At 34.6% G+C, this 115,343-nt stretch carries 113 protein-coding genes, 1 tRNA gene, 1 pseudogene, 2 riboswitches and 2 other annotated features (1 of these 119 running past the window's edge); of the genes and pseudogenes, 89 read left to right on the top strand and 26 right to left on the bottom strand.

The window, feature by feature from the left end; all coding sequences use genetic code 11:
• The 8 genes from M2139_RS03080 to M2139_RS03045 all read left to right on the top strand — a co-directional run.
• On the top strand, nucleotides 1-124 hold the 3' end of the coding sequence (locus M2139_RS03080) for a hypothetical protein (RefSeq protein WP_280737471.1). The gene continues 374 nt to the left of window position 1, outside the view; the window shows 124 of its 498 coding nt (coding positions 375-498); the start codon falls outside the window, past its left edge; the stop codon is at nucleotides 122-124.
• Nucleotides 125-407: 283 nt separating this feature from the next.
• The gene (locus M2139_RS03075) at nucleotides 408-1,205 is read left to right on the top strand and encodes a formate/nitrite transporter family protein (RefSeq protein WP_280737470.1); all 798 of its coding nucleotides are present in this window, start codon (nucleotides 408-410) and stop codon (nucleotides 1,203-1,205) included.
• 84 nt (nucleotides 1,206-1,289) lie between these two features.
• Nucleotides 1,290-2,066 carry a Cof-type HAD-IIB family hydrolase gene (locus M2139_RS03070; RefSeq protein WP_280737469.1) on the top strand — a complete coding sequence of 259 codons (777 nt, stop codon included), beginning with the start codon at nucleotides 1,290-1,292 and terminating at the stop codon, nucleotides 2,064-2,066.
• Nucleotides 2,067-2,262: 196 nt separating this feature from the next.
• Complete coding sequence (locus M2139_RS03065; protein WP_280737468.1) at nucleotides 2,263-3,060, top strand: TIGR00282 family metallophosphoesterase; 798 nt, start codon at nucleotides 2,263-2,265, stop codon at nucleotides 3,058-3,060.
• Between the two features lie 18 nt (nucleotides 3,061-3,078).
• Entirely contained in the window at nucleotides 3,079-3,438 is a 360-nt protein-coding gene (locus M2139_RS03060; RefSeq protein ID WP_280737467.1) for a YlbF family regulator, read from the top strand.
• A 97-nt stretch (nucleotides 3,439-3,535) separates the two neighbouring features.
• Nucleotides 3,536-6,115 (top strand): DNA mismatch repair protein MutS, encoded by a 2,580-nt coding sequence (mutS, locus tag M2139_RS03055; protein ID WP_280737466.1) that lies wholly within the window; start codon nucleotides 3,536-3,538, stop codon nucleotides 6,113-6,115.
• A 38-nt stretch (nucleotides 6,116-6,153) separates the two neighbouring features.
• A complete protein-coding gene (mutL, locus tag M2139_RS03050) occupies nucleotides 6,154-8,196 on the top strand; it encodes a DNA mismatch repair endonuclease MutL (RefSeq protein WP_280737465.1) in 2,043 nt (680 codons plus the stop codon).
• Between the two features lie 84 nt (nucleotides 8,197-8,280).
• A complete protein-coding gene (locus tag M2139_RS03045; RefSeq protein WP_280737464.1) occupies nucleotides 8,281-8,832 on the top strand; it encodes a Maf family protein in 552 nt (183 codons plus the stop codon).
• Nucleotides 8,833-8,894: 62 nt separating this feature from the next.
• On the opposite strand, the gene treP is transcribed toward M2139_RS03045, so the two are convergent.
• Entirely contained in the window at nucleotides 8,895-10,859 is a 1,965-nt protein-coding gene (treP, locus tag M2139_RS03040) for a PTS system trehalose-specific EIIBC component (protein ID WP_280737463.1), read from the bottom strand.
• A gap of 317 nt (nucleotides 10,860-11,176) precedes the next feature.
• On the opposite strand from treP, the gene M2139_RS03035 reads away from it, so the two are divergent.
• Entirely contained in the window at nucleotides 11,177-13,819 is a 2,643-nt protein-coding gene (locus M2139_RS03035) for a glycosyl hydrolase family 65 protein (RefSeq protein ID WP_280737462.1), read from the top strand.
• Nucleotides 13,820-13,839: 20 nt separating this feature from the next.
• On the top strand, nucleotides 13,840-14,490 hold the full coding sequence (pgmB, locus tag M2139_RS03030; protein WP_280737461.1) for a beta-phosphoglucomutase: 651 nt from the start codon (nucleotides 13,840-13,842) through the stop codon (nucleotides 14,488-14,490).
• 57 nt (nucleotides 14,491-14,547) lie between these two features.
• Here the strand turns inward: pgmB and M2139_RS03025 are convergent, their stop codons facing one another.
• Together M2139_RS03025 and M2139_RS03020 are read right to left on the bottom strand one after the other, a co-directional pair.
• Nucleotides 14,548-15,573: an ROK family protein gene (locus tag M2139_RS03025; RefSeq protein WP_280737460.1), complete on the bottom strand. Its 1,026-nt coding sequence runs from the start codon at nucleotides 15,571-15,573 to the stop codon at nucleotides 14,548-14,550.
• Nucleotides 15,574-15,583: 10 nt separating this feature from the next.
• Nucleotides 15,584-16,417 carry a Cof-type HAD-IIB family hydrolase gene (locus M2139_RS03020; protein WP_280737459.1) on the bottom strand — a complete coding sequence of 278 codons (834 nt, stop codon included), beginning with the start codon at nucleotides 16,415-16,417 and terminating at the stop codon, nucleotides 15,584-15,586.
• A gap of 168 nt (nucleotides 16,418-16,585) precedes the next feature.
• Here M2139_RS03020 and treR point away from each other — a divergent pair, with 168 nt between their 5' ends.
• The 3 genes from treR to ruvB all read left to right on the top strand — a co-directional run bounded on the left by treR (nucleotide 16,586) and on the right by ruvB (nucleotide 19,067).
• The gene (gene treR / locus M2139_RS03015; protein ID WP_280737458.1) at nucleotides 16,586-17,299 is read left to right on the top strand and encodes a trehalose operon repressor; all 714 of its coding nucleotides are present in this window, start codon (nucleotides 16,586-16,588) and stop codon (nucleotides 17,297-17,299) included.
• Nucleotides 17,300-17,425: 126 nt separating this feature from the next.
• Complete coding sequence (gene ruvA, locus M2139_RS03010; RefSeq protein ID WP_280737457.1) at nucleotides 17,426-18,028, top strand: Holliday junction branch migration protein RuvA; 603 nt, start codon at nucleotides 17,426-17,428, stop codon at nucleotides 18,026-18,028.
• A gap of 34 nt (nucleotides 18,029-18,062) precedes the next feature.
• A complete protein-coding gene (gene ruvB, locus M2139_RS03005) occupies nucleotides 18,063-19,067 on the top strand; it encodes a Holliday junction branch migration DNA helicase RuvB (RefSeq protein WP_280737456.1) in 1,005 nt (334 codons plus the stop codon).
• 52 nt (nucleotides 19,068-19,119) lie between these two features.
• Here the strand turns inward: ruvB and M2139_RS03000 are convergent, their stop codons facing one another.
• The 3 genes from M2139_RS03000 to M2139_RS02990 all read right to left on the bottom strand — a co-directional run bounded on the left by M2139_RS03000 (nucleotide 19,120) and on the right by M2139_RS02990 (nucleotide 23,236).
• Nucleotides 19,120-20,631: a helix-turn-helix domain-containing protein gene (locus tag M2139_RS03000; protein WP_280737455.1), complete on the bottom strand. Its 1,512-nt coding sequence runs from the start codon at nucleotides 20,629-20,631 to the stop codon at nucleotides 19,120-19,122.
• A gap of 285 nt (nucleotides 20,632-20,916) precedes the next feature.
• Complete coding sequence (locus M2139_RS02995) at nucleotides 20,917-21,660, bottom strand: amino acid ABC transporter ATP-binding protein (RefSeq protein ID WP_280737454.1); 744 nt, start codon at nucleotides 21,658-21,660, stop codon at nucleotides 20,917-20,919.
• Nucleotides 21,661-21,718: 58 nt separating this feature from the next.
• The gene (locus M2139_RS02990) at nucleotides 21,719-23,236 is read right to left on the bottom strand and encodes an ABC transporter permease subunit (protein ID WP_280737497.1); all 1,518 of its coding nucleotides are present in this window, start codon (nucleotides 23,234-23,236) and stop codon (nucleotides 21,719-21,721) included.
• Nucleotides 23,237-23,383: 147 nt separating this feature from the next.
• Nucleotides 23,384-23,558: riboswitch (Lysine riboswitch) on the bottom strand.
• A gap of 263 nt (nucleotides 23,559-23,821) precedes the next feature.
• Between M2139_RS02990 and M2139_RS02985 the strand changes: the two genes are divergently transcribed.
• The 5 genes from M2139_RS02985 to M2139_RS02965 all read left to right on the top strand — a co-directional run bounded on the left by M2139_RS02985 (nucleotide 23,822) and on the right by M2139_RS02965 (nucleotide 26,965).
• Nucleotides 23,822-24,109 (top strand): chorismate mutase, encoded by a 288-nt coding sequence (locus tag M2139_RS02985; RefSeq protein ID WP_280737453.1) that lies wholly within the window; start codon nucleotides 23,822-23,824, stop codon nucleotides 24,107-24,109.
• 36 nt (nucleotides 24,110-24,145) lie between these two features.
• On the top strand, nucleotides 24,146-24,664 hold the full coding sequence (locus M2139_RS02980) for a transcription repressor NadR (protein WP_280737452.1): 519 nt from the start codon (nucleotides 24,146-24,148) through the stop codon (nucleotides 24,662-24,664).
• Between the two features lie 14 nt (nucleotides 24,665-24,678).
• On the top strand, nucleotides 24,679-25,170 hold the full coding sequence (locus M2139_RS02975) for a cupin domain-containing protein (RefSeq protein ID WP_280737451.1): 492 nt from the start codon (nucleotides 24,679-24,681) through the stop codon (nucleotides 25,168-25,170).
• A 35-nt stretch (nucleotides 25,171-25,205) separates the two neighbouring features.
• A complete protein-coding gene (locus M2139_RS02970; RefSeq protein ID WP_280737450.1) occupies nucleotides 25,206-25,844 on the top strand; it encodes a hypothetical protein in 639 nt (212 codons plus the stop codon).
• A 185-nt stretch (nucleotides 25,845-26,029) separates the two neighbouring features.
• Nucleotides 26,030-26,965: a bile acid:sodium symporter family protein gene (locus M2139_RS02965; protein ID WP_280737449.1), complete on the top strand. Its 936-nt coding sequence runs from the start codon at nucleotides 26,030-26,032 to the stop codon at nucleotides 26,963-26,965.
• An 81-nt stretch (nucleotides 26,966-27,046) separates the two neighbouring features.
• Here M2139_RS02965 and M2139_RS02960 read toward each other — a convergent pair whose 3' ends face one another.
• Nucleotides 27,047-28,243, bottom strand: coding sequence for a chloride channel protein (locus tag M2139_RS02960; RefSeq protein WP_280737448.1), 1,197 nt, complete (start codon nucleotides 28,241-28,243; stop codon nucleotides 27,047-27,049).
• Nucleotides 28,244-28,286: 43 nt separating this feature from the next.
• A riboswitch (Fluoride riboswitch) is annotated at nucleotides 28,287-28,357 on the bottom strand.
• A 135-nt stretch (nucleotides 28,358-28,492) separates the two neighbouring features.
• Here M2139_RS02960 and M2139_RS02955 point away from each other — a divergent pair.
• From M2139_RS02955 to M2139_RS02945, 3 genes are all read left to right on the top strand, one after another.
• The gene (locus tag M2139_RS02955; protein WP_280737447.1) at nucleotides 28,493-29,017 is read left to right on the top strand and encodes an isoprenylcysteine carboxylmethyltransferase family protein; all 525 of its coding nucleotides are present in this window, start codon (nucleotides 28,493-28,495) and stop codon (nucleotides 29,015-29,017) included.
• 120 nt (nucleotides 29,018-29,137) lie between these two features.
• A complete protein-coding gene (locus tag M2139_RS02950; protein ID WP_280737446.1) occupies nucleotides 29,138-29,962 on the top strand; it encodes a MerR family transcriptional regulator in 825 nt (274 codons plus the stop codon).
• Nucleotides 29,963-30,010: 48 nt separating this feature from the next.
• Nucleotides 30,011-30,985, top strand: coding sequence for a serine hydrolase (locus M2139_RS02945; protein ID WP_280737445.1), 975 nt, complete (start codon nucleotides 30,011-30,013; stop codon nucleotides 30,983-30,985).
• Nucleotides 30,986-31,040: 55 nt separating this feature from the next.
• Here the strand turns inward: M2139_RS02945 and M2139_RS02940 are convergent, their stop codons facing one another.
• The gene (locus tag M2139_RS02940; RefSeq protein ID WP_280737444.1) at nucleotides 31,041-31,706 is read right to left on the bottom strand and encodes a hypothetical protein; all 666 of its coding nucleotides are present in this window, start codon (nucleotides 31,704-31,706) and stop codon (nucleotides 31,041-31,043) included.
• A 458-nt stretch (nucleotides 31,707-32,164) separates the two neighbouring features.
• Here M2139_RS02940 and M2139_RS02935 point away from each other — a divergent pair, with 458 nt between their 5' ends.
• The 11 genes from M2139_RS02935 to M2139_RS02885 all read left to right on the top strand — a co-directional run bounded on the left by M2139_RS02935 (nucleotide 32,165) and on the right by M2139_RS02885 (nucleotide 41,804).
• Nucleotides 32,165-32,866 (top strand): hypothetical protein, encoded by a 702-nt coding sequence (locus M2139_RS02935; protein ID WP_280737443.1) that lies wholly within the window; start codon nucleotides 32,165-32,167, stop codon nucleotides 32,864-32,866.
• 56 nt (nucleotides 32,867-32,922) lie between these two features.
• Nucleotides 32,923-33,690, top strand: coding sequence for an LPXTG cell wall anchor domain-containing protein (locus M2139_RS02930; protein ID WP_280737442.1), 768 nt, complete (start codon nucleotides 32,923-32,925; stop codon nucleotides 33,688-33,690).
• A 63-nt stretch (nucleotides 33,691-33,753) separates the two neighbouring features.
• Nucleotides 33,754-34,230, top strand: a complete 477-nt coding sequence (locus tag M2139_RS02925; protein WP_280737441.1) for a signal peptidase I — start codon at nucleotides 33,754-33,756, stop codon at nucleotides 34,228-34,230.
• Nucleotides 34,231-34,264: 34 nt separating this feature from the next.
• Complete coding sequence (locus tag M2139_RS02920; protein WP_280737440.1) at nucleotides 34,265-34,762, top strand: hypothetical protein; 498 nt, start codon at nucleotides 34,265-34,267, stop codon at nucleotides 34,760-34,762.
• Between the two features lie 42 nt (nucleotides 34,763-34,804).
• A complete protein-coding gene (locus M2139_RS02915) occupies nucleotides 34,805-35,791 on the top strand; it encodes a glycine-rich protein (RefSeq protein WP_280737439.1) in 987 nt (328 codons plus the stop codon).
• 311 nt (nucleotides 35,792-36,102) lie between these two features.
• Nucleotides 36,103-38,187 carry a BglG family transcription antiterminator gene (locus M2139_RS02910; protein WP_280737438.1) on the top strand — a complete coding sequence of 695 codons (2,085 nt, stop codon included), beginning with the start codon at nucleotides 36,103-36,105 and terminating at the stop codon, nucleotides 38,185-38,187.
• A gap of 34 nt (nucleotides 38,188-38,221) precedes the next feature.
• Nucleotides 38,222-38,530: a PTS sugar transporter subunit IIB gene (locus M2139_RS02905; RefSeq protein ID WP_280737437.1), complete on the top strand. Its 309-nt coding sequence runs from the start codon at nucleotides 38,222-38,224 to the stop codon at nucleotides 38,528-38,530.
• Between the two features lie 22 nt (nucleotides 38,531-38,552).
• Nucleotides 38,553-39,836, top strand: a complete 1,284-nt coding sequence (locus M2139_RS02900) for a PTS sugar transporter subunit IIC (RefSeq protein ID WP_280737436.1) — start codon at nucleotides 38,553-38,555, stop codon at nucleotides 39,834-39,836.
• Nucleotides 39,837-39,877: 41 nt separating this feature from the next.
• A complete protein-coding gene (locus M2139_RS02895; protein ID WP_280737435.1) occupies nucleotides 39,878-40,288 on the top strand; it encodes a tetratricopeptide repeat protein in 411 nt (136 codons plus the stop codon).
• Between the two features lie 30 nt (nucleotides 40,289-40,318).
• Nucleotides 40,319-41,185, top strand: a complete 867-nt coding sequence (locus tag M2139_RS02890; protein WP_280737434.1) for a class II fructose-bisphosphate aldolase — start codon at nucleotides 40,319-40,321, stop codon at nucleotides 41,183-41,185.
• Nucleotide 41,186: 1 nt separating this feature from the next.
• On the top strand, nucleotides 41,187-41,804 hold the full coding sequence (locus M2139_RS02885) for an AAA family ATPase (RefSeq protein ID WP_280737433.1): 618 nt from the start codon (nucleotides 41,187-41,189) through the stop codon (nucleotides 41,802-41,804).
• Nucleotides 41,805-41,858: 54 nt separating this feature from the next.
• On the opposite strand, the gene M2139_RS02880 is transcribed toward M2139_RS02885, so the two are convergent.
• Complete coding sequence (locus M2139_RS02880; RefSeq protein ID WP_280737432.1) at nucleotides 41,859-42,572, bottom strand: CPBP family intramembrane glutamic endopeptidase; 714 nt, start codon at nucleotides 42,570-42,572, stop codon at nucleotides 41,859-41,861.
• A 101-nt stretch (nucleotides 42,573-42,673) separates the two neighbouring features.
• Here M2139_RS02880 and M2139_RS02875 point away from each other — a divergent pair, with 101 nt between their 5' ends.
• Complete coding sequence (locus tag M2139_RS02875) at nucleotides 42,674-43,555, top strand: helix-turn-helix domain-containing protein (RefSeq protein ID WP_280737431.1); 882 nt, start codon at nucleotides 42,674-42,676, stop codon at nucleotides 43,553-43,555.
• Here M2139_RS02875 and M2139_RS02870 read toward each other — a convergent pair.
• Nucleotides 43,552-44,325 carry an AraC family transcriptional regulator gene (locus M2139_RS02870; protein WP_280737430.1) on the bottom strand — a complete coding sequence of 258 codons (774 nt, stop codon included), beginning with the start codon at nucleotides 44,323-44,325 and terminating at the stop codon, nucleotides 43,552-43,554. The two genes, M2139_RS02875 and M2139_RS02870, sit on opposite strands and share 4 nt — an antisense overlap.
• A 184-nt stretch (nucleotides 44,326-44,509) precedes the next feature.
• On the opposite strand from M2139_RS02870, the gene M2139_RS02865 reads away from it, so the two are divergent.
• A complete protein-coding gene (locus tag M2139_RS02865; protein ID WP_280737429.1) occupies nucleotides 44,510-46,018 on the top strand; it encodes an alpha-N-arabinofuranosidase in 1,509 nt (502 codons plus the stop codon).
• A gap of 54 nt (nucleotides 46,019-46,072) precedes the next feature.
• Here the strand turns inward: M2139_RS02865 and M2139_RS02860 are convergent, their stop codons facing one another.
• The gene (locus M2139_RS02860) at nucleotides 46,073-46,663 is read right to left on the bottom strand and encodes an ATP-dependent Clp protease proteolytic subunit (RefSeq protein ID WP_280737428.1); all 591 of its coding nucleotides are present in this window, start codon (nucleotides 46,661-46,663) and stop codon (nucleotides 46,073-46,075) included.
• A 260-nt stretch (nucleotides 46,664-46,923) separates the two neighbouring features.
• Between M2139_RS02860 and M2139_RS02855 the strand changes: the two genes are divergently transcribed.
• The 8 genes from M2139_RS02855 (at nucleotide 46,924) to M2139_RS02820 (ending at nucleotide 55,074) form a co-directional block, all read left to right on the top strand.
• Nucleotides 46,924-47,667: a LytTR family DNA-binding domain-containing protein gene (locus M2139_RS02855; protein ID WP_280737427.1), complete on the top strand. Its 744-nt coding sequence runs from the start codon at nucleotides 46,924-46,926 to the stop codon at nucleotides 47,665-47,667.
• Entirely contained in the window at nucleotides 47,668-49,026 is a 1,359-nt protein-coding gene (locus tag M2139_RS02850; protein ID WP_280737426.1) for a GHKL domain-containing protein, read from the top strand.
• Nucleotides 49,027-49,069: 43 nt separating this feature from the next.
• On the top strand, nucleotides 49,070-50,425 hold the full coding sequence (locus M2139_RS02845; protein ID WP_280737424.1) for a GHKL domain-containing protein: 1,356 nt from the start codon (nucleotides 49,070-49,072) through the stop codon (nucleotides 50,423-50,425).
• Between the two features lie 143 nt (nucleotides 50,426-50,568).
• On the top strand, nucleotides 50,569-51,420 hold the full coding sequence (locus M2139_RS02840) for an ABC transporter ATP-binding protein (RefSeq protein ID WP_280737423.1): 852 nt from the start codon (nucleotides 50,569-50,571) through the stop codon (nucleotides 51,418-51,420).
• 1 nt (nucleotide 51,421) lies between these two features.
• Complete coding sequence (locus tag M2139_RS02835) at nucleotides 51,422-52,168, top strand: ABC transporter permease (protein ID WP_280737422.1); 747 nt, start codon at nucleotides 51,422-51,424, stop codon at nucleotides 52,166-52,168.
• A gap of 117 nt (nucleotides 52,169-52,285) precedes the next feature.
• Nucleotides 52,286-52,513 (top strand) — a binding site (T-box leader).
• 389 nt (nucleotides 52,514-52,902) lie between these two features.
• Nucleotides 52,903-53,550 carry an amino acid ABC transporter permease gene (locus M2139_RS02830; protein ID WP_280737496.1) on the top strand — a complete coding sequence of 216 codons (648 nt, stop codon included), beginning with the start codon at nucleotides 52,903-52,905 and terminating at the stop codon, nucleotides 53,548-53,550.
• A 43-nt stretch (nucleotides 53,551-53,593) separates the two neighbouring features.
• Entirely contained in the window at nucleotides 53,594-54,229 is a 636-nt protein-coding gene (locus M2139_RS02825) for an amino acid ABC transporter ATP-binding protein (protein WP_280737421.1), read from the top strand.
• A 35-nt stretch (nucleotides 54,230-54,264) separates the two neighbouring features.
• The gene (locus M2139_RS02820; RefSeq protein ID WP_280737420.1) at nucleotides 54,265-55,074 is read left to right on the top strand and encodes an amino acid ABC transporter substrate-binding protein; all 810 of its coding nucleotides are present in this window, start codon (nucleotides 54,265-54,267) and stop codon (nucleotides 55,072-55,074) included.
• Between the two features lie 60 nt (nucleotides 55,075-55,134).
• Here the strand turns inward: M2139_RS02820 and M2139_RS02815 are convergent, their stop codons facing one another.
• A complete protein-coding gene (locus M2139_RS02815) occupies nucleotides 55,135-55,326 on the bottom strand; it encodes a DUF6440 family protein (RefSeq protein WP_280737419.1) in 192 nt (63 codons plus the stop codon).
• Between the two features lie 42 nt (nucleotides 55,327-55,368).
• Nucleotides 55,369-56,064 (bottom strand): TIGR00266 family protein, encoded by a 696-nt coding sequence (locus M2139_RS02810; RefSeq protein WP_280737418.1) that lies wholly within the window; start codon nucleotides 56,062-56,064, stop codon nucleotides 55,369-55,371.
• A gap of 213 nt (nucleotides 56,065-56,277) precedes the next feature.
• Here M2139_RS02810 and scrK point away from each other — a divergent pair.
• The 3 genes and pseudogenes from scrK (at nucleotide 56,278) to M2139_RS02795 (ending at nucleotide 58,291) form a co-directional block, all read left to right on the top strand.
• Nucleotides 56,278-57,159, top strand: a pseudogene (gene scrK, locus M2139_RS02805) (fructokinase ScrK).
• A 190-nt stretch (nucleotides 57,160-57,349) separates the two neighbouring features.
• Entirely contained in the window at nucleotides 57,350-57,952 is a 603-nt protein-coding gene (locus M2139_RS02800) for an alpha/beta hydrolase (protein ID WP_280737417.1), read from the top strand.
• An 87-nt stretch (nucleotides 57,953-58,039) separates the two neighbouring features.
• Complete coding sequence (locus M2139_RS02795; protein WP_280737416.1) at nucleotides 58,040-58,291, top strand: CsbD family protein; 252 nt, start codon at nucleotides 58,040-58,042, stop codon at nucleotides 58,289-58,291.
• Nucleotides 58,292-58,344: 53 nt separating this feature from the next.
• Here M2139_RS02795 and M2139_RS02790 read toward each other — a convergent pair whose 3' ends face one another.
• Nucleotides 58,345-58,806 (bottom strand): S-ribosylhomocysteine lyase, encoded by a 462-nt coding sequence (locus tag M2139_RS02790; RefSeq protein WP_280737415.1) that lies wholly within the window; start codon nucleotides 58,804-58,806, stop codon nucleotides 58,345-58,347.
• Between the two features lie 379 nt (nucleotides 58,807-59,185).
• Here M2139_RS02790 and M2139_RS02785 point away from each other — a divergent pair, with 379 nt between their 5' ends.
• From M2139_RS02785 to M2139_RS02755, 7 genes are all read left to right on the top strand, one after another.
• Complete coding sequence (locus M2139_RS02785) at nucleotides 59,186-60,232, top strand: aspartate-semialdehyde dehydrogenase (RefSeq protein WP_280737414.1); 1,047 nt, start codon at nucleotides 59,186-59,188, stop codon at nucleotides 60,230-60,232.
• 25 nt (nucleotides 60,233-60,257) lie between these two features.
• Nucleotides 60,258-61,130, top strand: coding sequence for a 4-hydroxy-tetrahydrodipicolinate synthase (gene dapA / locus M2139_RS02780; RefSeq protein WP_280737413.1), 873 nt, complete (start codon nucleotides 60,258-60,260; stop codon nucleotides 61,128-61,130).
• 479 nt (nucleotides 61,131-61,609) lie between these two features.
• Nucleotides 61,610-63,289 (top strand): ribonuclease J, encoded by a 1,680-nt coding sequence (locus M2139_RS02775; RefSeq protein ID WP_280737412.1) that lies wholly within the window; start codon nucleotides 61,610-61,612, stop codon nucleotides 63,287-63,289.
• Between the two features lie 227 nt (nucleotides 63,290-63,516).
• Nucleotides 63,517-64,848 carry a DRTGG domain-containing protein gene (locus tag M2139_RS02770; RefSeq protein WP_280737411.1) on the top strand — a complete coding sequence of 444 codons (1,332 nt, stop codon included), beginning with the start codon at nucleotides 63,517-63,519 and terminating at the stop codon, nucleotides 64,846-64,848.
• A 28-nt stretch (nucleotides 64,849-64,876) separates the two neighbouring features.
• Nucleotides 64,877-65,833 (top strand): bifunctional oligoribonuclease/PAP phosphatase NrnA, encoded by a 957-nt coding sequence (locus tag M2139_RS02765; RefSeq protein ID WP_280737410.1) that lies wholly within the window; start codon nucleotides 64,877-64,879, stop codon nucleotides 65,831-65,833.
• 123 nt (nucleotides 65,834-65,956) lie between these two features.
• Nucleotides 65,957-66,298 carry a zinc ribbon domain-containing protein YjdM gene (locus M2139_RS02760; protein ID WP_280737409.1) on the top strand — a complete coding sequence of 114 codons (342 nt, stop codon included), beginning with the start codon at nucleotides 65,957-65,959 and terminating at the stop codon, nucleotides 66,296-66,298.
• Nucleotides 66,299-66,479: 181 nt separating this feature from the next.
• Entirely contained in the window at nucleotides 66,480-67,172 is a 693-nt protein-coding gene (locus tag M2139_RS02755; RefSeq protein WP_280737408.1) for a zinc metallopeptidase, read from the top strand.
• Between the two features lie 68 nt (nucleotides 67,173-67,240).
• On the opposite strand, the gene M2139_RS02750 is transcribed toward M2139_RS02755, so the two are convergent.
• The 4 genes from M2139_RS02750 to M2139_RS02735 all read right to left on the bottom strand — a co-directional run bounded on the left by M2139_RS02750 (nucleotide 67,241) and on the right by M2139_RS02735 (nucleotide 70,544).
• The gene (locus tag M2139_RS02750) at nucleotides 67,241-67,414 is read right to left on the bottom strand and encodes a hypothetical protein (RefSeq protein WP_280737407.1); all 174 of its coding nucleotides are present in this window, start codon (nucleotides 67,412-67,414) and stop codon (nucleotides 67,241-67,243) included.
• A gap of 367 nt (nucleotides 67,415-67,781) precedes the next feature.
• A complete protein-coding gene (locus M2139_RS02745; protein ID WP_280737406.1) occupies nucleotides 67,782-68,765 on the bottom strand; it encodes an iron ABC transporter permease in 984 nt (327 codons plus the stop codon).
• On the bottom strand, nucleotides 68,762-69,751 hold the full coding sequence (locus tag M2139_RS02740) for an iron ABC transporter permease (RefSeq protein ID WP_280737495.1): 990 nt from the start codon (nucleotides 69,749-69,751) through the stop codon (nucleotides 68,762-68,764). The genes M2139_RS02745 and M2139_RS02740 overlap by 4 nt, the downstream gene beginning before the upstream one ends.
• Nucleotides 69,741-70,544: an ABC transporter ATP-binding protein gene (locus M2139_RS02735; RefSeq protein ID WP_280737405.1), complete on the bottom strand. Its 804-nt coding sequence runs from the start codon at nucleotides 70,542-70,544 to the stop codon at nucleotides 69,741-69,743. Before M2139_RS02735 ends, M2139_RS02740 begins: the two co-directional genes overlap by 11 nt.
• 257 nt (nucleotides 70,545-70,801) lie before the next feature.
• Between M2139_RS02735 and M2139_RS02730 the strand changes: the two genes are divergently transcribed.
• Nucleotides 70,802-71,695, top strand: a complete 894-nt coding sequence (locus tag M2139_RS02730) for an ABC transporter substrate-binding protein (protein WP_280737494.1) — start codon at nucleotides 70,802-70,804, stop codon at nucleotides 71,693-71,695.
• A 119-nt stretch (nucleotides 71,696-71,814) separates the two neighbouring features.
• Here the strand turns inward: M2139_RS02730 and M2139_RS02725 are convergent.
• Nucleotides 71,815-71,888, bottom strand: a tRNA-Arg gene (locus tag M2139_RS02725).
• Nucleotides 71,889-72,145: 257 nt separating this feature from the next.
• Nucleotides 72,146-72,220 (top strand) — a sequence feature (ribosomal protein L21 leader region).
• 19 nt (nucleotides 72,221-72,239) lie between these two features.
• Here M2139_RS02725 and rplU point away from each other — a divergent pair.
• The 6 genes from rplU (at nucleotide 72,240) to M2139_RS02695 (ending at nucleotide 76,380) form a co-directional block, all read left to right on the top strand.
• Entirely contained in the window at nucleotides 72,240-72,548 is a 309-nt protein-coding gene (rplU, locus tag M2139_RS02720; protein WP_280737404.1) for a 50S ribosomal protein L21, read from the top strand.
• Between the two features lie 30 nt (nucleotides 72,549-72,578).
• Nucleotides 72,579-72,920, top strand: a complete 342-nt coding sequence (locus tag M2139_RS02715; protein WP_280737403.1) for a ribosomal-processing cysteine protease Prp — start codon at nucleotides 72,579-72,581, stop codon at nucleotides 72,918-72,920.
• A 22-nt stretch (nucleotides 72,921-72,942) separates the two neighbouring features.
• Nucleotides 72,943-73,230: a 50S ribosomal protein L27 gene (rpmA, locus tag M2139_RS02710; protein WP_280737402.1), complete on the top strand. Its 288-nt coding sequence runs from the start codon at nucleotides 72,943-72,945 to the stop codon at nucleotides 73,228-73,230.
• Between the two features lie 219 nt (nucleotides 73,231-73,449).
• A complete protein-coding gene (locus M2139_RS02705; protein ID WP_280737401.1) occupies nucleotides 73,450-74,721 on the top strand; it encodes a UDP-N-acetylglucosamine 1-carboxyvinyltransferase in 1,272 nt (423 codons plus the stop codon).
• On the top strand, nucleotides 74,721-76,016 hold the full coding sequence (gene rho / locus M2139_RS02700; protein ID WP_280737400.1) for a transcription termination factor Rho: 1,296 nt from the start codon (nucleotides 74,721-74,723) through the stop codon (nucleotides 76,014-76,016). Before M2139_RS02705 ends, rho begins: the two co-directional genes overlap by 1 nt.
• A gap of 100 nt (nucleotides 76,017-76,116) precedes the next feature.
• On the top strand, nucleotides 76,117-76,380 hold the full coding sequence (locus M2139_RS02695; protein ID WP_280737399.1) for a type B 50S ribosomal protein L31: 264 nt from the start codon (nucleotides 76,117-76,119) through the stop codon (nucleotides 76,378-76,380).
• Between the two features lie 117 nt (nucleotides 76,381-76,497).
• Here the strand turns inward: M2139_RS02695 and M2139_RS02690 are convergent, their stop codons facing one another.
• Nucleotides 76,498-77,652, bottom strand: a complete 1,155-nt coding sequence (locus M2139_RS02690; protein ID WP_280737398.1) for a site-specific integrase — start codon at nucleotides 77,650-77,652, stop codon at nucleotides 76,498-76,500.
• 124 nt (nucleotides 77,653-77,776) lie between these two features.
• Entirely contained in the window at nucleotides 77,777-78,478 is a 702-nt protein-coding gene (locus tag M2139_RS02685; RefSeq protein ID WP_280737397.1) for an XRE family transcriptional regulator, read from the bottom strand.
• A gap of 166 nt (nucleotides 78,479-78,644) precedes the next feature.
• On the opposite strand from M2139_RS02685, the gene M2139_RS02680 reads away from it, so the two are divergent.
• The 14 genes from M2139_RS02680 (at nucleotide 78,645) to M2139_RS02615 (ending at nucleotide 87,376) form a co-directional block, all read left to right on the top strand.
• On the top strand, nucleotides 78,645-78,860 hold the full coding sequence (locus M2139_RS02680) for an XRE family transcriptional regulator (protein WP_280737396.1): 216 nt from the start codon (nucleotides 78,645-78,647) through the stop codon (nucleotides 78,858-78,860).
• A 50-nt stretch (nucleotides 78,861-78,910) separates the two neighbouring features.
• The gene (locus M2139_RS02675) at nucleotides 78,911-79,192 is read left to right on the top strand and encodes a DNA-binding protein (RefSeq protein WP_280737395.1); all 282 of its coding nucleotides are present in this window, start codon (nucleotides 78,911-78,913) and stop codon (nucleotides 79,190-79,192) included.
• Nucleotides 79,193-79,228: 36 nt separating this feature from the next.
• Nucleotides 79,229-79,396 carry a hypothetical protein gene (locus M2139_RS02670; RefSeq protein ID WP_280737394.1) on the top strand — a complete coding sequence of 56 codons (168 nt, stop codon included), beginning with the start codon at nucleotides 79,229-79,231 and terminating at the stop codon, nucleotides 79,394-79,396.
• Nucleotides 79,397-79,407: 11 nt separating this feature from the next.
• On the top strand, nucleotides 79,408-79,608 hold the full coding sequence (locus M2139_RS02665) for a hypothetical protein (RefSeq protein WP_280737393.1): 201 nt from the start codon (nucleotides 79,408-79,410) through the stop codon (nucleotides 79,606-79,608).
• Nucleotides 79,609-79,621: 13 nt separating this feature from the next.
• Nucleotides 79,622-79,909: a hypothetical protein gene (locus tag M2139_RS02660; protein ID WP_280737392.1), complete on the top strand. Its 288-nt coding sequence runs from the start codon at nucleotides 79,622-79,624 to the stop codon at nucleotides 79,907-79,909.
• Between the two features lie 799 nt (nucleotides 79,910-80,708).
• Nucleotides 80,709-81,038, top strand: a complete 330-nt coding sequence (locus M2139_RS02655; RefSeq protein WP_280737390.1) for a hypothetical protein — start codon at nucleotides 80,709-80,711, stop codon at nucleotides 81,036-81,038.
• Nucleotides 81,038-81,424 carry a DUF961 family protein gene (locus M2139_RS02650; RefSeq protein ID WP_280737389.1) on the top strand — a complete coding sequence of 129 codons (387 nt, stop codon included), beginning with the start codon at nucleotides 81,038-81,040 and terminating at the stop codon, nucleotides 81,422-81,424. Before M2139_RS02655 ends, M2139_RS02650 begins: the two co-directional genes overlap by 1 nt.
• Nucleotides 81,425-81,472: 48 nt before the next feature.
• Nucleotides 81,473-81,799 (top strand): nucleotidyltransferase domain-containing protein, encoded by a 327-nt coding sequence (locus M2139_RS02645; RefSeq protein ID WP_280737388.1) that lies wholly within the window; start codon nucleotides 81,473-81,475, stop codon nucleotides 81,797-81,799.
• 19 nt (nucleotides 81,800-81,818) lie between these two features.
• Nucleotides 81,819-82,139 carry a HepT-like ribonuclease domain-containing protein gene (locus M2139_RS02640; RefSeq protein ID WP_280737493.1) on the top strand — a complete coding sequence of 107 codons (321 nt, stop codon included), beginning with the start codon at nucleotides 81,819-81,821 and terminating at the stop codon, nucleotides 82,137-82,139.
• 38 nt (nucleotides 82,140-82,177) lie between these two features.
• Nucleotides 82,178-82,663, top strand: coding sequence for an antirestriction protein ArdA (locus M2139_RS02635; protein ID WP_280737387.1), 486 nt, complete (start codon nucleotides 82,178-82,180; stop codon nucleotides 82,661-82,663).
• Between the two features lie 33 nt (nucleotides 82,664-82,696).
• Nucleotides 82,697-84,136 carry a cell division protein FtsK gene (locus M2139_RS02630; protein ID WP_280737386.1) on the top strand — a complete coding sequence of 480 codons (1,440 nt, stop codon included), beginning with the start codon at nucleotides 82,697-82,699 and terminating at the stop codon, nucleotides 84,134-84,136.
• A 367-nt stretch (nucleotides 84,137-84,503) separates the two neighbouring features.
• Entirely contained in the window at nucleotides 84,504-85,682 is a 1,179-nt protein-coding gene (locus tag M2139_RS02625) for a replication initiation factor domain-containing protein (protein ID WP_280737385.1), read from the top strand.
• A gap of 82 nt (nucleotides 85,683-85,764) precedes the next feature.
• On the top strand, nucleotides 85,765-86,685 hold the full coding sequence (locus tag M2139_RS02620) for a hypothetical protein (protein ID WP_280737384.1): 921 nt from the start codon (nucleotides 85,765-85,767) through the stop codon (nucleotides 86,683-86,685).
• A gap of 160 nt (nucleotides 86,686-86,845) precedes the next feature.
• A complete protein-coding gene (locus tag M2139_RS02615; RefSeq protein ID WP_280737383.1) occupies nucleotides 86,846-87,376 on the top strand; it encodes a transposase family protein in 531 nt (176 codons plus the stop codon).
• Between the two features lie 231 nt (nucleotides 87,377-87,607).
• Here M2139_RS02615 and M2139_RS02610 read toward each other — a convergent pair whose 3' ends face one another.
• Nucleotides 87,608-88,489: a hypothetical protein gene (locus M2139_RS02610; RefSeq protein WP_280737382.1), complete on the bottom strand. Its 882-nt coding sequence runs from the start codon at nucleotides 88,487-88,489 to the stop codon at nucleotides 87,608-87,610.
• A gap of 105 nt (nucleotides 88,490-88,594) precedes the next feature.
• On the opposite strand from M2139_RS02610, the gene M2139_RS02605 reads away from it, so the two are divergent.
• From M2139_RS02605 to M2139_RS02585, 5 genes are all read left to right on the top strand, one after another.
• The gene (locus tag M2139_RS02605; protein WP_280737381.1) at nucleotides 88,595-88,834 is read left to right on the top strand and encodes a plantaricin C family lantibiotic; all 240 of its coding nucleotides are present in this window, start codon (nucleotides 88,595-88,597) and stop codon (nucleotides 88,832-88,834) included.
• Between the two features lie 140 nt (nucleotides 88,835-88,974).
• Nucleotides 88,975-92,007 carry a type 2 lanthipeptide synthetase LanM family protein gene (locus M2139_RS02600; protein WP_280737380.1) on the top strand — a complete coding sequence of 1,011 codons (3,033 nt, stop codon included), beginning with the start codon at nucleotides 88,975-88,977 and terminating at the stop codon, nucleotides 92,005-92,007.
• Between the two features lie 56 nt (nucleotides 92,008-92,063).
• Entirely contained in the window at nucleotides 92,064-92,255 is a 192-nt protein-coding gene (locus tag M2139_RS02595) for a class II lanthipeptide, LchA2/BrtA2 family (RefSeq protein WP_280737379.1), read from the top strand.
• Nucleotides 92,256-92,398: 143 nt separating this feature from the next.
• A complete protein-coding gene (gene lanM / locus M2139_RS02590) occupies nucleotides 92,399-95,227 on the top strand; it encodes a type 2 lanthipeptide synthetase LanM (RefSeq protein WP_280737378.1) in 2,829 nt (942 codons plus the stop codon).
• A 34-nt stretch (nucleotides 95,228-95,261) separates the two neighbouring features.
• Nucleotides 95,262-97,391: a peptidase domain-containing ABC transporter gene (locus M2139_RS02585; protein WP_280737377.1), complete on the top strand. Its 2,130-nt coding sequence runs from the start codon at nucleotides 95,262-95,264 to the stop codon at nucleotides 97,389-97,391.
• A 158-nt stretch (nucleotides 97,392-97,549) separates the two neighbouring features.
• Here M2139_RS02585 and M2139_RS02580 read toward each other — a convergent pair whose 3' ends face one another.
• Nucleotides 97,550-97,870 carry a hypothetical protein gene (locus tag M2139_RS02580; RefSeq protein WP_280737376.1) on the bottom strand — a complete coding sequence of 107 codons (321 nt, stop codon included), beginning with the start codon at nucleotides 97,868-97,870 and terminating at the stop codon, nucleotides 97,550-97,552.
• The gene (locus M2139_RS02575) at nucleotides 97,871-98,074 is read right to left on the bottom strand and encodes a helix-turn-helix transcriptional regulator (protein ID WP_280737375.1); all 204 of its coding nucleotides are present in this window, start codon (nucleotides 98,072-98,074) and stop codon (nucleotides 97,871-97,873) included.
• 218 nt (nucleotides 98,075-98,292) lie between these two features.
• Here M2139_RS02575 and M2139_RS02570 point away from each other — a divergent pair, with 218 nt between their 5' ends.
• A complete protein-coding gene (locus M2139_RS02570; RefSeq protein ID WP_280737374.1) occupies nucleotides 98,293-99,153 on the top strand; it encodes a hypothetical protein in 861 nt (286 codons plus the stop codon).
• 670 nt (nucleotides 99,154-99,823) lie between these two features.
• Nucleotides 99,824-100,483, top strand: a complete 660-nt coding sequence (locus M2139_RS02565; RefSeq protein WP_280737373.1) for a hypothetical protein — start codon at nucleotides 99,824-99,826, stop codon at nucleotides 100,481-100,483.
• 426 nt (nucleotides 100,484-100,909) lie between these two features.
• Here the strand turns inward: M2139_RS02565 and M2139_RS02560 are convergent, their stop codons facing one another.
• On the bottom strand, nucleotides 100,910-102,697 hold the full coding sequence (locus tag M2139_RS02560; RefSeq protein ID WP_280737372.1) for a sigma-54-dependent transcriptional regulator: 1,788 nt from the start codon (nucleotides 102,695-102,697) through the stop codon (nucleotides 100,910-100,912).
• Between the two features lie 182 nt (nucleotides 102,698-102,879).
• Here M2139_RS02560 and M2139_RS02555 point away from each other — a divergent pair, with 182 nt between their 5' ends.
• The 9 genes from M2139_RS02555 to M2139_RS02515 all read left to right on the top strand — a co-directional run bounded on the left by M2139_RS02555 (nucleotide 102,880) and on the right by M2139_RS02515 (nucleotide 115,031).
• Nucleotides 102,880-104,109: a four-carbon acid sugar kinase family protein gene (locus M2139_RS02555; protein WP_280737371.1), complete on the top strand. Its 1,230-nt coding sequence runs from the start codon at nucleotides 102,880-102,882 to the stop codon at nucleotides 104,107-104,109.
• A gap of 24 nt (nucleotides 104,110-104,133) precedes the next feature.
• Complete coding sequence (locus M2139_RS02550) at nucleotides 104,134-105,291, top strand: iron-containing alcohol dehydrogenase (RefSeq protein WP_280737370.1); 1,158 nt, start codon at nucleotides 104,134-104,136, stop codon at nucleotides 105,289-105,291.
• Between the two features lie 28 nt (nucleotides 105,292-105,319).
• Nucleotides 105,320-106,348, top strand: coding sequence for a 4-hydroxythreonine-4-phosphate dehydrogenase PdxA (gene pdxA / locus M2139_RS02545; protein WP_280737369.1), 1,029 nt, complete (start codon nucleotides 105,320-105,322; stop codon nucleotides 106,346-106,348).
• 44 nt (nucleotides 106,349-106,392) lie between these two features.
• The gene (locus tag M2139_RS02540; protein WP_280737368.1) at nucleotides 106,393-107,562 is read left to right on the top strand and encodes a sialidase family protein; all 1,170 of its coding nucleotides are present in this window, start codon (nucleotides 106,393-106,395) and stop codon (nucleotides 107,560-107,562) included.
• Nucleotides 107,563-107,666: 104 nt separating this feature from the next.
• The gene (dapA, locus tag M2139_RS02535) at nucleotides 107,667-108,575 is read left to right on the top strand and encodes a 4-hydroxy-tetrahydrodipicolinate synthase (RefSeq protein ID WP_280737367.1); all 909 of its coding nucleotides are present in this window, start codon (nucleotides 107,667-107,669) and stop codon (nucleotides 108,573-108,575) included.
• Nucleotides 108,576-108,696: 121 nt separating this feature from the next.
• Nucleotides 108,697-109,980 carry an SLC13 family permease gene (locus M2139_RS02530; RefSeq protein ID WP_280737366.1) on the top strand — a complete coding sequence of 428 codons (1,284 nt, stop codon included), beginning with the start codon at nucleotides 108,697-108,699 and terminating at the stop codon, nucleotides 109,978-109,980.
• A 28-nt stretch (nucleotides 109,981-110,008) separates the two neighbouring features.
• The gene (locus tag M2139_RS02525; protein WP_280737365.1) at nucleotides 110,009-110,356 is read left to right on the top strand and encodes a 2-dehydro-3-deoxyphosphogluconate aldolase; all 348 of its coding nucleotides are present in this window, start codon (nucleotides 110,009-110,011) and stop codon (nucleotides 110,354-110,356) included.
• Nucleotides 110,357-110,493: 137 nt separating this feature from the next.
• Nucleotides 110,494-113,109, top strand: coding sequence for a calcium-translocating P-type ATPase, PMCA-type (locus tag M2139_RS02520; RefSeq protein ID WP_348522594.1), 2,616 nt, complete (start codon nucleotides 110,494-110,496; stop codon nucleotides 113,107-113,109).
• A 254-nt stretch (nucleotides 113,110-113,363) separates the two neighbouring features.
• Complete coding sequence (locus M2139_RS02515; protein ID WP_280737492.1) at nucleotides 113,364-115,031, top strand: metallophosphoesterase; 1,668 nt, start codon at nucleotides 113,364-113,366, stop codon at nucleotides 115,029-115,031.
• A gap of 60 nt (nucleotides 115,032-115,091) precedes the next feature.
• On the opposite strand, the gene M2139_RS02510 is transcribed toward M2139_RS02515, so the two are convergent.
• Nucleotides 115,092-115,343: IS3 family transposase (locus tag M2139_RS02510; RefSeq protein ID WP_280739527.1), on the bottom strand; the 252-nt coding region annotated here is incomplete at its 5' end.

Genomic DNA, 115,343 nt, shown 5'->3' with positions numbered 1-115,343 from the left:
GGAGGGGAGCACAATGCTTTGGGATGAGCTGTGTGCCTTTCAAGGGTTGGATGAAAAGGATATTGACAATTATGTTTGCGTTGCACAATATATTGATAGTTTAAAGCGTTTTGGTCAGTTGTAGAATTGTGAAAATGGGGCAGGAATAATTTTCGGCTTTTTTTGGATGTTTTTTTAGTTTTTATTTCTCAAATTAAATAAATTTGAATAATAGAAATGACAAATAAAATCATTTATGAAAATAGAAATGAAAAACTTCAAGAAAGTTACCACTTTTTTCTTTACAAAAGTCTAAAATCCCTATAAAATGTGGAAGGATTAAGAAAAAATTATTTTATAAAAACTAGCTATAGGAATCAGTTTTAAGAAGTGAATTTCTTGTAGTTTAATAACAAAGGAGCCCAATCATGAATCCAATCTCGCCATTATTTGAAAAAATCGACTCTTCTATTGAAAAGAAGAAAAATTTAATCGAGACAAGTTATTTGCGTTATGCGTTACGCTCAGTGTTAGCATGCTTATTTTTAGGGTTAGGAACAGCGGTGGCTTTTGCGATTGCTATGAAAGGTGAGCATATCGCTCATGGCTTAGGGAAAATTTTATATGCCTTTATGTTCAGTTGGTCGTTAGTAATGATTTTATATATGAACGCAGAATTAGGAACATCAAATATGCTTTATACGACAGTCGGCGTTTATCGGAAAAAATTAACGTTGCCAACAGCTGCCAAGATTTTATTGACTTGTATTTTCTTTAACTTGATTGGTGGGGTATTGGTAGGTTACTTGATTTCTTTGACAACACCTTTTCAAGGGTTAGAGGTGGATAACTTCTTCTTTACTTCAATTACTGCGAAGTTGGAAAAAACAACGGTTCAAATTTTAGTAGAAGCTATTTTTGCCAATATCGTTGTAAATACAGCGGTTTTAGTTAGTATGCGTATGAAAGATGATGCCGGTAAAGTGTTAGCGATTATCTTTATCATTTTCATTTTTGCCTTTTTAGGTTATGAACACGTTATTGCTAATTTCCCAGCCTTTTCATTGGCTTACTTTGCTTCAGGTGGCACATTAGCTGGCATGAGTAGCGCTAGCGTTCTCCACAATTTAGTATTTGCCTTAATTGGTAATTATATTGGTGGGGGAATTGTGATGGGCTTAGGTTATGCTTGGTTAAACAATTCAGAATCAAAATATGTAGATTAATTACGAATGTATAAGCTTCAGCAAAATTTGCTGAGGCTTTTTGTAATTTTAGCCATAATTTTAAAATAAAGGGAGTTTTTTTACGTGGAAAGAAAATTGTTTGCTTTTGATATTGATGGCACCTTGTTAAATAGCCAAAAACAACCATTAGCAAGTACAAAAAGAGCGTTGCAAAAGTTGCGAGAAAAAGGCCATTTAGTAACAATAGCTACCGGTCGTAATCGGCAAATGTCTAGTCAAGTTTTACGAGAGTTAGCCTTTGATAACTATGTGGTGTGTAATGGCGCGGCGGCTTTTTTAGATCATAAGCAAATCTACAGCAACGGTTTAGCGAAACCAGAAGTGCAACGAATGGTTGGCGAAATGCAAAATCGCGAAATTGATACGGTTTTAATTGGCGTCGATGAAGCGGTGCGTTGTAGTTCATATGATTTAGAAAAAATGCAAGCAATCGTAACTAGTTTTAAAACCGATCTTCCTAAATATCAAAAGGATTATTCAACAATTAATGACATCTATCAAGGCTTTGCTTTTTATGATCAATCACTAGATCAAACGGTGGAGAATTTATTTCCTGATTTTCGTTTTATTCGTTGGCATGAAGAGGCAGTGGATGTCATTCCGAAAAAAGGTTCTAAGGCTGCCAGTTTACTTTTTATGGCTGAACAATTAGGGATTAATCAAAAAGATATTATTGCTTTTGGTGATGGAGAAAATGATATTGAGATGTTAACAACTGCCGGTATTGGTGTGGCGATGGGAAATGCTGAAGCATCAGTGCAAAAAATCGCTGATGTGGTAACTGCCACGAATGATGATGATGGCATTTGGAAAGCATTGCAAGTTTTAGAAGCACTATAAAAATTACCTTAAAGACCTCTTGCTAGAGGTCTTTTTAAATCCCTTTTTTCTTTGATTGGTTTTATGATTAATTTTTAGTATAATAGTTAAAGATGTAGTTTGAAAAAACGTAAGTGGTTAAGGCGAAACTTTAAAAACTGCTGGTTATGAAAAATAAGTATTTTTTAAAGAGGCCGATTAGAGAAGAGGAAGATCTTTGCGGTTATTATTTATTGGAGATGTTGTTGGTGCTCTAGGACGAAACACATTGACGAATTATTTACCCAAATTAAAGAAAAAATATCGTCCACAAGTTACGATTGTTAATGGTGAAAATGCGGCTTCTGGTCGTGGCATTACTGAGAAAATTTATAAGAAATTTTTACAAGACGGCGTAGATGTGGTGACTTTAGGCAATCATACTTGGGATAATAAAGCGATTTTTGATTTTATTGATGACGCCAAGAAAATGGTGCGGCCGGCAAATTTTCCAGAAGGCGTTCCTGGTCAAGGAATGGTTTTTGTTAAAGTCAATGCGATTGAGCTAGCGGTCATTAATATGCAAGCTCGCTCTTTTATGGTGGATTTAGATGATCCTTTTCGTAAAATGGAAGAGTTATTAAAAATTGCCCGCAAACGGACACCTTTCATTTTTGTGGATTTCCACGGCGAAACGACTAGTGAAAAACAAGCGATGGGCTGGTTTTTAGATGGGCGAGTTTCGGCAGTTGTCGGGACGCACACTCATGTTCAAACTAATGATCCGCGGATTTTACCAAAAGGAACGGCTTATTTAACAGATGTTGGGATGACTGGACCTTATGATGGGATTTTAGGCATGAAGCGAGAGCCGATTATCGAAAAATTTCAAACATCTTTACCGCAGCGTTTTGAAGTGGTGGAAGATGGCCGAGAAATTTTATCAGGTTGTGTGATTGATATTGACGAACAGACTGGTAAAGCCAAAAAAATCCAAACAATCTTGATTAATGAAGACCATCCTTTTACGGATTAAAAAGAAAGAAACGGTGTTATGTTAGCAGAAGAACCAGCCGTTGAAGCGGCTTTGAAGAAATTAAATCAAGAACTTGAAAAAAATCAAATAATCCACCAGTTTCGAGAAATCGAACAACGGGTGGCAGAAAATCAAAGATTAACTGAGTTAACCGCGGAAATTAAAGCTGCTCAAAAAGCAGCGGTTAGTTTTGATTATTATGAAAAACCAGCTGCGCAAAAGCAAGCTTTAGCGGAAGCTGACCGGCTGACTGCGGAATTTGATAATCATCCTTTAGTGGTGGCTTATCGGGAACGATTGCTTGAAGCCAATGATTTAATTCAATATTTAACCAAACGCATTCAGCAAGAGATGAATGAACAATTAACAGACAATTAAATCGCCTAAAAGCTTGATTTCTATGGTTAACAGCTGTTAGAAATTAAGCTTTCAGACATTTATCTGCTGGAATGAAAAAATAATAGGGAGTAAACTGATGCCTCAAAAAACGAAACAAACCCCCATGATGGAACAATATTTAAGCATCAAGGCACAATACCAGGATGCTTTTTTGTTCTATCGTTTAGGAGATTTTTATGAAATGTTCTATGAAGATGCGGAGCAGGCTTCGCAAATTTTAGAGCTAACTTTAACTAGTCGTAATCGGAATGCGGATGATCCGATTCCCATGTGTGGTGTGCCTTATCATGCGGCGGCGGGTTACATTGATACTTTAGTAGAAAAAGGTTATAAAGTTGCCGTTTGTGAGCAAATGGAAGATGCCAAAGCTACTAAAGGCATGGTGAAACGTGAAGTTGTTCAATTAATTACCCCGGGAACAGTGATGGATAGCAAAGGTTTAGCCGCGAAAGAAAATAATTTTTTGACGAGTATTGCAGCGGGGACTAACGGTTTTGGTTTTGCTTATGTGGATTTATCAACAGGTGAGTTGCATACGGCTTTCTTAGCAGATGAAGAAAGTGTCATGAATGAAGCTACCGCTTTGCAAACGAAAGAAATCGTGTTAGGCACGGCTATTTCTGATAAATTACAACAAGCTTTAAGCAGTCGCTTAAATTTAGTTTTCTCTAAACAAGAAACCATCAGTGAAAATGCCGAGTTTAGCTTTTTAACCAGTGATTTAACCAATGACTTGCAAAAAGAAGCAACGGGAAAGCTATTAACTTATTTATCAGAAACGCAAAAACGTAGCTTATCCCATATTCAAAAAGCTAGCGAATACCAACCAGATCACTATTTAAAAATGGATTACTATTCTAAGTTCAATTTGGAATTAAGTAAATCCATTCGAACGGGCAAAAAACAAGGAACCTTATTATGGTTGTTAGATGAAACGAAAACCGCGATGGGTGGCCGTTTATTAAAACAGTGGTTAGATCGCCCCTTAATTCAAGAAGCGCAAATTCACAGTCGTCAAGAGCAAGTGGCTGCTTTAGTGGAAGCTTTCTTTGAGCGTAGCGATTTACAACAAGCTTTGACGAAAGTTTATGATTTGGAACGTTTAGCTGGCCGAGTGGCTTTCGGGAGCGTCAATGGTCGTGATTTATTACAACTGAAAAATTCTTTACAACAAGTGCCGCAAATTCGCAGCTTGATTGAAGGGATTAATCAAGCGGGTGTTTGGGATCCGTTATTGGTTGATTTAGAGCCGATGGAAGATTTGGTGCAATTGATCGAAGATGCGATTAACGATGAAGCACCTTTACAAATCACGGAAGGCAATATTATTAAAGATGGTTTTAATGAGCAATTAGATGAATATCGGGAAGCCATGCGCAATGGTAAAAGCTGGTTAGCCGAACTGGAAGCCAAAGAACGATCTGAAACCGGCATTAAAAATTTAAAAGTCGGCTTTAACCGGGTATTCGGTTATTATATCGAAATTACCAAATCCAATTTAGCTAATTTGCCAGAAGGAAAATATGATCGCAAGCAGACATTGGCAAATGCGGAACGCTTTATTACGCCAGAATTGAAACGCTTGGAAACGTTAATTTTAGAAGCTGAAGAAAAATCAGTAGATTTGGAGTATCAAATCTTTTTAGCGATTCGAGAAGAAGTTAAAAAAGCCATTCAACGTCTACAAAAATTGGCTAAATTAATTAGTAGTGTAGATGTTTTGCAAAGTTTTGCAACCGTCAGCGAACGCTATCAATATGTGCGCCCTAATTTAGTGGCTAATCGCCAAGAGATTACCATTAAAGAAGGCCGCCATCCCGTGGTGGAAAAAGTTTTAGGTCATCAAGAATATATTCCGAATAGTGTTGAAATGCACCCGGATGAAATGATTTTATTAATTACCGGACCGAATATGTCAGGTAAGAGTACTTATATGCGGCAATTGGCGTTAACCGTCATTATGGCGCAAATTGGTTGTTTTGTACCGGCAGAATCAGCGGAATTGCCGATTTTTGATCGGATTTTCACGCGGATTGGTGCCAGTGATGATTTAATTGCTGGGCAAAGTACCTTTATGGTTGAAATGATGGAAGCCAATCAAGCCTTGCGTTATGCAACGCCGAACAGTTTGATTTTATTTGATGAATTAGGTCGGGGGACAGCAACTTATGATGGCATGGCTTTAGCGCAAGCAATTATTGAATATATTCATAGTAATGTAAAAGCGAAAACCTTGTTTTCAACTCATTATCATGAATTGACTGTTTTAGATCAACAATTACCAGCCTTGAAAAATGTTCATGTAGGAGCGGTTGAAAAAGACGGTGAAGTAGTTTTCTTGCATAAAATGATGGAAGGTCCTGCTGATAAAAGTTACGGGATTCATGTGGCTAAAATTGCCGGTATGCCCCAAGCACTGTTGGAAAGAGCGGCAACGATTTTAGCCAGCTTGGAAGCTGAAGGAGCTAATGTTGATTTGACACAGTCAGCACCTGCTCTCAGTCAAAACGCTGATGAACCGCAACAGTTGTCTTTATTTAATGAAACTTCTACGGAAGAACAAGCAGTCGTTGCTGCTTTACGGCATTTGAATTTATTAGAAATGACGCCAATGGATGCTTTGAATAAATTATATGAATTACAAAAACAGCTTTAAAGAGCTAACTGATTGAAGAAAAGAATGGTGGTGGCACAATGGGGAAAATTCAAGAGCTTTCAGAACGTTTAGCCAATCAAATTGCGGCTGGGGAAGTGGTAGAACGGCCAGCTTCAGTAGTTAAGGAATTGGTGGAAAATGCGATTGATGCTGGTGCGACACAGATTGATATTATTTTAGAGGAAGCTGGTTTACGCCGCATTCAAATTACTGATAACGGGGAAGGTATTGCAGATGATGACGTGGAAAATGCTTTTAAACGGCATGCCACAAGTAAAATTCATAACCGTGATGATTTATTTCGGATTCGAACCTTAGGTTTTAGAGGGGAAGCTTTACCGAGTATTGCTTCAGTTTCTGAGTTGGAAATAGAAACCGCAACGGCGACCGGCAAAGAAGGTTCTTTTTTGAAGTTAAAAGGCGGTGAAATCTTGGTGCATCAGCCCGCACCTTTACGACAAGGCACAAAGATTACCGTTAGTAATCTCTTCTTTAATACGCCTGCCCGCCTAAAATACGTTAAAACTTTACAAACTGAATTAGCTAATGTGGGAGATATTGTTAATCGCCTGGCATTAAGCCACCCGCAAATCGCCTTTCGTTTAGTTCATGAAGGCAATAAAATGTTAACGACTACCGGCAATGGTGATTTAAAACAGGCGCTGGCAGGGATTTACGGAATGGCTACCGCCAAAAAAATGTTGCCTATTTCCGCTAAAGATTTAGATTTTGAAATTAGCGGTTTTGTTTCTTTACCTGAAGTTACTCGCGCCGGACGCAATTATTTATCAACGATTATTAACGGCCGCTATATTAAAAATTTTGCCTTAAACAAAGCGATTGTTAATGGTTATGGCTCTAAATTAATGGTGGGGCGTTATCCGATTGCAGTAATTGAAATCAAAATGGACCCCTTGTTAGTCGATGTAAATGTTCATCCAACTAAACAAGAAGTTCGTTTATCTAAAGAAAAAGAATTAATGATTTTAATTAGTGAAAGCATTCGGGAAGCGTTGCAAAAAGAAACTTTGATTCCTAGTGCGGCTGATAATTTACGTTTTAAGAAAAAAGTCGCTGACCAACCTAAAGTTGAGCAAATCGAAATGGAGTTAACCACTTCAACTGATATAACCCCAACTAAAAAGCCAGGAAGTTTAGGCTTTGATCCGCAAACTGGCAATTTCTTTGTGAAACCAGTGGTAGAGCAGAACGAAATACCTGCAAAAGCTGCCCCTTTACAAGTGGCAGAGGAGTTACCTGCCTTTGAAACGGCAGAAAATCCAACTAAAGCAGTTGTTGAACCAGAAACAGCTCCAGTAGTTAGTAATGAGGAAGAGCGGGTGGTGGAAACCGAAGTTACACCACCAACCGCTCCAAGTGAACCAGGGCTAGCTGTTGCCGAACATACTGAGTTTGATTTTACTTCGAAAAAAAATTCATATTTATTAGAGCAGACTTTAAATCGTTTAGCTAAGGAAGAACCCGTGGCGGCGTTTCCGCTGCTGGAGTATTTCGGACAGATGCACGGAACTTATTTATTTGCGCAAAGCCAAGCAGGTTTGTATATCATTGACCAACACGCAGCTCAAGAACGAATTAAATATGAATATTATCGTGAAAAAATCGCTGATGTTGGCGATGATTTGCAAGAATTACTGTTACCGATAGTTTTAGATTATCCTAATAGCGATGCCTTGAAGTTGAAGGAACAAACAGAACTTTTAGCAGAAGTTGGTATTAATTTGGAGGAATTTGGACAAAATAGCTTTATTGTTCGCAGCCATCCGACTTGGTATCCATCTGGCGAAGAAGAACGAATTATTCGGGAAATGATTGACATGCTTTTATTAACCGGCAGTGTCAGCGTGAAAAAATTCCGAGAAGCCACCGCCATTATGATGAGTTGTAAACGTTCGATTAAAGCCAATCATCATTTAAATGACGCCCAAGCCAGAGTTTTATTAGCTGATTTAGCTAAATGCCAAAATCCTTACAACTGTCCCCATGGTCGCCCTGTTTTGATTCATTTCACCAACGGCGACATGGAACGCATGTTTAAACGCATCCAAGACCCACATTGATTAAAAAAAGCACTTGCCGTTGTTCTGCTGGTGAGTAAAATGCATAAAAATCTGTATCTTAAATTTTAGTTAGGAAGAATAAAAATGGAAATTATTTTAGCTTCGCAATCACCCCGAAGAAAAGAACTATTAGCTCGCTTGGTACCGGAATTTACAGTCATGCCAGCTGATATTGATGAAACTGTTCCGGCTGGCATAACGCCAGTTGCTTATGTAGAAAAAATGGCAGCGGAAAAAGCTGCGGTTGTTAGTGAAACTCATCCAGAAGCATTAGTGATTGCTAGCGATACAATTGTTGTTCATCAAGATAAAATTTTAGGTAAGCCGGTTTCCGAAGTCGATGCTTTTCAAATGTTGCAGGGGATGAGCGATGCAACCCATACGGTTTATACCGCAGTTGTTTTGCAAAAGGGAGCGCATAAAGAAGCTACTTTGTCCTCAGCGGAAGTCACTTTTTATCCTTTAACGACAGCAGAAATTAATGCTTATCTAGCAACTGGTAAATACGCGGATAAAGCTGGCGCCTATGGAATTCAAGAGCAAGCCAGCGTTTTTGTAAAAGAAATTCATGGCGATTATTACAGTATTGTTGGCTTTCCAATTGGTAAAGTAAATCAGATGTTAAAGCAATTTTAAAATGAAAAACGAGTAAAATCTTTCGCGAATGAAAGATTTTACTCGTTTTTGTTTTACTTGATTTATTTAATTAAAGCTTCAGCGATATTTTCTTTTGCTTGAACAGCGCCCGTTTTAGTTAAAGTTAAATTTTCTACCCGGTCACTATTTGTTAAAGCGACAATAATGTCAGTTGCTTTGCCAGCCTCAATAATCGCAGCGCGATTCATTTTTGCTAACAAAGTATCTGGGGTTACTTGTTCACCGACATTAACTTTTACCGTAAAAGGTGCGCCTTTTAATTCAACAGTATCTAAGCCCATATGAACTAAAATTTCTAAGCCGGCGGGTGTTTGAATGCCAATTGCGTGTTGCGTTTCAAAAATGGTGGTAATGACACCGTTAACTGGCGCATAAACTTCATCAGCACTTGGTTGAACTGCAAAACCGTCACCCATCATTTTTTGAGAGAACACTGGATCGGCAACTTCGGTGATTGGTAAAACAACACCGTCAGCGACAGCGAATAACATTTCAGTTGTTGCAACTTCATTTACTTCCGCTGGCATTTCAACTGTGAAATTATTAGTAGGTGCTTCACCAACGGGAGCCACGGATAAATTACCGATAGGATCAATTTTATTTAAAGCAGCGACCCGTCTGAAAATAATTGTGAAGATAAATGGTACGACAATCGCAATTAACATGGCAACCGCAAAGGCTGGCATATCTTTTGGTCGAATGGCTAAAATTCCTGGTAAACCGCCGACACCAATTGCATTTGAACGAACCCCCATCAGAGTTGAAAACATACTTGCTAATCCTGAACCTACCATTGCAGCTACGAATGGATAGATATATTTCAAGTTGATCCCGAACATCGCAGGTTCAGTAACTCCCAAATAACATGAAATAGTTGCTGGGATTGAAACTTGCTCTTCTTTTTCGTTACCTTTATGCAAGAAGATAACAGCTAAAACCGCCGAACCTTGAGCGATATTTGCTAAAGCAATCATTGGCCAAAGATTTGTTGAACCAAAGTCAGCGATTAACTGAGTGTCAATAGCGTTGGTCATATGATGCAGACCGGTAATAACTAGTGGAGAATATAAGAAGCCAAAGACAGCGCCAAATAACCAGCTTAATGATGATGTTAACCCACCATTAACAATTCCAGAAATCCAATTACCGATTGCCCAACCAATCGGGCCTAAAATCACATGAGCGGCAAAAATTGTTGGTACTAAAGAGAATAGTGGTACAAAAATCATTGAAATCGCTTGGGGAATATGTTTCCTAAAGAAAATTTCCAAATAAGCTAACAAGAAACCAGCTAACATAGCAGGGATAACTTGTGCTTGATAACCAATCATATCAATTTGCGCAAAACCAAAATCCCATTGAGGAATTTCTGTTGCTCCAGCCACGGCATAAGCATTTAATAATTGCGGTGAAACTAAAGTAATACCAAGAATAATGCCGAGAATTTGCGTGGTGCCCATCTTTTTAGAAATACTCCACGTAATACCTACCGGTAAGAAATGGAAAATCGCTTCCCCTGGTAGCCATAAGAAATGGTTAACGCCGCTCCAAAATACTGAAGATTCAACAATTGTTTGGCCGCCTAAAAAGCCAAATTGAATTCCTTCTAAAACATTACGGAAACCTAAAATTAACCCACCGACAATAATTGCTGGAATAATTGGAGTGAAAATTTCGGCTAAAACGCCAATTACACGTTGCAACAGATTTAAATTTTGTTTAGCTGCTGCCTTCCCTTGTTCTTTTGAAACGCCTTCGATTCCTGAAACAGCTGTAAAATCATTGTAGAAAAGTGACACATCATTACCAATAATAACTTGAAACTGACCGGCATTTGTAAACATCCCTTTAACACTGTCGATATCCTCGATAGCTGCTTCATTGGCTTTTGTCGGATCGTTTAATACGAAACGCATTCTTGTTGCACAATGAGAAACGGCGGCGATGTTATCTTTGCCTCCAATTTCCTTTAGCAGCTTTTCAGCATCTGCTTGATATTTTCCCATAGGTGAAACCCCTTTCTGTTTTACTTGTATACACAAGTTTTTAACTTCGCCAATATCATACCATCATTTTTTATTTTTTGCAAGCGTTTCATATGGTCAAAAAGAAAAATTTTTTATTTTTCCGTTAGGAAGATTTTTCTTGGTGTCGACCTTGCTGATGAGATTTTTAGCTTCAACTTATAGAAGATTGTTGAAGTTATTAGCAAAGATGTGTTTGTGAGAAATATCAGTTGAAAAAAGTAAGCAGATAAATTATAATTACGGTGACGTGTATAGACAAGTTTTTAATCTATTAAAAAAGCCGAAGGAGTAAGCTGATGAATTTAATTAAATTATCAAAAGAAGCGGGAAGATTTTTGCTAGTAAGTGAAAGGGAAAATTTCAGTTTTCAAGAGGATCAAGTGGGTGAGGTTATCGAAAAATTACAAACAACTGAAGAAAATTATGCTGGTATCCTAGCGATTTTAGCTACAGATAGTCAAGAAAAATTACAAACTAGTTTTAAACAAGTAGCAAAAACTTTTTCCGAAAAACTAAATTTACCTTTAGTAATCACGGAAAACGCTGATTTTGCTGAAGCGACTTTTTTTGAAGCAGCTGAGAAAAATAGCTGGACTTTTGATTATTATGGCTATGCAGCTAGTAAAGATGAATATTCAGTGGAGTCGTTGTTAACAACCGGTAATGGTTTTATTGGCTTACGGGGAACGACGCCAGAAATGATGATTAGTGATGACTGCTATCCAGCGACTTATTTGGCAGGTTTATATAACGAAGCTGTTTCTGAGGTTGAGGGACAAGCGATTACTAATGAAGATTTTGTGAATGCTCCTAATTTACAATATTTAACAGTAGTTGTTGATGGTGAAAAAATTACCTTTGCTAAAGAACAAGTCAAAGAATTGAGTAGATCATTAAATACAAAAACTGGTCTTTTAACTAGCGAAGGAATTTTAGCAACAGCAACTGGTAAAGAAATGTTGATTACTACGGAAAAGTTTGTCAGCATGGCTAATCGTCATCAATATGGCTTAACTTATCAAATCACGCCACTAAATTTCCAAGGAGAAATTGAAATTATTTCTGAAGCTGATGGGGAAGTTTATAATTATAATGTTGCCCGTTATCGTAGCTTAAATAGCCAGCATCTAACGATTGAAGAGACGATAGCAAATAAAAATCAAGCCCGCTTAGTTGCTAAAACAAAACAATCACAAATGCAAATTATTCAAGAAAGCAAATTGTTAAGTTCACAAGCTTTACAGTGGGAAAATCAAGTGACTGCTACAAAAGTTATTCAAAGGGCACGGGCTTTTGTGACGCCTAATCAACCTGTCAAAGTTGAAAAACTAGTTTTTATCGATTTAGTGACTGATGAACTTGAAGCAGCTGCAATTAGCGGCGTAGCTGAGTTAAATGATTTTGCAACAATGCTGCAAGCGTCCGTCGTTGAGTGGCAAAAATTATGGCAAACGGTCCAGATTCAAGTGGCTGGTGATAGCATGTCACAAAAAATGTTGAATTTGCATACGTATCACTTGTTAGTTTCAGGTTCACCTTTAGCGGCTGGCGATTTAGATGCTTCTACCACGGCACGAGGTTTGCACGGAGAAGCTTATCGGGGACATATTTTTTGGGATGAATTATTTATTTTACCTTTCTATATTTTGCATTTTCCTGAAACTGCTAAAGCTTTGTTGATGTATCGCTATCAGCGTTTAGCAGCTGCTAAAAGTGCGGCAAAAGAAATTGGTTTTGAAGGCGCGATGTTCCCGTGGCAATCCGGCGTGGATGGTAGCGAGCAATCACAGGCGTTGCATTTAAACCCGATAAACGGCGAGTGGGATGAAGATCATAGTCGTTTACAACGGCATGTTTCCTTAGCGATTGCCTATAATGTTTGGTTGTATTTTGAAAATACCCATGATTTAGCGTTTATGGAAGCTTATGGTTTAGAATTGTTGTTAGAGATTGCTAAATTCTGGTTGAGTATTGCTACTTATGATGAAAACACACATCGTTATTCAATTGCTGGCGTGATGGGTCCTGATGAATTTCATGAAGCGTATCCTTATGCTGAAAAAGGCGGCTTAAAGGATAATGCCTACACAAACATGATGGTTGTCTGGTTATTTGAAGAGTTACAAAAATTATTGACTGAGCTAACACCGCAAGTATTAACAAATGTTCAAGAGAAAACGAATTTTACTACAGAATTAATCGCTAAAATGAATCAAATGATGCATCAATTGCATTTAGAAATTAATCAAGAAGGAATTATCGCTCAATACGAAGGATATCTTGATTTAAAAGAAGTCGATTGGGATTATTATCGTGAAAAATATGGTGATGTTTATCGGATGGATCGTTTGTTGAGAGCCGAAGGGGAAACTGCTGATGCTTATCAAGTGACAAAACAAGCTGATAGCTTGATGATTTTTTACAATTTTGATAAACAACGAATTGACCGCATTTTAAAAGATTTAGGCTACCAATTACCAACCGATTATTTAGAGAAAAATTTAGATTATTATTTAGCGCGAACTTCCCATGGTTCAACATTATCTCGTGTGGTTCATGGACAATTAGCGACGATGGTCAATAATAAAGAGCTTTCTTGGCAATTATATCAAGAAGCTTTATATTCTGATTATCAAGATATTCAAGGTGGGACTACGGCAGAAGGGATTCACGCGGGCGTGATGGCGGCCACTTTATACATTACCTTAACTACTTATGGCGGGTTAGATATTCGCCAAAAAGAACTGCATTTCCGCCCTAATTTACCCGAACAGTGGCAAGGATTAACTTTTAAATTTGTCAGAAATGGTGTTGACTATCAAGTAGCTTTAACTAAAGAGGCTTTTAAAATTAAGGCTAACCAAGATAGTAAGATTTTTGTAATGGAAGAAGAATTTGAATTGCTTGCTGATACTTGGCAAACAATCACTTTAAAATGATAAGGGAGAATTGAAGGCATATGAAAAAAGGGTTTATTTTTGATTTAGATGGTGTGATTACCGATACCGCTAAATTTCATTATCTAGCTTGGGAAAAAACGGCAGCTGAATTAGGGATTGAGATTGATTTGGTGTTTAATGAACAACTCAAAGGCATCAGCCGCATGGATTCTTTAGAACGAATTTTAGTTCATGGAGGAAAAGCGACGGAATACACTTTGACAGAAAAAGAAAAATTAGCAACTGAAAAAAATCAAATGTATGTTGAGTTATTACAAGATTTAAGTGCTGAAGATTTATTGCCAGGAGTAGCTAGTTTTTTGAAAAAGGCGCAAGCCAAAAATATTCCTTGCGCCATTGCTTCAGCTTCAAAAAATGCCCCTTTCATTTTAGAAAAATTAGGGGTATCTGGCTATTTTAAAGGGATTGTTGATCCTGAAAGCTTAACAAAAGGGAAACCAGATCCAGAGATTTTTATTAAAGCAGCAGAAATTTTAGGGATTCAACCACAAGAGGCGGTTGGTTTTGAAGATGCACAAGCCGGAATTATCGGCATCAAAGACGCTGGCATGTACGCAGTGGGAATTGTAACAACAGAAGCTTTGCCGGGAGTTGATGAAACGGTTAGCCGTTTAGATGAACTGAATATTGATGAGTTACTTACGAAATAGCTGAAAAAAGTTACCCTATCTAAATTTAGATAAGGTAACTTTTTTATTTGTAATCACTTAACTTTCAACACTTTCCAGGTAGCCAACTTCGGCTAAATCATAAGGAGTATCGCGATAAATCAGCCAATGTAAGCCCAAAATCATACACCGTTGAAAATCAGAAACAAAAGCAATCAGCGGGCGATTTGGCTGTTGCGCTAAAATTTGATTTTCGGTAATTTCCTTTAATAACAAACTTTCCGCTACTGGACTGGTGATAATAAAGCACTTAGGAGCGATAGCAGCATTATAAAAAGGAATAATTTCCGCTAAGCGCGTAGCTAATGCTTGGCCGGTTTGCGGTAACAGCTGGTTAATAAAGCCTGGTAAAAATTTGGCTTCACCAGCTAAAGCTAGATTGCCTTCAATTAGCTGATTGTGGGCAAATAAAGTGATTCCCGGCATACTTTTCAAAGGATAATATAAGCCAACATAAGTTTCTTGCAGGGAAAGCTTTTCCGCAAGGCAATAGCCGATTGTTAATAGATGAGCATCATTTTGAACGAAAACTGGTATATTAGCAATTTTTTGAATTTCTGCTTGAAAATGCCAGCCGTTAAATTTTTCAAACCAGCTAGATTGAACGACATCATTAGCGACTTTACCAGGGAAAAATATGCCAATCTGCTGAACTTGAGGATTTGCTTGCAATTGTTGTTGAGTGATTTCTAAAAAGCGCGGTAAACTAATTTGCGAAAAATCAATGATTTCTTTAGCCGCAATTTTGCCAGCTAAATTAGTCACTAAACTTTCGATGATTAACTGACCTTGTTTTTCGCGAATACACAACAGTAGATTTTGTTCTTTTTCGTAATTAAAATGGTAAGCAACTGCCGGCCGCCCCATCTCTCTTTGAATAATTTCCCCTTCAAAAATAATTTGTTTTTCTAAAAGTTCTTTTAATAAAGATTGAATGGTCACCATGCTGATGCCGGTTTTTTTGACTAAATCAGAAGCAAATAATTTACCAGCTTGAAAAAATTGTTGCTGAACTAGCAAAAGATTATTTTGGCGAATGATATTTTTAGCGTTTTTGGTAGCCATAAAAGCTTGCCTACAAATATTTCGCTAAAGCTACCGCGATGCCATCTTCTAAATTGCTTAAAGTAATATCATCTGCTAAAGCTTTTAATTCTTCAACGGCGTTGCCCATCGCCACACCGATACCAGCATATTGAATGATGGATTGGTCATTGTGGCCGTCCCCGAAAGAAATTAAGTTTTCGGGATAAATCCCTTGTGTTGGTAAAATCGTATCTAGGGCGTTAGCTTTATCAATACCTTTGTCGGTAAATTCAAAGTAGACAGGGGCAGAAAAGGCGCCGCAAACTTCATCCGCAAATGGTGCGCTAATTTCTTGATAAACAGCTTGTAAATATTCTGGTTGACCAGCAATTAAAATTTTATTTAGAGGGAAAGTTGTAAAAGCAGCTAAATCATCAATTTCACACAGTTTGAAATTGCCACCGCGAGATTCATATTGAATAATATTTAAGTCGGCAGTTTCTAAATGTAAAATATTATTATAGACATTGTTTACATACATATAGTCATCTTTGTTAATCATAGGGATGACATCGAATTTTTTCGAATGTTCTAGAATGCTTTGACAAGTTTCAACACTCATGGTTTGGTTGAAAAGAATTTCTTGCGTTTGGCAGTCAGTTACCATGGCGCCGTTGTAGGAAACGATTAAGCCAGCATATTTTGCCATCTCTAATTCCTCAGCTAAGTGAAGCATCCCAGTAGTTGGACGACCAGAAGCTAAAATCACTTTAATACCGTTTTTTTGGGCTTGAATTAAAGCTTCCTTCGTTTTTTGTGAAATCTTTTTTTCATCATTTAATAAAGTTCCATCAAGATCTAAAACAATTCCTTTAATTGACATCTTATCAAATCCTTTGCTATTAGTTAAAAACATTAATTAAGTAACTTAATTATATAGAGAGCAGCTGTTTTTGTAAAGAGAAAATTAGCGTGAGAGCACTGATTGAATTTGCTAATCAAGGAAATTCCCTTTATAATAAAGGATAAATTAAGGAGAATGGGGAGCGAAATGAATAAATTCAACGAAATTTTTCTGGATTTGGAAAAACGAATTATTGCCGGGGAATATAAGCCACAAAGCTTGTTGCCTAGCGAAAATCAGCTGATTAAAATTTATGGTGTTTCGCGAGAAACCATTCGTAAAGCGTTAACGCTGTTAACCAATGCCGGCTATATTCAAAAAAAACAAGGTAAAGGTTCAATTGTGTTAGATTTAAATCGTTTTGATTTTCCAATTTCAGGTTTAACTAGCTATAAAGAGCTGCAAGAAAATCAACATATTCCTAGTCAAACGATTGTGGTGGAGCTGGGGGAAGTTTTAGTAACGAAAAAATTAGCGGATATTACTGGTTGGCAAGCAGGCACGGAAGCGTGGAAACTGATTCGTCAACGAGTAATTGATGAAGAAATTGTGATTTTGGACCGCGACTTTTTATTAAAAGATGTCGTGCCGACTTTACCAAAAGAGCGAGCGCAAGATTCTATTTATGAGTATTTTGAACAAGATTTAAATTTGGATATCGCCTATGCTCAAAAAGTGATTACCGTGGAAGAAGCCAGCGAAGAGACGCGGGAGTTAATGGATTTAAAAGAAGATACTCACGTAGTGATTGTCCGCAGTTTAGTTCATTTGGAAGATACCCGCTGTTTTGAATATACGGAATCCATTCACCGTTTAGATAAGTTCCAATTTGTTGAATTTGCTCGCCGTAGAAAAAACTAATTATCAAAGTCATTTTATCTATTAAAGATTAAAATGACTTTTTTATGCTGAGTGGCTCTTTTTAAGTGGAATTTGTGCTAAAATAAGAACGTATGTCCATAATTGTAGTTTTGAAAGGAAAATTAAATGTACGAATATCTAATTGGAACCATAACTTATGTCAGTCCGCTATATTTAGTGTTGGAATGTCAGGGTATTGGTTATCAAATTGCGATGGGAAATCCTTATCGTTATAGCAGTAAAATCAATCAAGAAGTGAAAATTTATCTCCATCAAGTGGTGCGAGAAGATGCCCAGTTGCTTTATGGGTTTAATAATTTAGAAGAAAAACAACTATTTTTAAAATTGATCAGTGTTTCTGGTATCGGTCCGAAAAGTGCATTAGCAATTATGGCTAATGACGATCATAGCGGCTTAATTAAAGCGATTGAAACCGATCAAATTACTTATTTAACCAAATTCCCTGGAGTGGGTAAAAAAACTGCTCAACAAATGGTGTTGGATTTAAAAGGTAAGTTAGGGGAATTAGTTGGCGATATGCCATTATTGACAGCCGCAGCTGAATTAACTGGTGAAAACTCTGCTTTGGCAGATGCTTTAGCGGCACTATCGGCTTTAGGTTATGGAGATAAAGAAATCAAACGAGTGAAAAAAGAACTGACTGATTTGCCACAACAATCAACAGATGAATATTTACGTCAAGCTTTGAAATTGATGATGAAAAAATAAATGATCTTGCATTTGCTTGGAAAAGAGGTGTCTTATGGAAGAAGAACGAATTGTTTCGCCGGAAACAACTGAAACAGAAGAAATGTTAGAGAAATCTTTACGCCCACAATATTTAGGGCAATATATCGGTCAAGATAAAGTAAAAAAAGAATTAGGTATTTATATTGAAGCCGCCCGAAGCCGCCAAGAGTCGTTGGATCACGTTTTGCTTTACGGACCACCAGGCTTAGGGAAAACCACCATGGCGATGGTGATTGCCAACGAGATGGGGGTTAACATTCGCACCACCAGTGGACCGGCGATTGAACGGCCGGGAGATTTAGTAGCGATTTTGAATGAGTTAGAGCCTGGCGATGTGCTGTTTATTGATGAAATCCATCGTTTGCCACGAGTAGCAGAAGAAATGCTTTATTCGGCGATGGAAGATTTTTATGTGGATATTATGGTTGGTCAAGGAACCACTGCTCATCCGGTGCATTTTCCGCTGCCACCATTTACATTAATTGGCGCTACCACCCGTGCAGGCATGCTGTCAGCGCCTTTAAGAGATCGTTTCGGGATTATTTGTCATATGGAATACTATGACGACCAAGATTTGAAAGATATTGTTTTGCGAACTGCGGATATTTTTCAAACAGAAATCGTGGAAACCGGTGCTTTTGAAATTGCCCGTCGCTCGCGAGGGACACCGCGAATTGCCAACCGTTTATTGAAACGAGTGCGAGATTTTGCCCAAGTTCAAGCAGATGGCGTGATTAATCGGGAAATCGCTGATCAAGCCTTAACTTTGTTGCAAGTGGATAAAGCTGGTTTAGATTATGTGGATCAAAAATTATTGAAAACCATGATTGAACTTTATCGCGGGGGGCCAGTTGGTTTAAGCACTTTATCGGTTAATATTGGTGAAGAACGAGAAACGGTGGAAGATATGTATGAGCCTTATTTAATTCAAAAAGGCTTTATCAAACGGACGCCAAGAGGTCGAGTAGTAACCGCTTTTGCTTACGAACATTTCGGCTTAACGCCTTTAAATGATTAAAAAATAGACAGCTAGCAGTGGTTTGAGCCACTATTAGCTGTCTGTTTAATTTTTAGGCGTTAGCAATTGTTTCGTGGAGATTTTTTTGGTTATACAATTTGCGTAAATACTGATACAAAGCTAAAAGCTTGTCGTCATCAGCATAGTCTAGTAAATAAATTGGTAATTTCGGTTCGGTTTTGCTTAAAATTTGAGATGAGCTGATAACTAAATCATAATCGTAATTTCGTCGAGGTTGATAAAGTTCGCTATCAACAAATTTTAAATCATCTAAAAATTGATGTAAATCATTAACTAGTAAAAAATTATGCTCTAGTGCTAAGCCGACTTTTAAATTACTAGCAAAATCAACGCTATTAAAGTAAGGTAGCAAGATGTTTTTGTAAGATTCTACCAAGTCATTTTTTACATATTTGACAAAGGAATATTGATTTTTAGTCGCTGCTTCCGCAAAGAATTGGGCGATTTTTTCTTCTAAGATGATTTCCCAATTTTCTTTTTTATGAACAGGTGTAACTAAGGTTTGAATATTCGGGATTGATTGTTCCGTTACGTATAAAGTAAAACCAATATTTAACAGATTGCCTAAGATTAAAGGATTATCCAAAATTTGTGGTTGTTTACGGAATAATTCTTCTTTAGCGAAATTCAAAAATTCAGTGTTTAAGCTGTAAATTGGGTTCGGTCTGACTGAAAAATCATAAAGTGTTTGTTGCAAAGAAGTTTCATCTTTAATCGTGTAAAAAGGTACGTAATGGGATAAGAAAAAGATAAAGCTGCTTTCCGCTTGTTGCTGTTTAGCAGTTAATTCAAAAGCGTCGGAAATTAAGTTGGTACGCTTGAAATCATAATAAGAATTATTCTTCATTAAGAAATTGTAGCGTTTATCGTATTTGACAAAGTTTCCTTGTTTAATGCGGATTAAGTATAAAGCCGCAAAATAGTGAAGTTCAATATTTCCAAAATAACTTAAAGATAATGGGAAATATTCAGAAACTTTATGAATCAAATCGTTAACTTGTTTCTGATCGACTTTTAAAGGCAACTCTAAGCCGCGAGTCCCTAGCCAAATCAAGTTAAACAGCATCACCCTGACTAAACGTTCATCACCTACCAAGTTAGCTTTCGTATAAGTTAAACGCAAATTATACTGTTGCAAATAGTTTTTCAAATTTTCCATTTTGCGAGAAACAGTGGAACGGCTGACTTGATATTTTTCACAAAAATCAACAACATTTGGTTTTTCATCATTTAGTAAATATAAAATGAATTGAAAAGGTACACTTTTTTGCAGTAAATAGTAGCGATATTCATCTATAGTACAATCGAGCTGTAACGCGTTAACTTTGCCGGCACCCATCAAGATATTTTCGTGATTGGGTTTCATTTCTTTTAATTCTGCTTCGATTGCAGTTAATTCAATCACAGCTTGTTGGTAGTTTAAATTGAAATCTTCAGCAAGGTGTATTATCGGGAAATTTTCTTGACTGATTTTCATCAAATAGCGAAAAATGCGAAAACGCAGCAAAGTTGGAGAATCCATCATTATTTCTTCATATAGCATAAGCTATCCCTCCATTCATTCTTATTTTAATTCAAAATTGTAAAGATGTCAGATGAAACGAACTGAGAATTTTTTATTTAGGATATTTTTACTCACTTTAACGTAATTTTTATGGTTTGTAAACACAACGATTCTGTTTTTTTAATATTATACAGAAAATGATTGGATTCCAATTATTTCTAAGTGTAAGTATCAAAAAAAGAGAGAAAATAATCAAAAATGAAAATTTCTCTCGTTTTTTTATGGAGTTATTTTTAGGGCTTTTCGCGAAAGGTTATGAAAAGCTTAAATTGTCGGATTGAGAATGCGTGAAAGAAAAGCTTTCGTTCTTTCGTGTTTCGGATTTCCGAAAAGTTCTTCAGCGGTACCTTCTTCAGCGATGACGCCTTGATCCATGAAAATAATGCGGTCAGAAACATCTCTCGCAAAAGCCATTTCGTGAGTAACAATTACCATCGTTAAGCCGGTGTCTACCAAATCTTTCATGGTCTTTAAAACTTCTCCCACCATTTCTGGATCAAGAGCCGAAGTTGGTTCGTCAAAGAGCATAACATCAGGATCCATTGATAAAGCTCGTGCGATGGCCACCCGTTGTTTTTGGCCTCCGGAAAGTTGACCAGGTTTCGCGTTAATAAAGCGTTCCATGCCGACTTTTTCTAAATTTTTAAGAGCAACTGCTTTAGCTTCTTCTTTTGAGCGTTTTAAAACGGTAATTTGCCCAGATGTACAGTTATCTAAAACATTCATATTATTAAATAAATTAAATTGCTGGAAAACCATACCTAAATGAGTACGATATTTTGGTAAATCATAACCTTTTTCTAGTACGTTGGTATCTTTATAAATGATTTTTCCGCTAGTCGGTTTTTCTAAAAGGTTAATGCAGCGCAACAAAGTTGATTTTCCGGAACCAGAAGAGCCGATAATCGTTACGACTTCTCCTTGTTTAACCGTAACATTTACGTCTTTTAAAACTTCGTTATCGCCAAAATTCTTTTTCAAATGTTCGATTTTGATTACTTCATTCATTGAAGATGGCCTCCTATTTCGTATTAAGGTATTAATTTTTCATAAGTTGTTTTTTCAGTTATTTAGCAGCTTCTTCTTTAACATAAGCGTTTGGCCCGTCGATTTTTCTTTCAACTAGTCGTAAAATTTGCGTAGCTGAAACGGTCATGACTAAATAGATAATTCCAATAATTGTAAAGGTTTGGAAGAATTGTAAGTTAGTTCCAGAAGCAGCACTTCCTTGGAAAAATAAATCTCCCACGCTAATTACGCTTAAAACGGCGGTATCTTTAATATTAATCACGATTTCATTACCAGTTGCTGGTAAAATATTGCGAATGACTTGCGGTAAAATGACTTTTAACATCGTTTGCCGATGATTCATGCCGATTGCTTGAGCGGCTTCGAATTGACCAGGGTCCACAGCGAAAATCCCACCACGGACGATTTCTGACATATAAGCGCCGGTATTAATCGAAACAATCAAAACAGCTGCCAAGGTTCGATTCAAATTAATGCCAAAAGCTAAAGCTAAGCCATAAAAAATGACCATCGCCTGTACCATCATTGGCGTTCCGCGGAAAACTTCAATGTAAATCGTTAATAAGCCGTTGCCAATTTTTTGCAAGAAACGTTTCACGGGATTTTCGGCTTCAGGTAAGGTGCGGAAAACACCTACCAATAAACCGATGCCTGTACCGGCGATAGTTGCAAATAAGGCGATAAATAAAGTTAAACCTGCGCCGCGTAAAAATAGTGTTCCATATTGACTGATGATTTGTTTGAAATCATCTAACAAGCTATCATCTTCTTGCGCACTAGCAGAAGGTTGCTCTTCAATGGCTGCATCCATTAAAGCTGTTTGTTCATCTAAAGAAATCGTTGCTAAAATTTCATTTACTTTAACTAAGTCGGCGTCGTTTTTCCGCATACCTACGGCTACTTGTACGTCTTCTGGATTGGTTTGAAAACCATTTGCTTCAGAAAATTCCACCATCGCTAAATTACTATTTACACTTGTTGCGGTAACTCCTTCAGGGCGTTCACTAACATAGCCATCAATAATTCCCGATGCTAAAGCAACTCGCATCGCTGAAAAATCTTTTTGAGCTTGTTCTTTTTTGACACCAGGAATTTGGTCGATTACCGTATAATGGAACGTGTTTAATTGAGCGGTAATTTTTGCGCCTTCCAAATCTGCCAGTTTTTCTGCATCTGCATACGGGCTATCTTTTTGAACCACCACTACTAAATGCGATTCGTAATAAGGGTCGGTAAAATCAATTTCTTTTTTACGTTCTTCAGTAGGCGACATGCCAGCGATAATAGCGTCGATTTTACCTGATTGTAACGCGGGTGCCAAGCCATCCCATTGAGTTTGCACGATGACTAATTCCTTATCAAGACCCTCAGCGATTTTTTTGGCAATTTGCACATCGTAGCCACCAGCGTAAGCGTCTTTTGAACCGAAAATCGGCACTGCCCCGTGGCTATCGTTAGTTTGCGTCCAGTTAAAAGGGGCGTAGCCAGCTTCCATCCCGACTTTGAATTCTCCTTCAGTAGCAAAGGCTGGAGTTGCTATAAATAAAGTGGTCATTAGTGCAGTGATAAAAGTTAAAAATTTCTTTCTCATGAAAATCCTCCTTAAAGTATTATTTTTCCCTACATTGCTAAGGTTAATTGATTTTTTGAAAATAAAATGCACCCCACAAAGATAGTAGGGTGCATGATAACGCACACCTCATCAATCCATAGCACAACTTAGCATTTCTGCTAAGACAGTCCGCAAATTATTGATTTGCGTCCCAACATAAAAGTTAAGAGCGAACTTTTACATTTCGGCGGCGCTGCCTAGACCTGCTTCATAGTAAGCTCAATACTCCACAGGGTTAATCAGAACCGCAACCTCTACCTCATGACTGAGGCAATGAATATTTAATTTTTAGTAGTAATCGAAGTGTATAAGGAATTGCGGGAAAAGTCAACTTTTTTTATAAAAAAAGTTCTTTTTTGCTCGATATTTCTTGAGATTTTTCATCTGTTAAAAGATTTCATGATATAATAATTAAAGAAATTAACCTTCGTTAAAAGAATGCTGATAAAGTATTTCAAACACTACAAAAAAATAAAATAAATCACCAAAAAATGCGTACTTTTATAGAGAAAGCTAAAGGAGTTTATGATGGATAAAAATCAAATGTTAACCGCTGAAAGAGAAAAAGTAGATGCCATTGATAAAAAAATTGTTCAGCTGCTAGAAGAACGAATGGCGGCTGTAGCAAAAATTGCTGAAATTAAAGGACAAGGGCAAATTGAAGTTTTAGATAATAATCGGGAAGCAAAGGTGCTAAGCCAAGTAGCTAGCTATGTAAAAATGCCTGCTTATCAAGCAACGATTCACAATACTTTTGTGGATATTATGAAAAATTCGCGAGCTTTCCAACAAAAACAATTAGAGCAAACTAACTAAAAGCATTTGTTTGCAGCTAAGCAAGGAGTTGAGAAAATGGCTAATGGAGAAAATCGTCGTTTGATTATTTTAGAAAAATTAACCCACAGCGAAAAACCAATTAGTGCCAGTCGTTTCGCCAAAGATTTTGGCGTCAGCCGCCAAATTATCGTGGGGGATATTGCTTTGTTAAGAGCTGGAGGACAAGAGATTATCGCCACTGCACGAGGTTATTTGCTACAGCAAGAAGAAAAAGGGCTATTGGCGAAAATTGCGGTGCAACATGGACCAGATTTAGTGGCAGAAGAATTGTTAACGATTGTCGCTAACGGGGGCGAAATCATTGATGTGATTGTAGAACATCCTTTGTACGGTGAGTTACAAGGAGGACTGCATATTAAAAATCAGCAAGAAGTGACTGCTTTTTTAGATAATTGTCAAAAAAATTCAGCGGCCTTGCTTTCCCAATTAACTGCTGGCATTCATTTGCATACTATCCGCTATCAAAATCCCAGTGATTTAACCGCAATTAAAGCTGCCTTAGCTGAAAAAGGTATCTTATATCAAGAAAAATAAAGGAGTGAAGGGTAATGAAATCAGCAAGCGAGTGGATTAATGATTTACAATTAGCGCCACATACAGAAGGCGGTTATTTTCGGCAAGTTGAAAAAAGTCGTCAAAAAGTGACAGGAGAAAATGGGGAACGATCATTATATACTTCCATTCATTTTTTATTAACCGAAAGTAGTCCTTCTCATTTTCATCGCTTGAAAGCCGATGAAATTTGGTATTTCCACGCTGGCGCGCCGTTGTTGGTGCATTGTATTTTTCCTGATGGTCGCTATCAAAAGGTCGCTTTAGGAACGGCGATTGCTGAAGGACAACAATTAAGTTACTGTGTTCCTAAAGGCACGATTTTTGGTTCTAGTGTGGCGCGAGATTATGCTTTAGTTAGTTGCCTAGTGACGCCAGGCTTTGAAGATGCTGATTTTCAACTGTTTACCCAAGCAGAATTGTTAGCGGATTATCCGCAGCATGAAAAAATTATTCAGGCCTTAGCTTATGAAAGTTTGCCTAAGTAATAGCTTATTTATTATGAAACAAAGGAGTTTGTTGGATGAAAAAAAATCAGAATAGCCAGTGGACTAAGCTAGAAAAGCAATATCAGCTGCTTTTACATAGTCTTACAATTGTTAAATCACCAGTTTTTTATGTAAGTTCAGGCTTGATTTTAGCGATGATTTTCATCTTTATTTGTGTCAGACAGTTGGGGATGGCTAATGATAATTTCATGAAAATGGCTTTTTCTTTTTTAGGATTTCTGTTCGTGTTTTTAGTTTTTTTCGTAATTTTCAGCTTAGTATCATGGTTTTTAGCCAATAAGCTAGTTACTTATTTGTGGCAACAATATTGCGAAAAAATTGATGATTTGTTGCTTGGGATTTTTGAAAGAGAAAATATCCGGAAACAACGCCTGCAACCAACTTCTAAAAAATATGCGAAGCTTTTCATTCAGCTAGCTATCGACGAAAGCTATTGGTACAATGCAGATATTTTAATTTTTAGCTCGCCTAAGAAGCGGAGTTTATTTAAACAATTATTAGTTTATGACTTTTTTAAACAAGGGATACAAGCGTATTTGGAAGGTAAATATCAATTTGAAGTAGTTTATTCATATGCCGCTGAAAAAAGTTTTTACGCTGCTGTGAAGCCGAAAAAGAAAAAATATCAAACAAAAAAAGAGAATCTCCGTTGATTGCTTTAACTAATCTGGGAGGTTCTCTTTTTTGAGTAAAGAAGGAATTGAATTGGCTGTTAAATGTCAGAAAAATCAGAAAATACCAAAAAATCTATTGCTTTTATTTTTTAAGTGTTTAAAATTAAGTAAATAAACTAAAAAATCAAATTGTGAAGGCTTTGTTAGTGAGAAGGAGAGATAGTATGAAAGCATTAGAAAAACTAAGTAATTTTGCGGGAAAATACATGGGAGCAATAGTTTTGTTAGTAGCGGCTGTTGCCTTGTTTTATCCGCCAGCATTTTTATGGATAAAAACGAATTATATCAATACTTTATTAGGCGTTGTTATGTTCGGTATGGGTTTGACTTTGAAATTGGAGGATTTTAAAGTTGTTTTTAGTCATCCTAAAGAAGTGTTGATTGGTTGTTTAGCTCAATTTACAATTATGCCATTATTAGCTTTTGCTTTATCAAGAGCATTTAATTTATCACCAGAATTAACGATTGGTGTTGTTTTAGTGGGGACTTGCCCTGGTGGGACTTCATCAAATGTCATGACTTATTTATCGGGCGGAGATGTGGCTTTGTCAGTGGGCATGACAGGTGTTTCAACGTTGTTAGCACCATTTTTAACCCCTTTGTTAACTTATTTATTAGCGGGGCAAGCGGTGGATGTCGATATGGTAAGTATGTTTTTATCTATTATTAAGGTAATCATTGTGCCGATAGCGCTAGGTTTTATCATCAATAAACTGTTTGCGGATACCACTGAAAAATTAGTTAAGGTTTTACCTTTAGTTTCAGTTACATCAATTGTTTGTATTGCGGGTTCAGTTGTTTCTGCTAATTCAGCGCGGATTTTAGAAACGAGTTTCTTGATTATCGGCGTGGTTATCGTTCATAATCTTTGCGGCTATTTATTAGGCTTTATGATTGGTAAAGCTTTGAAGTTGGATATTGCTAAAGTTAAGGCGATTTCAATTGAAGTGGGAATGCAAAATTCTGGTTTGGCGGCTTCGCTAGCTACGAACCATTTTGCTCATTATGCTTTGGCACCAGTTCCGGGAGCGATTTTTAGCGTGTGGCATAATATTTCTGGTGCACTATTAGCTAATATCTATTCAAAAATAAAAAAATAATTTGTAGTGAAATCTCTAGTCCTGTTTGCTAAAATTCAACTGTGTCAGCTAATTTAAGCTGACGCAGTTTTTTCATGATGCTTATTTTTGAAACGGATAAATACTTTTATTTTGACTAAAGAAATAAGCAACGGAACAGACAACAAAGAAATATGGGAGATTTTGAAATCCGAAAACTTCCCCGCCGATGAAAATCGGCGCTAATAAGGTACTGGTGGCACTGCCGAAAACGCTGGCGTAGCCTAATGCTGCTACGAAAAAGATTGGTAGGCCGGTGATTTCAGCTAAAAGGACTCCTAGCGTTGAGCCGATGGCGAATAAAGGTGTTACTTCGCCGCCGAGAAAGCCGATACTGATGGTGAGAATGGTTAATAAGATTTTTAAAAGCCAATCATAAATATAAATTTTTTCATCAGCGAAACTGGCAGCAATCAAATTAGTTCCTAAGCCAGCATAACGCCCTTGATGGGCAAGGATTAGCAGAATGCTTAAAGCGATACCGCCAATTCCGATTTTGATTAAGGGGTTAGTGAATTTATCAGCAAAAAATACTTTGGTTTTTTCTAATAAATCCGCAAAAAGGCTGCCAGCTAAAGCAAAAATAATGCCAATCACAATTAATTGTATAAACAATGGAAAAGTCATTTCAAGACTGGTTGTTAAGGGAAAAGTGAATTTCTCCAAACCTAAATATTTAGTGACGCTACTAGCTGTAAAAGCGGCTAACATCGCTGGCAATAAAGCTTGATAGCGCATTTTGCCAACGGTTAAAACTTCGATAGCGAAAAAAGTTGCAGCAATCGGTGTTCCAAAAAGTCCGGCAAAACCAGCCGCCATGCCAATAATCACTAAATGCCCTGCTTGTTTTTCCAGTTTACATTTTCGACTAAACCAATTAGCGACGGTTCCTCCTAATTGCACGGCAACACCTTCTCTACCAGCGCTTCCGCCGAATAAATGAGTTAACCAAGTGCCGATAATTACGAAAGGAATTAAGCGTAGCGGGATTTTTTCCAATTCTTCATGCCCAGCTTGAAAAATTAAATTCATGCCTTGTTGGCTATTTCCCCCGTATTTGTAAAAAAAGTAGCTAAATAAGACACCAACTATTGGTAAAAAAGGAATCAAATACATAAAATGTTCAGCTCTAAAATCAGAAAGGCTAATTAAAATTTCCCCGAAAAGCGCATCTAAACTACCAACAATACCCCCGATTAAAACACTGAGAATTAATATTTTTCCAAATTCAATATTTTGCTGACTATAAATTTTTTTCATTATTAAATTCCTCCTATAAAAAATGACCTCTACACACTTAAAGAAAGTGGTAGAAGTCATCAGCGTTTGCGGTTTCAGATGAGTCTGTGGGAGAACTTCATTCCCGTGTTATTTATAAAGTTATTATCGAACTTGTTTTTCAAGATGTCAAATGAAAGGCAACTTTTTTTGTTGAGTAATTGTATAGGTGTCGGTGGAATAATCTGTTAAACTAAGAGTAAAGAAAAATTAAGTAAACGAGGCTGAAAAATGAACGGCATTTTATTGATGATACCACTTTTTGTTATAAGATTTACGTTACTTAGTTTAGTAAATCAAGCAGCGGTCAAACGGGCGGCGTTTTTTCCGCCAACTGAAGGTAATGAAAAAATAGCACATATTTTTTATCAGCTTTCAAATATTTTTTTGATTTTGTATCCAGTGTTGTTAAAGGTTGAATGGCAACTGCCGTTAGTGATAATTGCCGGTTTTATTTATTTAATCGGTATCCTATTATTAGTAATGTCTACGCTAGCTTTTGCAAAACCAGCAGCTTCAGGAATCAATACGCAAGGCATTTATAAAATCTCTCGCAATCCTATGTATTTAGCTTATTTTAGCTATTTTTTAGGCTGTGTTTTATTAACTAAATCAGTGGTTTTATTGGTTGCGTTAGTGATTTTTCAATTAACTACCCATTGGTTAATTCTTTCGGAAGAGCGTTGGTGTATCGCGGAATTTGGTGAAGAATACTTAAAATGTTCGCCGCTATCTATAAGGAGTGTATTTGGGTGAATAAAGTGGCATTTCTGAATGAAGAAACGCTTTTTATGATGAAGGCTTGACTTTGACCTTAGGGCAAACTGTAGGATGAAGAGTAACTTGGGATTTACGTTGAAAATAAGGAGGATTTTTGTGTTATCAATTGGTGAATTTTCAAGGATTTGTAAAGTCTCGACTAAAACATTGCGGTACTATGCGAAAATCGGCTTGATTACGCCAGCTGAAGTCAATCAAGAAAATGGTTATCGCTATTATGCGATTGACCAGCTGGAGCGGATGCTATTTATTAATCGTTTGAAAAATTATCAGTTTTCTTTAGAAGAAATTAAAGATTTACTGAATACTGACAAACAACAAGCAGAAAAGTTACTGATAGCTTTAGAGATGAAAAAAGCCACGTTAGCCGAAAATATTTCTAAATTGGAAAATAAGCTGCAACAGCTGGATGCGGATTTAAGCAATTTGCAACATGGGCAGCCTTTCATGAATTATTTGGAAAAAATTCCTGTTCAGATAGTCGAAGCGCCGACATTAACATTGTTATCCGTGCGGGAAATGGTGAAAGAAGAAGCATTTTCGCAGGCTTATAGTCAATATTTTGGGGAATTATTTGAAAAAATCCAACGAGAGCAATTAAGCATTGCAGCGCCACCAATGGTTCTTTTTCATAGCCAAGAATTTAGCGAAGCTGGTTTAGATACAGAATTTGCGATTCCTGTTAAGGAAACTTTGCCGGGGACAACAAGGCTTTTTCAGCCAGGGAAATGTTTAAAGACGCGCTTGCAAGGTGCCTATGCTAATTTAGTTGATGTCTATGCAAAGCAAAGAAAATATGCAGAAGAAGCAGGTTATCAAAGTAATGGCGCTCTTTATGAAGTCTATGTAGTGGACCCTTCAGAAGTTACCTGCGAAAATGAGTTGATTACCGAAATTTATTATCCTGTCAAAAAGCAATAACTTTATTCTTTAACGTCTACCCAAGAAAAAAGAATGAGGTGTTTATCTATGAATCAAAAAAACTTAGCGAATTTAGAGGCGCATTTAGCAGAAAATAGTGAAAATCTGGTTGGTTTGGTTGTCTATCAGGATAATCAATTGCAATATGAAAAATATTTTAATCAAGGAACAGCAACTAGTCCAGTTCACGTTTATTCGGTCACTAAAAGCATGATTTCACTATTGGTGGGGATTGCGCTTGATAAAGGCTATCTTGAAAATATTCAACGACCAATTTTGAGTTTTTTTCCTGAATACGCAGTTGCTCCTGAAGATGAAGGAATTAAAAAAATTACTATTGAAGATTTGCTAACCATGACGGTACCTTATAAATTTGAAATGCCGCCTTATCTTGAATATTTTACAAGTGATGATTCTGTACGGTTTACTTTGGATTTATTAGCTGGTAAAGATGAGGTCGGTAAGTTTAATTATACGCCACTAATAGGACCGGATATTTTATCGGCGATTCTGGTTCGCAGTACAGGAAAATCAGTGTTGGATTTTGCTTGCGAAAATTTATTTACCCCTTTAGGAATCACGGTTGAAAAAAGCCTACACTTTAAAAATCAAGAAGAGCAAATGGCTTTTAATGCAGCGACGACCATTAGTGGTTGGGTGACTAATCAACAAGGTGTTCAGACCGCTGGCTGGGGCTTGAGTTTAACCGCACGAGATATGGCGAAAATCGGACAACTCTTTTTAAATGAAGGGCTTTGGCAAGGGCAGCAACTGATTTCTTCCGTTTGGTTAACGGAAAGCACAAGCACTCATAGTCGTTGGGAAGAAATGCGCTTAGATTATGGCTATTTATGGTGGGTGTTGAATCAAAACTCAGCTGCTGCAATGGGGGATGGTGGCAACGTGATTTACTTTAATCGTCAGCAAAAATTAGTTGTAGCAATCAACGCACTTTTTGCAGAAAATGCCGGCGACCGTTTGAAATTAATCAAAGAATTGATTGAACCAGTTTTTGCAAGATAAACAGATAACTAAAAAAACACCGACATTTTTTAAATTGTCGGTGTTTTTGTGGTTATTACAAAATAAAAGCGATTGCGATAAACAGATAGCTTAAGGGAAAATCTTTTTTACAAACCACGTAAATCGTACCCGCGATTAAAGCGAAGAACATCGCATAAAATCCGCCAGAAATTCCTTGTAAGAAAAAGTGCATCAGGCCCCAAGTTAATGCTAAAAATAAACCGCCGCTAGGTAGCTTAGCGCTTAAACGAAATTGTTCTTCAAAAAAGTGTTGCCCTAAAGCGATGGTTAAAACAATCAATAAAGATTCGGCAAAATAATAGAGAACTTGCAATAAATAAGTCGCTAGTTTTTTATCCAAGCTATGATATTCTATCCAAGGTTTAAAACCACCGAAACCAAAGCAAGTAATGATAATGGTAATTAAAATTAGCCCGCCGATAAAAATTAATTTATCTTTAGATAGATGAACTTTAAACGTGAAAATATCGAAATTGAATTTCTTTTTAGTATATAAATAAAGAAACGAAAAAGCGCCTAGCCATAAGATTGCAGTGAGTAATAAAGTTATATTTTTGTTCAAAGGTTCTTTACTGAAAATATTTACTACTAAACTTAATAGCCATTCCAACGCAAAACCTGCAAATGCATATAAACCTAGCCATAAAAATTCTATGGGCGCAACCGTGGTGGTGGCAGTGTTAGTGTTAGTGGGTTTCATTTTTATTCTCCTTATAATCGTAATGTTTATACTATTTTTTTCAGGAATCTGTATTGCTTGTTTCTGATTTTACATCTTTTGTTAAAAAAAGTAAATAATTTTATGGATATTGAATTGTTATTTTGTTTTCTTTTAGCAATAGATATTCTTTTGTTTTATAAAGATAATAAATAACTAAAGTATAATATGTTTTATCGTAGCTAAAGTATATGGTTATATTGGGTTGTTAGTCGTTATAGTTGATTTTAAGCTTGTTTATTCGCTTTTTTGTGAAGTGTTTACAAATGTTACATTTTTATTAAAGAACGTATGCAACTATTTATTTTGGTTGTAGACATATGGTATTGTTACTCTGGGATTCGTCTGTAAGTTTGTTGTTTTTGTTACTTTATAGCTATTCCGAAAACGATAGGTTGCATTATAGATGGTTTCGAAAAAGATTGAAGGGAGGACTTTTTATGGAAAGAAAAAGTCTTATGGAAAACAAACGGAAAAAGAAACAAAATAAATTAGGTCTGTTACTTGTGTTGGTAGCGCTGCTGTTACTAGGGGTGAATGTTTTAAGTAATACTCGAGCTAAATACATTACTAAAAGTGATGAAGTTACTGAAACAGCTCGTGTTGCCAAATGGTTTGAAGGTGCTACGATGGAATTAGATTTGTTTAAAGATGCTTATGCGACAGATGATACAGCTTCATATAGTGGTGAAAACTCAGTGAAAAGTGCTGATGGTGATAAAGTTGTTGCGCCAGGAACAACGCATAGTTATGAATTTTCACCAGCTCTAACAGGTTCTGCACCAGAAGTTGCTTATCGTATGGAATTTGAGGTTACTGGGGAATACACAGGTGACTGGAACAATTATTATCCATTACTATTCACTTTAGTAACAACATCTGGTGGAGTAGATACAACTGTTGTAACTGATGTTTCTTTGGATGATTTAATCGCAGCTATGAATGATTCTGCTAATGCGCTTGTTTATGGTCCTGGTGAAGTAGCTTCATCAGAGAATACAAAATATACAATTAGCTGGAATTGGCCATTTTCTACGGATGAAGCAACTGATGAAAAAGACACAGCTTTAGGTTTAGCAGCAATTGATGCTGACCTTGAAATTAATTTAACTGCAGCAATGAAAGCTGTTCAAATTGATTAATTTATCGTAAATGAACATAATTTGAAGAATTAGCAAGACAGGAAAGAGGGGATAACATGAAGCTGAATAGCAAAACTAAAATTTTTACTATTTTATTTATGTGGATTCAGCTCTTTAGTTATCCCCTTACTGTTGTTGCTGAAACGTCGAATATGTTTGTTATTGAATCTACTAATGAAGAAAAAATAATCATTAAAGAAAAGAATATTGATTTATTTGGGAATTATCTTGATGAACATGTTAAAAATGATAATGGTGATTTCATTATTGCACCAGGAACAAAAGGTGTTAGTACTTTTAATATTGTCAATCAAGGGAAACTAGCAATTGATTACCGTTTGCAAATTACTTCGACAAATAATCATCAAGTTCCGTTAAAAATTCGCATTAAAAATGGCGATAAATGGATTGTTGGTGATGCACATAATTTTGTGACTACTGAGGAAACTTTTAGCAAATTTGATAGTAGTTCACTACAAACGAATGGCAAAAATACATACATAGTTGAATGGTACTGGTTTTTTGAAGAAGACGATTTAAAAGATACTGATTTAGGTAAAAAAGCTGTCTATCAAGGGCCGTTAGATTATTCGTTAAAATTTCAGTTGATTGCTGAAGCTGATGAGCCAACACCAGAGGAATCTGGCAGTTCTGGCAATGGTGAAAACACTAACGATAAACCAACAGACAGTGGTGGTAGTAATCAAGGTGGTAATTTACCAAAAACTGGTGAACGGTCATCAGTATTTTTAAGTCTGTTAGGAATTTTATTGCTTTATGCACTATTAATGAAAAAATTAACCAAGCAACAAGAGCTTGACTAACTAATAATTAGCAGTTCGGATAAATTAATCCCATATAACGAAAAAGGGGGAAGCCTTGAAAATATGAAAAAAATCAAAAGCTTCATAAACGTGATAATTCTTTCCTTATTGGTAGCAATTATTGGCACGAATTTATATTTAATTATTCAAAGGAAAGTCTTTGACGTTCAAGTACCAACCGTTTTTGGTTATACCAGCGCAGTGGTAATTTCCGGAAGTATGGCACCAGAGATTTCGGTTAATGATTTGGTTATTGTTAAAACGGATGAAGATTACGCTGCACAGGATGTCATTATGTTTACTGATGGTAATTATCATACTACTCATCGGATTTTAGAGATTACACCTGAAGGGTATATCACTAAAGGGGACGCTAACAATACGGATGATGGCTTGATTTTAAAAGAAAATGTGGTTGGTAAAGTGATTTTTGTGGTGCCATTGATTGGCGCAATTCAAGAATTTTTAATGACGACCCAAGGGCTATTATTTATGTTTGTTTTAGGCGGTTTATTTGTCTGGCTATTCTTAAAAGATTAACTGACTCAATTCTAACAAAGGAGGTGCTTATTAATTGGAAAAACGTATTAACAAATTGAAACGGCAACCTAGGTTTAAAAAAGTTTCTTTAATTAAACGTAGTTTGTTGCTATTAGCGGTAATAACTAGTTGCTTAGCAACGGGCTTAGTTTATGGTAAATACGTGACGAAAAGTGCACCGGTTTCTAATAATGCTCGAGTAGCGGAATTTAACGTTAGCGTTGAGTTATATGGCTTTTCTCCAGAAGAAGAACCAGAGCACATCATTAGGTTAGAGTCGGGAATCGGTACGGAAATTTATTTTTTTGTGACGAATCATAATGAAGTGCCTGTTCGGGTAGAGTTGAGTGGAGAACCAGCAGGAAGCAATACTTCTGAAGAGGTTAATTTTAAATTAGAACAATCGTCGGTAGTTTTAGGCCCTGGTGAACAAAATGTAGTGATTGCTCATGTTCGTGCAGCAAAAAAAAATGTATTGCTTGAAACCATTCAAGATTTAAGGCTAGATGTAATGGTGGAACAAGTGGACTGAATATAAACTGAATGTTTTGAAATTTATAAGGAGGAACTAGAAATGAAAAATAAAAAGATTGTAGCTTTGCTATTTTTAGTGTTCACTTCCTTGTTAGCTATTTTACTTAACAATCAAACTTCAGCGAAATATACTAAAACGGAATCTTATAATTTTGAAATTAGAACGAATAAAATAGATGCAAAATCGACTGCTTTTTCGCAGATGGATGTTGGACAAGGTTTTTTGGTGGAAGAAGCTGGTTATTATGTGATTCAACTATGGGGCGCAGATGGTGGCAATGGTTCTACTGGCTCTTTAGGTGGCCACGGTGGTCATACTATTGGTATTTTGTATGTGAATGAGGGTGAAACTATTGCTATTTTAACCGGAAGAAGAGGCGATGATGGTTGGAGCAATGGCGTTGGTGGAACCGGTGGCTATAATGGTGGTGGCCGTGGTGGTGATCATGGGCCTCTTTCAAGTAAAAGTGGTGGCGGTGGTGGTGGCGCCACCGATATCCGACTTGTAAGCGATTATTTTTCATGCTTGATGATTGCTGGCGGCGGTGGCGGTGGTGGTGCTGGTAACACTGATGGTGGTGATACTCCTGGTGGTGATGGTGGTGTAGGTTATTGGACGCAGATAGATGAGGGGCTATATTCAGCTGGTTCAGCTGGTGTTGGTGATGATGGCATTCAAGGTGGTAATTATGCTGGTTTTGGTGGTAGTGATGTTGGCGGAATATCTAACGGTCAATCTAGTGTAGGTTATTTTAAAGGTTCCGATGGTACTTTAGCTCAAGGTGGGAATGGTAGTGAATGGGCTGGCGGCGGAGGCGGTGGCTTCTACGGCGGAGGCGGGGGAAGTGCCTCGTTATACAATTGTGGTGGCGGTGGTGGTGGTTCATCCTACTATGCGTCACAAATTATTACTGATTTCGCGCCAGAACTTGGTAGCGTGATTCCATCACCAACTCATTTTCCAGATAAGTATGTACCAGGCCAAGGTTTTGCGATTATTACCTATGTTGGAGAGATTTTGTCGTAAAGCTGTGAGTTGAAAAAAGAATTGAATAAGTTGGAAAAGTCAGGTTGATCAAGTAGATCTAGCTGGCTTTTTTTGTTGTTCAAATATTTAATATTTGCGTGTGCAATGATTAAGTAATTGATAAAATGCTGATTGTGCAATTTTTTTAAGTTATTTATTATTAAAAGTTAATAGATTAGTTATATTCAATAAGTAAAATAATATGAACGGAAATAGTACGCTTACATTTTTGCAAAAAAAGCTGGCAACAATCTCTACTTATTAATAATTACTTAGAATTGTATACTGATTACAGATGAGGGGATAAAAAAATGAAGGATCGAACATTTGCGATATTAAAACTTTTTATAGCTACTAAATATACTTTGGATTTTCATGTGTTGGAAGAAAAATTTCATATTAGTAGTCGTACAATTCGAAATGAAATAAAAGAAATTAATACATTTTTATTTCAGAAAGGTTTTCCAGAAATTGAAAATGTCCGAAAGGAAGGATATAGATTAAAATTAAACATTGAACAAAAAGAGCAGTTGACCGAATTTACTAAAGAAACACAATTTCCTGATTATTTAGAAAGAGAGAATCGCATATTTGATTTAATACTTGCTTTTTCGCTAGGGACTAAACCTGTCTATCTGTATCAAAAAGAGCAGGAATATATGGTTTCTAAAAGTTCTATGGATGAAGATATGCGTAGGGTTCGGGCTGTACTTCAGAAATACGGTATAGAAGTGTTGAGTATTGCTAAACGCGGGATTGTTCTTAGTGGGGCAGAACGCTCTATTAGAACAATGATTTACGATGTTATCAATCATACGGTAGGTATTATTAATCCGATACAAGAGCATTTCTCTTCGGTAAATCGGAATATCTTAAATCAATATATTCCGATTGAAATGTTAAAAAAAATAGATCAATTATATAATCAGTTTGTTTTTTCAGTAGAAGATAATATTTATCGAAATCAATTAATTGTTTTTACGGCAGTCTGGTTAAGTCGTTATTTACGACAGGATTTAATTGCTAGTTCTACTTGGGAGGTTGTGGATACACCACAAAGTGACATTAGAGATTTTGTCAATAAAATTTGTGAAGAATTTGAAATTCAACCTTCAGAGATTGAAGTAAAATATATTGTATTTATGTTAAATACTTTTAACTCTCGGGATATGCATAATTCAATTGAATGGGTACAAGCTCAATTATTAGCTATTCAGCTAATTCAGTTTGTAGAATATCAAACTAAAATTCCTTTTTCTAGAAAAGAAGAGATGTTACATGAAGGGTTATATAAACATATTGCTGGTTTAATTAATCGTGTGAAAAGTGATCTTCAAATAGTTAATCCTTTGAAAGAAAATATTCAGAAAAACTACGAAAGTATTTATTTGGCAATTCGAGAATTTATACCAGCTATTGAACAAGAGACTGGCAAGAAAATAAGTGAAGACGAAATCGCATTTTTGACTATACATTTTTCAACATCAGTCAGTGAGATTAATCGTGATTTACATTATGTCTATAAAGCTGTAGTTATTTGTAATCACGGAATGGCGACAGGTAATTTGCTTTCCGCGAATTTAAAAGAATTATTTAATATTGAAGTTTTAGCAGTGTTGAGTTCAAGAGAAATAGAATTAATTGATAAATTGGATGTGGACTTAGTTTTTACGACTGTAAAGATTAATTATGATAAAAAACCGTTGTTAGAATTAGATCCAATCATAAAAGAAGAGAGCAAAAAAGTAATTCAACAGTTTTTAACTGATAATAGTATTTATAAACGTTTAATTAATGATTCAACTGATGTAACACAATTATTTTATTCTTTAATCGAAATCATTGAAAAAAGCCAGGGGGAAATGAATGGCGAGGTATATCAAGAACTTGAAAGTGTATTTGATAAAAATCATTTAGTTATCAACAAAAAGGAGATTCAGCCGATGTTGGAAGATGTATTAAAAGATAGCGCTATTTTACTTAATCAATCTGTTTCTGGATGGGAGGAGGCAATTGAAAATGTGTCGGAGCCGTTATTAAAAGAAAAGACAATTGAAAAAAGATATGTAGAAGCAATGATTCAAACAGTTAATGAGTTTGGCCCGTATATTGTGATTGGTAAGCACATTGCTTTAGCACATGCCCGTCCAGAAGATGGAGCCAATAAATTAGGGGTTAGTGTAGCAACATTAAAAGAGCCAATTGAATTTGGAAATGATCTTAACGATCCAGTAAAAATAATTTTTTGTTTAGCGGCAGTAGATTCTTACTCGCATTTAAATATTATGAAGGCATTAGTTGATTTGATTAATGATGAAGAAAAGCTTAATCATTTAAGCGAAATTACGGATTTAACAGAATTTAAAGCAGTTCTATTTAATACAGTTAAGAAATAATTTTTTATTAAATAATAGAATGGAGAGAATTTATTTGGGAAAGAGAGTTGAAATTTTATTTGTATGTGGTGCTGGATTAGGGAGTAGTTTTGCTGCTCAAATGGCAGCTGAAGACGTTTTGAATGCACATGGGGTTGATGCAAAATTAGACCATGTAGATATTTCTACGGCAGCTTCAGTTCAACCAGATATTATAATTACTGCACAAAATTTTCAGTCACAATTTGAAAAATTTTCAATTGATGAGAGTAAAACAGCTATAGTCTATTTAAAAAATATTGTTTCAAAAGTAGAAATTGAGGAAAAATTATTACCAGTTTTAGAAGCTAAAGGCGCACTATAAAAACGTAAAGGGGAATAGAAAAATGGGTGTTGTTAATTTTATTATTCAAAATATTTTAACACAAGCTTCAATTACAATTGCATTAATTGCAATGTTAGGACTGCTACTGCAAAAGAAATCTGTAGGACAAGTTATTTCTGGAACATTAAAAACGTTACTTGGATTTCAAGTTTTAAGTGCTGGATCTGGAATTATTGTAGGCAGTTTAACTTACTTTGGAGAAATTTTTACCGCGGGATTTAATATGCAAGGGATTATTCCATCAATTGAAGCGATTAATGGTCAAGCGATGAATGAGTTAGGCTTAGGTCGAGATATTGCGCTGACGTTTTTAGCAATCTTTGTATTTAATATTATTATTGCTCGTTTCACAAAGTGGAAATATATCTTTTTAACAGGACAAGCAATTTTATGGATGGCTACAATGACGACTGTATTTGGTTATTTTGCTGGTTTACGTGGTTTAGTTTTAATTATTGTAGGTGGAATAGTGGGTGCGGTTTTTGCAGTAGCAATGCCAGCTATTGCGCAACCGATTATTCGTAAAGTGACAGGTTCAGATGATATTGCTTTAGGTCATTTTTGTACCATTGGCTATTTATTTGAAGCTGGTGTGGCTCATATTTTTGGTGAAAAAGGTGAAAATAAACGTTCAATCGAGGATATTAATTTACCAAAATCATTTGAATTTTTACAAGATACTTATTTATCAGTAATGGTTGTGATGGTACCTCTTTATATTATTACCGCAGCATTTGCAGGTGCCGGGGTAGTTGATACTGGTTCACAACACTATTTAATGTATGCTTTTTTACAAGCAATTCAATTTGTTGTAGGGGTTTATGTACTACTAGCAGGTGTGCGTTTGTTATTAGGAGAAATTGTACCAGCCTTTCGTGGAATTGCCATGAAGTTAGTTCCTAATGCGATTCCAGCGTTAGATTGCCCGGTTTTCTTTCCTTATTCACCAAATGCAGTTATTTTAGGGTTTATTACAACGACAATTGGAACAATTATTGCAATGTTTGTTTTACCGATGTTTGGTTTGGCGATGATTTTACCAGGAATGTTAACAAACTTCTTTGCAGGTGGGACAGCAGGTATTTTTGGTAATGCGACAGGTGGACGTCGTGGAGCGATTATTGGTGGGATTGCACATGGCTTTTTCATTACTTTATTACCAGCCTTACTAGTAACTATTTTTAATCATTTAGGATTTGTAAATGCTACTGCAACAGATGTGGATACGGTTGTTGCTGCTTTACTTTATGCATGGATTTTAAGTCCAATTTTAAAAGCATTTTAAATTAATGATTCAACTTTAAGTAAAAAAAGGAGAGACAAACAATGTTTGGTTTTTTCAAAAAGAAAGAGAAAAAAGTAGTTGATGAAATAGTAGAAGAAAAACTATCGGAAGAAAAAATTCAAGAGTTGCAACAAAAAGTTCAAGCTTTAGAAAGTAAAATTCAGGCTGTTCAAACAGAACAGCCTGAAGAAAAAAATAAATTAGCCCAATTACTTGAAGAACAGGGGTTGATTTACGCAGTCTTAGGTGAAAATGATCAGGCTATTTTAACCTTGGAGTGTAGCTTAACCGTCAAGCAAACAATAGGTGATGGGTATAAAAAATTAATGAGCTTGTATAATTCTAAGCGAGCGGAATCTGCTCGCTATGGCGATGATCAGGGAATTGATTATTATATGAGCAAAATGGATGAAATGCGTCAAATTGCTAAAAAAGTTACGATTAGTGGTTAAAAAATTATAGATAAAGAAGGTAAATATTAAATGTATAAAACATTAAAAGAAGTCACGCAAACTGCAACAAAATTAAATATGACTGTGGGTGCTTTTAATACTCATAATTTAGAAATGTTACCAGAGATGATTCGAGCAGCCAAAGAAATGGGAGCACCGATTATTATTCAAACAAGCATTGATACTGCAAAGTATATTGGCTATAAAGTTATGGTAGCTGTTATTAAAGAAATTGCTAATGATGAAATGGTTGATGTTTGTTTACATTTAGATCATGCCCGTGATTTTGATGAAATCAAGGCAGCGATTGATGCTGGCTACTCAAGTGTAATGTATGATGGTTCACATTTGCCATTTAAAGAAAACATTGTTAAAACTAAAGCGGTTGTTGAGTATGCTCATGCTCATGGAGCTTCTGTTGAAGGCGAACTGGGAACGATTGGCGGCACGGAAGAAGGGATTTCTGTTGCAGAAAACGATAAAATTTATACTAAACCAGAAGATGCAGTTGAGTTTGTAGCACAAACAGGAGTGGATGCTTTAGCCATCGCGATTGGTACAAATCATGGACAATTTAAATCAAAAACAGAAGTTAACATTCCTTTATTAAAAGAAATTCATGCAGTGGTGAATATTCCATTAGTTATTCATGGCGGAACAGGAGTAAAAGAAGAAGACTATCCAGAATTAATTAACAATGGGATTCGCAAATTTAATGTTGGGACAGAATTATTGGTTAATTGGACTAAAATTGCAAAAGCTTCTTTTGCTGAAACAGAAGTCAATAAATCTTTGCGTCATAATGTAATTCCGGCAAATATGGAAGTTAAAGAGATTGTTAAACATAAAATTACTTTGTTTATGAACGTCGATAATCCTTTAGAGATGAAAAAATAGAATGAAAAAATATCTGATTCTAATTGCTGGAAGTCCTGCAACAGGTAAGACATATTTGATTAATGAAATGAAAAAGAGTTTACCAGAAATGTTTGTCATTACACCTGATGAAGGCAAGGAAATATTTGCTGATTCTGTTGGTTTTGATAATCTTGCAGAAAAAGCACAATTGGAAAAACACGTTTGGGATTTTTATTATAATGTTTTAACACTATACATGAATGCTGGAAAACGAATTATTTTATCTGAGTATCCATTTAGCGGTAAACAAATTAATAAATTACAAGCTTTGTCAGAAAAATATCATTATGAAGTTATTACGGTGAGGTTAATTGCTGATTTTGACATTCTATGGCAGCGTCGTAAATTGCGTGATGTTGAAAATGATCGTCATTTAAGCCATATTATGAGTCATTATCATTTTGGAGATCAACTAGATAATCGTCACGAAGCTGATAGTTTAATCACTGAAGAATCTTTCCGAAAAATAATAGAAGATCGAGGTTATCATCAATTTCAACTAGGTGAATTAACTGAATTTGATGTTTCGGATTATCAAAAGGTGGATTATCAATCTTTTATTAAGAAATTAAAACAACGAATTATGACGAATCAATAATTAAATCAATAGCCCCACTCCTACATTAATGAAGAAGTGGGGCTATTTTTATAATTATTTTTTAGCAAAAGTTTTTTTAAAATAATAAGCTAAAAAGCTAATGTAGCAAATTGTTAATAAAGTAACAGCTAAAATGTTTTGTTGTAGTGAACCGGCTAAAGTAATAGAAGCAAAAATATTAAATAGACTGTGAAAAATCATGACAAGATAAATTGTTTGCGTATGATAATATAGTAGGGCAAAAACCAGGCCTAATAATAAGGCGTTCACGATTTGTAAAAGCACTAAGACAGGTGCAGCATCAGGATTTAAACCACTTGCTAAATGTAAAACACCGAAAATAATACTTGAAAATAGTAAATAAGTTTTAGGTTTATTATTTTTTAAATAATAGCGGAAAATGCTTCGGAAAAGGGATTCTTCTACAAAGCCCACTAAAATCATTTGAATTACGATTAAGCCGATAGTTGTTAGTGATAATGAAAAATCAATTCCTAAAATAATTGGTTGGATAGCCACGACTAAAGCGATGAAACCATAGATTTTTTTAGCTACCACTTTTTTGGTAAAACCAAAAGTTTGTAGTGAAGCATCCTGTTTTTTCATATAAAGAAATAATACTACTGCCAACAACAAGAAGGCCGCGATTTGACAAGCGATGATTCCGTTATCTGTTAGTTGTAAGATGACGCTGGCTGCTGAAAATACGCTAATTACCATGGTTAATGCGATAGCAGCACCTACTAATTTTAAATATGTTTTAATCATTTTTGTTTCCTCCAATTTCGTTTTTTAAAATATACCATGGCAATTAAAATTAAAAATAGCTATAATTCCTGTATACAGGAATTACGCGTAGGAGGAAGGTTATGTACGGAAAAATAATCAAAAAAATTCGTAAAGAAAAAGGTTTTACCCAAAAAGAAATTTATACTGGCGTGGTCTCAAAGACTTTTTACAGTGATTTTGAAGCTGAAAAATATTCTGTTGAACTTGTAAAGTTTCAAGAGTTATTGACTAATTTAGGGATTTCTTATGAGGAGTTTGAATATTACCGCAAGGAAAATCAAGTCGATGAAGCAGCAGTTTTGGAAAAACAAATTGATGAACTTTATAAAACGGGGAAATTTGAAGCGTTATATGACCTTTATGAAAAATACTATCGCCATGAAAATACCGCTTTGCGCTATTTAGCGATTCAAGCTTATTTACTGGTGTTGATTACCAATACTAATTTTTATAAATTTTCACGGGCGCCGTTTAGTGAAATTTTGGCGGAATTAGAAAATGCTAAAATGTGGACGCTAAAGGAGCTTAAACTAAGTAAATTGGTTCTGCTATCGCTGTCAGAACAAGATAAAGAGCGAGCAGAGAGTCTATATCAGCGAATCGTAGCGGAATTGAAAAAATATCAAGCCTTTGACAGTAAAATTTATTACGAAGAAATCGGTGATTTGCATTTTAATCGGATTCAAAGCTTGTTAGTGATTAATGATATTGAAAGTGCGGAAGCGACTTTAAGTCGCTATCGGGAATTGCTACAAGGAGCAGATCAAGTTTATTTAAGCTTGCAATTGCTATTTATTGATTATTTAGTCCGTCTTTACTTGGATTTTACTGCTTATCAAGAGAAAATGCAGGACTTTTTAGCACAAATGAAAGCTATTCAAACATCTGAAACCCATTTTTATCAAATTATTTATCAAATTCATCAAGAAAAAGCTAAAAATTATTGGCAAAGATATCGTTAATTTTCTTTGAGATATTGACTGGGAGAGCAGTGAAACTTGGCTTTAAATAAGCGATTAAAGTGATTGATATTTTGAAAGCCAGCTTTATAGGCGGCTTGTTTGATCGTTAAAGAATTATTGGTCATTTCAAAAAGGGCTTTTTGTAAGCGGGCTTGAATCAAATCTTCTTTAGGCGTACTGAAAAATAGTTCCTTATAAAGCTTATGAAATTGCGATTTTCCGATTTTAGCCATTTGCGATAATTGTTGAATAGTCCATGGCTGTTGGCAATTTGCTAACATTTGTTGTCGCAACGATAACAGTTCTTGGTATAAATCTTGATTATATTTGGCAGATAATTGACTTTTTTGAAAGTTACGCTCTAACTGAATCAAGATTTCTTCAACTTGCAAATGAATCATCTCATCTTTATGAGGAAATTGATTGAGAAACTCTTGCTGAATTTTTTTGATGCCTTGATTAATGGCTTCATAATTTTCAGGATAAAATAATTGGTTATAGGGCAGCTGATATTTTTCTTCTAATAAGTATGGGCTAGTGAATTCGATGAAGCTATTAAAAAAAGGCCCTTCAGCGTAATAATGTTGATAAGTATTAGGTGTATAAATCAGGCATGCACCTGGCTTGGCTTGTTGTTTTTTGCCATCAGCAAAAAGAAAAGCCATGGGGGATAAAACGACTAGCAATAAATAGCGCTGTAAACCTTGTGGTCGATAAATGACATCTTGATCAATATTATGGGTTAAAAAACCACAGTAAACGACATTCATAAAGGCTTCCTTTCTGAAATAAGACATAATGACAATAATGTTTTCGTAAAAGTTGGTAATAATCTATTATAACAAAAATGAAAGCGGATAAAAAGTCAAGCATTTCGGAGGTTAGGTTATTCTGTTGAAAGGCAATACTTCATATAATAAAGTTGTTGTTAAACTTGAAAGGAGTTTTATTTTTATGAAAAAAGCTCAGATTTTTGTCGATAAGCACTTTATTTTATCAGAAGTAGATGAACGGATTTACGGTTCTTTTGTGGAGCATTTAGGTCGCTGTGTCTATGAAGGCATTTATCAACCAGAAAGTCCTTTTGCCGATGAAAATGGTATTCGTCAAGATGTAACGGAACTGATTCGTCAGCTGAATGTACCGGTAACTCGTTATCCAGGAGGGAATTTCGTTTCTGGTTATCGCTGGGAAGACAGCGTGGGGCCTAAGGAACAACGACCAGCGAAAATTGATTTAGCTTGGCGCGTGGTGGAATCTAATCAATTTGGCTTAAATGAATTTATTGATTGGACGAAACAAGTAGCAACCCAACCGATGATGGCGATTAATTTAGGAAATCGCGGGATTGATGCAGCCAAAAATATTATTGAATATACTAATTTAAAGGGTGGTAGCTATTATAGTGATTTGCGAAGAAAGCACGGCTATGAAGCGCCGCATGACATTAAACTGTGGTGTTTAGGGAATGAATTAGATGGTCCTTGGCAAGAAGGTCATAAAATCGCTCTTGAGTATGGGCGAATTGCAGAGGAAGCAGGTAAAGTGATGCGTTTAGTGGATCCCACGATTGAAACAGTTGCTTGTGGTAGTTCTTCGTTAGAGATGGCGACTTTTGGTGAGTGGGAAGATATCGTGCTTTCGCAGTGTTATGACCAAGTGGATTATGTTTCCATGCATCAATATTATGGTAATCGTGATAATGACAGTCAGCAGTTTTTAGCTAGTTCCGATGCGATGGATGAATTTATTTCTTCGGTTATTTCAATTTGCGATGCCGTTCGAGCGAAAAAACGTGGGAAAAAGGATATTAATATTTCTTTTGATGAATGGAATGTTTGGTATCACTCAAACGCTAACGATGATACGATTGAACCATGGAGCCAGCATCCTCATCAGCTGGAAGATGTTTACAATTTTGAAGATGCTTTATTAGTGGCCAGCATGATGATTACCTTGTTACGCCATGCGGATCGCGTGAAAATCGCTTGCTTAGCCCAGTTAGTCAATGTTATCGCACCGATTATGACTTCTGATACAGGCGCGTGGAAGCAAACGATCTTCTATCCTTTTGAGATGATTAGTAATCACGGTCGGGGACAAGTGTTAAATACTTTAATCAAAGCACCAACTTTTGAAAGCAATCATGGAAAAAATGGCCGTTCGGCTTATTTGGATAGTGTTGTTATTGAAAATCCAGAAGCTGAAATGTTAACGATTTTTGCAGTGAATAAAGATTTACAAGAAAGTTTGATTTTAAGTTGTGATTTACGTCAGTATGAGGGCTATCAAGTAATCAACCATCAGATTTTGCATCACGGAGATTTAAAAGCAGTCAATACTGAAGCGCATCCTGATAATGTTGTACCAACCGCTAAAGGCAATGCCTTTATGGAGAATGGTCAGCTGCAAGCTATTTTAAGTCATCAAAGTTTCCACATGATTCAATTGAGAAAACAGTAATAAAAAATCACCACCAGAAGTTTTATTAACTAAACTTTCGGTGGTGATTAATTTTTAAGCTAATTCAGCTGAAGTTGCAATTACTCGATTAACAATTCCGTAGTCGATGGCTTCGTCAACTGTTAACCAATAATTACGATCTGTATCTTTTTCAACCCGCTCAAGCGGTTGCCCGGTTGCATCGGCGATTAATTGATTAATCCGACCACGCATGCGAATAATTTCTTTGGCTTCGATTTCGATTTCAGTAGATTGCCCTTGCACGCCACCCATCGGTTGATGAATCATGTAGCGAGTATTTGGCAAGCTGTAACGATTTTCTTTTTTCGCACCAAGATAAATTGTAATCCCAGCTGAAGCCACCCAGCCAGTGCCGACAATTTTAACTTCGGGTTTGATAAATTTAATCATATCATGAATAGTATCGCCCGCTTCAACATGGCCACCTTGGCTGTTGATATAAATGGTAATTGGTTCGTCATTGATAGCAGCTAACAGTAGTAATTGTGAAGTAACTTCTTTAGCTAAATCTTGGTTGATTTCTCCATAAATCAACACTGTCCGTTGCTCTAATAATTTCTTTTTATACATTTCAAGACTATCGCCTTTTGGAGTTGCGGTTTCTTCTTCATTTAAAAAAAACATCATTCTGCCTTCTTTCTTAAATCTCTGCATATATTATAACAAAGTCTTGCAAAAAAGAAAAAAATTTAACTTTTTAAAAGGGAGGGGAGGAATAGAACTTAGTTTAACAGTTTTTTATAAATGAAAAAAATGCAAGGCTCGCTAGTATCCCCCTATAAGAAATGCTAAAATAACTATGGAGTAAAGAAAAAAATTGGATGAAGTGTGTATTTCACTTCATTTTTTATAAAAATTTGAAGGTTATAGGGAGAAAAAAGCAGATGGTACCAGTTTATGTTTGTGATGATGTCAAAGAAACACGGGAATATTTGGCACAGATTATTCGGAATTTAATTTTGATTCATGGTTATGATATGGAAGTCGTTTTAGTAACAGGGGACCCAGAAGAAGTTCTTGAACACCGAAAAAATCATAAATTACGCTCCATTTATTTTTTTGATGTGGATTTACAGCATGAAGTTTATGATGGTTTTACTTTAGCGAAAGAAATTCGCAAATTCGATACTCGCGGATTTTTAATTTTTGTTACAACCCATGAAGAAATGATTTTTGAAACTTTTAAATATCGCTTAGAAGCGATGAGTTATTTATATAAAGATGTTCCAGAAAAATTAAATCAGCAGTTAAAAGACTGCTTAAAAGAGGTCAATTACCTACTGAGCCAAGAAGTTTCGGATAGACAAAGCTATTACACGGTAAAAATGGCAGAAAGCAGTTATCAAATTCCTTTAGCTGAAATTCTGTTTTTTGAAACCGCTACAGGTCATCGAATTATTTTACACACAGAATCTCGCATGTTAGAATTTCGTGGCAATCTTAAAAAAATTGAAGAAGAACTACCAGAAGGTTTTCTGAAAATCCACCGCTCTTTTTTAGTACAAACCAGTAAAATTCAACAAGTCAATTACGCCGATAACACTGTCGTAATGAAAAATGGTTCCGTCTGCTTAATGTCCCGCAGCGGGAAAAAAATGTTGAAGCAGCTGTTTGAAGGTGGAGAGTAGATGTGGAAGTTTGAATTAGTATGGATTCTTAATGCGTTTTTAAGTATTCCGGTTTTTGTTGGAGAATACCGTTTAATTTCTTTGGTTTCCGGGGAAAAGAGTAAGAAAAACTATTCTTGGTTGTTATATGGCTTAATGATTTTTCTTGTGGGATTCATTTTAACTGCCGCAAGTTTTTCTCAATTGGTTGAACAAAACTATGTCGATGTAGATTTTATTTTCTTGTTAGCAGACGCTGTAACTACCATAATGAGAGTTATATTTCATGCTTATATTTTTCAAAATGTGGCTAAAAAAAATATTTATTTTTTAGTTTTATTTTCAGGAGTATTTTATCAAATAGTAACCACATTCCATTATTTTATAATTGGATTTTTACCTATAGAAGTCAATTTTGCTTCGACTAATTTTCTTTTATATATTTCTGAAAGTGTATTTGAAACGATTGTTTTACTTTTTGTTTATAGTTTTTTCTCGAAAACTAAAATTTTACAAGTATTTCAACAAATCTTTTATCATCCTAAATGGACAATGTTAATCACGGTTATAATTACAATAATGTATTATTTTATAGAATTTCTTATTCCTAAAATCGTACATGTAAGAGGTGTTGTTCTAATTTTAATATATACGGCTTCTTATTTTGTATACTTTATAGCATTTCTTATACTTTTGCGAGAATATTTAAGAGACCAAAGACTTCGTGATTCAGAAGCCTTGAATTTACAACAAACCGCTTATCTACAAAAACTAGAAACCATCCAACAAGATTTACGTAAAGTCCAACACGACTATAAAAACGTGGCATTAGGAGCCTATGCCAAAGTCGAAGCCGGGGATATGACAGCAGCCCAAGAATATATCGCAACGCAAATGTTACAAGTGGATGATAAGTTACAATTAAATATTCAACAGATAAACCAACTGATTAATGTTCAAGTTGTAGAATTAAAAACCTTAATCATGACAAAAATCATGGAAGCTGAAAAACAGGATGTGGTTCTATCCGTTGAAGTGTTAGAGCCCGTCAATCAAATCCCCATGGAAATTGTTGATTTGTTACGCTGTGGCGGAATTATTTTAGATAACGCCATTGAAGCCGCCGCCAAAGAAGAAAATAAACAGGTAACGGTTTTGTTGTTAAAAGAAAACGACCGCTTAACATTCGTTGTGAAAAATTCCAGTACCTATAATTTAGATATGCAACGAATCTGGACAGAAGGTTATTCAACAAAAGGCGGAAATCGCGGGTTAGGTTTAGCGAATTTGCGTGAAATTTTAGGTCGTTATCCTAATGTCGTTTTAGAAACCCGGCGAGAAGAAAAAAACTTTATTCAAGTGCTTGTTTTTCAATTGTGATATAATAGTAAATTGATTCTTCAGAAAGGACTGATTAACTAGCGTGGATTTAAAAACCTTAATGCTAATCAACATTATACAGATGTTAGCAGGGGTTGTTTGTGAGTATGGTTTTGTGCGAATTGTTTCAGGGGAAAAAAGCAAACGCCGAAACACTTGGCTGATTTATTTATTAACTGCGGTTGCTTTGTCGGCCATTATTAGTTATTTAACGCTACCACAACTTTTAGAAAAAAGTTATTTTGAGTTTAACGGCTGGATAGCTGTCTATACTTTAATTTCAAATATCAGCATATTGGCTATTCATTATTATGTTTTTGCCAAGATTTCACCGAAAATTATTTATTTTTTAACGGTCTTTGCTTCAACGTTATATACATTGATTGATATGAGTTATGTATTAATTATCAAGAATATCTTTTTCGAGCAAGTGCCAGCTGAATGTTTTATTGTCATGGTGCTTTTAGAAAATATCATAGTGTTGAGTGGCGTGTTAGGGATTTTATGGCTCTTAAAGAAATTGCATATGATTGAAATTTTTAACTATAGTTTTTATCATCCCCAATGGGCATTAACGATTAGTTTGATTTTAGCAGGCTTACAAATTGTTATTCAAATCGTTAGTCCGATTTTTAATCTGCAAGAAAAAGGTCGCGTGGTCATTATTCTGTTTTTCTACGCCGTCCAATTCTTTGCTGTGATTTTCTTATCAAGAGAATACTTGAGGGAGCAGCGTTTGCGAAAATCAGAAGCTTTGGTGACGCAACAAGCGGCGTATTTACAAAAGTTAGAAACCATTCAACAAGATTTGCAAAAAATGCAACATGATTATAAAAATGTTGCCATGGGAGCTTATGCCAAAGTTGAAGCTGGCGATTTAGCTGACGCTCAAGAATATATCGCTACCCAAATGTTGCAAATGGATGAAACTTTACAGTTGGATATTAAGCAATTAAATCAGTTGGCTAACTTGCAAGTGGTGGAATTAAAAACGTTAATCATGACAAAAATCATGGAAGCAGAAAAACAAGGTGTCGTCTTAGCTATCGAAATTTTGGCACCAATCAATAAAATCCCGATGGAAATTGCTGATTTATTGCGCTGTAGCGGGATTATTTTAGATAATGCGATTGAAGCAGCGGCAATGGAAACCGATAAACAAGTAAATGTTATCTTACTAAAAGAAAAAAATCAGATAACTTTTGTGGTGAAAAATCCAATTAGCCATGAAATTGATATGCAGCGCATTTGGGGAGCGGGCTATTCTACCAAAGGCAAAAATCGTGGTTTAGGTTTAGTGAATTTAAGAGAAATTGTTCGTCGCTATCCTGATGTTACGTTGGAAACGCGAGTAGAAGAACAATCATTTGTACAAATATTAATGTTTTTACTAAAATAAAAATTGAATACTTACCAAAAAAGACAGATTTCTGTCTTTTTTTGACGTTTTCAACTATTTTTTATGATTTTCTTTTATAGTTAAACTATATTCATTTAGTTATTTTTACGAAAAATTATTATGAAAGATAGGTAGGGAAGAAAATGAAAGAAGTACTGTTGAAGTTAAATCATATTTCAAAGACGTTTGCTGGTCGACAAGCCTTAAAAGACATCAATATGATGATTCATGAAGGCGAAATCTTAGGTTTTTTAGGCCCTTCTGGCGCTGGGAAAACCACAACGATTAAAATCGTAACTGGCCAGTTGGTGCAAAGTTCTGGGGAAGCGACGATTTTAAATAGTGATACCCGCAAAATTAATGAAGAGATTTACGAAAAAATCGGGATTGTAACAGATGCTAGCGGGATTTATGAAGAATTTACTGTTTATGACAACTTGCTATTATTTGCTCAATTATTAAAAGTAGAAACTTTACGAATTGATGAGCTACTAGAGCGGGTAGGTTTGAAAGAGCAAAGAAATCAAATGGCAGGTAAACTCTCTAAAGGCCAAACGCAACGTTTGGTTTTGGCGCGAGCTGTTTTGCATAAACCAAAACTATTGTTTTTAGATGAGCCGACTTCCGGTTTGGATCCAAGTACCGCTTTAGATATTCATAAATTACTGTTGGAGTTAAAAGATGACGGCATGGGTATCTTTTTAACAACGCATAATATGGAAGAAGCTACCAAATTATGTGATCATGTAGCGCTGTTAAACGATGGTAATATTGTTGAATTTGGTACGCCGAAAGAAATTTGCTTACGCTATAACTCTGATAAAAAATATCGCGTTTTATTAAATAGTCAAGAAGAAGTAATTTTATCACAAAATCCAGCTCAAATGGCGCAACTGCATGAGTGGTTGATTACTGATGAAGTGGAAGCTGTGCATTCTTGCGAGCCAACACTGGAAAATGTCTTTTTAACAGTAACAGGAAGGGAGTTGCAATAAGATGAATTTGAATATCCAAAAAACAGCCGTTTTAACGCGCTTTAAATTTAAAGAATTAACTCGTAATAAAACTTTTCTGATTTCGGCGTTGCTAGTACCCTTATTTACAGTGGCGATACGCTTTGTTTACGCTAATATGTTTACCGAACATGAGATGCCAAGTATGTTAATGGGAATGGTTTTGAATATAGGTTTATTGATGAACTTAACTATGATTGGTTTAATGATGCCAGCAACGATGTTAGCTAAAGATAAAGAAAAAAATACTTTACGAACCTTGATGACTTCTTCGGTCAATGGTTTGGAGTATTTTATCAGTGCTGTTTTACCGAATTTTCTCGTATCATGGTTGATTTGTATAGCTGTTTTATTGATAAGTGGTGTACAACTTAGCAGCAATGAAATTATTTTATTTTTAGTAGTATCTGGTATGTGTAGTTTAATTAGTTGTGTTTTAGGAATGTTAGTTGGTCTGTTTGCCAAAAATCAAATGGCTTCTGGTAATATTAGTTCACTTTTGATGCTGGTTATTATGATGGTACCGATGTTTAGTTCGATGGTTCCTAGTTTAGCGAAAGTTGCGCAATTTATTTATACAGGTATCATCGGTCAATTAGCAACTAGTTTTGTGGAAGGTAATCAACAAGGGCTATCTGTTCAAAGTTGGCTAGTTTTAGTAGTTGAGTTAGTCGCTAGTATTGTATTATTTGTGGTTAGCTATCGCAAAAATGGTTTTGAACGGGAATAATTATTTTTGCAGATATAGCTTAAAAATGACCATTAGCATAATATTTAAAAAATATTCTGAAAATTAGTTGACAAAGGTTCTTACCTGTAGTAAATTAATATTCAACTTAATAAAGAAAATAAAACTTAGAAAAGACGAGTAACTATTTTAAATTTTTAGAGAGTCTCTGGTTGCTGCAAAGAGATAGTGGAGAATAGTGAAACACAGCTTGGAGTTATATTTCTGAAATCAGTAGGAAATATCGGGCAGCCCGTTATAGCGTAAGTCATTGATTGACTTAATAAGATTAGTTGCTGTGAAGTAGCTAATAAAAAAAGGTGGAACCACGTTATTCACGTCCTTTAGCTCTCGAGCTGAAGGACGTTTTTTGTATAAAAAATGGGGAGCAAAATCTTTACTTATTAAGTAAATAACAATTCAATGACTACTTAAGGTTATACTTGTGAAAGTATAATAAATTGAGGTGGAACCGCGAAACACTCGCCCTCTTGGTTAACTAACCAAGAGGGCTTTTTGCATAAAAAGCGGAAAGCGTTGTTCTGAACCCGAGTAAAGTGCAAAAATAAATTATAGCGGTGTTTTCTACCGCGAACTTCTTTTTCACTTTATCGAGTGGTGCAAACGCCTATAGCTAGATTGCATAAAAAGCGGAGAAGGCTCGTTTAGCTCTCAAGTAAAATGCAGAATTAAGTTATAGTGAGATATTCTACGCAAATTGAATGGAGGAAAAAATGATGGTTGATTATTTAACAGGTATCATGCCGCAATTATTAAAAGGAACCGTAACCACTTTACAATTATTTATTTTGACTTTGGTAGGGTCATTGATTTTAGGAGTGGTTTTAGCTTTAGGCTTATCAATAAAATTCAAACCGCTGAATTATTTATTGAATTTTTATGTGTGGGTGGTTAGAGGGACACCGCTGTTATTACAGTTGATTTTAGTTTTTTATGGCTTACCAAGTGTTGGCATTATTATTTCAGATCGTTTCTATGCTGCTGTGTTTACTTTTATTTTAAATTATGCCGCTTATTTTGCAGAAATTTTTCGTGGCGGGATTCAATCGATTCCTCAAGGGCAATATGAAGCAGCGAAAGTTTTACGCTTAACCAACTGGCAAACAGTTCGTAAAATTATTATTCCCCAAGTATTTAAAATTGTCTTACCTTCAGTTGGAAATGAAGTGATTACTTTAGTTAAAGACTCTTCATTAATTTATGTTTTAGGCTTAAGTGATTTAATGAAAGCTGGTAAAATCGCCATGGAACGGGATGCTTCCCTAACACCTTTACTAGGGGTAGCGATTATCTACCTAGCGTTAACGGGGATTTTAACGATTGCTTTAAAACAAATTGAAATTAAATTGGATTATTATAAATAGAAAAGCACAGCTAGATTGATAAAAGTTAAGGAGGAATTTTCCAATGATTGAATTAAAAAATATTAATAAACGGTTTGGTGATAAAGCTGTGATTCGTGATTTGAATTTAACGATTCCCGATGGTGAAATTTTAGCGATTGTAGGCCCGTCTGGTGGTGGGAAAACCACTTTGTTACGGATTTTAGCAGGTTTAGAAGTAGCGGATAGCGGCACGTTTTTAGTAGATGGCGCAGCGTTTAATCCAGCTGATGCTACTAGCCACGAACAAGTGGTGGGGGTTGTTTTTCAAGATTTTCAATTATTTCCTCATTTAAGTGTTTTGGATAATATTATTTTGGCACCGCAAATGGTTTTAAAAGCAGATAAGGCAGCTTGTTTGGCAGAAGCGGAGCGTTTAGCAGAGATTTTAGGTATTAAAGATTTGTTGCAAAGTTATCCTTATCAATTATCTGGTGGACAAAAGCAACGGTTAGCGATTGCCCGGGCGATGGCGATGAATCCCCGTGTACTTGCTTATGATGAACCAACTAGTGCGTTAGATCCAGAATTACGGCAACAAGTTGAAAATTTAATTGTTTCTTTGAAAAAAGATGGCGTTACGCAAATTGTCGTCACTCACGATATGCAATTTGCTGAAAATATCGGCGACCAAATTTTACGGGTCAGCCCAGTTGCTTAATAAAAAATGAAAATAATGAAGGGTAGGAAACAACTATGAAAAAAATAATGATGAGTTTATTATGTGTAGCAGGAATCGGGATTTTAGGCGCATGTGGCGGTAACAAAGAAGCGGCAGATACCGCCGATAATAGCTGGAAAACCGTGGAAGAAAATGGCAAAGTCGTGGTGGGCTTAGATGATACTTTCGTGCCGATGGGTTTTCGGGATGAAGCAGGAGAAATCGTTGGCTTTGACGTTGATTTAGCGACAGCGGTTTTTGCCGAATATGATATTGACGTTGAGTTTCAACCGATTGATTGGTCTATGAAAGAAGCGGAATTAGATAATGGTACGATTGATTTAATTTGGAATGGTTATACCGTAACGGAAAGCCGCCAAAAGAAAGTTTTATTCTCTGATGCTTATAAACAAAACGAACAAGTTTTAGTGACGAAAAAAGAATCAGGCATTGAGCGTTTTGCTGATATGGAAGGGAAAATTTTAGGGGCACAAACTGGTTCTTCCGGTTATGAAGCTTTCCTTGATCAGCCGGAATTACTGGCGGATATTGTAGCTGATAACGATGCTATTTTATTCAGCAGTTTTAATGAAGCTTTTATTGATTTGAAAAGTGGTCGGATTGATGGTTTATTAATTGACCGGGTGTACGCTGGTTATTATTTAGCTCAAAGTGGTGAATTAGCTAATTATACGATTAATGCTGGCGAGTTTGAAAATGAAGATTTTGCAGTTGGTGCCCGTAAAGACGATAAAGCTTTAGTGGGAAAAATTAATGAAAGCATTGCTACTTTAAAAGAAAACAGCGAATTTGATAAAATTTCTGAAAAATGGTTTGGCGAATAAAACTTAAAATAAAAACAGCTAAGGAACGCTTTTTATAAAGCAGACCTTAGCTGTTTTTCACTATTTTTCTTCAATTTTTTCGACTGGCGTAACGATTAATGTGCCGTCTACGTTGTATAAAGGACATAAGCCGCCAGTACCAGATGTGTGAAGGTAATTTACACCAGTTCTGTTATCGACGATAATCATAGCAACCTCGCCGAAGAGTGTATTGGAAAGTTCGTAGGAAAAACGTTTTTCTTTTTTAGACATATTAGTTCGCCTCTATTTCGTTTTAATATATTAATTTATAAATTATGAACCAGAGCCGCCCATTGCAAGATTAGCAGCTAAGGCTTGCAAGTTTCTTGTTTGAATTAAAATTTTACCTTTACCGTGGAATTCGTTTACTAAACCTTCGCCTGTTTTAAAGCCGAAAGTTCCTGAAGCCACTTTAATATTGTAATCAAGGGTGTTGGTCCAAGCGATTACATGTAAATTATCAATAGAAATTGGTTCGCTGCCATCTAAATCAATTTCAACGATGTCCCCATAACTATTTACTAACATCATGCCTTCACCATGAGTTTCCATAATGTAGAAACCACCAGTTCCAGCTAACATCGCTTTCCCTAATTTTTGACGTTTCATAGTGTAAGAAACGCTGTCATCACAAGCTAAGAAAACACCCGTGTTTAAAAGCCATTGGGTTTCGCCTACTTGAATTTCACGGATTTTCCCTGGTGTCGCAGGGGCAATCGCGATTTTACCATGGTCAGTTTGGCTAGTTACTTTAGTGATAAAAAAGCTTTCACCACTAGTTGTTGAACGACCCATCGCTTTTAAAGCACCCATCACACCTTTATCGCCATTGCTATTCATTTCGCCAACTAATTCAATGCTTTCGTTTTGATAAACCATTGAGCCCCGTTCGATAAGCATCGCATCCGCTGTAGTTAATTCAACTTCAACTAATGGAAAAACGCTATCGCTACTTAATTGATATTTCATCTTTATCCCTCGCTTTTTTTCTTTTTTTGATTCGCTTAATTATATAATAAGTGAATCAAAAATAAAGGAACTTGTCTTAAAACGCCAAAAAATTGACATGAATTGCTGTTTATCAATGAAGTGTTGCTATTTTTTTGAATAAAGCCCTTTTTTTCGCCGGAATATGCTAAAATATTTTTGAAAGAAAAAGTGTGATGAGAGGAGTTTTGCAGAATGAATGAAAAAATTTACGGTAGTATTGAAGCTGGTGGCACAAAATTTGTTTGTGCCTTAGGTAATGAAAAATTTGAAGTTTTGGAACGGGTGAGTTTCCCCACAACTACACCAGCAGAAACCATGCCTCAAGTGATTGCCTTCTTTAAAGAACATCAAGAAAATTTAGTTGGCTTAGGGGTGGGCTCGTTTGGTCCGATTGATATTCATCGGGAATCAGCTACTTACGGCTATATTACTTCAACCCCTAAATTAGCATGGCAAAATTATGATTTTGTTGGGGAGTTGAAAAAATATTTCGATTTACCAATTGCTTGGACTACCGATGTTAACGCGGCTGCTTATGGTTAGTATGTAATGGGTCGAGGACAAGGTTTAAGTAGCGTGGTTTATTATACAATTGGTACCGGTGTTGGCGGTGGAGCTTTGCAAGATGGCCGTTTTATTGAAGGGTTCAGCCATCCGGAAATGGGGCATATGTTGGTGCAACGGCATCCAGCTGATGATTTCAGTGGCAGTTGTCCTTTTCACGGGAGCTGTTTAGAAGGCATGGCAGCTGGCCCAGCGATTGAAAAACGCTTAGGAAAGAAAGGCCAAGACTTAACAGAAGATGATCCATATTGGGAAATTGAAGCGAATTATATCGCTCAATGTGCTTACAATACAACCTTAATGTTATCACCCGATGTGATTATTTTTGGTGGCGGTGTTATGAAACAACGGCATATGATGAAAAAAGTTCATCAAGCTTTTACAGAATTGTTGCAAGGCTACGTGACAACCCCTGATTTAGCGGATTATATTGTAACACCGGCTTTAGAGGATAATGCCGCTACTGTTGGTTGCTTCGCTTTAGCGAGAGAAGCAGTGTTGCACGGTTAAGTTTGAAAAAAATAAGAAAATAAATTTATAGGTGGGATATCAAGTCTTTGCTGTTTGCTTCGGTTAACAGTAAGACTTGTAGACCACCTTGTTTTTTTTCTTTAAGTTTTACAAATAATTTGAGGAAATTTGTAGTAAGTGCTATGATTTACATAAATTCCATAAATCAGGTGAAGCGAGGTGGAAATAGATGGAATATTTCTTCGAGCAAGGTGAAGTAGAAGGCAAGTATTTGTTATTGCTCCATGGCACAGGGGGCGATGAACATTCTTTAGTGGATGTAGCCAAAATTTTAGCGGAAGATCCTACGATTTTAGCTTTTAGGGGTGACGTGAAAGACAACGGACTCAATCGTTTCTTCTGTCGCAATGAAATGAACCAGTTTGATATTCCCAGTTTGGAAGAGCAAACGGATAATTTATTATCAGAAATTACTTTTCATAGTGAAAAAAAGGGGATTCCTGTAGAAGATTGGATTTTAGTTGGTTATTCTAACGGTGCCAATATTGCGGCTCACTTACTATTAGAACGCAAAACTCCTGTGAAAGCGGCGATTTTATTTCACCCGATGTTTTTAGGCGTGGCTACGCAAGATTATAGTTTAGTAGATAAAAAAATCTGGCTTTCCTATGGTTATAAGGATCCTATTGTAACTGAGGATAGTTTAGATCAGTTGGAAGATAAATTTAGAGAGCGCCAGGCCGATGTGACGAAAGCAGTTTTTGAAACAGGTCATCAAGTGACGATAGAAGAATTAGTAGAAGCTAAAAATTGGTTAGAACAAACATTGTAGTAGGGCGTTTCTTTTGGCAGATTTAAGAGAAAATGTTATCGTTAATTCAGCAAGGAAATTTAAAAAATTTGACTGGAGGAATGAACGATGACTGATTTACAAAAACAAGCGTCAATTGCTAAAGACAAAATAGCTGGTGAAGCTAAAAAAGGTTATGGCAAAGTTTTTGATGACAAGAAAAAAGAGGTTGAAGGAACATTTCAATCCGCTGGTGCCGATGCTAAAGAAAAAGCGCATAATTTAGGTAAACAAATCAAACATAAAACTGAAGAAATTGAAGAAGATTTAGCGAATGGTTTTGAGAACGTTAAAGAAAAAGTTTCTCGCCATAAAAAATAGTTAATAAAAGCCGAACGCCTGTTGACGAAGCAACGAGCATTCGGCTTTTTTAATTATAATTTTCTTTCAAATGGGTCGCTGCTAAAGCCTTTAGCTAAAGCTTCTTTAGCGTATTCTTGAGCGGCAAATAAAGAATGATCTCGATAATTTCCGCATTCTTTAGCAGAAACAGCTGGGATAAAATCAGTTTCCACCACATTTTTTTGTAAGACGGTGACTAAAGCATCTCGCACTTCTTCTGTGGAATGTTGTCCCCAGATAATCATGTAAAAGCCAGTCCGACAACCCATTGGTGAAATATCAATGATGCCTTCCAAATGATCTCGTAAGTTAACCGCTAATAAATGCTCTAAGGTGTGCAAAGCTGCGGTTGGTAAAGCTGCTTGATTCGGTTGTAAAATCCGCAAATCGTATTTTTGGATTAACACGCCTTCGTTTTCTTCGGCACCTGCTAAACGGACATAAGGTGCTTTAACTAAATTATGATCTAATTCAAAACTTTCTACTCGTGCCATTAAAAAATCTCCTTTATCGCTACTATTATTTTAATCTCTTTATACCAAATTAAAGTTCACTTTTCAATATAACAGAAAGCGTTGTTGTCTGCAATTTGGAAATTAGCCTGCTGCGTAAATAATTCCTTGAAGTCTATTACAGGGCAGATTAGCTGACGAGAAATTTTTCTTTTTTTCTTAAATTTCAAAAACAAGCTCTATAGTAATTGGCGGTTTTGTGGTAGAATGAAAAAAGCAAGTTTTTTAAAAGTGGACCTGTTGAAGCAGAGGTTTATTTGCTTAATTTTAGTAAGTTTGTGGTAAATGTAATAAATGAAGGATAAACTTACAAAAATTAGCGACGAGGTCTTGAAAAATTTTTAAAGGGAGTAGTGAACTTATGGGAAATCGGTATACTGTAGCAGTGGTGGGAGCAACGGGAGCTGTCGGCACAAAGATGATTGAAATGTTAGAGGAAACAACTTTACCTCTTAAAGAAGTGAAATTATTAGCATCAAAGCGTTCTGCTGGTAAGGAATTGCTGTTTAAAGGTCAACCAATCAAAATTGAGGAATTAGTTCCGGAATCTTTTGAAGGCGTAGATATTGCTTTATTTAGTGCTGGTGGTGGTATTTCAAAAGTTTTTGCACCAGAAGCTGTGAAGCGTGGCGCTGTTGTAGTTGATAACACGAGCCATTTCAGAATGGATCCTAATGTACCATTGGTGGTGCCGGAAGTGAATCCAGAAGCGTTAAAAAATCATCAAGGCATTATTGCCAATCCAAATTGCTCAACAATCCAAATGATGGTGGCTTTAGAGCCTGTCCGTCAAAAATTTGGTTTAGATAGAATTATTGTTTCAACTTATCAAGCTGTTTCTGGTGCAGGTGCCAGCGCTTTGCAAGAGTTAAAAGATCAAGCCCAAGCGATTTTAGATGGGGTTAGTGTTGAAGAAATACCTGCTAATATCTTACCTTGTGGTGGCGATAAAAAACATTATCCAATCGCTTTTAATGCTTTGCCACAAATTGATGTTTTTGCAGAAGATGATTACACTTATGAAGAGTGGAAAATGGTTAATGAAACGAAAAAAATTATGTCAGATGATACTATCAAGGTTTCAGCAACTTGTGTGCGGATTCCCGTGATGAGTGGCCATTCTGAATCAATTTATATTGAAACAAAAGAAGCAGCAACTGTTGCTGAAATTCGGGCTGCAATCGCTGCATTCCCTGGCGTGATTATGGAAGATGATCCAAGCCAACAACTTTATCCGCAAGCTTTAAACAGCGTCGGCAAAAAAGAAACTTTTGTTGGTCGTTTACGGAAAGATCTAGATGTAGCGAATGGTTTCCATATGTGGGTTGTTTCTGATAACCTATTAAAAGGGGCGGCTTGGAACTCAGTACAAATTGCTGAAAAAATGCATGAAATGAATTTATTCTAATTTCTGAAAAGAAAGGTCGATAATTATGGATTTAACAAATACCTCGATTATTACGGCAATGGTTACACCTTTTGATGAAGAAGGTAATATTGATTTTACTCGTTTGCCAGAATTAATTGAACATTTACTAAGCAATCATACCGACGGTTTATTGGTGGCTGGTACAACTGGTGAATCACCAACCTTAACTCATGATGAGGAATTTTTACTATTTAGAGAAGTGATTCGTTTAGTCGATCAACGAGTGCCAATTATTGTTGGTGTGGGGACGAATGACACGCGGGATACTATTAATTTTGTTAGAGAAGTTGCTAGTATGGAAGGCATTGCTGCCGGTTTAGCGGTGGTTCCTTATTACAATAAACCCAATCAAGAAGGTTTATATCAACATTTTAAAGCAATTGCTGAAGCCAGTGATTTACCAATTATGCTTTATAATGTACCTGGTCGAACAGTAGCAAGTTTAAGTGTTGAAACAACTTTACGTTTAGCAGAATTAGATAATATTTTTGCCATTAAAGAATGTGCCGGCTTAGATGCGATTACGGAATTAATTGAAAAAGCACCAAAAGATTTCCTGATTTACACTGGCGAAGATGCGTTAGCTTTTCACGTAAAAGCTTTAGGTGGCCAAGGGGTCGTTTCGGTGGCAAGCCATGTTTATGGCAATGATATTTATCAAATGTTCCAACATTTAGATGCTGGTGAATTAGCGCAAGCTGCAGCGATTCAGCGAAAATATTTACCAAAAGTTCATGCTTTATTCTCAGTGCCTTCACCTTCAGCGATTAAAATGGCGTTAAACCATTTGCATATTCCTGCCGGTGGCTTACGCTTACCATTAGTGGAATGTTCAGAAACAGAAAAAGAGCAAATTTTACAAATTTTAGATTTATAATTTTAGTTTTCAGTTGTACAAATAATAGGAGAAGGGAGTCAGACAATTTCCAACTTGTATTTTGTCGATTCCTTTTTCTTGTAGTTAAACAGGAGATTAAAGCGTTCCTTTTTAACATTAAATTAAAAAAACTTTTAGTTTAATGTTAGGAATGGAAATGACTAGTTATTCAATGTAAAATAGAGTGTCTGTAAAAACAGTAATAAAGTCAGCTTTTTTAATTACCTAAAGACTAGTTTTTATAACTAGTAAAAAATATCAATACAAATTTTTAGTTATCAGTGCCTGACAGAGCAAATAACTAAGCAATTAAAAGCGTAATAAGCACTTTACTTATTAAAAAGAATACAAACTAGCGGAGAAGCAGCTAGTGATTTTATTATTCTTTTATAAGCGAAAAGCAACTTATACGTGGTGAGCATCAAACTAAATTTTCAAAGAAAATTTAATACTTTAAAACGAACTAGGAGGAAAAAAATTTGAGTAACACGAAAATCATCCCTTTAGGTGGCGTACGGGAAAATGGCAAAAATATGTACGTTGTTGAAGTGGGAAATGAAATTTTTATTCTGGATTGTGGTTTAAAATATCCAGAAACAGAATTATTAGGAATTGATATCGTTATCCCCGATTTTTCATATTTAGAAGAAAATATTGAACGGGTAGCGGGTGTCTTTTTAACCCACGGCCATGCTGATGCGATTGGCGCTTTGCCATATTTATTGGCAAAAATTGATGTGCCGGTTTTTGGTACAGCTTTAACGATTGAATTAGCGAAAATTAGCGTGAACAGCAATGAAGAAAGCAAACATTTTAAAGCTTTCCATGTGATTGACGAGCATACGGAAATTGATTTTCCTAACGCAACAATCAGCTTTTTCCGCACCACCCATACCATTCCTGATTCAGTTGGAATTAATTTAAAAACCGCAGAAGGCAATATTGTTTATACCGGGGATTTCAAATTCGACCAATCAGCAATTCCGATGTATCAAACGGATTATGCTCGTTTAGCTGAAATCGGTAAAGAAGGCGTACTAGCTTTATTAAGTGATTCTTCAAATGCTGAAAATCCAATTCAAGTCGCTTCAGAAAAAGTTATCGCTGATGAAGTTTTCGATACAATTAAATATTGGGAAGGCCGCATTATCGTAGCTTGTGTTGCCAGCAACTTACAACGGGTACAACAAGTGTTAGATGCTGCTTATAAATCAAACCGCAAAGTTGTTTTAACTGGTCAAGATGTGGAACGCATTATTCGGACCGCTATGAAGCTGGAACGTTTACACTTACCTAGCGAAGATTTATTAGTAACCTTAAAAGAAATGAAGAATTATGCACCAGAAGAGTTGGTGATTTTAGAAACAGGTCGGATGGGCGAACCTATTAAGTCTGTTCAAAAAATGGCCAATGGCGCCCATCGTTCTTTAAAAATCGAAGCAGGCGATTTAGTTTACGTGACAACGACTCCAACAACAGCAATGGAAACGACCGTTGCTAAAATGGAAGATATTGTTTATCGTGCAGGTGGTGTAGTTAAACATATTTCTGACAATATGCGGGTATCTGGTCATGCTAATGCAGGTGATTTACAATTAATGTTGAACTTATTGAAACCTAAATATTTAATTCCGGTTCAAGGAGAATACCGCCAATTAGCTGCTCATGCAGAACTTGCCCATGAAATAGGGATGCCTTATAAACAAATTTTCATTACCGGTCGTGGCGATGTTTTAGAATACAATAAAGGTCGCATGACGGTAGCAGGCAGTACGCCAGCTGATAACGTGATGATTGATGGTTTAGGCGTGGGTGATATCGGCAATATCGTTTTACGAGACCGTAAAGTTTTATCGGAAGATGGTATTTTTATCGCAACCGTAACGATTAATCGTCGAGAACAAAAAATTGTTTCAGCACCACAAATTACTTCTCGCGGATTTGTTTATGTAAAAACTAGCAAAGATTTGTTAAAAGAAAGCGGCAATATGGTGGAAGAAATTGTCGGCAAACATTTACAAAGCACCGATTTTGAGTGGAGTAAATTAAAACAAGATATTCGCGATCAACTTGGTCGGTACTTATTTGAACAAACAAAACGTCGACCGGTGATTTTACCAGTAATCATGGAAGCAACCCAACGTAAAAGAAGTCGCTAAAATAACTCACAGCCTAATTTAGGCTGTGGGATTTTTGTTTTTAGTAAGTCTGTTCAAATAAAACGCAGTCAATTTTTACCGAGATTTTTTAGTTGTTATAATTGTAAGTTGCAGAATTGGTTTCTGTCAGAAAAACTGTTATAATGTTAAGTGATAGCTGTATCATTTTTTTAGATACAGAGCAGGAAAAAACTTAAAATCCAATAGTAAGAATGCGGGGAAAAGAGATGGCGACAAAACATGATTTAATATTGGCTCATATTGAAGAATTGCCAGTGGGTAACCGAATTTCGGTGCGAACGATTGCCAAAGAGTTGAATGTCAGTGAAGGCACGGCTTATCGAGCGATTAAAGATGCCGAAAATATCGGCTTAGTTTCAACCATTCAGCGAGTGGGAACCATTCGGATTGAACGTAAATTAAAGAGAAACATTGAAAAGCTAACTTTTGGCGAAGTTGTCCGCATCATTGACGGGGACGTTTTAGGGGGCTCGGCGGGGTTAGATAAAAGCTTAAATAAATTTGTGATTGGTGCCATGACTAAAGAGGCCATGAAACGCTATATTACTCCAGGTTCTTTAATGATTGTCGGGAATCGTTTGGAAGTGCAAAAATTAGCTTTAGAAGATGGTGCTGCGGTTTTAATCACAGGGGGCTTTGAAACCACACCAGAAATTGCTGAACTGGCAGACCGTTTGGCGATGCCGATTTTACGGACAACTTATGATACCTTTACGGTAGCCACCATGATTAACCGGGCGTTAAGTGACCAATTGATTAAAAAAGATATCATGCTAGTTAGCGATATTTACATGGCGATTGATAAAACCGTTTATTTAAAAGGCACAGATACAGTGGCTGATTATCAACGGATGTCAAATGAAACCCTACATTCTCGCTATCCCGTGGTTAATCATAATCAACGCTTAATCGGAATTGTTACGGCGAAAGATATTTTAGGAAAACCTGAAACACAATTAATTGAACGCGTCATGACGAAAGAACCAATTTATGTGAAGAAAACCATGAGTGTCGCATCTGTTAGTCATCAAATGATTTGGGATGGGTTAGAAGTTATGCCGGTGGTGAAAGATGATTTAACTTTAGTTGGTATCGTGACTCGGCAAGATGTCATGAAGGCGATGCAATTAGTTCAACGGCAACCGCAAATTTCTGATACCTTGTCAGACCAAATTTCCGGTGAAGTACAAACGGAAGAAGAAGTTCGTGAAGGCCGTGCTAATGAAGAGAATCGTTTCCGCTTTGTGGTGACGCCGCAGATGGTTAATAGTGTAGGGACGATTGCTTTTGGGGTGCTTAGCGAAGTGATTGGCAATGTAGTGCAACGCACGATGTTAATGAATCAACGGCGAAACATTATTGTCGAACAAATGAATTTACATTATTTGCGCTTGATTCAATTAGAGAGCGAATTAGATATTCGGCCACGAATTTTAGAATTAGGCCGACGTTCTGCTAAATTAGATGTGGAAGTTTACTTAGAGAATACAATTGTAGCTAAAGCCTTAGTCGTCTGCCAAGTGATGGAGCGGGGCTAATAACCAAGTCAGAAAAGAGGATTTTTCAATGCAGGAGATTCAAGCAGCCATTTTAGCTGAAATAAAAAAATATCAAACGATTATTATTCATCGTCATATGCGACCAGACCCTGATGCGCTAGGTTCGCAAGTTGGCTTAGCGGAAATTTTACGCCAGTCTTTCCCAGAAAAAAATATTTATCAAGTTGGTGGGTCAGTTGAAGGGTTAAATTATTTAGCCGAGATGCAAACAGTTGCTGATGAAAGCTATCAAGGAGCTTTGGTGATTGTTACGGATACCGCCAACGCCCCACGAATTAGTGATGAACGCTATAATTTAGGTGAAAAATTAATCAAAATTGACCATCATCCTAATGATGAACCTTATGGGGATTTAGTTTTAGTTAACACCCACGCCAGCAGTTGTAGCGAAATTATTGCTGATTTCTGTTTAGCTTTTCCAGAAGAATTAACGATTACAGCAGCTGCTGCCCGCTTATTATATGGCGGAATTGTGGGGGATACTGGCCGCTTTTTATATCCAGCAACTACTTCGCATACTTTTGAAATTTCCGCTGAATTGTTGAAATATGATTTTGACGCACCAAAATTAAATCGTCAGTTAGAGCAAATCTCTCGCAGCGTGGCAAAACTTTCAGGTTATGTTTATCAAAATATTGAAGTGGACAAAAAAGGCGCTGGTAAAATTATTTTGACAAAAGAATTATTAGCTGATTTTGGCGTGGTTGATTCTGAAACAGCTGCGGTGGTTTCCTTGCCAGGTCAAATTGAAAATGTCTTAGCGTGGGGGATTTTTGTGCAACAAGCTGAAGGCTATTATCGCGTACGTTTACGTTCAAAAGGCCCAGTCATTAATCAATTGGCGAAAAAACATCACGGTGGCGGTCATCCTTTAGCTAGCGGCGCCAATGCCAAAGATTTAGCAGAAGTCGCTGAAATTTATCAAGAAATTCAAACCCTTTGCCAAGAATATCAGGAAAATTAAGAGAAGGGCTTCAAATTCTTTTAAACATCAGGTAAAATCAACTATTGTATAGTCTGAATAGGCTAACAATTTTAAGTTGAAAAAAATAAAAGAAACTTATTGTAAGATTAGAAAGGAATTTAAATGGCTACTATACCAAATTGTCCCCAATGTGATTCAAGTTATGCTTATGAGGATCGAGGCTTATTCATCTGTCCCGAATGCGGAAATGAATGGCAAGCAGCTAGTGAAACTGAAGAAAACGCAGGCGGCTTAGTTGTAAAAGACAGCAATGGCAATCTTTTACAAGATGGCGATAGCGTGACTGTAATTAAAGATTTAAAAGTAAAAGGTGCTTCAGGTGCCATCAAACAAGGTACAAAAGTTAAAAACATTCGTTTAGTTGAAGGCGACCACAATATTGACTGTAAAGTCGATGGTTTTGGTCCTATGAAACTAAAATCAGAATTTGTCAAAAAATTATAATTGTCAGTGACACCTTAGCAGATTTTTTGTTAAGGTGTTTTTTCTATAGCCTTTAAACGCTAAATCAAATTTTCTGCGTTTTACAGGACTTTGTTAACATTAATTTAATATTTTCGTGCTACACTTTAATGTATTAGAAATTATAACTGTTAAAACAGACAAAGAATGTGAGGAGATTAGGATGTTTTATTTAGATCCAACGTATTTCTTAGTGATTATTGGGATGGTCATTTCGTTAGCAGCATCATCTTATGTTAAAAATACGTTTAATAAATATGATAAATTTCATAGTAAGAAAGCTGTGACGGGAACAGATGCGGCGAAATATATTTTGCAAAGTCAACAAATTCATGATGTCGGTGTGCAACAAATTTCTGGCGACTTAACCGATAACTATAATTCCCAAAAGAAATTATTGAGTTTATCACAGGCAACTGCTAATTCCACTTCAGTAGCAGCTATTGGTGTGGCAGCTCACGAATGTGGTCATGCGGTACAAGACGCACAAAATTATTTTCCTTTAAAATTACGAGCTGCAATTGTGCCAGTAGCGAATTTTGGTTCAGCCGCAGCTATGCCTTTGATTATAGTTGGTGTGTTACTAAGCTGGAACTCTTTCTTGATTAATTTAGGGATTGCTGCTTTTTCACTAGCTTTATTATTTCAATTAGTTACTTTACCAGTTGAATTTAATGCTTCTAAGCGAGCATTAACAATTTTAAGTGACGGGGGCTTGTTAACTGAAGAAGAAGTACCGATGGCGCGGAAAGTCTTGTTTGCTGCAGCCTTAACTTATGTGGCAGCGGCCTTTGCAACTTTTTTACAATTATTAAGATTAGTTCTATTATTTGGTAATAATCGCCGTAATGATTAACAGACAAAAACAAAAAGCTTGTTAACTTTGAAAATGTTCTTCAAAGTTAACAAGCTTTTTTATTGTGCTTATTTAAGCAAATCACTTTTTTTGATAGTTACATTCCCGTGTGTTTCAGTGGAAATAATCACGATGTTTTCTAACACTGAAATTATTTCACCTTCAACTAAAACAGGTTCTTTGGCTACCATACTGCCTTTTACAAAGTCACCTTTTACAAAGTCACCTTTTTTTAATTCCATAATATAAAATCCTCCAACAAATTTTATCTTACTCATGCCTAACGGATTCAACGTCAAAAAAATTTTATAAAAATGTCTAATTTAAAGTTAACCCAGCTTTAAATGTACAGACAAATTTAATTTTTGAGTAGATATTTTTGACGATGGGAGAATAATAACACAAAACTATGAAAAAAAATAGACTTTCTTGAATTTCTTTTGTTAGTTAATTCTTACTAAGGGACTTATGAAATGGTCGTTTTAAGCTGATTAAACCGCGGTTTTATAGATAACAACTGTTATCTATAAAGTCCGGAGACTTTTGTTATGGAAAAATAAAATATGAAAAAATTGTGAAAATTGCACAATTTTAGAAATCACCGCTGATTTAGACTTTTTTTCTTAATAATAGCCAAAGAAAATAAGGCGCACCAATTAAAGAGATAATAATACCAGCCGGGATTTCGCCACTAGATAAAATAATTCTACCTAAAATATCAGCAATCATTACTAAAAGACTACCGATTATTCCACTAAGTAATAGACTTTCACGAGATTCTTTTTGCAATAAACTTTTGGCAATGTGGGGACTTAATAAACCAACAAAAGCTAAGCTCCCGGTAAAAGCCACACAACTTGCTGCCAATGCTACCGCTAAAGCGAGAAAAATTAAACGTTCTTTAACAACATTAACGCCTAAACTAACCGCTTGTTCCTCTCCTAAACTTAAATAATTTAAGATTGGCGTTCTGATGACTGCTAATAATACTAAAAGTATTACAATTGGCAGCAAAATACCGATACTTTTCCAATTAGTTCCCCATAAAGAACCAGCCAACCAAGTAGCTACAAATTGATAACGTTCTTTAGAGAGCTGAACCGTTACTAATAAAGTCAATGCTGATAAACCAGAGTTGACCGCAATCCCGGTTAATAAAACTTTCGTCATAGAAAGCCTTGATCTTGGTTGAAAAGCAAAGAAAACGACAAAAGCAGCAGCTAAAAATCCGCCAGCTATCGCCCAAATCGGCAATAACCAAGAAGCAGCTTGTGCATAAAAGCCAAGATAAACCATAACTAATAAGCCCGCACCGCTATTAATACCTAAAATGCTAGAGTCCGCTAAATCATTACGGGTGATTCCTTGCAGTAAAAAGCCAGAAACCGCAATGCCAAAGCCACCAATCAAAGCTAATAAACTACGAGGAAAACGAAAATCCCAAAAAGTTAATTTTTTTGCCGCCGAACTGGCGCCGGAAACAACATTTAAAATATCTGTTATGGTAAATAAATTTTTACCAATCATCAAACTAGCAGTGAAGACAGTCACAACTAACAGAAGCAGGATTAACCAATTACGTATTTTTTTCATTCGTCTGAACTCCTTACTTTATAAAGTAAGAATGGCACGCCAATCAAAGAGATTAAAATACCAAAAGGTGTTTCAAAAGGTGGATTTAATAAACGAGCACAAAAATCTGCCAACATTACTAATAGTCCTCCTAAAACAATGCTGAAAGGAAGAATTAAGCGATAATTTTCATCAGTAAAGTGGCGAATCGTGTGGGGAACCATTAGCCCGACAAAACTAATCGGACCTACTAGCGCCACTGCAATCCCCGCCAATAAAACCGTTAAAACCACTGCAATTCCGCGGATTAAAACTGGATTTTTTCCTAAAGAAATCGCCGTTTCATCACCTAAAACCAGACAGTTAATTTGATTCCCTAAGAAAAGACTAGCCAAACTTCCAAAAATGAAAATTGGTAAAACTTGCCAAAATTGTTGCCAAGTCACATTTGCCACGCCACCAATATACCAAAAAGCTAAATCTTGTTGCAGATTAAAGAATAAAGCCATTGCTTGACTAATCGCTGAAAACAGCGAACTGATAGCCACCCCAGCTAAAACCAGCTGAACGGCAGAAAAACTGCTGGAAGAAATATTAGTAATTAAAAAAATAATCAAAGTGACTAACAAGGCGCTACCAAAAGAAAAGAGCAGTGTGCTGCTGGTTGAAGCTTTTGGAAATAAAATAAAACACAAAGCCAAACCAAAAGCTGCGCCGCTGTTAATTCCTAACAAGCCAGATTCCGCCAAAGGATTACGAGTAATCCCTTGCATTAAAGCACCACTCACCGCAAAACAACTGCCCACTAAAAAAGAAGCCAAAATTCGTGGTAAGCGCAAGTTACGAATAATCTGCTGACTTTGGTTATTTTTATCAAAATGAAACAAAGCTTGATAAATCGTCTTTCTCTCAACCATAACGGCACCATTGGTTAAAGATAAATAGAAAACCAGCAAACAAAGTAATAATAACCCCACCATAATCAAAGGCGTTTTTTTAACTTTCATCATTTTCACCTCTGATTAAATCATAACTAAGTACCAAAGGCTTATTACTATTGGGAAAGGTACCTAGTAACGCATCAATTTCATATAATTCTTTTAACCAGTGATTGGTTAAAACTTCTTCAACTGGACCTTCCACAATTAATTGACCAGCTTTTAAAGCATAGAGATAATCACAAAAACGCGAAGCATGATTCAAATCATGAATAGACATAATAATCGTTTTTTGCTGTTGTTGATTAATTTCTTGCAATAAATTCAAAATTTCTAACTGATGCGCCAAATCTAAAAAAGTAGTCGGTTCATCTAAAATCGTGATATCGGTATCCTGAGCTAAAGCTAAAGCAATCCAAACTCGCTGACGTTGGCCGCCAGATAGAGCGTTGACCTTAGCGTCCGCTAATTTAGCTAAGCCAGTTGCCTTTAAAGCCCAATCAATAGCGGCGTAGTCTTCCTCAGATAAACGCCCTAATGATTTTTGATAAGGAAAACGCCCATAGGAAATCACTTCGCGAACAGTTAAACCAATGCCACTTTCATTGGCTTGTGGTAAAAGGGCAATTTTTTTAGCGACTTCTTTGGTTGTTAAAGACTGAATCGTTTGATTATCTAGTAAAACTTCTCCTTGTTGTGGCAATAAAATCCGGGCTAAAGCTTTAAGTAAAGTTGATTTTCCGCTGCCATTAGGACCGATTAAACCGATAATTTTTCCTTTAGGAATAGTCAATGATAAATTTTTGACGATTGTCTTTTTTTGATAACCGACAAAAAGATTATGAGTATGTAATTCTGTCATAAGGCTCCTTTTTGAACAAACTTCATAGTTATGAAGCTGTTTCTAAATGTCATTGATAATGATTATCGATTATGCCTTTTATTTGTCTGTTCGTCAATCTTAATTTTAGGGAATATAAAAAATGATTGACTTTATTTTATAATTTGATAGTATCTTTAATTGATAACGATTATCATTATTAAAAAGAAAAGAGGACATATACTTTGAAAAGGAAAAAGTTTTTATCATTTTTATTAGTTGGTGCTTCAGCATTAACAATGGTTGCCTGTGGGAGTAATAGTGCTGAAACCAAAGAATCTGCAACAAGTAACGAAGAATCAAAAGCTTCCGTTCAGATAGATAATTTAGGTCATGAAGTAGAAATTCCTAAAGATCCTCAAAGAATTGTGGGGAGCTATTTAGAAGATTTTTTAGTGGCTTTAGAAGTGACACCAGTAGCGCAATGGACAGTTGGCGGTGGCTCACGACAAATGTATTTACAGGAGCAATTAGAAGATCTTCCATTAATTAATTATGATTTACCTTATGAAGATTTATTAGCGTTGGAACCCGATCTGGTATTGGTAGAATCAGATCCTTTAGTTGAAGGGGATAAATACGCTGAGTATAGCAAAATTGACGCAACTTACGTTGTTAAAAACGGGGAAGGTATCACTTGGCGCAATAAGTTAAATGATATTGCTGCGGTTTTAAACAAGGAAGAAAAAGCGGAAGAAGTAATTGCTGATTATGAAACTTTAGTTGAAGAAACTAAAACTGATTATGCTGATAAAATTCAAGGAAAATCAGTCGCTATTTTGTGGGTAACTAATAATTCAGCATTTATGGTAGCTAAAGATCGCTCTAGCGGTGACTTAGTTTATAATCAATTAGGTTTTGCTGTTCCTGAATTGGTGGCTGAAGTTAGCGCGACAGCAGAAGCTGATTTCAGCGCTGTTTCTTTAGAAAAATTAGCTGAACTAGATGCTGATTATTTAATTTTAGTTAATAGCGATCAAGGGGCAGCGATGTTTGATGATCAAATTTGGCAAAATCTCCCCGCTGTTAAGAATGGCAATTTGTGGGAATTCAGCAGCGAATCAAGCTGGTTATATAACGGCCCAATCGCTTATACTGAAATGATTGAAGATGTTAAAGAACAGTTGAAATAAAGAAAAATCCCTGCGGTGAAATTTGCCGTGGGGATTTTTTGATTTGATAGAAAAATAGCATATAGGGATAAAAAACCGTTAGCCGATTTGGATATCAGCTAACAGTTTGTTAATTTTTATATGCCAGGAGGGATTCGAACCCCCGACCGCTCGCTTAGAAGGCGAGTGCTCTATCCAGCTGAGCTACTGGCACAAATTGAAAAAGATTGTTTTTAGCAACAAATAGAATTGTAACAGAAGCAGGCTTAAGATTCAACCGTAAATCTGAATTTTTGTTATAAAAAGTTAATCACAACGAGCCAGCTCGCTTTACCAAATATAATAGGAAGGAATTGAAATTTTGTTCTGCTTTTTGAAATGAGTAATTGCTGAATATTGTTGTGGCTTCAGAAAAAATCATTGCTTTTTCTGAAAATATTTGTTATGATGTTAATGTTGTAATTGTGGACTCCACAGCTACAACCGCACAGAACAAGTATTAAGTACAAGGGATTGTCACTTGGGATGGCGAGTCTAAGTATATTATAAGGAGGTGCTGTTAAGCATGTACGCAATTATCAAAACTGGTGGTAAACAAGTAAAAGTTGAGGTTGGTCAAGCAATTTACGTTGAAAAATTAAACGTAGAAGCTGGCGAAAAAGTTGTTTTTGACGAAGTTATTTTAGTCGGTGGTGAAACTACAACTGTAGGTACGCCTACTGTTGCTGGTGCAACTGTTGAAGGAACTGTTGAAAAACACGGTAAACAAAAGAAAGTTGTTACTTTCAAATACAAACCTAAAAAACATACTCACCGTAAACAAGGTCATCGTCAACCTTACACAAAAGTTGTTATCAACGCAATCAACGCATAGTTTGATGCGAGAAAGAAGGCCTAATTTCTGATGATTTTAGGAACTTTTTATCGAAATGAAGCAGGGCAAGTAACTTCTTTTGAAATTACTGGTCATGCCGGGTTTGGTGTTGAAGGAGAAGACATTGTTTGTGCAGCGGCTTCGTCTTTAGCTATCACAACCTTGAACAGTATTGATGCGTTAGCTGGGTTTCAGCCAATTGTTAAAGTTGATGAAATCGAAGGTGGTTATCTGTCGGCAGTGATGTCAACAGCAATCAACCAAGAACAAATTAATATTGCTCAAATTCTTTTGGAAAGCTTAGCAATCGGCTTCCAATCGATTCAAGAAGAATATTCAGAGTATCTTCAAATAAAAACAATTAATCAATAATAAATAGTAGGAGGTGCCGAACATGTTATTAAAACTTAATTTACAATTATTCGCCCATAAAAAAGGTGGCGGTTCTACTTCAAACGGTCGTGATTCAGAATCTAAACGTTTAGGTGCAAAACGCGCTGATGGACAAACTGTTACTGGTGGATCAATTCTTTACCGTCAACGTGGTACAAGAATTTACCCAGGAGTAAACGTTGGTATTGGTGGCGATGATACATTATTCGCTAAATGTGATGGTGTAGTACGTTTCGAACGTAAAGGTCGCGACAAAAAGCAAGTTTCAGTTTACCCAAAAGCTCAATAAAAGTATGATATTCTAGCTAGAATCTTTAGATGATAAGGATTCTAGCTTTTTTGTATACACTTTTTTTGGAGGAATTCCTTTTTAGACACTTATTTATTAGGATTTTCAAGTGAATTCTTATATATCTGCTTTTGTCAGAATGATAATTATGGTAAAATGAATTTTAGTGCGAAAATTAAAAAAAACTTAAAAATTCAAATATTATAGGTGAATATATAAATGAAAAAAATAAAAATTAATGGTGGTCGTCCACTAAAAGGTGAAGTTACGATAAGTGGCGCTAAAAATAGTGCCGTTGCTTTGATTCCCGCAGCTATTCTTGCCGATTCCCCAGTTACACTTGACGGTGTTCCCGATATTAACGATGTTCATTCCTTGATTGAAATTCTTGAAATTATGGGTGCAAAAACAACTTTTGCCAACAATCAATTGATTATTGACCCTAGTGAAATTATTTCCGTGCCAATGCCTAGTGGTAAAATTAATAGTTTAAGAGCTTCTTACTATTTTATGGGCTCATTGCTTGGTAAATTTGGTGAAGCGGTTGTTGGTTTGCCTGGTGGTTGTTATTTAGGGCCACGACCGATTGATTTACATGTTAAGGGCTTTGAAGCGCTTGGTGCAGAAGTTAATAACGAGCATGGTGCCATGTATTTGCGGACTTCTGAAGAGGGTTTGCAAGGAACACGGATTTTCATGGATATGGTTTCAATTGGCGCAACTATCAACGTGATGTTAGCGGCTGTAAAAGCCAAAGGTAAAACGATTATTGAAAATGCAGCCCGTGAACCAGAAATTATTGATGTCGCTACACTTTTAAACAATATGGGCGCTGAAATTCGTGGTGCTGGTACTGATATTATCCGAATTGAAGGGGTGGAACAGCTACATGGCTGTCGTCATTCCATTATTCCTGACCGGATTGAAGCAGGTACTTATTTATCTTTAGCGGCAGCAGCTGGTGAAGGTGTTACAGTGAAAAACGTCATTTTTGAGCATTTGGAAAGTTTTATTGCTAAGCTGCAAGAGATGGGTGTGCGGATGGATATTCGTGAAGATGAAATCCATGTTTTTCCTTCTCATGACTTAAAAGCTGTTAATGTAAAAACCTATCCTTATCCAGGTTTTGCAACAGATTTACAACAGCCACTTACGCCGTTACTTTTAAAAGCTAATGGCAAAGCGGAAATTAGTGATACCATTTACGAAAAAAGAATTAACCATATTCCAGAATTAGCAAGAATGGGAGCAGATGCTACTGTTGAAGGCAATTTAATTATGTTAAATGGCCCGGCTAAGCTACAAGGAACAGAAGTTGTTGCTTCTGATTTACGAGCAGGGGCATGTCTTGTTATTGCTGGCTTGATGGCAGAAGGAACAACGACAATTTTTAATGTTGAGTATATTTTGCGTGGCTATGATCATATTATTGAAAAGTTGACAAATTTAGGTGCTGATATCGAAATGATCGAAGAAGAGGCGGAAAAATAATGAGCGACTATTTAACAATGGGGGAATTGGAAACCAAAACTCTCAAAGAGATTTATGCTTATGCCAAGGATTTTAAAATCCCTTACTATAGTCAAATGAACAAAAAAGAATTAGCTTTAGCAGTTATTCGCGCCCAAGCTGAAAAACAAGGTTTTTTCTATATGGAAGGCGTTCTTGATATTGTTGGTCAAGAGGGTTACGGCTTTTTAAGACCAATTAACTATGGACCAAGTGCGGAAGATATTTATATTTCTTCTTCACAAATCCGCAGATTTGGTTTACGAAATGGCGATAAAGTTGCCGGTAAAGCCCGCCCACCGAAAGAATCAGAACGTTATTATGGCTTGATGCATGTGGAATCAGTTAATGGTAAAGATCCCGAAGAAGCCAAAGAACGTCCGCATTTTCCAGCCTTAACACCGCTATATCCTAACAAACAGGTGAATTTAGAAACAACACCTGGCCGCTTAGCTACCCGGATGATTGATTTATTTGCACCGGTTGGTTTTGGTCAGCGGGGCTTAATAGTGGCACCGCCAAAAGCAGGTAAAACTAGCGTGCTGAAAGAAATTGCCAACGGAATTACCGATAATTATCCAGATGTTGAATTAATTTTACTACTAATTGACGAAAGACCTGAAGAAGTAACGGATTTAGAGCGAAGTGTAAAAGGCGATGTAGTTTCATCAACCTTTGATCAACAGCCGCAAAATCATACCCGAGTTTCAGAATTAGTGTTAGAGCGGGCGATGCGTTTGGTAGAAGATAAGCGGGATGTTGTTATTTTAATGGATAGTATTACCCGTTTAGCGCGAGCTTACAACTTAGTAATTCCCCCTAGTGGCCGAACTTTAAGTGGTGGGATTGATCCGGCGGCGTTATATAAACCAAAAAAATTCTTCGGGGCAGCCCGGAATATTGAAGAAGGCGGCAGCTTGACGATTTTAGCGACAGCTTTAGTGGATACGGGTAGTCGCATGGACGATATTATTTACGAAGAGTTTAAAGGAACTGGCAATTTAGAATTGCATCTATCTCGTGATTTAGCTGAACGTCGTATTTTCCCAGCGATTGATATTAAAAAATCTGGTACTCGTAAAGAAGAATTGTTAATGACACCAGCGCAATTAGAAGAAACATGGAAATTGCGTAATCACATGAGTGGCGACTCTTTAGAGTATACCGAACAATTCGTTCAATTTTTACGAAAAAGCAAAAATAATCAAGACTTTTTGAAAGCTTTCCAAGATGTTAATTTTGGCAACCGTTCTTCAAAAAGAAATTTAAAAAGATAATTGCAACTGAACTTAAATCATGATAAGATATGAGTGTTGTATATCGACAAAATAACTCTGTTTCAGCAAATGATTCAGGGCGAAGGAGCGTAATTTAAACATGAAAAAAGAAATCCATCCAGAATATCATCCAGTAGTATTTATGGATTCAACAACAGGTTTCAAATTCTTGTCAGGTTCTACTAAGAACAGCCAAGAAACTGTTGAATGGGAAGATGGTAACACTTACCCAGTAATCCGTGTCGAAGTAACTTCTGACTCTCATCCATTCTACACTGGACGTCAAAAATTCACACAAGCAGACGGACGTGTGGACCGTTTCAACAAAAAATACGGTCTCAAAGACGCAAACGCTGCGGAATAAGACAGGTCAAAGAAAACGTTGTTATATCAACGCTTATGAGGGTTTTCTCCACGAGAGAAAATCCTCTTTTTCTTTTTGACCATACTTTTGACCATACTTTTTGAAAAAAATGACTTTCTAGTTGCTCATGAATGCCGCAAAATTATTTGCGGTTTTTTCTTTTTGTTGTTCGGTAACATGAGCGTAGATGTTCATAGTCGTTTTAATATCAGTATGTCCTAATCTTTCTTGGACTTCTTTTATAGTTGCACCAGATTCAAATAATAAACTACAATGTGTATGTCTGAAGCCATGAACGGTAATATAGTTCAATTTATTTTCATTAATGATTTGTTTGAGATTGTGATTTAAGAAATCTAAATAGATAGGTCTGTTAGAATCTAATTGAGTAAATAATAATTGATTTATATCAAGACTATTTATCCCCATTTTAAATAAAATTTTACGTTGTTCATTTTTCCATTTTTTGATAGTATGAATAGTCTCATCATCAATTGAAATCGTTCGGCTACTTTTTGCAGTTTTTGGAGTTTGAAAATCTAATTTCCAATCTTTGACAGTAGTTAATGTTTGTTTTACAGATAAAGTTTTTGCACTGAAATTAATATCTTTCCAACGAAGTGCAAGCAGTTCACCTTTTCTTAAGCCTGTAAAAGCTAGTATCCTAAACATGGCATATAATTGAAGAGAATATTTACTGCTCACAATATTCAAAAATGCATTCAATTCATTTTTTGTGTAATGAGGAGTGGAAATTTCTTCTTCATCAATTTTTTTGCGGCGTTTTGGTCTAACAATTCCGTCCATAGGGTTTGTTTGAATTATTCTAAGACTAATTCCGAACTGAAAAATCGAAGAAGTGAGCCCTATTAAATTTGAATATTTTTTGTAATAGGAAAACCAGTGATTGACCTGTGTTTGACAATAAGGAATAGTAATTTTAGATACTTTAATTTTCCCAAATAATGGCAGCACATGTTTAGTTAATGCCAATTTTTGGACTACAAAGGTACTTTCCTTAACGGTGTTTTGATATTGTTCCAACCACATTTCTGCTAACTGCTCAAATGTGATTTTTGAATCAATCACTGCTTCGTTTGTTTTGTATTGAAACTGAAGCCTTCCCATAGCAAGCTTAGCTTCTTTTTTTGTTTTAAATCCTCTTTTTGTTGTATATTTTTTCTTTCCTGTGTAAGGATCAATCCCTAAGTATGTTTTGAATAAATAGGCAGTTGAACCATCTTTTTTGTTGTATTTTTTTATCAATTTCATTCTTCCCTTCTTGCCGCCAGCATGTAGAGTGAATGAAATAGATGTGAATCCCCACCTTTCTCTATATAAATAAATCCTCTAATACGAATCGAACGTATATGAACTCACCAGAGAGAGGAATGGGTTATAAAACTTTTCCAATAATCCTAATGTTTTTCATCGGATATATCATATCAGCATATTTGTCATTGATTGAACGAAGGATAATTTTTCCTTGTTCCCAATCGTAATGTATTTTTTTGCATGTTACACCTTCATCAGCAATTGCTATAATTGCAACTTCACCGTTTTCGACTTCAGGCTGCCAATGTACAAATACTTGTGTCCCTTTTTTGTAATCAGGTTCCATTGAATCTCCAGCAATGGTTACTATCTCGTCTGCATTTTTAGGAATATCACGTTGGCTGACAATCATAGTAATGGTGTTCTCATCTTGTAAATCGCCATCTAATGGAGTACCAGCAGCAGTAGAACGACCATTTAGGATTTCTTTAGTAGGAAATTCAATCGTATTTTCTTCTACTACAAGTTGTTGTTCTTCTAGTTGTTTTGTTGCAAAAACATAAACATTATTTTTCCTTTTTTTATTTAGCTTTTTGTAAATAGGAAGAATATCAGCAGTATCATCTGTCCAACCCATTAGGTAGGCAGGTGTAGTTTTGAGAACATCAGCTATGTCATCAAGAATTTTAGTTGGTAGCTTTTCAATATCCCCTTTTTCATATCTGAAAATAGTAGACCTTGAAACTGATAGCTTTTTTGCTACTATATCCGCACTTATTCCTAATTCTTTTCTTCTTTGCTTCATTCTTTCCCCAACAGACATAAAAATACCTCCTTTTAAATTTGTTTAAATTCATTGTAAAGCAAGTGTTGCATTTTTGCAACAAAAAAGTGTCGCACAAACGCAACTTTTTTGTTGACTTATAAAAAAACAAAGAATATACTTTGTTTATTGAATCGCATAAATGCGACAGGAAGGAGTTGGGATAATGATAAACAGTCTAAAATTGAAAGGACTGATTGTAGAACGAGGAACAACCCAGGAAGCAGTTGCTAATGCAATTGGAATTAGTCGGAGTACCTTTTATAGGAAAATGAAAAATGGTGGGGATTTTTCAATTGAAGAAGTTCAGCAAATGGTTCTAGAAATCCCGTTATCAAATGATGAAGCCATTGAAATTTTTTTTAGTGGGATAGTCGCATAAACGCGATTTGGAAGGTTTCATTTAATAAAAGTAAGTTGGGAGGTCAATAAATGCAATTAAATACACCAATAGTTTTGCCAGATGATTTTATTGATGAAGTAGCAGACACAATTGTTCAAGTAATCATGAATAGAATTGATAAACAATTGTTGATTAGTGAATTGCCACCATATCCGAATAAGAAAGAAATAATGAAAACTTTCCGTGTTGGAGATGAACGTATTAATCAATGGATGAATGACGGATTATTTTCAGTTGGAGCTTTTGGCAATAAGGAAGTTCGATTTGATCGTGATGACATAAAAAAATATATTAATTCAACAAAATACTAATTATATGTCGCCAGCATGTAGAGGAAAGGTGATTTAATGAAAAAACTGAAAAAGCCAACAAGAAAAATGAAAGAATTAATTGCTGAACAACAAGTAGGGCGTGCAAATTTGAACCCGAATAATTGGTTGATTGAACGACACGTTGGAAATCAAGTTGTGTGTGTTAATCGAAAATCAATGAAAAAATTAGTGATTGAAATTTAAGAGGTAGATCAATGGAATTTAAAAAATACCGGGCAACAAGAAGAAATAGTGAATTGTTAGCTAAAGCATTAGAAGCTATATACGGTAGACAAGAAGCTCAATATGGCTATCTTGAACATGATTATGAATGTTGGAAAATGGATAATTGGCATAAAATGTTTCACAATGTAGTAAATTTTAAAATGCAAGAATTAGAACAAGAAGGTTACTAAAATGAGGTGAAATATGGAAAAAGTAAAAGAAAAAATATTACCAAATAGAATGTTACTTAGTGAATGGTATAAAGAACATTATGATTTAGCAGATGTAGAGATTGCTGCTGAATTACGGTATTTACATTTTGAAGCTGTAATTAAGTTAACTAACAAACTACAAAAATATCGAAGAGAAGGAAAACTATTTGATGGAATGATTCTTAAAATGACACCTAGAAAAATAGGATTTACTTTTGTTGGTAAGGTTAGAATTGTTGAAAATGAAATAGATTTTGAAAAAATAGAAATTTATGTTTAATCGTCAGAGAAACTTGCTTTTATAGAGCAGCTAATAAAAAAACTTAGATGTTGTATTAAAGCAAGTTTTCAAAAGACATTGCTTTGAATCGTCCTTTGAAAATTGAAAAAGAACCAATAGTTAAGTTGGTAGACTTACTCTTGAGGAAGAGGTTATAAACCAAGTTTACTATTGATTCTCATACAAAGAGAAAGCTTCCCTTTGCCAAAAACTAGACACTTTTAGTATAAGGGATTTAATGAAATAACTCAAACTTAAACAGGAAAAATTGAGTATATTTCTATTCTTTGGTCGGTTACGAACCCGATCTATAAAATCGTAATCAGTGGTTACTGTTTTGACAGAGCGGCTGTTGATAACACTAGATGGAACGTTTTGTCTTAGTAATAAGTAAAACGGGTGTTTGATTGACAAAGGTCTATATTCCTTTATGAATGATAATTTGCCAAGACTTTATTATTTTATAGCAATAAATCATGTTAATTATGAAGGAATGAAAAAAATGAAATCTTATTTTAGAGGTGAGAAATAATCATTTAGTTGAATTATAAACTTACTAGTAACTAAAATGGTTTGCTGCTAATGAAGTTATTGAATCTAATTAGAGAGGGTTTATATAAAACCATAAAGTAATTTGAATATTAGATTGGTAAATGAAATTTACAGCGGATCGTTTTTAAATGAAAAAATAGTAGCTTATGGCTGCTTTGAAGAAAACAGAATCTTAGAAATGAGCGATTAGGAATTTACTAGTCGCTTATTTTAATAAAAAAATAAAAAGAAGAAAGAGGTAGAAAAAATGCCAGTAACAAAACTTATTATGCCTAAAGAATTTTTAGGTTTTTCGCTAATGCAAAAACACGTACGAACTGTTTCAAAAACAGTAGGTAGACAACGGATTCCGGAAAGTGAAATTTTTGAAATTGCCACTGCAAATTTAGGACGGGTTGAAGTAATGATCCCGACTGAAAACGCAATGAAAGGTATTCGTTTTGGTGCCCAAGTAGAAATTGAAGAACTTGTTTTATTACCACGAAGTAATGTATATGAAGTAAATGGAAAGAAACGTGCAAAAGTTGAATATACAGCAGTTGCAAATAAAATTAGTGTAGTTGGAGGAGATAAATAATGGAAATTAAATTTGATAAGAATATTATTCCTTGTTTAGCAAAAGAAACTTTAGGAAACCTTACTTTCATTTCAGTAGGGGAACATAGAATGGGCTTTGCTGATGGTGAAGCAACTGGTGAAATTATTGAAAAACGTGTAGAGGTTTCAAGTGATGTACAAGAATCTGTAATTAGAATTGATTTACCACCAACTGTTGATGTGGATCAATTTAAGTTTGGTGATAAAGTAGAAATTGATGATGTAGAGTTTAAAGGGTGGGCAATGATTGGTGAAGATTCATATAGTAATTATGCTGATTCAGATATTAAAGTAAATGCAAAATCAATTAGAAAAGTTGGTGGAAAAGCTGCTGAAGCTGCTGCACCAAGGGAAAAACAAAAATAAGATTAGTTTGATGTTATAATAGGAAAAACTAGAAGTGAGGTTTAGATAATGATTTTAACTATAGAACAGATTGCTAAAAAAAGTGAACCTATTTTGCGGAAATATGAAATTAAAGAAGCTTATTTATTTGGTTCTGTAGCAAGAGGTGAAGCAACTGAAGAAAGTGATGTTGATTTTTTGATAGATCGCACTGATTCAAAACTAGTAGACCTATTCATAGCGGCTGATTTTAGAGAAGAGCTTGAAAAGGCTCTTGGTAAATTCGTTGATGTTATTAATACACATATGATGGAAAGTCAAACAATGCAAGTGCAAAGAAAGATGATGAGAGATAACATACTAAAAGAAAGGGTGTTGATTTATACGGGAGAATAAGGATAAATACTTTTTGCATATGTTAATAGGCTATACTGAAGAAATTAAAGGTACTATTCATAAATATGGTGATGATTATGAAATTTTCCAAAAAGAATATGATTATCGAAATTCAGTTTCTATGGGCTTATTAACAATAGGCGAAGTAATTAATAGCAAACTTTCAGATGAACTGAAAGAAAAATATTCCAATTTTAATTGGCAAAGGCTTGTGAGGGCTCGACATGAGTTTGCACACGCCTATTTTCAATTTGATGATGAGTATATCTGGTCATTAATTCATAAAGAAGTTAATCAATTAGCAGAGTATTGTAGTTATTTGTTAACTGTTGTTGATTGATCTAAGAAAAATAAATATTAGAAAGCTGGTGTAAAGTTTTGGACGTAAAAGTTTATGTAGAAAATTTATCTGGTGGTTATTCAAATAAGAAAGGACAATGGTTTGAACTGCCTGTTCCTCATAGTGAATTAGTTGCTAAGATTGGAATAGATGGTGTTCTTGAAGAATGTATTATTACAGACTATGAAAGCCCGTTTCCTATTAAAGAAACAGATAGCATAGAGAACTTAAATTCTTTTGTAAGTGAGTTTCAAGCATTGCCTGATTATATTCAAAAAAATGCAAAGGTATTAGTAGAAAACTTCTTTGAAAGTTATGAAAAATTAGTTGATGATTGGAATTCAATTAATTTTGCTGCTAGTATAGAAAGCAATGAAGATTTAGGGCATTATGTTTGTGAGGAATTAGGTGCATATACAATTCCTAGTGAATTGAAGGTTTATATAGATTATGCCGCAATCGGTCGTGATTATGGTATTAATGCTATGGTGGTATTTGTAGATGGTGGTGTATTTTTAAAATAATACAACAAGTCGTTTGCAAGTAGGAGGTGTACATTGAAAAAATTCTTTGTATACAGAGGTATACGGATTAGAAAACTGCATAATCATATTTATGGAATTTATCAGTTTGGAATGATGATTCCTTTTTTTGTTGCTTGCGTAATTTATAGCTATAAAATCTTGTATCCATATTTGCAAAGCTTTGATACAAATGAATGGTTTCCAGCTGTTGTAAAATGTTTGCCAATTCTAGTTTGCTTGATGGGGGGCTATTTAATAGTTTTCTTAACAACTAGAACGTCATATGTTCGCAATGGCTTTTTTAATCGTGTTAGAGAACGACAAGCTTTAGCGAATATGATTGAAGATAATCGTTTTTATAAAGTTAAAAAAGTGAAAAAAACGTCTAACAAGAAAACTACTGTTAGTGAAAAGAAGATATATCCTAGAATTTACTATCGCAATAGTAAAAACTTTGTATCTATTTTTTTGCCAATGGACGGTAGTCGCCATCAGGATAAGTTTATGAAGATGGGGAATTTCTTTGAATATATGTTTCTAGCGGATAATATGGGTGTACTTAATCATAAAGGTTTTGTGGAATATCGCTTATTATCTAATGTAGAAGGTTCTAGGATTGATGTAACTGAGATGAAAGCAACTGGTGAAAAAGTATTGCTAATGAGAAATGTCTATTGGTATTTTAACGATCAACCTCACCTTTTAATCGGTGGTGGTACTGGTGGCGGTAAAACATATACAATGATGTCTTTGATGTTGGCTTTGTTACCTGTTGCTGAAATTGAAATTTGCGATCCCAAAAATTCAGATTTAATGGCATTAAATACTTTAACAGTGTTTGAAGGTAAAGTGTTCACTGGTAAGGCTATATTAGGCTGTTTAAGAAGAGCTACAGACGATATGATAAAACGATACAAATATATGAAAGATTCCCCTAAATTTAAAATGGGTAGAAACTATTCATATTACGGGTTGCCGCCTAAATTCATAGTCATTGATGAGTGGGCTTCTTTTATGACAGAAATAGAAAGTATGGAAGATGGCTATAAATTAGTACGTGAAGCTAATGCCTATTTGACACAACTAATCTTGAAAGCTAGACAAGCTGGAATTTTTATTATTCTAGCTATGCAACGTCCTGATGGGACTTATATCCCAACTGCATTGCGTGATAACTTCATGTTTAGAATGTCTGTAGGTATTTTGTCGTCGACTGGTTTAGAGATGATTTTTGGTGATGTAAATAAAAATAAAAATTTTAAAGCTAAAAAGATAAAAGGGCATGGCTATATTGCTGAAGGTGGTAATTTAGCTCAAGAGTTCTTTTCGCCTTTTGTTCCTGAAGGATTTAATTTTTATCAAGAATTTAGTAAGTTTAAATCGCAAGTTAGCTTTAATTTGGACGATATGAATTTGACTGTTAGTGAAAAACAAGAATTGCTGAAGGAAATGGAAAAGGAACCTGTTATTTAGTTGAATAGTAATAGGGATATTGCGTCAATAAGAAATACTTTGCTTGGTGCTGTTCTGTCCTAGCCATAAGTTGTTCCTTGTAAGAGAGAAGGTCGGCGACTAGGTCGACGAGTGGCGTGCTGGAAGCGAAGCCACCTTGCCTTTGGTTCTGCAAGGTTACAACTATGTGCGTTTGGGCAAGCAACGGGCAAAGTAGGGGGTGTGGCGGCGATAGCCGCCATGCCCCTGAAACCCCCATTTTCTAGTAGGGGGGTAAAAACAAGAAATTGCCGAAGGCTTAACAACTGAAACACTGTAATATCAAGCTTTCTAACGACTAGATGTGTGACAAAAGGTAAAAATGTAATGTCACACCTAAATCTTGGAGGTGGAAGCATTAAATTGTGAAGAATTAAAAGAATTGCGATTGGAGCGTGGTTTGAATCAACAAGCGGTTGCTGAAGTGATGAATATTAGCCGATCTTCTCTAGCAATGTATGAAACAGGAAAGCGGGAGCCTACGGAAGAATTAAAAGAGAAGTTGATTCGTTACTATTCTAATTTTGAAACAAATGAAATTTTAGAAGTTAAATTTGACTATATTCGTATTAGGTTCCCTAGTCATGATGTTCAAGATATTGTTGAAAATGTATTGTGTATGGAATTTGAATTTTTTTATGATGAAGATAATCGTATGTATGGTTATAGAGAAGTTTACAAACTAGGTGCTATATGGGTATTTGCTTCAGGTGATGGTGATGAACGTGGTACATTGATTCAGATGTCAGGTGAAGGTTGCCGCAATTATGAAACAGTTTTGGAAGCTAGGCAAGAATCTTGGAAAGATTTTTTGAAGCGTTGTGGTGAAGCCAAAGGCTCTCCTACAAGAATTGACGTTGCAGTTGATGATTATCAAGAAATATTTTCTTTGGATCAATTAGCTGCCAAAATTCTGCTAGGGCAATATAAAACACGTTTTCGTACAATGCGGGTAATTCATGAAATTGAATTAACTGAAGGAAAACAGATTGGCTATAGCATATATCTAGGTAGTAATAAAAGCTTGATCTATTTTAACTTTTATAAAAAGAATTTAGAAATTGAAAAACGTGAAGGGCGTGAAACTGATGAATCAGATGTAAAGAATCGTTATGAAATTCGTATGAGAGATGGAAAAGCTCAAGGCTTCCTTGATTTATTCATGAAACATTTAGAGTTTTCGGAATTAATTCTTGGAATAATTACTAATCAGCTAACCATGCTTGATTATGATAAAGATGGCAATGAAAGGATTTGGAAAGAATGGACTGAATTAACCCGTAGTGCAGAAAAAATTCATATTCGTATGGAACCGGAAAAACCAACGTTTTATAAAAAACTTGCATACTTACAGACACAAGCTGCAAGTAGTTTAAAAGTGGTGGAAGTTGTAGATGAAGCAACCGGAACTACTCGCTTACAAGATATTTTAGAAAAAACTGAGTTGTCAAAAAAAGATGAGAAATTAATCCAATTGGAAATTGCTCAAGTTGATGATTATGTGAGGAAAACTGGTGTATTGATGTAATTAATGTTAATAGAGAGGTTGATATGAGTAAAAGATGGAATTTTGATTTGTGGAATTTAGTTGTTTTTTGTTGTTCATGTTTATGTTAGAAGAATTTAACGATCTTGTTTTTAAGGAAAAACAAGATATATTAGAAGAATTTGACAATCTTAGTTTTGAGGAAAAACAAGATATGTTAGAAGAAAAATTTAACGATCCTGATTTTGTTGACGCTTACTTGTATGGTGTAGAAGGTATTGATAATCTGACTTTAGAGGAAAAAAAAGATTTTATATTACGACAGAGAATTGAAGGTATGGTGAAAATTCTTAAAACATTAGAAGTTGCAAAAGAACAAAGGAAAGAGCGTTTTCCTAAATTAAACAAATTTTATGATCGGTGTATTGAAATAGGTTGGGTACCACCAGCAAATGCTATTTTCTATGGAGAATCTGTTGAAATTCCTAAAAATGAAGATGAAGATTTAAATCAATTTTTTATTGATTTTTTAACTGAAAATGATTATTTTCGCTTATTTGAGTTATTAGAAGAATTAGAGGTGAATTTGCCGCCAGGGTACAATGAAGAAATAAAAAAAGCTATAAAAATATTGAAAATAGATATGACTAATTTTTCTGTTCTCATTCCTATGTTATTTTCTTTTTTAGATATGTTATGTACTTATCAAAACTATAGAAGTTTAGATAATAGTAAATATACAAATGTAAAAGAAGTAAAAGCTTTGATAGAAGAAAGAAAGAAGTTGCTAGAGGAAAGTAAAGAAACTTTATTATTAATTCAAAAAAATGCGTTAAGTGTCTTAAAAGAATATTTTCGGAGTATAAGTTTTGAAGAACCAGCAGTGTTTAATAGAAATTTTGTTCAACATGGAAGAATTAATCCGTCAAAATATAGCATGGAAGATTTTCTTAAACTTGTTAGTTTGTGTAACACAATGGGAATATTAACCTACACACTTCGGTATTTTGATGAAAATGAAAAAGGTACTAACGAAGATTTTTAAATGAGTTTTTGTTGGTACCTTTTCTACTTTAAGGCTCTATAATAGCTGGTGTTGGTGACGAAAAAGTCATTAACACCTATTTTTTTGTTTCAAAAATAGACAAGACATCTTGAAATCCTTTAGAATTAATTTGCGAAAAAAACCAAAGGAGGGATTCAAGATGTCTCATTCTGATATTACCAAAGAACAGCTAGATATTCTAGATATAAATTCAACTTTTTCTGAGGAGTATTTTGAAAGAAGAAAAATCAAAAGGAATATTTGTTCTGTTTATAAAAGAACCCTCTCTTATCAACTACAACATTGTTTATGCTGTGGTACAGAAAATGAATCTTCTATTATTAAATGGGGATTTAAAAAGGTTCACTATCTTTTAAATGATATGGCTGAGTTCAAAACTTATTTAGAGTTGAAGAAACAACGTTTCTTTTGTAAGTCTTGCGGGCAGACATTCCTTGCGGAAGATACTATTACAGACCGACATTGTTGGATTTCTAATCGTGTAAAGTTATCAATAGCTGAGAGATTAACGGAACCGTTAATGATGGGGTTCATTTCTCATTTAAAACATGTTTCAGTCATGCAACTAAAGCTATTTGACTGCAAAAATAAAATTATTCTATTGGATTTTCCTCACCAGCGCCACTTGACAAATAGCCAATATAATACAGTTGAAAGGTCTATTTTGTAATGTGATTTAAGAATAATAGAGAATTTAGGTTAATTACTGTTTTCTACTTAGCAGTAACAATTTAAAAGCATATATTAAAAAAATAGGGCAATTTGTTGCAAATGTGCAACACTGTTTTTATTCAGATACAAATTACTGCTGCTGCCCGCTTGTTTGGTACTCTAACTACGAAGTTAATAGTTGTAGTTAGGAGGGATAGATATGTGGTGGTTCATTTTTTTCATCTAGTAGTCAGAAAGCATTATTCAAATTAGGTAATTTGTAAACTGTAGAGATTGTGTTATAAAAAGAAACTAGCATTGACTTTTGGGAGGTTAAGTTTAAAAAGTTACAAGTATTAAGAGTGTCTGTTATTTTTATAAATCCAGAAGAGTCTTCATATAGTAATAATTGGTTTATTCCTTTTAAAAAGTTTAGATATAAACGTTCTCTAACAAAAAGTTCGGGAATATCGAGAGATTTTATTTTTTTTAAAATATAAAGCGCTTTATCCAGTTTTTTCTGCATCAAATATAGAGTATAGATGTTTAATAAAATACCGAAGTTATCACTGGTAAAGTCAATGATTTTTTTGTATTTTGAAACATTTCTTAGTAATCTTGGAAGAATTTTCTCGATAAAGTCTAAATCAAAGATAAACATAACACTGTTAAAGAGCACTATTTCGTAACGAGACCATGAAGCTACGCCTAAGAGATAGTTTTTTATATCATTTTGACAAACAACATCATATTTTTTATTTTTTATTCTGCAAATATGCAGAAAACAGATTGCACTTAAGTGATGAAAAGTATCATTTTTTCTTTTTGATTGTAAGTCACATTCTTTTTTTAGGCGATAGAGCGTGGAAGTATCACGATTTGAACTAGAACTACTAATTTCTAAAAGATAACTTTCTTGATTATCTAAAGAATAGTCATTTTTGATAAAAAAGAACTCTTTAGAACTGATATGTAATTGTTCTAATAGATGAAAAAAGACTGTGGTAGTAGTATCTGATTCTCCATTAACAAATCTAGAATATGTAGATTTAGACATAAAATCGTGACATAAATCTTTTACAGGAATGTTTTTCTCTGTTTGAATTTTCGAAATAGTTTCACCGTATTCCAAATTTGTATTTTCCTTTCTTTGATTATAATTTACTAAATTATATCATATGATTGAAAAAAATGGTACGAGTGGACTTTTAATATATAAAGAAAGGAGGAAATGCTGATGAATACAAAAAAATATGAAAGAAATCCTGTAATTAGATTTAAAAAAAATTTAAAAGATGATATTTCGGCAGGTGTTATTTTAGAAGAGATTACTGACCAAAATATGAATCAAAATGCAGGTGGGACACTAGATCTTACTAATTCACTATGTGGAATTTATTTTAGTAAGAAGTGGGGAAATCAAGGTTACTTCTGTTCTGTAACAAAAGAGTGTAGTGCCGCATGTCAGTTATGGTAATTTAGTTTAGATAACAAGAAATTTGGTTATTTTTACCAAATTTCTTGTTAAAGTGTTTACCGATAAGAATATAGGCTAATGAATTTATTTCTAAACTAGAGTTTGTTTATAAAATATAGTTTAAAGTAGGTGGCAATATTATGGAGCAGGATATTTTTTTTTATTGGAAATCATTATTTCCAGAATGTAATACTGAAGAATTAGAAATGATACTTCAAAATTTTTTTGATGAAGAAGCGAGGAAAGGTATTGCGGAAGAAAATTTAGAAAGTAATTTTGAGGTTGACTACGGATCTGAAATAGCAAAGTTTTTATTAGATAAAAACATACCATACCTTTCTTTTTTCCTTCCTTTTTTGAATTCTAATCAGATGAGAATAGACCGTATTTTTTCATCAAAAATAATACAATTTAATGAAAAATATAAAGTTGAGTTTCTAATTAATTTGTGTGAATTTATATGGAGCTTATCATACAGAGTACTAATCTTAGAAACTAATTTGCTTGATGAAGAATTTCAAGAAAAACGAAATGATATCACGTTACAAGAATTTGCAGCCAATGAAATGAAAACAAATGAAAAATATTTATTAGATGTATATAAGTTATATCAACCATTGGTCAAATTTATCCAACTTAGAATTAATCTTTTTTTGAGCTATTTTGAGGAAATAATAGACCATACTAGTAAAGATTATTGTGAGCTTACTCTTGCTTTCAATGAAGGAAGGGCACTAGGGAATATCATTAATATTTCTCTAAATCATGGAGACACTCATAATGGCGGTAAAAATGTTGCAATAATTTCATTTGAAAATGGGAAAAAAATTGTTTATAAACCACATAGTTTAATGATTGATGAAAAATTTTACGGGTTAATCTCATGGATTAATGAAACAATTCCATTAAATATTGAAAAGCAAAGAGAGATTACAATTATAAATAAAGGATTTTATGGTTGGAGTGAATATGTAAATGACTTGGATTGTAGTTCACTTGGACAAATTAGAAAGTATTATTATAGATTTGGAAGTCTAATGGCTTTAATTCACAGTTTAAATGGTAAGGACTTACATCATGAAAACATTATTGCTGAGGGGGAATATCCTGTTTTTATAGATTTAGAGACCCTATTTTCTTCTAGTTCTATAGTATACAGAAAAGAGCAAAAAAAAGATGTACATACACATGCAGCTGAAATTATTTCTGACTCAATATATGGGACTGGATTGGTTCCGAGAATGATTGGTAATGGGAATCAATTTGTTGATATAAGTGCCCTAGGTGCAGACTCTAAACAAGAAAGTCCTTTTTTGAGTTATAAATTAGAAAATACAAAATCTAAATTTAAACTAGAAAGAGTGGATAGTAGTTTAGAAATAGAGAAAAATTTACCAAGAATGGGACAAAAAATAGAGTATGCTAAAGATTTTCTCGAGGAAATTATAGCTGGATTTGAAACAATGTATAAATGGATCATTGATAATAGAGAAACATTTATAAAACACATAAGAAAAAATTTTTTGAATGTACCTGTTAGATTTTTATATAGAAATACTTCAGTTTATACTCAGCTGTATAGAACTAGCTTACATCCAGATTTTTTTCAAGATGAATTTTCTAGAAATATAATTTTAAAGAGAATAGCAATAGGATCTGATATAGATCAGAGAAATGTAGTACAGGCTGAATACAAGGATTTATTATTGGGAGATGTTCCTTATTTTACTGTGAATACCGATAGTAAAGACTTGATTACATCAAAAGGAGAGATAAAAAACTTTTTCTTAGAATCTCCTTTAGATAACACTATAAAGAAGATATTAGGATTTTCCTCTATTGATATGGAAAGACAACTAGAGTTTCTAAATATTTCTTTTTTTGGAAAGAAATATAGCCCTGAAAAAGATTTTACATTTATTAAATTCGATAATGATAGGAGTGAAAATGCAGAAACAATTAAGTTGGAGACTTGTTTAAACACAGCCATTGACATAGGAAAGTATTTAATGGAAAAAAGTATATGTTTAAAAAATGAGAGTTGCTATGAAAGAACTTGGATCAGTACAATTCTTGAAAAAAAGAATCAAGTTATTCATGAAATAGTTCCTGTCGGAAGAGATTTCTATTTAGGAAATTCTGGAATTTCTTTGTTTCTTGGAAATCTAGGAAAAATAACTAAAAATAAGAAAATGCTGGCTTGGGCTGAGGATTCTATTAACTCTGTTATTAGTGAAATGAAGACAGTGGAAGATTTAGAAGGTAACTTAATAGGTGGTTTTAATGGATTATCCGGTAATCTATATTCTATATATAAAATGAAAAAGATTCTAGAAAAAGAAGAGTATAGTGATTATATTTTCAAGTATATGAAATGTATAGAAGTAAATATTGATTATGATACAAACTTCGATGTAATTAGTGGAGTGGCTGGGGCTATAAACGTTTTTTATAGTATATATCGTGATACTAAAGATACAGTATTAAAGAAATATATTTTAAAAGTTCTAAGAAAATGTTGGGAACATTTAAAAAAGAATGCTGTTATAGACTTAGAAAAAGAAGAAGTATACTGGAAAAGTTCTGTAGGAGATATTTCTACAGGATTCGCGCATGGTAACGCAGGAATCTGTGTTGCTATAGCTAAGATATATTACTTAACTAAAAAAGAAGAATGTCTAGTTTATATTAACTATGCGTTGAAGTATGAGCGTAATTTATATAGCGATAGTGCTAAAAATTGGTATACATCTATTGCCAAAGATACATTATCCTATGGATGGTGTAATGGATCTGGAGGAATATTATTGAGTAGATTACTTTTAAAAGAATTTGGATACACAGATATGGAAATTGATGATGAAATTGAGATAGCATTTCATACTACTGTAGAGAAGGGATTTGGTTTTAATTTGACTCTATGTCATGGTGATTTAGGGTTATTAGAAATCATTAGAAAGTATTCAAAATATAAAAATGATACTGTACTAATTCAAAAATGTAATAACACATTTGTAAATATTTTCAATGATACATTATCAAATTCTAAGTGGAAATCTTTAGAAAATAGAGGGACAGAAACTTTAGGAATAATGACAGGACTTTCTGGCATTGGATATACGCTTTTACGAGAATCCAATGTTGATATGCCTAATATACTAATAAGTGAATAAGCTTGGGTTAATGGTTCCCGGAAAAAAACCAAAATATACTGAAAGGGGGTAAAAAGATGTCTGAAGAAAAAAAAGCACTAATTAATTCAAAATCTGGTCTTATTCCAGAGGAAGAACTCCAAGAGCTTATCCAAATGGATAATGCCGGTGGGGGAGTCACTGCATCTTCATGGGTTTGTGGTCTTATTACAGGAATTGTAACGAGACAAGTTTGTGGAACATCTGTTTGCACACAATCCTGTTCATAATGCTGGGTTATATGGAAACATGCTTATATGCATGTTTCCATGTTGTGTATAGAGAAAATAAAGGCACTTAAGAGCATTGCTTCAAAATTAATTTCTAAAATAATTTTGAAGCTAATAAGTTGAGAGACAAAAGGAAGGTGATAATGATGAAAAACCATAATCATTTAGAATATAACAAATATGGAGCTTTCGATGAATTTTTTTCTCCTATTTTGAGTGAAGCAGAGAAAGATTTGAAAAAAGAGTTAATAGTATTACAAAATACATATTTTTTTGAAATGAATATAGAAAATATTGTTTTTGAGTCAATTAATAAAATAAAAGAAGAACTTGTTCAATTAACTGTAAAAACACTTATTAAAGAAATGAATTTTGAAAAACCGTTACAAGGAGCTAACGAATGGGAACGTTATCAATTTTATGTATCCAAATTTAGGAATGAAGAAAATATAGATAAAATTCTAAACCGATATCCAATATTAAAATTGCTAATAGAAAAAAAAATTAATTATCATAATAAAAATGTATTGATAGCTATAAAAAGGATGATTTTAGATATCTGTGAAATTGAAAAAATATTTTGTAATAAAATTAATAGAATAGAAAGCGTTATATTTCCAAGTAGTGATTCTCATAATTTTGGTAAAAATATTTTGTTTTTTGTTGTTAATGATGGCTTTAAAATCGTGTATAAGCCGCATTCTATTGAAACAGATGAAATCTATTTAAGAATAGTTGAACTAATAAATTCTGATTTGAAGTACAAAATAAGGGCTCCAAAAATAGTTTCTAAAAAAGATTATGGGTATCAAGAGTTTATTAGTAGCGTTCCGGGTAAAAGTGTTTCTGATGCAGATAAGTTTTATTATAGATTAGGCGCAATTTTAGGTGTTTTTAGTGTATTTAATGGTACGGATATACATTCTGAGAATTTGATAGCTTGTGGTAGTAACCCAGTTGTAGTTGATTTAGAAACTTTATTCACCAATAATTCATTTGATTTAAATGATGAAATAATTAATAATTTTTGGATGAATATTAGACAATCAGTATTTGGCACTATGATTATTCCGCTCCCAATTGAGGAGTCCATGATTGACATAGATTTAAGTGCCACATTTTCAGATGGAGGACAAATTTCAAAAAAAATTAAGAATCAAAAAATTATTAACCAGAACAGTGATGAAATGGAAGTAGTGTCAGAATTTGTGGTAAGTAATATTGATAAAAATAGATTTACTATTGGGAAAAATATAGTTAATCCTTTGAACTATACTGATGAGATATTGAACGGATTCTTGGACTGTTGTCACCAAATTATAAAAAATAAGAAGATATTAAAAAATAAATTCGATAGCATTAAATTTGAAAATGTGAAAGTTAGACAAGTTATTAAGCCTACACATATTTATGGGAAATTATTAACTGCAACACAGCATCCTAACTATCTGAATTCAGAAAATAATTATAGAAAAATATTTAATTTTTTGAAAGGAACAGAACAGAAAACTATTTTAGAACAGAAAGTAGCTGAGTTAGAGGTAGCAAGTTTATATGAAAGAGATATTCCGTATTTCGTTTGTCGATATAATTCGAAAGATTTAGAAACTCTTTCAGGAGAAAAAATAAAGGGATATTTCAATAAAACGATAAAGGAGATATTAAGAGAAAGGTTAGATATGATAAATGATGATTTTATCAATCTTCAAAAACATTATATTGAGTTATCTTTTGCAGCAACTTTAAAAATTAATAAATTCAATAAACTTGTTACAAAAAATAATGATAAGCATAAATTAATAAGTATACAGGATAATCTTTCATTTAAGGATAATGCAAATATAATAGGTGAGTATTTCAGAAAATCAGCTATCTGGGCGAAAAATGAAACTGAGTGTACATGGATTACTCTTAATAATGAGGGGGAAAACTTTTTTATTTCACCTCTAAGTCCAACTTTATATGGTGGACTTGGTAGTGTACTTTTTCTGTTTTTGCTGTCTAAAGAAACTAATAATTTATCTCAGCGGAAATTAGCGGAAGCTAGTCTAAAAGGTTTAGAGAATATTTGGGGAGAAAAATTACAAAGTTTGCCATGTTTTTCAGTGTTTTATGGAAAACCAGCATTTATATATCTTTACTACAATATCTATGCTATGTATGGGACTCAGAGTGCTAAAGATAAATTTGATATTTTGTTGGAAGAATTATTTAATGATATTAATCAAATAGATGTAACTAAAAGTTTAGATCTTGATTATATTGGAGGAATTTCGGGAGTAATTCAAATGTTATGTAATATTTATGAAATTGAGAAGAATCCATTAATTCTTAGTTATGCTGAAAAGCTAGGTGAAATATTGATTTTAAGGATAAATTATGAAAAGATTGAAACGGGATTAGCACATGGATTTGCAGGATATTATCTTGCTTTTAACCATTTGAGTATGTACAAACCAGCAAAATTTGAACAGATTACCAATCGAATACAATGTTTAGAAGATAAAGAGTTTGATAGTAACATTTTAAATTGGAGAGATAAACGTGAAGAAGAATTAAGAGTGAATGATCCGCAATATTGGTGTTATGGTGCACCTGGGATATTGCTTGCTAGGTCATCTAATAATGCCTTTTTTAATGTGCGTTATAGAGATATTATAGAATCAATTTTTGCCAAGTATGATGCAAATGCAAATAATAGTTTATGTCATGGAAATATAGGCGTTGTTGATATTTTAATTGAAGTTGCTAAGAGAAAAAGGAATGAAGATATTATGAAAAAATGTAGCATCATTCTTACTAGCACACTAAAAGTTATTTCTGACAAAGGAATCCTAGATGGATTTGAGCATGGTAATGGAGTTATAGACGATTTTATGACTGGAACATCAGGATTAGGATATGTTCTTTTAAGAGCGAATAATCCTAATTTACCATCTATATTGAGTTTGGAAGTATTTCATAATTCTTAAGGATAACGATCATAAAGTAGTAAAGGAGAAAGAAATGAGTTTATGGGAGAAAAAAGTACCATATGTTTCCCAGATGTCTCAGAATGAATGCGGATTATGTTGTATCGCAATGATTCTAAATTATTATGATAGTTATGAGACTATTCATAGTATAAGAAGAGACTTAGGAACAAGTAGGGATGGGACGAAGGTTATTGATATAAAAAATATATTGATCGGTAAAGGTTTTAATACAAAGATTTATGCTATAGATGATATTGATTTATTAACAAAGGAAATGTTGCCAGCCATTTTATATTGGAATAAAAATCATTTTGTTGTATTAGAAAACAGAACCCAAAATGATTTTTATATAGTTGATCCTACTTTTGGACGAATGAAATTAAGTAAAAGTGAATTTCTAAAGAAATTTAGCCGAATAATAATTACATGTGTTCCTAACGACTCATTTGTGAAAGTTCCGAAACCCAAAAATGTTTGGGTACGAATACTGTTTAAAGTATTTAATGGGAATAAAAAAAAAATAATTAGTACATTATTTTGGTCTATACTTTCATATTTTTTACTGGTTTTTCTCCCTATAACAACACAAAATCTTATTGACTTAACAGTGGCAGGAACTGTAGATCCCTCAGATGAAAAAATAATATTACTTTTATTTTTAATGATCACTATATATTCATTTTCTATTTTTTTTAGAGGGAAAAGCAAAATAGCATTGGCACAAAAAATAGAGAGTATAATTGCAAGTAATACTTTTTCTCATTTATTGAAAGTACCGTATAACTATTTTGAAACTAGAAATCAGAGTGATTTACTCTATAGACTGAATAGTATTGCGGTATTAAAGGAATTGTTTTCTGAAAGTATAATTAGTGGAGTTATAAATATCGGATTGATTATTTTTATAGGTATATACATGGTGTATAGTTCCATAGAATTATCAATAATATCTGCTGTTTTATTATTAATAAACTTGTTTTTTGTCTTTGTGTTTAAAAATAAACTAAAAGAATTGACTACTCTTGAAATATCCAGAAATTCAGAATTGCAGGGATTACAGTCAGAGACTATTTTATCAATTCTATATATTAAATTAAGTGGTATGGAAAAAGATACAAGTCAAAGATGGAAAAGAATTTTTGGGGATAGCTTAAAAATTGGAAAAAGGAAAATGACACTTCAAAATAGTACAGAAAATATTACTGAAATTCTAGGTTTTCTTTCCCCGTTAGTGTTGCTCCTTTTTGGATTGAAGCTTTATTTGGAAAATAAAATTTCATTAGGTACCATAGTCGCATTTCAAACATTATCCAATACTTTTTTTTCTGCAGGCAATTCCCTTTCGGGTTTAAGTACAAGTTTTACGGTTGCAAGTGCCTATTTAATAAGAATTTTTGATATTCTCGATACTGATATAGAACAAAATAGTAGATTGGAACGTAAAATTAATGGAAACATATCTCTCTCTAATGTCTGTTTTTCTTATGGAAAAAACTCACCTAAGGTATTGAATGATATTTCTCTTGATATTCATCAAGGACAAAGAATTGCTTTAGTGGGAAAATCCGGATCTGGTAAAAGTACTCTAGGAAAGATTCTTTTAGGCTTATACGACATTGATTCGGGAATAATAAATTATGATGGAACTAATATAAAGGAATTTAATAAACCGTTGTTGCGCAAACAAATTGGTTTCGTTCCTCAAGAGGTTACACTTTTTAATAAATCAATAAAAGAAAATATAACATTGGGAAATAAACAAATTTCTGATAAGCAAATTTTGAAAGCTTGCAGAAGAGCCTGTATTGATAGTGAGATTGATGAAATGCCTATGAAATATGAAACTCAGATATCAGATTTAGGGATGAACGTTTCGGGAGGACAAAAACAGCGACTAGCTTTTGCTAGAGCAATAATTAATAACCCAAAAATAGTCGTTCTTGATGAGGCTACTTCTTCTCTTGATATAATCAATGAAAAAAATATTGTTAAGTATTTGAAAAAAATTGAATGTACTCAAATTATTATAGCTCATAGGCTATCGACAATTAAAGACTGTGATATGATATTTGTTTTAAAAGATGGAGAAATTGTTGAAAGTGGTACTCATTCGGAGTTGATAAATTTACAAGGAGAGTATTTCAATTTATATAATATATGATTTTTTGTTATTGATAGTTTTGATATTAGTATATAACAATATAATCCGTATTTTGTAATTAGACTTATTTTTCTCATTTGTGAAAGTAACCAGTGAAGATAAGCGATAGTGATATAAAAAATAGAGGGTATGACATCAAAATCATACCCTTTAAATATTTATATTTTTTTATCATAATATTTTATAGCAAAAATTTCAATTATTTGTCCAGTTATAACAACGATAAAAATAGAAATTAGACATATTGATAACGAAATTGGATAACTAGTTTTTTCAAATGAAAACCATCCTATTAAAACAGCAATTATAAAGAGTAAAACTTTGTAGTATATATTACTTGTTTGAATTGCTTTAAGTCGGATTTTTTTCCATCTTTCGTCATTTTTATATTCCGTTTCCCTTTTTGATATTTGTCTTGAAAAATAAAAATTTAAAACAGCAAAGATAAGTATTGTTACTAAAGTAATTGTAGATTTCATTTATTTTTCCTCCATATATTTAAAGATGTCATTTATATCAACATTAAAAATTTTAGCAATTCTAAAAGCAAGCTCCAAAGATGGCGTATATTTATATTTCTCTATTGATATAATAGCCTGCCTTGATACACCCACTCTTTCTGCTAATTCAGCTTGTGACCATTCATGTTCTGCACGCAATACTCTTATTCGATTTACAATCAAAATTATACTTCTCCTTTCTGTTAATGTTTATATACGTATTGTAACCTGTTAGTTCCCAAAAGTCAACTGTTGTTTACTTTTTTGTGATTGGAAATTCGATAATCAATATATATATTTTAGGATCAGAAAACAAGCATCTCAATTTATTAATACAATTAGTGCTTGGTTAGTTTTTTTGTAATAGATTTATAAAAATATTAGAAAAGAGGGAGAATGGTTTGTATACAAATTTAGGAAAGGCTATAGATTTTATTAGGGTGGGGAAAAACTTATCTATAAAAGCACTAACAGATGGAATTGTATCCAGATCGCAATATTATAGAATTATCAATAATCAATCAGACATGTCCACTTTTATATTTTTTAAATTGTTAGATAGAATAAATGTTACTTTAGAAGAGATTGTGTTTATAGGAAATACTTTTAATGAAAATACTTTTAATGAAATTATTTTGGAAGCTAAAAAGGCTTCAGAAAATGAAAATATTGATAAATTAAAAGATTTGATTGAATATTCCCGCTCGCTTTATAAAAATACAAAGATGGAAAAATATAAACAAGTGTGTATGATGGTTGGCTTGTTAAAAAAGAAATTAGAAGGAAACAAAGAGTGTTATGATGCAAACTATATTCAACAGTATTTGCTGGAATTAGACTTTTTTACTCATTATGATTTAGTACTATATATAAACACCAGTTTTTCATTTTCAACAAAAAATAATAGAATATTGACAAACAGAATTATAAAAACTGTTTCTAAGTATAATTATCTAAAATTAGCTGAATCTGAAATAGTAAAGATTCTAGTAAATATGATTATTGCCGAATTTGAAGAAAAGGAAAGAGAAGAAATTTTAAGATATACTGAGTTTTTAGTAAATATAGAAATTAGAAATGAGTTTATTCTAGAAAAATGTATGCAAAAATTTTTTGAAGGAATATTAATGATATTATCAGGAGATAGTTATAAAGGTAAAATGGTTGCAAAAAAATATCAAGATATGATAAAAGAATTTGATCGCTCAACTGAAGTAATTCTAGATAAGCTTTTAAAAGATGCTATGGATTTTTTTAGTTAACATAGAATCTAGCAATGAAGCGTCTTATATATGAGACCTTTTCTAAATATCAAAAGGGTATATGTTAGTATTTACCTATAGATATTGCACAATTTTATACGAAGAACAAGGCGAATAAATCATACCTATATTGGAATATTCAAAACAATATAACTAGTATCAATTTTTGTACAAACTCATATTATAAAATTTATGAAATTTAAATATATTATACGATTTATTATGAACTGATAAAATGAAATCCTGGTACTATAAGGGCTTTAATGATTACTTCTTAAAGTATCTAAAGAGTTCAAATGCTTTTGCTATTCGATATAATGAATGTTTTCTTAGTGATATTGAATGTAGTGAATGTGCAAATCTAAACAATAAATTACTAGAGTAAGGTGGTGTTAAAATGGACTTATTTTGGCAATGGATTTTTGGAGGCTTTGGTGGAGGAAAATCTTCTGGAGGTGGAGCTTCAGGATCTTGGTAGTATTATAGTACAGAAATAGAATTACTAAAAAGATGCTGTTAAATATTTACTAGTTTTTTTTTGAAAAAATAAAATTCAACTAAAAATATTTGTTGTAGAAGCCCAAAATAGAATTTTTCGGCTCTTTGCCAACTGGTGTTGGTGAAGAAAACCCAATAGAATAATTTGATTTTTGCAGTCAAGCAGCTTTAGTTGCTTGACTGCTTCTTTCCAAAAATATTTTCCACTGATTTCAATAAAAAAGTTGAACAGGATAAGTTAATTGAATATACCGAAGTAGACAAAGTTTACCATAGATTAGACTGTGGTTTTGATTATCTTGTAACAACATGTAAAAATTATGAAGAAAACCGAATAGCTTTTGTACAAAAAGTATTTTCAGGGCAGGACTCAATATATTTTAGAAACGTTGATGGTAGTCAGTTGGAATGGCAACCTTTGTCTATCATGTGCAAGAAGGATATAAAATCAAATGAGAAAAATCCTTTTGTAAAAGAAACGGAATATTATATTAAAGTACAATTAAAAAATAAGTTTACAGAAAAAGAGGAAACAGTAATACTAAAGGATAGCATAGTTCATGGAAATATCATTCTAGCCGACCAAGTTATAGTGAATACAGAGAGTATTAAAGCGATTGATGCAATTTTATCACAACAGGAAATACAATCCCATAAAAGTTTAAAAAATGATTTGCTAGAAATCAAGCAAATGATAGTAGCAAATAATGTGGATAAAAGTGAAGTCTCTCGGGTTATTGAAGATTTGAATAATGTAACTGGATTAACTACAAACCTGTATACCTTAGTTCCACCATTAGTAGGATGGCTTACTAAATTTTTGGTTAAGTAACATACATTAAATTGTTATAAAAAAATAAGCTTATAAGGTAAAAATCTTTGCTATTTTTAATTTCGCTAAAACATCTGAGTATAGATTTTTCAAATTGAGCATAATGTTAAAATGTGAAATTTAACTATATTTTATTCAAACTACATGCTGGCGGAATGACCATACTTTGACCATACTTTATAAGTTTTTATAGAATTTATAGAGATTTGAAAAAATTAAAAATGTTGAAAACTAGGTATTTAAGAGACATTAGTTGTTGTTAGAACTTACCGAAACGTATAATACGGTCTCAAAGACGCAAACGCTGCGGAATAATCAAAACATTATTAAGTCAATGTTTAACAGATCACATTTTCGAATGTGGTCTGTTTTTTTGTATATAATAGAGTGCTATTCACCCTATTATATACAAATTTTTTATCTTGTTTAATTTCCGTCTTTCAAATATCGCCATAATGTGGTTCGGCTGATGCCGAGCTGTTGGGCAGTTTTTGTTTGGTTTCCGCCATTTTGATCTAGGACATTTATGATAATTTCTTTTGTATAGTCAAAAAGAGTAGGCTGATGCAGAATATTTTTAGTAGTAAAATTCATCACCTTCATACTTGAGAAGTTTTGAATTAAGCGTTCTTTATACAGCAACTCAGTTACTTGATGCTCGGAAATATAGTGGGTGCTGGCATTAATAAGTAATTCTTTAATACAATCTTGCAGTTGATTGAAGTTTCCTGGCCAGTCAAAAGCAAGAAAAGCTTCTAAAGCTTTAGGTTCGAAGCCCATGATATCTTTGTTACATTCAATATTCATTTTATTAAGGATTAATGTAGTGATGATATTTAATTCATTTTTTCGTTCTCTAATTGCGGAAGCGTAGATTTTAGCACTGTGTAGCTGATTAACTAGTTGGTTAAGCTTAGCAGAGTCATCTGATTGAGTAGTATCATAAGTGAAAAGTAAACGATTATGATGTAATACATTGGTCATCTCAATTAAAGAAAGTAGACGGGTAATAGCAGCTAAACTGAGTTGCTCTATATTTTCAAAGAAAATAGTATTATGGACATCAACAAATGGACCATTGGTTGCATTCACTAAAAATTTCCACAGTTTATCAGTAACTAGTTTACAATTTATTGTAATCAAGTAGTTATTATTTTTTGTTTGATCAAGATAAATTTGATGAGCTATATTTTTCTTAGCTGTACCTCTTTCACCAAATATTAAATAAGAATGGTAATCTTCTTTGGCATTTTTTAGGGTTTGTTTAACACTTTCTGGAATTAGTTGAGTAAAGAGAAGTTTTTTTGAAAAAATATCAGCAACTTCAGATTTTTTTTGATAATAAATGTCAGTTCTGCTTGTCGTTACAGGGACATTATGTCCAGTAAGGAAGCAACTGTAATGAGTTTCGTGATTGACTGTGTATTGTCGCACATCAAGAGTGAAAAATTTATTTTGAAGTTGTGAATAGTATTGATGAAGCCCAGTTAAGTGCCGTTTTGTTTGTAAATTTTTTATAATCTCTTGAGTAAATGTAGCGGTGAGATTGGAAAATTCAATTGTATAGGATTTATTGAATAAAAGCATCTCTTGATTTTGGCTTAAAATGCCTTTTTCAAGCACATCTTTTTCTAATTTTGCTTGATTAACATGTTTTACGATTGACAAAGCATCTTCATAAGCATTTTTGATGCTTTCAAAACCAGATGTGATTAGAATCGTATTCAATGATTTTAATTGTGCGATATGATTGGTAATAGCATCACATAAAATCAATTCATAGTGTTTTTCTGATAAAGAATCAAGGACTTCGCTTGCGCTAATATTTTCGTTAATAGTATAAATTGTAATATTGTATCCTAAAATATCACAAAGTAAATGTGCTTTTTCGGTAATGCTAGGGTAACCAACGATTGTAAAATTTTTCGTATAATTTTCTGCGAGACGAATAGCACTAAGAATATCATAGATAGATAAGGATACATCAATGACTGGTAATGGCACTACTTTTCGGATTAATTTGGCTGTTCCCCCTCGAGAAATGATTGCATCATAACCATCAGAATATAATTTTTCTGCAAGGGATTGTCCTTCAACTAGATCAGCAGTGTAAATAGTTGATTCAATATCAGTATATTGCTCGCTTATTCTTTGCATAGAATGATTTAATTCCTCATAAGGGGCAATACCTAAAATTTTTATTGGTCTTTTCATCGTTCTGTCTCCTCTAATTGTCAGGGGTGTTCTGTATATGAACGATATTAACATATAAAAAATTAAATTTGGCGTTAAAATGATAAATCGTTTCTAAATTAAACGTTTTTTACATTTTATAAAATGTAAACGGTTGATTTTCTAATTTATAATCAAGACATAAAGTTTGAGGCGGTGAGTAAATGTTAAAGTTATTAGTTATCGCAGATGATTTTACTGGTGCGTTGGATACTGGGGTTCAATTTTCAAGTCAAGGAATTCCCACGTTAGTTTCAACAGAAACAGATGTTGTATATGATGCTATCCCAACAACAATAGAGGTGTTGGTTTTAAATACGGAAAGTCGACATTTAAGTTTTAATCAAGCATACGAAAAAATAAGAATAATTCTTGAAGATGCTAAAAAGGCAAAGATTCCTTTTATCTATAAAAAAGTAGACTCCGCATTAAGAGGAAATATCAGTGCTGAAATCAAAGCAATTCTCGATACTTATGAACAAGAAGTCATTCCTTTTTTACCCTCTTATCCAGAAATGAATCGCGTATTAATGAATGGTCATTTATATATAGATGATATCTTGGTTTCAGAAAGTGTTTTTGCAGAAGATCCTTATGAACCTGTTACGGAAAGCAATGTCATTCGACGTTTAGAAGTCGAAGCGGGCATTCAAGCAACATTAGTTCATGATTGTCAATTGCCGAAAATAGAAAAAGGGGTCTATGTGTTTGATGCTTTAACCGATGAAACCTTGAATGCTCAAGCAGTTATGCTACAAGAGCAAGGACTATTGTCACTAACAATTGGTTGTGCAGGATTTGCAAGAGCGATTGCCAAACTGCTATTTCCCAACCGACATAAAGTTACTTATAATCTTGAAAAACCAATTGTTGTTATTTGTGGTAGTGTTAACCCAATTACTAAAAAACAAATTGAATATGTCGAAAAAAAAGATTATCCGTGTATCTCTCTTTCAGCCACTCAGCTTTTAGAACCAGAGTATTGGCAGAGTGAATCAGGTCAAAGAGAGATTGCAGAATATCTGCATTTAATGGACAATGAAATGTTAATTATTTTTGAAACGTTAAGTGAGGAAACAACTAAGGGAATCAAAGCTTATCAAAAAATAAATGAGCTTTCCATAAAAGAATGTCGTTTTAGAATAGGTGCATCTTTAGGAAAACTTACAGAAGCTTTATGGTTAAAAAAAACTAAGAATACTTTTTTATTTACAGGTGGGGATACTTTATTTCAATCAATGAAAGTATTAGATGTAAGGTGGATTAAACCCATAGCTGAAATTATTCCAGGTGTAGTTTTATCAGTAATTGAGTGGAACAATATGGAGAGACAGGTAATAACGAAGTCAGGTGGTTTTGGAACAGAGGATTTATTCGAAGAAATTAGTTTGTAAGGAACAATAAAAGGAGGAAGTTTTATGTTAACAGATTATAGTTTAAAAATGCCCAAAAATATTCGCGCTGGTGAACATGCAATTGAACAATTATCAGAAATTCTTAATGAAGAAATCAAAAAAATTGTAATTTTTACCGATAAAGGTTTAATGAATGCGGGTTTGGTTGATTTGCCGATTGAAATAATTGAGCAAGCTGGAATTGCCTATACGATACTTTCGGATATTCCTGCTGAACCAAATTACCATGAAGCACAGGCAACAATTGATGCTTTTAAAAAAGAAGAGGCAGACTTGGTGATTGCAATTGGTGGTGGTTCTGTAATGGATGTAGCAAAACTAGCGTCGATTTTAGCAACTGACGAGTATACTGTGAAAGATTTATTAGATAATCCTTTGCTAGCGAAAAAGCAAGTACCAAGCTTGATGATTCCATCAACTGCGGGAACGGGAGCAGAAGCAACACCAAACGCTATTGTTGGTGTTCCAGAAAAAGATTTGAAAATTGGAATTGTAAATCCAGAAATGATTGCTGATTTTGTCCTTATTGATGGTCGCATGATTAGAAACATACCTAAACCGATCGCAGCAGCTACAGGTGTGGATGCACTGTGTCATGCTATTGAATGTTTTACTTCTGCAAAAGCAAATCCGATTAGTGACACATTTGCTTTGGAAGCATTGGATTTAATTATGAATAATATTGTTGAGGCCTGTACTCAGCCGGAAGCGTTAGAAGCTAAACGTAATATGTTATTAGGTTCATTTTATGCGGGTGTAGCAATTACAGCTTCAGGTACAACTGCAGTTCATGCATTATCTTATCCTTTAGGTGGTAAGTATCATATTGCCCATGGGGTATCAAATGCGATTCTTTTAACACCAGTTATGAAGTTCAATGAGCCAACAATTAAAGACTTATTAGCTGTTGCATATGATCGTGTAATTAAAGATGGAAATAAAACATTATCTGAAAATGAAAAATCATCATACATGATTAAGCAATTAGACGAAATTGTTAAGGTACTTGAAATTCCAACTAGTTTGAAAACTTTCAATGTTCCTAAAGAAGATTTAGAGGGATTAGTTGCTGCTGGGATGGAAGTAACACGCCTGTTAGTAAATAATAAGCGTGAAGTAACTCCAGAAGATGCAAGAAACATTTATTTGCAAATTTTGTAACTCAGATTAAGAAAGGAAGAGGCCTACCATGAAAAAAATTATTGGTATTACAATGGGAGATCCTGCCGGTATTGGGCCTGAAATCTCACTTAAAGCTTTTGCCAAAGAAGCCTTATACGATAAATGTAATCCGGTATTAATTGGAGATAAATCTGTGTTGGAGGCATACTTAGCAAAACATTCTGAATTATCTCTAGAGATTAATGCGATTGAAAATCCTAGTGAGGGGCAATATAACTATGGAGTTATTGATCTAATCGACTTAAAACTGGTTGATATGACTACTTTTAAAATTGGTAAAGTTTCTGAAATTGGAGGTAACGCTGCCTTTCAGTATGTAAAAAAAGTAATCCAACTAGCTTTAGCGAAAGAAATTGATGCAACAGTTACGAATCCGCTAAATAAAGAAGCGATGAATGCAGCTGGTCATCATTATGCAGGACATACTGAGATTTATGCAGAATTAACCGGTACGGATAAATACACAATGATGTTAGCTGATGGCAATTTACGTGTTGTTCATGTTTCTACTCATGTTTCTTTAAGAGAAGCTTGTGATCGTGCTACGCAAGAACGTGTGCTAGATGTAATTCGTATTGCTGATAAAGCTTGTAAAGATTTAGGAATTGAAAATCCACGTGTTGCAGTTGCAGGTTTAAATCCTCATTGTGGTGAAAATGGACTGTTTGGACAAGAAGAAATTCAAGAAATAAATCCAGCTGTTGTAGCTGCTCAAGCAGAAGGAATTAATGTTGAAGGCTCGTTGCCAGCAGATACTTTATTCTCTAAAGCAAATGGAGGAATGTATGATATTGTTGTAGCCATGTATCACGATCAAGGGCATATCCCTTTGAAATTATTAGGTTTTGTTTATGATCAAGAAACACAAAATTGGAAGGCGGTTCAAGGAGTAAATATTACTTTGAACTTACCAATTATTCGAACTTCTGTAGATCATGGAACAGCTTTTGATCAAGCTGGTAGATGGCGCGCAAGTGAAGCAAGTTTGGAAAATGCGATTGATTATGCTATTCGCCTTGCTGAAAATTCAAAATAGGAATAATTTAACTAAAATGAAAAATATTTAAGGAGGAAAGTGTATTGAATCATTTAGAAAGTGTTCGTCAATCTGAGCCGAATGGAGTAATGTACCGAGATGAATTTTTGAATGTTGATTTCGGATTGATTCCAACTGGCGGCAACAATACTGCACATGCACCAGCGCTTATTGAAACGGCTGATGGGGGAATGTTATGTGCCTGGTTTGCTGGAAGTTTTGAAGGTAGTGGAGATATTTCCATTGTAGTATCCAAACTAGATTCAACAACACAAACATGGTCGGTACCAGTAACTGTTTCAGAAGGAGAAAACCGAAGTGAACAAAATCCTTCATTCTTTCGTGCACCGGATAACAAAATTTGGTTAATTTATACATCTCAAGTTAGCCGGCAAGAGGGAAAAGACAATATGCAATTTACTTCAATCATTATGGTTCAAAAATCATCTGATGAAGGAAAAACTTGGGGGAAATCAGAAGTTCTATTTGAAAATGCCGGAACTTTTGGACGACAAGGAATTCAAATTTTAAGTAATGGTCGATGGATTTATAGTACATGGTTGTGTGAAGATTCTGCAGAAGGATTAACCAACGATCCCACAGAATTTCAGATTTCTGATAATGCGGGTAAAACTTGGCATTCTGTTAGGATGCCAGATAGCAATGGTCGAGTGCATGCAAATGTTGTTGAAGTTGAGCCAGGGCACTTGGTTGCCTTTATGCGAAGTCGCTTTGCTGATTTTGTTTATAGCAGTGAGTCCTTTGATTTTGGTGATAGCTGGTGTGTGCCACAAGCGACAGTTTTACCTAATAATAACGCTAGTGTGAGTGCTATTAAATTAGCGACTGGTGAGATTGCGTTGGCTTACAACATGAATTCTGCGCCTAACGCTATCTTTGGTCAAGTTGCTTGGCCGGGATTACGTAATCCGGTAGCTGTGTCTGTCAGTGAAGATTTTGGTAAAACTTGGCCGATTGGCCGTATTTTTGAAATGGCGGAAGGATATATCGGTTCAGAGAATAAAACTAATAATTCACAACATGAATATCCAACGCTATATCAAGATAGTCTGGGCAGATTGAATCTTGTTTATGCCTATAAAAATCGTCTTTGTGTTAAATATGTGCGTTTTACTGTAGCCGATTTATTTGGAGAAAAACGTGAAGCAATGGGCGTTTATAACCCGACATCGGGTCAGGGCGTCGAAAAGTAGTAACAACTGATGATAGTAATGTTTAGGTTATTTAGCCGAGATGTACTATCAGTCAAGTTAGTTAAATGAAACCGTATTCTAAAAAAAGTTAAGGAGCGAATCAAATGAAAGCAATTGAATTAAAAGGAATTATTAGCCCAATTTTAACACCAATGTATGAAGATGAAAGCATCAATCTAGAAGAGTTACGCAAACAGATAGACCGGATGATTGACAATGGTGTAGATGGGATTTTTCCATTTGGAACCAATGGGGAAGGGTATATATTATCTGCTGAAGAGAAAAAACTTATTTTAGAAACAGTTGTTGAACATACAGCTGGACGAGTACCTATTTATGCAGGTTCTGGTGCTATTTCTACGAAAGAAACAATTGAACAAAGTAAAATGGCACAGGCAGCTGGTGCAGATGTGTTATCAATTATCACACCAAGTTTTGCTGCAGCTAGTCAAGAAGAAATTTATACACATTACAAAACTGTTGCAGAAGCAGTAGATATGCCCATTGTGCTATATAATATTCCAGCACGAACTGGAAATGCTATCACTCCAGCGACAGTTGCTCGTTTAGCTCAAATTGAAAATATTATTGGTGCTAAAGATTCAAGTGGTAATTTTGCTAACATTTTAGGTTATATTGAAGCTGGGAAATCCAAAACAAATGGTAATTTCTATACATTATCTGGAAATGATCAACTAATTATTTGGACGTTATTGGCTGGTGGTACTGGTGGAATTGCTGGTTGTGCCAACGTTTATCCAAAAACAATGGCTTCAATTTATGATTTATTTGTAGATGGTAAGTTTGAAGAGGCAAGAGCAGCTAATGAAAGTATTCAAAGTTTCAGAGATTGTTTCAAATTTGGTAATCCAAATACAATAGTTAAGACAGCAGCAGCTTTACTTGGAAATAATGTTGGGAAATGTCGAGCTCCATTTAACCAAATTCCTGAAGCGGGTATTACTGCATTAAAAACAGTTTTAGAAGAAAATCAAGCGAAAGGTATGAAATAAGAAAATAGACCTTATTCTTTTGTTTGAAAAAAATAAAGTGGCTTAATATGAGATAGGCTATCTGGTATGATGGTAGCCTACCTCGTTAATAAAGGAGTATGACTAGAATTAGGAGGATATTATGACTATTCAAATGATGATTGCATTGGCAATTACAGTAGTAATGATTGTTTTAATTATGATTGAAAAAATTCCCTTTGGGGCGGCGCCATTATTTGCTTGTTTATTGTTAGTTATTTTTGGAATCACAGATATCAAGGGAGCTTTTGCCGGATTTTCAAATTCAACGATTGTGATGTTAGCGGAGTTTATGGCTATTATAGCAGCGTTACAGAAGACCAGTTTCATAGTTGTTTTCAAAAAAGCAATGTTTTCTATGGCTGAGAAAGGCGGGTTTAAATCTTATATATTAATTATCTGTATTGTAATGTTGGGGTGTAGTTTGTTTGGAACTGGCTCAACAGCTTATTATGTGTTAACACTTGGTTTATTGTCAACGTTACCTTATTCCAAAAAATTACCACCATCCAAAGTAATTATGACTGCAGGTTTTGCAGCTAATCATCCATTAATTCCGTTTAATACGGCATTGCAATATGGAATAGTTATTGCTGTTTTAAATGCAGCAGGAATTATGGCTGAAGTTTCTGTTTTTAAATTTGCAATTGTTAACTTATTCTTATCTGCAGGTTTCTTATTAAATTGTATTCTACAGTATAAATTTTTACCTGATCATCCAACCTCAGATGAAAGTACACAAGAAGTAGCGTCAACTGAAAAAGAGGCGGCAACACTTCTTCCGCGATGGAAAGAATTAGTAACTTACGGAGTCTTTATTTTCGCTGTTGCAGGTATGCTGTTACAAAGTAAATTTGGTGATGCTGGTTATGCGATGGCGGGGATATCTGTTGCAGTAATCTTATTAATTGGAGTACTGGATTTTAAAGAAGTTCGTGATTCAATTAGTGCACCAATTATTTTAATGTCTGCGGGAGTTATTGGTGTTGCAGATGCATTGGGAAGCACAGGACTTACTAATTTAGTAGGAACTACTGTTGCTGACATGTTAGGAACAAATGTGAATCCATTTGTCATGATTTTCTTTTTCTGTATCTTAACTAGTTTGCTAGCGACTTTAACAGGCTCAACGATTGGAACGGTTTATGTATTTACACCACTTGCTATTGCGACTTGTAACAGTTTAGGGTTGGATCCAACAGCAGCAGCCTGTGCAATTGTTATCTCAGGTTGGTGTGGTCATTTCTTGCCAATTGATGGCATGCCAGCAATGGTTTTAGGAACAGGTAAATATACAGCTGTTCAATTTTGGAAGTTCACAATTCCACAATATTTCATTCGTCTATTATTCTTAACGGCGGGTTCAATTATTATGTTCCCAATGTAATAAAAAAATAAATAAGAGGTGTATCATAATGGAAAATAAATTTGAATTAGAGCATATTGGTATCAATATGGAAAATGAAACAGAGGCACAAGAACTTGCCATACAATTAAGTACGATTTTTAATTTGAATCCGCGTCATGGACAAAAGTCTGAGTTTGCTGGAGATTATTTTGAATGTATGAAATCACCGTTTTTAGGGAAAAATGGTCATATTGCTATGCGTACATCTGATTTAGAAAGAGCAGTTGAAGAGTTGAAAGGAAAAGGCCTTTCTTTCAATATGGATACAGCAGCTTATGATGAAGAGAATAAATTGAAAAATATTTATTTAGCTGGTGAATTTGGTGGTTTTGCAATTCACATTTTGAAAAAATAAATAGATTATAAAAAAATATTTCTTTAACAAGCAGTGGTCATAGTAGAAATAATTGTGTTTCTACTATGACATTTTTTTGATAAAAGGAAGAAATAAAAACGATAATAGTATAGAATATAAATGAAACAAGAATGGAGATGAAGAGAGTGTCATTATGGTTTACCCTATCTAAAGATGAAGTTATAAAATCTTTAGATACAAATACTAAAGAAGGGTTATCTAGTCAAGAAGTAGAAAAACGACTAGAATCCTTTGGTAGAAATGAACTGGAAGTAAAAAAGAAAGAGAGCCTATTCAAAAAAATTATTGGACAATTAGAAGATCCAATGATTATTATTTTATTAATTGCGGCTTTCCTTTCTTATGTATCAAGTGGTTTTGAAGACTGGATTGACTCAGTTATCATTTTATTAATTGTAGTAATTAATGCAATTATTTCTATTTCTCAAGAAAATAATGCAAGTAAATCTTTAGAAGCTCTGCAAAAAATGTCAGCGCCGTTGGCAAAAGTAATTCGTAATGGGAAACTGGAAAATGTAGAGACAGCAACCTTAGTTCCTGGCGATATTATTGAGTTAGAAGCAGGGGATTTAGTTCCAGCAGATGTTAGAGTTCTTTCAGCTGCTAACTTGAAAGCTGATGAATCAGCCATGACGGGTGAATCTGTTCCAGTTAATAAAAAAGATATCGATAATTTACCCGAAGAGACAGCTTTAGCGGATCGTAAGAACATGTTGATTTCTTCAACAGTCATTACGAATGGTCGAGCAACTTGTGTTGTAACTGACACGGGAATGAAAACAGAGGTTGGTCGTATTGCTAATTTATTAATAACTGAAGAGGATAATACGACACCATTGCAACAAAAAATGGCAGAAATTTCTAAGTTATTGTCAATTATTTGTTTAGGTATTTGTATTTTAATGTTTATTGTAGGCTTATTATATCATCGTCCGATTTTAGAAATTTTTATGATGGCTGTTTCTCTTGGTGTGGCAGCAATTCCTGAAGGGTTAGCAGCAATTGTTACGATTGTGTTAGCTTTAGGGGTGCAACGTTTAGTTAAGCGACATGCTATTGTGAAAAAATTACCAGCAGTTGAAACTTTGGGAGCTGCTTCAGTAATTTGTAGTGATAAAACGGGTACTTTAACTCAAAATAAAATGACAATTGTTGAAACTTATACGCAAACGAATCAATCAGAACAATTATTGTTAACGATTGGCGCTTTGTGTAATGATTCCAAATTAACAAGTAAAGACGAAAATGATTTTAAAGTAACGGGTGATCCAACTGAAACGGCTTTTGTAACAAAAGCTTACGAAGAAAAACTTGATAAAAATCAATTAGAAGCAGAACTTCCACGTGTTGCAGAAATTCCTTTTGATTCAGAACGTAAACTTATGAGCACCGTTCATAAAATGGAACAAGGCTACCGCGTGATGGTTAAAGGGGCACCCGATGTTTTATTAAATCGTTGTAATATAGATGGTGAAACTGCTCAAATAATTGCAGATAAAAATGCAGAAATGGCTTCAAAAGCGCTTCGTGTTTTAGGCGCTGCTTATAAAGATATTGAAGAAGTACCAGAAGAATTAACAACAGAGGACTTAGAAAATAATTTAACATTTGTTGGGTTGGTGGGGATGATTGACCCACCACGTCAAGAAGTGAAAGAAGCAGTAGCACAGTGTTATGACGCAGGTATTCGTCCAGTTATGATTACTGGAGATCATAAATTAACTGCCGTGGCAATTGCTAAAGAACTAGATATTTTTAGAGATGGTAATTTGGCGATGACAGGTTCAGAATTAGATGTTATGCCACAAGAAATTTTGGAAGAAGAAGTTGAAAAATATGCTGTTTATGCACGGGTTTCACCGGAGCATAAAATGCGGATCGTTAAAGCTTGGCAATCAAAAGGCATGGTTGTTGCGATGACCGGTGATGGGGTTAATGATGCGCCAGCACTTAAAGTAGCAGATATTGGTTGTGCCATGGGGATTACTGGAACGGATGTTGCCAAAGGTGCAGCAGATATGATTTTAACTGACGATAATTTTGCAACGATTGTTCATGCAGTAGAACAAGGACGAGGGATTTTCTCAAACATAAAAAAATCTATTCAATATTTGCTAAGTTGTAATATTGGCGAGATTATTACTATTTTTGTTGCGACAGCCTTGAACTTCCATCAAATGCCGTTAGTTGCGATTCAATTATTATGGTTGAATCTAGTGACGGATTCTCTGCCAGCATTAGCGCTAGGAATGGAGCCAGTAGAACCAGGAGTTATGAAACAAAAACCGCGCGATTCTCGTAAAAGTATTTTTGCAGATGGTTTTGCTACGAGTATGATTTTCTATGGCGTATTGGTAGGTGGAATTACATTAGTTGCTTACTGGTTGGGAGAATATGTTTTGTCAGATCCAGCGGTAGCCGATGGAACAGCCAACACAATGGCCTTTGCAACACTGGTGTTTGGCGAATTAACCCGAGCATTTGCGGTTCGTAGTGAAACCCGTTCAATCTTTAGTATTGGTGTCTTTTCTAATAGTGCGATGAATAAAGCATTTGTTGTTAGTTTAGCTATGCAATTAGCAGTACTATTCATCCCAGTTCTACAAGATATCTTTAAAGTTCAAAGTTTGACAGGCATCGAATGGCTTGTTGTTATTGGGTTATCACTTGTGCCATTAATCATTAGTGAGTTGAATAAAGCTATTCGTTATCGTGGGGTAAAAGCGAACTAAACAAAGATTATTGTTAAATAAACTTTGATGCAATGCTGAATAGTGTTATTAAATAGTAATTAAGATGTAATCGAAACCAGCTAAACAGGTTGTTTAGCTGGTTTTTTTGTTTTTGCATAACCTATTAGCTATCTGTTGTTGATATTTTCCGGCTTTGCTATAATGAGTTAAAAATGTTAATCGCAAACTTTGGGAAATGAGGTGATTTGATAGTGTTAGATAAAAATCAAAAATTTTTACCAGATGAGAAAGCAATGGCACCTGTTCCTGTGCAAGAAAAATCCGGCTTACTCGCAGAATTGGCTGCTCATTTCGAGCTTTATCCGGAAAATAGTCGGCGACCTGTTAATAAAACATTATTTAGAAATCAGTATTTTCAACTGACTTATAATGTGAAAAATCAGGCGTTCAACATTTCTTCGCGAGGGGACCTTGTTTATTCGGCGATTCCTTATGATACTGCGCGAAGCTATATTCAGCGAGCAGCAGTGCAATATTTAGTTCATCCAGAAGCAGTGCAGCGCTATTTAGCAATGCATAAGGGCAATATTCAGCAATATTTGATGTTGAGTATTTTTCAAGTAACTGGTCGCAAGGTCAATAAAGAATCTCCTGAGGTGCAACAAGCTTATGCGGCGATTGCTGAAAATCCTTTGTTTGAAATTCAAATTTTAGGGCGGATGTTGCAGCACGATGAAACAGGACCGTTATCAGCCAACTTGGCAGGGAAATTTTTATTTAGTGAAAATGTTAAAACCGGGATTGCTGGCTATCTTTCTGAATATCTGAATTTCATTATTCAACTCACCCAAACCTTACCAATTGCGACAGACGGGAAAAACATTCAGCTATTAGAAACCACCCAAGCGGATAATTTACTTGAAGATAAAGAAATGTATCAACAGCTAACTTTTGAATCGGATATTACGCCAGCGTTGAATTTATTGCCACAAGAGCTTAAACAAAATATTGACCGGTTAGTTATCCGTAAAAATCAACCGATGCTTACTAATAATCAACCGCTTTTACGTTCAGAATACGGCAAAGAATTAGCAGAAGTCCGTAAAAATTATGTGGCTCATAGTGTGAATCCAGATAATTTGAAACAATACTTTGAAAATGTTTTGCCAACAGAAAATGAGAACCTAATTAATGTGGTTTCAGATATCCATATTAGCGATGGTAAATTGCCTTTCAGTAATCCTAACTTTAATATTTTTGCAGGTGATATTTTAGATGGACAGTTAACTAATGAAAAAATTAAGGGAATCTACGTGATTGGTGGCCATGAATTACCCGCTGTTTTACCAGAGAATCCTGATACAACAGCGGAAGTTTGGCAAAAATGGCGTCCATTTTTTAAATATAAGTGGTTTAAATTGTTGCAGGAAAATCCTGAAGAAGCCTGGCCGTTGCTGCCAGTAGGAAATCATAAATATTATGAAGTAGTTAAAACTGAGCTTGAAAAAAGTTTTCCTAACATGACAATCCTTAACAACAGCAGTGTTGTTTATCAAGGCATTCATTATGTAGGGCTGACTATCCCAGCGGTTTTAGTGAAACGTAAAAAAGAACTACAAAAATTTATTTTGCAAACTTTAGAGAAATTACTGCAACGAGAACCTGATAAACCAACCGTTATTGTTTCCCATGCACCTTTGTTTAATGAAGTCAGTCGTCTTTCACCAAGCAGTAATGCCTACAATAAAGACTATATTTGTTTAGAGCCGGCAATTGTTGACTTATTTAAGGAATATCAGATTATTGGCTTAATTCACGGGCATCACCATATTCCCGCGGCTTTTGGCCGAGAAGGCACTAGAGAATTTGCTGGCAAGGAACTTTTTGTGGTGTGTTCCATTTATTCTGAAATGAACACTGGCTTTGAATTGCAGGATTTATTAAAGGAAAAACAGGGATAAATTAAGATAGAAAAAGAGCAAACAACAAAATTAGGGAATGCAACTACTTTTTGACACAATTTAAAAAGAGCATCTCATTTTAGTCATCTTTTTCCGGTAATCTACTGGTGAAAGGTGACCTAATTTCGTTAAGATTCGTTTGTTATTCCAAAATTTAATGTAATTTTCAACAATATCTATTACAATGTTATTAGAACCAATTGGTTCTTTATTGATGTAGAATGTTTCAGACTTTAGAGAGGAATGGAATGATTCTATTGGAGCGTTATCTGAGGGAGTCCCTTTACGGGACATACTTCGGATAACGTTTTT

Source organism: Enterococcus sp. PF1-24 (genome assembly GCF_029893325.1).
In the GTDB taxonomy this organism is placed as follows: Bacteria; Bacillota; Bacilli; order Lactobacillales; family Enterococcaceae; genus HY326.
Note: the sequence above shows the minus strand (reverse complement) of the source record. Positions and strands in the feature narration are given on the sequence as shown.

Excerpts from the sequence above, each read along its gene's own strand:
- M2139_RS02825 (WP_280737421.1), top strand. The coding sequence starts at position 53,594 with ATGATTGAATTAAAAAATATTAATAAACGGTTTGGTGATAAAGCTGTG.
- M2139_RS02830 (WP_280737496.1), top strand. The coding sequence starts at position 52,903 with ATGGTTGATTATTTAACAGGTATCATGCCGCAATTATTAAAAGGAACC.
- M2139_RS02855 (WP_280737427.1), top strand. The coding sequence starts at position 46,924 with ATGGTACCAGTTTATGTTTGTGATGATGTCAAAGAAACACGGGAATAT.
- M2139_RS02640 (WP_280737493.1), top strand. The coding sequence starts at position 81,819 with ATGTTAATAGGCTATACTGAAGAAATTAAAGGTACTATTCATAAATAT.
- M2139_RS02985 (WP_280737453.1), top strand. The coding sequence starts at position 23,822 with ATGGATAAAAATCAAATGTTAACCGCTGAAAGAGAAAAAGTAGATGCC.
- rplU (WP_280737404.1), top strand. The coding sequence starts at position 72,240 with ATGTACGCAATTATCAAAACTGGTGGTAAACAAGTAAAAGTTGAGGTT.
- M2139_RS02520 (WP_348522594.1), top strand. The coding sequence starts at position 110,494 with ATGAAGAGAGTGTCATTATGGTTTACCCTATCTAAAGATGAAGTTATA.
- M2139_RS02650 (WP_280737389.1), top strand. The coding sequence starts at position 81,038 with ATGGAAATTAAATTTGATAAGAATATTATTCCTTGTTTAGCAAAAGAA.
- treR (WP_280737458.1), top strand. The coding sequence starts at position 16,586 with ATGAATAAATTCAACGAAATTTTTCTGGATTTGGAAAAACGAATTATT.
- M2139_RS02665 (WP_280737393.1), top strand. The coding sequence starts at position 79,408 with ATGGAATTTAAAAAATACCGGGCAACAAGAAGAAATAGTGAATTGTTA.
- M2139_RS02750 (WP_280737407.1), bottom strand. The coding sequence starts at position 67,414 with ATGGAATTAAAAAAAGGTGACTTTGTAAAAGGTGACTTTGTAAAAGGC.
- M2139_RS02975 (WP_280737451.1), top strand. The coding sequence starts at position 24,679 with ATGAAATCAGCAAGCGAGTGGATTAATGATTTACAATTAGCGCCACAT.
- M2139_RS03025 (WP_280737460.1), bottom strand. The coding sequence starts at position 15,573 with ATGGCTACCAAAAACGCTAAAAATATCATTCGCCAAAATAATCTTTTG.
- M2139_RS02735 (WP_280737405.1), bottom strand. The coding sequence starts at position 70,544 with ATGACAGAATTACATACTCATAATCTTTTTGTCGGTTATCAAAAAAAG.
- M2139_RS02895 (WP_280737435.1), top strand. The coding sequence starts at position 39,878 with ATGTTTGGTTTTTTCAAAAAGAAAGAGAAAAAAGTAGTTGATGAAATA.
- M2139_RS03035 (WP_280737462.1), top strand. The coding sequence starts at position 11,177 with ATGAATTTAATTAAATTATCAAAAGAAGCGGGAAGATTTTTGCTAGTA.
- M2139_RS02740 (WP_280737495.1), bottom strand. The coding sequence starts at position 69,751 with ATGAAAGTTAAAAAAACGCCTTTGATTATGGTGGGGTTATTATTACTT.
- M2139_RS02925 (WP_280737441.1), top strand. The coding sequence starts at position 33,754 with ATGAAAAAAATCAAAAGCTTCATAAACGTGATAATTCTTTCCTTATTG.
- M2139_RS02560 (WP_280737372.1), bottom strand. The coding sequence starts at position 102,697 with ATGAAAAGACCAATAAAAATTTTAGGTATTGCCCCTTATGAGGAATTA.
- M2139_RS02695 (WP_280737399.1), top strand. The coding sequence starts at position 76,117 with ATGAAAAAAGAAATCCATCCAGAATATCATCCAGTAGTATTTATGGAT.
- M2139_RS02865 (WP_280737429.1), top strand. The coding sequence starts at position 44,510 with ATGAAAAAAGCTCAGATTTTTGTCGATAAGCACTTTATTTTATCAGAA.
- ruvA (WP_280737457.1), top strand. The coding sequence starts at position 17,426 with ATGTACGAATATCTAATTGGAACCATAACTTATGTCAGTCCGCTATAT.
- M2139_RS02955 (WP_280737447.1), top strand. The coding sequence starts at position 28,493 with ATGAACGGCATTTTATTGATGATACCACTTTTTGTTATAAGATTTACG.
- M2139_RS03045 (WP_280737464.1), top strand. The coding sequence starts at position 8,281 with ATGGAAATTATTTTAGCTTCGCAATCACCCCGAAGAAAAGAACTATTA.
- M2139_RS02550 (WP_280737370.1), top strand. The coding sequence starts at position 104,134 with ATGTTAACAGATTATAGTTTAAAAATGCCCAAAAATATTCGCGCTGGT.
- M2139_RS02965 (WP_280737449.1), top strand. The coding sequence starts at position 26,030 with ATGAAAGCATTAGAAAAACTAAGTAATTTTGCGGGAAAATACATGGGA.
- M2139_RS02680 (WP_280737396.1), top strand. The coding sequence starts at position 78,645 with ATGATAAACAGTCTAAAATTGAAAGGACTGATTGTAGAACGAGGAACA.
- M2139_RS02715 (WP_280737403.1), top strand. The coding sequence starts at position 72,579 with ATGATTTTAGGAACTTTTTATCGAAATGAAGCAGGGCAAGTAACTTCT.
- M2139_RS02760 (WP_280737409.1), top strand. The coding sequence starts at position 65,957 with ATGGCTACTATACCAAATTGTCCCCAATGTGATTCAAGTTATGCTTAT.
- M2139_RS02670 (WP_280737394.1), top strand. The coding sequence starts at position 79,229 with ATGAAAAAACTGAAAAAGCCAACAAGAAAAATGAAAGAATTAATTGCT.
- M2139_RS02605 (WP_280737381.1), top strand. The coding sequence starts at position 88,595 with ATGAATACAAAAAAATATGAAAGAAATCCTGTAATTAGATTTAAAAAA.
- lanM (WP_280737378.1), top strand. The coding sequence starts at position 92,399 with ATGATGAAAAACCATAATCATTTAGAATATAACAAATATGGAGCTTTC.
- M2139_RS02730 (WP_280737494.1), top strand. The coding sequence starts at position 70,802 with ATGGTTGCCTGTGGGAGTAATAGTGCTGAAACCAAAGAATCTGCAACA.
- M2139_RS02530 (WP_280737366.1), top strand. The coding sequence starts at position 108,697 with ATGACTATTCAAATGATGATTGCATTGGCAATTACAGTAGTAATGATT.
- M2139_RS02840 (WP_280737423.1), top strand. The coding sequence starts at position 50,569 with ATGAAAGAAGTACTGTTGAAGTTAAATCATATTTCAAAGACGTTTGCT.
- M2139_RS02910 (WP_280737438.1), top strand. The coding sequence starts at position 36,103 with ATGAAGGATCGAACATTTGCGATATTAAAACTTTTTATAGCTACTAAA.
- M2139_RS02980 (WP_280737452.1), top strand. The coding sequence starts at position 24,146 with ATGGCTAATGGAGAAAATCGTCGTTTGATTATTTTAGAAAAATTAACC.
- mutL (WP_280737465.1), top strand. The coding sequence starts at position 6,154 with ATGGGGAAAATTCAAGAGCTTTCAGAACGTTTAGCCAATCAAATTGCG.
- dapA (WP_280737367.1), top strand. The coding sequence starts at position 107,667 with ATGAAAGCAATTGAATTAAAAGGAATTATTAGCCCAATTTTAACACCA.
- M2139_RS02930 (WP_280737442.1), top strand. The coding sequence starts at position 32,923 with ATGAAGCTGAATAGCAAAACTAAAATTTTTACTATTTTATTTATGTGG.
- rho (WP_280737400.1), top strand. The coding sequence starts at position 74,721 with ATGAGCGACTATTTAACAATGGGGGAATTGGAAACCAAAACTCTCAAA.
- M2139_RS02935 (WP_280737443.1), top strand. The coding sequence starts at position 32,165 with ATGGAAAGAAAAAGTCTTATGGAAAACAAACGGAAAAAGAAACAAAAT.
- treP (WP_280737463.1), bottom strand. The coding sequence starts at position 10,859 with ATGGGAAAATATCAAGCAGATGCTGAAAAGCTGCTAAAGGAAATTGGA.
- M2139_RS02645 (WP_280737388.1), top strand. The coding sequence starts at position 81,473 with ATGATTTTAACTATAGAACAGATTGCTAAAAAAAGTGAACCTATTTTG.
- ruvB (WP_280737456.1), top strand. The coding sequence starts at position 18,063 with ATGGAAGAAGAACGAATTGTTTCGCCGGAAACAACTGAAACAGAAGAA.
- M2139_RS02890 (WP_280737434.1), top strand. The coding sequence starts at position 40,319 with ATGTATAAAACATTAAAAGAAGTCACGCAAACTGCAACAAAATTAAAT.
- M2139_RS02810 (WP_280737418.1), bottom strand. The coding sequence starts at position 56,064 with ATGAAATATCAATTAAGTAGCGATAGCGTTTTTCCATTAGTTGAAGTT.
- M2139_RS02960 (WP_280737448.1), bottom strand. The coding sequence starts at position 28,243 with ATGAAAAAAATTTATAGTCAGCAAAATATTGAATTTGGAAAAATATTA.
- M2139_RS02705 (WP_280737401.1), top strand. The coding sequence starts at position 73,450 with ATGAAAAAAATAAAAATTAATGGTGGTCGTCCACTAAAAGGTGAAGTT.
- M2139_RS02990 (WP_280737497.1), bottom strand. The coding sequence starts at position 23,236 with ATGACCACTTTATTTATAGCAACTCCAGCCTTTGCTACTGAAGGAGAA.
- M2139_RS02755 (WP_280737408.1), top strand. The coding sequence starts at position 66,480 with ATGTTTTATTTAGATCCAACGTATTTCTTAGTGATTATTGGGATGGTC.
- M2139_RS02785 (WP_280737414.1), top strand. The coding sequence starts at position 59,186 with ATGGGAAATCGGTATACTGTAGCAGTGGTGGGAGCAACGGGAGCTGTC.
- M2139_RS02800 (WP_280737417.1), top strand. The coding sequence starts at position 57,350 with ATGGAATATTTCTTCGAGCAAGGTGAAGTAGAAGGCAAGTATTTGTTA.
- M2139_RS02945 (WP_280737445.1), top strand. The coding sequence starts at position 30,011 with ATGAATCAAAAAAACTTAGCGAATTTAGAGGCGCATTTAGCAGAAAAT.
- rpmA (WP_280737402.1), top strand. The coding sequence starts at position 72,943 with ATGTTATTAAAACTTAATTTACAATTATTCGCCCATAAAAAAGGTGGC.
- M2139_RS03060 (WP_280737467.1), top strand. The coding sequence starts at position 3,079 with ATGTTAGCAGAAGAACCAGCCGTTGAAGCGGCTTTGAAGAAATTAAAT.
- M2139_RS02995 (WP_280737454.1), bottom strand. The coding sequence starts at position 21,660 with ATGAATGAAGTAATCAAAATCGAACATTTGAAAAAGAATTTTGGCGAT.
- mutS (WP_280737466.1), top strand. The coding sequence starts at position 3,536 with ATGCCTCAAAAAACGAAACAAACCCCCATGATGGAACAATATTTAAGC.
- M2139_RS02970 (WP_280737450.1), top strand. The coding sequence starts at position 25,206 with ATGAAAAAAAATCAGAATAGCCAGTGGACTAAGCTAGAAAAGCAATAT.
- M2139_RS02615 (WP_280737383.1), top strand. The coding sequence starts at position 86,846 with ATGTCTCATTCTGATATTACCAAAGAACAGCTAGATATTCTAGATATA.
- M2139_RS02900 (WP_280737436.1), top strand. The coding sequence starts at position 38,553 with ATGGGTGTTGTTAATTTTATTATTCAAAATATTTTAACACAAGCTTCA.
- M2139_RS02620 (WP_280737384.1), top strand. The coding sequence starts at position 85,765 with ATGTTAGAAGAATTTAACGATCTTGTTTTTAAGGAAAAACAAGATATA.
- M2139_RS02850 (WP_280737426.1), top strand. The coding sequence starts at position 47,668 with ATGTGGAAGTTTGAATTAGTATGGATTCTTAATGCGTTTTTAAGTATT.
- M2139_RS02770 (WP_280737411.1), top strand. The coding sequence starts at position 63,517 with ATGGCGACAAAACATGATTTAATATTGGCTCATATTGAAGAATTGCCA.
- M2139_RS02765 (WP_280737410.1), top strand. The coding sequence starts at position 64,877 with ATGCAGGAGATTCAAGCAGCCATTTTAGCTGAAATAAAAAAATATCAA.
- M2139_RS02555 (WP_280737371.1), top strand. The coding sequence starts at position 102,880 with ATGTTAAAGTTATTAGTTATCGCAGATGATTTTACTGGTGCGTTGGAT.
- M2139_RS02940 (WP_280737444.1), bottom strand. The coding sequence starts at position 31,706 with ATGAAACCCACTAACACTAACACTGCCACCACCACGGTTGCGCCCATA.
- M2139_RS03000 (WP_280737455.1), bottom strand. The coding sequence starts at position 20,631 with ATGCTATATGAAGAAATAATGATGGATTCTCCAACTTTGCTGCGTTTT.
- M2139_RS02745 (WP_280737406.1), bottom strand. The coding sequence starts at position 68,765 with ATGAAAAAAATACGTAATTGGTTAATCCTGCTTCTGTTAGTTGTGACT.
- M2139_RS02580 (WP_280737376.1), bottom strand. The coding sequence starts at position 97,870 with ATGAAATCTACAATTACTTTAGTAACAATACTTATCTTTGCTGTTTTA.
- M2139_RS02515 (WP_280737492.1), top strand. The coding sequence starts at position 113,364 with ATGGCACCTGTTCCTGTGCAAGAAAAATCCGGCTTACTCGCAGAATTG.
- M2139_RS02820 (WP_280737420.1), top strand. The coding sequence starts at position 54,265 with ATGAAAAAAATAATGATGAGTTTATTATGTGTAGCAGGAATCGGGATT.
- M2139_RS02675 (WP_280737395.1), top strand. The coding sequence starts at position 78,911 with ATGCAATTAAATACACCAATAGTTTTGCCAGATGATTTTATTGATGAA.
- M2139_RS02795 (WP_280737416.1), top strand. The coding sequence starts at position 58,040 with ATGACTGATTTACAAAAACAAGCGTCAATTGCTAAAGACAAAATAGCT.
- M2139_RS02815 (WP_280737419.1), bottom strand. The coding sequence starts at position 55,326 with ATGTCTAAAAAAGAAAAACGTTTTTCCTACGAACTTTCCAATACACTC.
- M2139_RS02790 (WP_280737415.1), bottom strand. The coding sequence starts at position 58,806 with ATGGCACGAGTAGAAAGTTTTGAATTAGATCATAATTTAGTTAAAGCA.
- M2139_RS02835 (WP_280737422.1), top strand. The coding sequence starts at position 51,422 with ATGAATTTGAATATCCAAAAAACAGCCGTTTTAACGCGCTTTAAATTT.
- M2139_RS02600 (WP_280737380.1), top strand. The coding sequence starts at position 88,975 with ATGGAGCAGGATATTTTTTTTTATTGGAAATCATTATTTCCAGAATGT.
- M2139_RS02860 (WP_280737428.1), bottom strand. The coding sequence starts at position 46,663 with ATGTTTTTTTTAAATGAAGAAGAAACCGCAACTCCAAAAGGCGATAGT.
- M2139_RS02655 (WP_280737390.1), top strand. The coding sequence starts at position 80,709 with ATGCCAGTAACAAAACTTATTATGCCTAAAGAATTTTTAGGTTTTTCG.
- M2139_RS02875 (WP_280737431.1), top strand. The coding sequence starts at position 42,674 with ATGTACGGAAAAATAATCAAAAAAATTCGTAAAGAAAAAGGTTTTACC.
- M2139_RS02660 (WP_280737392.1), top strand. The coding sequence starts at position 79,622 with ATGGAAAAAGTAAAAGAAAAAATATTACCAAATAGAATGTTACTTAGT.
- dapA (WP_280737413.1), top strand. The coding sequence starts at position 60,258 with ATGGATTTAACAAATACCTCGATTATTACGGCAATGGTTACACCTTTT.
- M2139_RS03020 (WP_280737459.1), bottom strand. The coding sequence starts at position 16,417 with ATGTCAATTAAAGGAATTGTTTTAGATCTTGATGGAACTTTATTAAAT.
- M2139_RS03075 (WP_280737470.1), top strand. The coding sequence starts at position 408 with ATGAATCCAATCTCGCCATTATTTGAAAAAATCGACTCTTCTATTGAA.
- M2139_RS02880 (WP_280737432.1), bottom strand. The coding sequence starts at position 42,572 with ATGATTAAAACATATTTAAAATTAGTAGGTGCTGCTATCGCATTAACC.
- pdxA (WP_280737369.1), top strand. The coding sequence starts at position 105,320 with ATGAAAAAAATTATTGGTATTACAATGGGAGATCCTGCCGGTATTGGG.
- M2139_RS02525 (WP_280737365.1), top strand. The coding sequence starts at position 110,009 with ATGGAAAATAAATTTGAATTAGAGCATATTGGTATCAATATGGAAAAT.
- M2139_RS02885 (WP_280737433.1), top strand. The coding sequence starts at position 41,187 with ATGAAAAAATATCTGATTCTAATTGCTGGAAGTCCTGCAACAGGTAAG.
- M2139_RS02915 (WP_280737439.1), top strand. The coding sequence starts at position 34,805 with ATGAAAAATAAAAAGATTGTAGCTTTGCTATTTTTAGTGTTCACTTCC.
- pgmB (WP_280737461.1), top strand. The coding sequence starts at position 13,840 with ATGAAAAAAGGGTTTATTTTTGATTTAGATGGTGTGATTACCGATACC.
- M2139_RS02870 (WP_280737430.1), bottom strand. The coding sequence starts at position 44,325 with ATGAATGTCGTTTACTGTGGTTTTTTAACCCATAATATTGATCAAGAT.
- M2139_RS02595 (WP_280737379.1), top strand. The coding sequence starts at position 92,064 with ATGTCTGAAGAAAAAAAAGCACTAATTAATTCAAAATCTGGTCTTATT.
- M2139_RS02685 (WP_280737397.1), bottom strand. The coding sequence starts at position 78,478 with ATGTCTGTTGGGGAAAGAATGAAGCAAAGAAGAAAAGAATTAGGAATA.
- M2139_RS02690 (WP_280737398.1), bottom strand. The coding sequence starts at position 77,652 with ATGAAATTGATAAAAAAATACAACAAAAAAGATGGTTCAACTGCCTAT.
- M2139_RS02585 (WP_280737377.1), top strand. The coding sequence starts at position 95,262 with ATGAGTTTATGGGAGAAAAAAGTACCATATGTTTCCCAGATGTCTCAG.